This is a genomic window from Arthrobacter ginkgonis, from assembly GCF_039540195.1.
GTDB classification, from domain to species: Bacteria; Actinomycetota; Actinomycetes; order Actinomycetales; family Micrococcaceae; genus Zafaria; species Zafaria ginkgonis.
This window is the reverse complement of record NZ_BAABEO010000023.1, coordinates 155,665-271,007: the sequence shown is the minus strand read 5'-3', so window position 1 is coordinate 271,007 and position 115,343 is coordinate 155,665. Positions and strand designations below refer to the sequence as shown.

Genomic DNA, 115,343 nt, shown 5'->3' with positions numbered 1-115,343 from the left:
GGTGACCATGTCCGCGATCACGTCGATGGCCAGCGGCAGGTCGGCGTCCAGGACGCGCGCGAAGTAGCAGGTGCTCTCCTTCGCGGTGGCCGCGTTGGACTCCCCGCCGACCTCGTCGAAGGCGGCGGCGATCTCCAGCGCCGTGCGGCGCTTGGTGCCCTTGAACAGCAGGTGCTCCAGGAAGTGGGTGGAGCCGTGTTGGCCGTCGGCTTCGTCGCGCGAGCCGACGCCCACCCAGAAGCCGATGGTTGCCGAGCGCTGGCCGGGCATCGCCTCGGTCAGCACCCGGACCCCGCCGGGGAGGACGGAGCGGCGCACCAGCGCCCCTCCGGCCTCCCCGTGCAGGATCGTGGGATCCCCATCCTCGATGGGAGCGTGAACGCCCGGCGCGGGCGTGTCACGCTCCCCCATCGGGGACGGAGCCATTCCAGAGCCGTGAAGCGGCAGAGGAACCATCACCATGTGGTTGGCTGGCCTACTCGGCCGCGTCCGCGGACTCGTCGTCGGCGACGACCGGGGCCAGGGACAGCTTTCCGCGGTCGTCGACCTTGGTGATCTCCACCTGGACCTTCTGGCCCACGGAGACGACGTCCTCGACGTCGTCAACGCGCTTGCCGCCGGCGAGCTTGCGCAGCTCGGAGATGTGCAGCAGGCCGTCCTTGCCCGGGGTCAGGGAGACGAAGGCGCCGAAGGTGGTCAGCTTCACGACCGTGCCCAGGTAGCGCTCGCCCACCTCGGGGACCTGCGGGTTGGCGATGGCGTTGATCGCGGCGCGGGCGGCCTCGGCCGACTCGCCGTTGGTCGCGCCGATCAGCACGGTGCCGTCGTCCTCGATGGAGATGTCCGCGCCGGTGTCCTCCTGGATCTGGTTGATCATCTTGCCCTTGGGGCCGATGACCTCGCCGATCTTGTCCACCGGGATCTTCACGGAGATGATGCGCGGAGCGAACTCGGACAGCTCGTCCGGGGTGTCGATCGCCGCGTTGATCACGGAGAGGATGTGCAGGCGGGCCTCGCGGGCCTGCTTCAGGGCGGCGGCCAGCACGGAGGCCGGGATGCCGTCGAGCTTGGTGTCCAGCTGGATCGCGGTCACGAACTCGGCGGTGCCGGCGACCTTGAAGTCCATGTCGCCGAACGCGTCCTCGGCGCCCAGGATGTCGGTCAGCGCCGCGTAGCGGGTCTGACCGTCGACCTGGTCGGAGACCAGGCCCATGGCGATGCCGGCGACCGGAGCCTTCAGCGGCACACCGGCGTTGAGCAGGGACAGCGTGGAGGCGCAGACCGAGCCCATCGAAGTGGAGCCGTTGGAGCCGAGGGCCTCGGAGACCTGGCGGATCGCGTACGGGAACTCCTCGCGGGACGGCAGCACCGGCACGAGCGCGCGCTCGGCGAGGGCGCCGTGGCCGATTTCGCGGCGCTTCGGGGAGCCGACGCGGCCGGTCTCGCCGGTGGAGTACGGCGGGAAGTTGTAGTTGTGCATGTAGCGCTTGCGCGTCACCGGGGACAGCGAGTCGATCTGCTGTTCCATCTTCAGCATGTTCAGCGTGGTGACACCCATGATCTGGGTCTCGCCGCGCTCGAAGATCGCGGAGCCGTGCACGCGCGGCAGGACCTCGACCTCGGCGGTGAGCTTGCGGATGTCGGTCAGGCCGCGGCCGTCGATGCGGACCTGGTCCTTGAGGATGCGCTGGCGCACGACCTGCTTGGTGAGGGACTGGAAGGCCTTGGAGACCTCGCCGTTGCGGCCCGCGAACTCCTTGCCTTCGCCGGCGAGGGTCTCGACGACCTCGGCCTTGTAGGCGTCGGCGGCGTTGTCGCGCTCCTGCTTGTCCGCGATCGCGAAGATCTCGGTCAGGCGGCCCGCGGCCAGGGACTCGACGGCGGCGAAGGAGTCGTCCTCGTAGTCCTTGAAGACCGGGAACTCGACGCTCGGCTTGGCGGCGCGGGCGGCCAGGTCGGCCTGCGCGTCGCACAGCACGCGGATGAACGGCTTGGCGGCCTCAAGGCCCTCGGCCACGACCTCTTCGGTCGGGGCGGTCGCGCCGCGCTCCTTGATGAGGTTCCAGGCGTTGTCGGTCGCCTCGGCCTCAACCATCATGATGGCGACGTCGTCGCCGGCGACGCGGCCGGCCACGACCATGCTGAACACGGCGTTCTCCAGCTGGGAGTGCTTCGGGAAGGCGACCCACTGGGCACCGTTGCCCTCGTCGATCAGGGCGACGCGGACGCCGCCGATCGGACCGGAGAAGGGCAGGCCGGAAAGCTGCGTGGACATGGAGGAAGCGTTGATGGCCACCACGTCGTAGAGGTCGTCCGGGTTGATGGACAGGATCGTCACGACGACCTGGACCTCGTTGCGCAGGCCCTTGACGAAGGCCGGGCGCAGCGGGCGGTCCATCAGGCGGCAGGCCAGGATGGCCTCGGTGGACGGACGGCCTTCGCGGCGGAAGAACGAGCCGGGGATGCGGCCCGCGGCGTACATGCGCTCCTCGACGTCGACCGTCAGCGGGAAGAAGTCGAAGCCTTCGCGCGGGTGCTTGCCGGCGGTGGTGGCCGAAAGCATCGAGGTGTCGTCGTCGATGTAGACCATCGCGGCGCCGGCGGCCTGCTGGGCAAGGCGGCCGGTCTCGAAGCGCACGACGCGCTTGCCGAAGCGGCCGTTGTCGATGACGGCCTCGGCGAACTGGATTTCGGGACCCTCCATTGAGAGTCACCTCCGTTTCTGTTTCTGCGGAGGCGGCCTGTACCCGGTTCCGGGTCGCCCGGATGTTGCACCCGGTCTTCGATCGAGGCCCACGGGTTTGTCCGGCGTTTGCCGTCCCGTAAGCCACTACCGAGGACCGCGAATGCCCGTGGCGCTGGCCGCTCCTGTGTGTGTTTTGTTGCTGTGGTGCGTGTTGCTGCGGCGGGGCTAAACGCTCCCCCACCAGACTAAAGGCGGCCCCGCCGGGCCCGGTTGAACCGGCCGGAGGAGCCGCCCTCGTGTCATGTTATCGACGCAGGCCGAGGCGCTCGATGAGCGAACGGTAGCGTTCGATGTCGGTGTCCTTGAGGTAACCGAGCATGCGGCGACGACGACCGACCAGGGCCATCAGGCCGCGGCGGGTGTGGTGGTCGTGCTTGTGGGTCTTCAGGTGCTCCGTCAGGTCCGAGATGCGACGGGACAGGACTGCGACCTGCACCTCCGGGGAACCGGTGTCGCCCTCGTGGGTGGCGTAGGCCTTAATGATTTCAGTCTTGACAGCGGCGTCCAGTGCCACAGGATCTCCTTGATTCGTACCGCGAACATTGAGCGTGCCGTTGCCGGCGCGGTGCCGCGCAACCGCGGACTGCAGCGGGCACCGTCATCAAGTCTAGCACCCGGCGCCGCGCCGGATGCCGCCGGGGGTCGGGCCGGGTTCAGGCCTTGGCGGCCCGCCAGGCGTGCGTGACGTAGGGCAGCGCGATCGGCTCCCCGGGCGCATGGCCGAGGTGCTCGTGCAGGTACCAGCGCAGGTTGGCCTCCACCTTGGCGCGGACCCCCGCGGTGGCGCGCAGGTAGTAGCTGCGCGACTTCGCCAGATCCACCAGCCCCTCCGGGGTGAGGGTGTCCTCCCAGGAGGTCTCGTGGGACTCCCACGGGGCGAACTCCGGCCCCAGCGGGGGGACGAACCCGGGCCGGTGCACGTCCCCGGCGTGCATGATGCGCGCCAGCCGGTGCACCCAGGGGACGGAAACGTCCAACTGGTTCCAGACCAGCGCCAGCGTTCCGCCGGGGCGCAGCAGGCGCGCCGCCTCGGTGCTGGCCGCGAGCGGATCCACCCAGTGCCAGGCCTGGGCGAAGACGACGACGTCGGCGCCCGCCTCCGGCAGGCCGGTCTCCTCCGCGGTGCCCTGGACGGCCGGCACGCCGGGAAGCCGGGCACGCAGCGCGGCCAGCATGTCCGCGGACGGGTCCACCGCCGTCGTGCGCAGGCCGCGGGCGACCAGCAGCCCGGTGAAGATGCCGGTGCCCGCGCCGACGTCGACCGCATCCGTCGCGCCGGCAGGGACCATGAAGTCCACGGCGTCCGCGGGGTAGCCGGGACGGACGGCGTCGTAGTGTTCGCCGCCGGATTCGAAGGCGGCGCCCAGCGCGCTCCGGTGCGCGGCCTCGAGCGCGAAGGCGCGCCCGGGCAGGTTGGGCACGACCGGATGGGGCACGGGCGCCAGCGGGTTTGGTTCCGCCGTGCTAGGCATGGGCGAGCACGGCGCGGGTCTTGTCGACGTCCTCGCGCATCTGCTCGATCAGGGCCTCGATGCCGCGGTAGGCGACCATCGGGCGAAGCCGGGCCACGAATTCCACCACGACCTGCTGGCCGTAGAGGTTGAAGTCCGCGACCCCCTCCTCGGGGCGGTCGATCACGTGGGCCTCGACCTGGCGGCTGACGCCCTCGAAGGTCGGGTTGGAGCCGACGGAGATGGCGGCGGGCCAGCGGGTCCCCGCCTGGTCGATCAGCCAGCCGGCGTAGACGCCGTCGGCAGGGATGATGCCGGCCGAGGCGGTGGCGAGGTTCGCGGTCGGGAAGCCGAGTTCGCGGCCGCGGGCGGCGCCGTGGACCACTTCCCCGCGCATGCGGTGCGGCCTGCCGAGGATCTCGTTGGCGTTGCGCACGTCGCCGTTGGTCAGTTCCTCGCGGATCCAGGTGGAGGAGCAGCGGCGGTCGTCGCCGAAGTCGTCGACCGCGATGACGTCGAACCCGTAGGTGTCCCCCAGTTCGCGCATGGTGTCGAAGTCCCCGCCGTTGCCCTTGCCGAAGCGGACGTCATGGCCGATCACCACGGCCTTGGCTCCGAGGGGCTCGACGATGTACTTGCGCACGAACTCCTCGGCGGTGTGCTCGGCGAACCCCAGCGTGTACTCCACCATCAGCAGCGCGTCGATGCCGGCCTCGGCGAGCAGTTCGACGCGGTCCTCCAGGCCCATGATCAGCGGCGGGGCATCCGCGGGGTGGTGCACCTGCGAGGGATGCGGGTCGAAGGAGATCGCCACGCTGGAACATCCGCGCTCGCGTCCGGCCTCCACGAGGCGGCGCAGCACCTCCTGGTGCCCGCGATGGACGCCGTCGAAATTCCCGATGGTGACGACCGACGGTCCGTAGCCGGCCGGGACGGCATCCAGGCCTTTCCAGTAATGCACGGTGCTCCTTCACGGGGTCTCGACGGGCGTATCGGGCGGACGCCTGTTCCATTATGGACGATCCGGAGCCGCTCCCGAGACAGGCAGGTCACATCCGCGGCACGCCGCGGCCCCTGTCCGCCCTACCGCGGGAGCGCCCGGCCGGGCTAGCATCGCGCACAGGCGCACCTCGGGCCGGCCGGACGCCACGGCGCCAGCCGCCGCGGCCGGCGCCGTAATACGGCAGGGCAGGACAACGCGGCAAGACGCCCCGGCAGCACGAGGCAGCGCCGCAGGCAGCACACGCTCCGGCACGCCGTGCCGGAAACGACGGAAAAGAGGACCGATCATGCCCGGAATCCAGGACTTCATCGGACAGATCCCGCTTGAGCAGCTCGCCGGCAAGCTCGGCACCGACCAGCAAACCGCCTTGGCCACCGTCCAGACGGCCCTGCCGTCGTTGCTGGCGGGGATGCAGGCGAACGCCTCCTCCCCGGAGGGGGCCGACGCGCTGCGCTCGGCCATCGCCCAGCATGACGACGCGCTGCTGGAGGGCGGCGTGGACCTGGACCAGGTGGATGAGCAGGACGGCGAGAAAATCGTCAACCACGTTATGGGAGACAACCGCACCGCGCTGGCGGCGCAGCTGAACGGGGCGACGCCTGAGGGCTTCGACCTGGGTGGCCTGGTGCAGAAGGCGCTGCCGCTGTTGGCCCCGCTGGTGCTGTCCTTCCTGGCGAAGGGCGGCGGGCAGCAATCCGGGGGCGGAGGCGGGATCGACCTCGGAGGCCTGCTCGGCGGACTGCTGGGCGGCGGGGGCGCCCAGTCCTCGGCGGGCGCAGGACCGGCTGCCGGCGGACCGGGCGGAATCGACCTGGGCGGGCTGCTCGGCGGAGTGCTGGGCGGCGGGCAGCAGCAGGGCCAGGGCCAGGCAGGACAGAACCAACCGGGACAGAACCAGGGTGGCCCCGATTTGGGCGGGCTGGACCTGGGCGGGATCCTGGGCTCCCTCTTCGGCAAGAAGTAGCCCGCGCACTGTCAGCCGCTGCGGCTGTTAGGGGCGGTGCCGGTACAGCCACCACAGGCCGACCAGCGGCAGCAGCAGCGGCACGTAGCCGTATCCCGAGCCGAACTGCGTCCACACCGCGGGGTGCGCGAAGTGCTCCGGGATCAGCAGGCCCAGGGTCCCCACCACCAGCACGCCCACGAGTTCGATCAGCACGGCCGCCAGCGAAACCGCCCAGCTGTGGGGCTTCTTGGACGCCAGTGCCAGGGTCGCCACGATGTACACCACCGCGGCGAAGGCGCTCAGAGTGTAGGCCAACGGCGCTTCGCCGAACTCGGTGAGGATCTGGAAGCCCGCGCGGGCGGTGGAGGAGAGCGCAAACACGCCGTAGACGGCGATGATGATGCGGCCCAGGCCGCTGTTGCGTCCTGCCGCGCGTGCGGCGCGCTCCTCCCCCAGGGTCACTGCCTTGGGGGTGTTGGTCGGTGGGGTGTTGCTGCTCATGCGGGAAGGGCTCCGTCCCAGATCTGTTCCATGCGGTAGAGCATCACGAAGACCGTGATGCCGGCGGCGGCGAGCACCACGTTGCTCCACCGCGTCTTGTCGGTGACTGCCCACCAGAAGGCGATCGGCGGGATCAGCAGCGCGGTGATGACATAGCCCCAGAACTCCCACGGCTCGCCGCTGACGGCCTGCCCGCCGGCCTGCCGCACCGCTGCGGCAACGGCGTAGACCACCAGGAAAAGTTCGACGGCGGCGACCGCCACCAGCGCGTAGTCGTCCGGGTGGTCGCGGATCACCGTGGCGACGACGCCGAGGATGAGCGCGAGGGCGCAGACCAGGGCGCCGGCAATGAAGAAGCCGTCGACGATCACGGGGCTCGGGGTTCCTTTCGGGGGTCGGGGGGCGCTGAGGGCCCGGTCAGGCCGTCGCGAAGACGAGTTCGGGCTTGGCCGCCTCGCCCTTGTTCTTCAGCAGGGCCACCAGCGTTCCGTCGGGCGCGAAGGCCGCGGTGACTTCCCCGTCCGGGTTGGGTCCGATGCGCCGTCCGAAGGAGAGCTCCACCGTTTCCTCGGCGGTGAGTTCGCGGTTGGGGAAGAGTGCGCGGGCGGCCTCCTCCAGCGGAAGCATGGTGAACTCCTCGGCGAGCTGCTCCATGGTCCGGGCCTGCCCGATCCGGTAGGGGCCCACCTGGGTGCGGCGCAGGGCGGTCAGGTGGCCGCCGACCTCCAGCGCCTCGCCCAGGTCCCGGGCCAGGGCACGGATGTAGGTGCCGGAGGAGCATTCGACGGTCACGTCGATGTCCAGCAGCTTGCCGCCGCGCTCGCGGCGGATGTCGTGGACCTCGAAGCGGTGGACGGTCACCGGGCGGGCCGCGAGGGTGACGTCCTCCCCGGCGCGCACGCGGGCGTAGGACCGCTCGCCGTTGACCTTGATGGCGCTGACGCTGGAGGGGACCTGCTGGATGGAGCCGGTCAGGCGGGCGATCTCCTCGCGGATGCGTTCCTCGGTCACCGCGGCGGCGATGCGGCGCTCGACGACCTCGCCTTCGGCGTCGTCGGTGACGGTGCTCTCCCCCAGCCGGATGGTGGCGGTGTAGGTCTTGGAGACGCCCACGATGTACGTCAGCAGCCGGGTGGCCTTGTTGACCCCCACGACCAGCACTCCGGTGGCCATCGGGTCCAGGGTGCCGGCGTGGCCGACCTTGCGGGTGCCGGCCAGGCGGCGGGTGCGGCCCACCACGTCGTGGCTGGTCCAGCCCTGGGGCTTGTCGACGATCACGAGTCCGGAGCCGACCGAGTCAGGGGCGTTCTGGGGGCCTTTTTTCACGCCCTCCAGTATAGGCGCGCAACGGGCCGCCCGTTTCCGCCCCCACGAAGGCCCGTGGAAACGACAAGTGCGCGGGCCCGTTGCATACGGGCCCGCGCACTGCGGATGTTTCGGCGCTAGGCGCGGAGGTCGTCCTCGCCGAAATCCTCGTCCGCCTCGTCCTTCTTGTACGGATCGGCCTCGCCGGCGTACTGCTTGCCCGCGGCCAGCGCCGCGACCTCAGCGTCCTTGGCCTTGGCCTGGCGCAGCACCTCCTCGAGGTGGGACGCGTTGACCGGGATCTCGTCCGGGACGAACTCCAGCGTCGGGGTCAGGCGCACGGTGATGTTGCGGCCGACCTCCTTGCGCAGGACGCCCTTGGACTTTTCCAGCGCGGCGCGGGCGCCGGCCTTGGCCTCGTCGTCGCCGAACACCGTGTAGTACACGGTCGCGTGCTGCAGGTCGTTGGTGACGCGCGCGTCGGTGACCGTGATGGCCTCCACCCGCGGATCCTTCACGGTCTTGCCCAAGGCCTGGGCAACGACCACCTTGATGCGTTGCGCGAGTCGTGCCGCGCGTGCCGGGTCAGCCATGACCCCTCCTTCTTTGGCTTGCCTGTGTTGAAACCAGCCTGTACTAAAACGGGGCTGTGTTGGTGTTTTTCGGCGCCGAAACGCCCTGCCGGTTTCCCGGCCGGGAACGACGGCGGCGGGGGCTTCCGTGCGGAAGCCTCCCGCCGCCGTCGCACCGAGGGGCGGTTGCCCGCCCCAGGCGACCCTAGACGCGCGGCTTTTCGCGCATCTCGTAGGTCTCGATGCTGTCGCCTTCCTTGACGTCGTTGAACGACCCCAGGCCGATACCACACTCGAAGTCCGTGCGGACCTCGGTGGCGTCTTCCTTGAAGCGGCGCAGCGACTCAATGGTGAGGTTCTCCGCGACGACCTTGCCGTCGCGGACCAGGCGTGCCTTGGAGTTGCGTCGGATCGTGCCCGAGCGGACGATCGAGCCGGCGATGTTGCCCCACTTGGACGAGCGGAAGACCTCGCGGACCTCGGCGCTGCCCAGCTGGACTTCCTCGTACTCCGGCTTGAGCATGCCCTTGAGCGCGGCCTCGATGTCGTCCAGCGCGGCGTAGATGACCGAGTAGAAGCGCATGTCCACGCCCTCCTTGTCGGCCAGCTCGGCGACGCGCTCGGCGGGGCGGACGTTGAAGCCGATGATGATGGCGCTGTCCACGGTCGCGAGGTTGACGTCGTTCTGGGTGATCGCACCCACGCCGCGGTGGATGACGCGCAGCTGCACGCCCTCGCCCACGTCGATCTTGAGCAGCGAGTCCTCCAGCGCCTCGACGGCACCGGAAACGTCACCCTTGAGGATGAGGTTGAGGGTGTCGATCTTGCCCTCGGCCACGGCCTTGTCGAAGTCCTCCAGCGTGATGCGCTTGCGGCGCTTGGCCAGCATGGCGTTGCGGTCGGCGGCTTCGCGCTTCTCGGCGATCTGGCGGGCGGTGCGCTCGTCAGGGGTCACCAGGAAGGTGTCGCCGGCGCGCGGCACCGAGGACAGGCCCAGGACCTGGACCGGGCGGGACGGCAGGGCCACGTCAAGCGGCTCGCCGTTCTCGTTGAACATCGCACGCACGCGGCCGTGTGCCTGGCCGGCGACGATCGTGTCGCCGACGGCCAGCGTGCCGGACTGGACCAGGACGGTCGCGACGGCGCCGCGGCCCTTGTCCAGGTTGGCTTCGATCGCGATGCCGCGAGCGTCCTTGTCCGGGTTGGCGCGCAGGTCCAGCGACGCGTCGGCGGTCAGCAGGACGGCCTCGAGCAGCTCGTCGATGCCGGACTTCTGGAGCGCGGAGACGGGCACGAACATCGTGTCGCCGCCGTACTCCTCGGGAACCAGGCCGTACTCGGTGAGCTGGCCCTTGACCTTGTCCGGGTTCGCGCCTTCCTTGTCGATCTTGTTCACCGCGACGACCACCGGCACGCCGGCGGCCTGGGCGTGGTTGAGCGCCTCGATGGTCTGCGGCATCACGCCGTCGTCCGCGGCCACCACCAGGACGGCGATGTCGGTGACCTTCGCACCACGGGCACGCATGGCGGTGAACGCCTCGTGGCCCGGGGTGTCGATGAAGGTGATCGCACGGTCTTCGCCCTCGTGGGTGGTGTGGATCTGGTAGGCACCGATGTGCTGGGTGATGCCGCCGGCCTCGCCCGCCAGGACGTTGGTCTTGCGGATCGCGTCCAGCAGTCGGGTCTTACCGTGGTCGACGTGGCCCATCACGGTGACCACCGGCGGACGCGCCTCGAGAACCTCGTCGCCTTCGGCCTCCAGCTCGGCATCCAGGTCGATGTCGAAGGTCTCCAGCAGCTCGCGCTCCTCGTCCTCCGGGGACACGACCTGCACCTTGTAGCCGAGCTCGGCACCGAGGACCTCGAAGGTCGCCTCATCCAGGGACTGCGTGGCGGTAGCCATTTCGCCCAGGTGGAAGAGCACGGTCACCAGCGACGCCGGGTTTGCACCGATCTTGTCAGCGAAGTCCGTGATGGAGGCGCCACGGCGCACGCGCACAATGGTGGTGCCGTCGCCGCGGGGCACGCTCACGCCGCCCAGCGACGGTGCGCTCATCTGCTCCAGTTCCTGGCGCTTCGCGCGCTTGGACTTGCGCTGCTTGCCGCGGCCTGCGCCGCCCTTGCCGAAGGCACCCTGGGTCCCGCCACGGCCGCGGCCTGCGCCGCCGCCCTTGCCGAAACCGCCGCCGCCGCCAGCGGTACCGCCACCGGCACCCGGGGCACCGCCCGGACGTGCCGGACCGCGGCCCGGGGCACCCGGACGGCCTGCGCCGGCCGGAGCCGGACGCTCGATGCGGCCGGGCATCATGCCCGGGTTCGGACGCGGACCGCCCGGACGCGGGCCACCTGCACCGGCACCGGCCGGACGCGGACCGCCCGGACGCGGGCTACCGGCACCAGCACCGGCACCGCCGGCCGGACGGGGACCGCCCGGACGCGGGCCACCGGCACCCGGGGCTCCGCCCGGACGCGGCGCGCCGGAGCGCATGCCCTGCTGCGGGGCGAACGGGTTGTTGCCCGGACGCGGGCCACCCGGGCGGGGACCGCCCGGACGCGGGCCACCGGCGCCGGCACCGGCCGGACGCGGGGCGCCCGGACGCGGAGCGCCGCCACGCTCGGCGTCGCCGCCGCGCATGCCCTGCTGGGAAGAGAACGGATTGTTGCCCGGGCGCGGTGCACCCGGCTTGGCGCCGCCGGCCGGACGCGGGGCGCGCGGAGCCTCGGTGCGCGGGGCTTCGGCACGGGGTGCCTCGGCGCGCGGAGCCTCGGCCTGCGGCGCTTCGGCACGCGGGGCCTCGGGGGCGGCGGCCGGTTCCGGCTTGGCCGGCGGCTTCGGGCCCGGCTTGATGCCGGAAGGGGCAGCGGCGGCCGGACGCGGGGCGCCCGGCTTGACGCCGGTTACGGCGGGCTTGGCGGCCGGGGCGGACCCGCTGGCCGGGAATGCGTCGCGCAGTTTGCGGACTACGGGCGCCTCAATCGTGGAGGAGGCGGAACGGACGAATTCGCCCAGTTCCTGCAGTTTGGTGACTGCATCCTTGGAAGAGATACCGAGCTCCTTGGCGAGCTCGTGTACGCGGACCTTGGCCACATTTCTCCTGTCTCGGTCCGCACTCTTCTTAGGTTACGAACCGTCTATTTTCTTGGTCGGAATGCCGACGTTTGGCGTCGACTTGCCGGTGGAGGCGCTCAACAACGTGGTCATCGTTGGGCGCTCATCGCTTGGCACTCATCGGGTTTCCATCAGATTTCTGACCCGCTTTCAGGTTGGACGGTCGTGTCGGCGTCAATCCCCGTCGGGGAGGCGCCCGCTGCAAGCACTGCCGGATCGAACGTCGAGGAATCCACGGGGACCCGGAAGGCCCGCGCGAATGCCCTGCGTTTGACGGCCAAGGCTGCACACTCCGGCGTCGGGTGCATCCAGGCACCCCTGCCGGACATGCGACGGTGCGGATCCGCAAGGACGGCGTACCCGCCGTCCCGCGCTGCCGCGACCCATCGCATCAACTGGTTCTGGTCCGCTTTCCGGCGGCAACCGACGCACGTTCGCTGCGGCTGGTGCTGCACGCTCACGTTCGGAAGATCTCCTGCGACTGGTTACCGGCCCGATTCGGGACCGCAGACCAGTCTACCGCGTTCGGCCCCACCGCGGCGACCCCACCCCGGAGGCCCCGCGTTCGGCCCAGACACGCAGGCGGTGACCCCACGCCAAAAGTGCCGGGCACAACGACGGCGGCCCTCCGGGACGCGGGCGGACTGCCCGCGCGGTCCGGAAGGCCGCCGTCGTGCCGGTGACGCTACTGCTGTTCGGACTGCTGCTGCATCGCCTGCTGCTGGATCCGCGCGTCGGAGACGATGTCGATCCTCCAGCCGGTGAGCTTGGCGGCGAGGCGGGCGTTCTGGCCCTCCTTGCCGATCGCCAGCGAAAGCTGGAAATCGGGGACCACCACGCGGGCCGAACGGGCCGCGGCGTCGACGATCGTCACCGAGTTCACCCGTGCCGGGGACAGGGCGCTGGCAATGAAGGTCGCCGGGTCGTCGCTGTAGTCCACGATGTCGATCTTCTCGTCGTTCAGTTCCGTCATAACGGCGCGCACGCGCGAACCCATCTCGCCGATGCAGGCGCCCTTGGCGTTCACGCCCGGAACCTTGGCCCGGACCGCGATCTTGGAGCGGTGGCCGGCCTCGCGGGCCAGCGAAACGATCTCCACGGACTTGTCCGCGATCTCCGGGACCTCCAGCTCGAAGAGCTTCCGGACCAGGTTCGGGTGCGAACGCGAGAGCGTGATGGACGGACCCTTCTGGCCCTTGTGGACGTCCACCACGTAGGCGCGGATGCGGTTGCCGTGCTTGTAGGACTCCCCGGGGACCTGCTCCGGCGGCGGCAGCAGGGCCTCCACCGCGCCCAGGTTCACCTGGACCATCAGGGGGTTGTGCCCCTGCTGGATCTGGCCGGAGACCAGCTCGCCTTCCTTGCCGCGGAACTCGCCCAGGATGTTGTCATCCTCGGCGTCGCGCAGGCGCTGCATGATGATCTGGCGCGCCGTGCTGGCCGCGATGCGTCCGAAGCCGTTCGGGGTGTCGTCGAACTCGCCGATCGCCTCCCCCTCCTCGTCGAACTCGGTGGCCCAGATGGTCACGTGGCCGCTCTTGCGGTCCACCTCGGCGCGGGCCCGCGAGATGGCGCCCGGGGACTTGTGGTAAGCCACCAGCAGCGCCTGCTCGATGGTGGGGATCAGCACGTCCACCGGGATTTCCCGCTCGCGCTCCAACAGGCGCAGCGCGCTCATGTCGATATCCATATCAGGCCTCCTCCGCCTCGTCGTCGATGTCCAGTGTTTCCGGTTCCGGCTCGCCGGGGCGGGAGAATTCGACCTCCACGCTGCCGCGCCGGATGCGGTCGAAGCCCACTTCCGTGGGTTCGCCCTGCTTGGGCTTCATGCCCTTCTTGACCGGCAGGTCCGGAACCACCACGATGCCGTCTTCGGTCACCGCGGTCAGCCGGCCGGTGATGTTGTCTTCCTGGATGAGGTTCACCTTGACCAGCCGGCCGACGTTGCGGCGCCAGTGCCGCGGTTCGGTCAGCGGGCGGCCGACGCCGGGCGAGGAGACCTCGAGGTCGTAGGGAGCGCCCGTGTCCCCCGGGACCTGGTCCATGGCCTCGGAGAGGGCGCGCGAGACCTCAGCGATTTGATCCAGGTCGACACTGCCGGTGCCTTCGAGCAGGTCCACGATGACGTGCACGGTCCGATGCTGCCCGGCAACCCGTACCTCGACGTCCTCGAGGTACAGCTCGTGGGAGGCAACGGTGGGTTCCAGATACTTCTTGAGGCGTTCGGCCTCGGGCTGGGTGTCTACCGGTTTGGCGGACATGTATTCCTCCCACGTGATGATGTTGTGCCTCCAAGAGTAACGAAGATCCGCGCGGTTGGTCGCTGCGGCCCTGCGCCCGGGGACAGCGTGGGATGATCTAAGGCGATGTCACTTCCCCCGGTTCCCCCGCATTCCCGCGCCTCCGCACGGCCCGGGCGTCCCCGGCGTGCCGGGCGGGCGGCCGCCCGGGCCGGAGGACTGCTGCTGGTGGCCGCCGTCGTCGTCGGCCTGGGCACCACGGTGGGCCCCGGCCTCCCCGGAAATCCCGGCGATTCCGCGCCGTCCGCCGCCGCCGGAAGTTCCGCGGAAACCCTCGGGACCCAGCTGGCCTCGCTGCTGGAGGAAGCCACCGAACTGGCAGCCGGGCCGGCACCGGCCACCCCTTCCGCGGGCGCGGAAACCGACCCGGAGACGGCGCCCGCGCACTGGCCCACGGAGGAACTGGCTGCCGCACGGAAGGTCTTGGCCGCGCATGTCGACTTGCTCACACCCGGCGCCGCGGCCTCCAGCGGGTCCACGCCCGGCGCCTCCCCGTCCGGCGCAACCACGCCTGAGGCAACGCCGCCTGAATCAAACCCGTCCGGCGACCCCACGTCCGGGTCCGATGCCGGAACCGGTCCGGCCGCCTTCGCCGAGCGGCTGGCCCAATCAGCGAACGGCCTGCTCACGGCGTCGTTGGGCGCCCCGGAGCAGTTGTCCCGGTCGCTGCTGCTGGCCGGAACGGAACAGGCACTGGCCGCCCGCGACGTCGCCCGGGCCGAGGGCGGCAAGGCCGCGGTGGAGGCACTGCCGGAGGTTCCGCTGGATGCCGACGCGGCTTGGAAGGCCTTCGACGCCGAGAACGGCACGGGGCCCGGCTCGGCCCCACCCACGGACGGAACGGGGTCTTCGCAGGAAACGATGCCGCCGGACGGAACCACGGCCGGAGCGGGGGCAACCGAGGCCACGTGCCAGGCCCAGGCCGCGCTCGCGGGCGCCACGGATGCGGCGTTCCGGCTCGCCTACGCCTACCAGGTGGCGGGGGCGCGGACCCAGGGGGACGCCGCGGAAGGGGCCTGGGAGGCCGCCGCCGACCGCGAGCAGTTGGGCTGGCGGCTCCAATCCCGCCTCCCGGAGGAGTGCGTGCCGCTGCGGGCGGCCGCGTACCGGCTGCCCTCCGGCTTCGCGAAGGACCCCGTGGGCGCCGCGGCCACCGGGGAGGAACAGCTCTCTGCCCTGCTGCGCGACGCGGCCGGTGCCGCCGTGGGCACCCTGCGCGCGGCCCTGGCGGCCGAGTCCTGGTCCGCGGCACTCGCCACCCCCTGATCCCCCACGACGGATTGCCACGGGCCTGCCCGGCCCGCAGGCTGGCTCAGTACACGGGCTTTTTGGGCTCGACCTGTTCGATCCAGCCCAGGATGCCGCCGGTGAGATGCCGCGCGTGGGTGTAGCCGCGGTCCAGGAGGTGGCCGAGCACCTCCCCCGAGCGCACTCCCGACTTGCAGTGGAGCACCAGGGGACGGTCCCGCGGCAGGTCGACCTCCCCGGCGAGCACCAGCCCGCGCGGGGCCAGCTCGGCACCATCGATGGACACGATCCGTGCCTCGCCGGGTTCGCGCACGTCGACCAGCACGAAATCCTCCCGGCCCGCCGCCCGCTCGCGCAGCATGGCCTCCAGTTCGGGCGGGGACACCGTGGGCAGGGTGCGTTCCCGGTCCGCCGGGACCCCGCAGAAGGCCGGATAGTCCTCCAGCAGCCTGGCCGGCTGGACAGTGTCCGGGTCCGGGCGGAGGCGGAGCTCCCGCCAGTTCATGCCCAACGCGTCCAGGACCAGCAGCCGGCCCAGCAGCGGCTGCCCGATCCCGGTGACCAGTTTGATCGCCTCGGCCGCCATCACCGACCCGATCTGGCCGCACAGCACGCCGAACACACCGCCCTCGGCGCAGGAGGGCACCGTCCCGGCCTGCGGCGCTTCCGGATACAGGTCCCGGTAGGTGGGCCCGCGGCCGTTCCAGAACACGCTGACCTGGCCGTCGAAGCGCAGGATCGAGCCCCAGACGTACGGCTTGCCCAGGATCGCCGCCGCGTCATTGACCAGGTAGCGGGTGGCGAAGTTGTCCGTGCCGTCGATGAGCAGGTCGTAGCCGGAGAAGATCTCCAGCGCATTGGTTGAGTCCAGCCGCACCTGGTGCAGTTCGACTGCCACATGCGGGTTAAGCCCGGCGATGGAGTCCCGGGCCGATTCCGCCTTCGGGCGGCCGACGTCCGCAACCCCGTGGATCACTTGGCGCTGGAGGTTGGAATCGTCCACGGCGTCGTCCTCGACGATGCCCAGAGTCCCGATGCCGGCGGCCGCCAGGTAGAGCAGCACCGGGGAGCCCAGGCCGCCGGCCCCGATCACCAGCACGCGTGCGTTCTTCAGTCGGCGCTGCCCCTCCAGGCCCACTTCCGGGATGATCAGGTGGCGCGAGTAGCGCCGCAGCTCCTCCGGGGTCAGTTCCGGGCCCGGGGAAACCAGCGGCGGCAGTGCGGGGGTGGAAACAGCCATGATCGCTCCTAACCGCACACCGGCTGGAGGGCGGCCCGGCCCTCCAGCGTGGAGGAGGCCACCGCCAGCGGACGCTTCGGGATGCGCCCGGCGGCCCGGCCCAGCCGTCCGGCCTCGACCGCGTGCCGGAATGCCCGCGCCATCAGCACCGGGTCCTGGGCGCGGGTGACCGCGCTGGCCAGCAGCACCGCGTCGCAGCCGAGCTCCATCGCCAGCGCCGCGTCCGAGGGCGTGCCGACGCCGGCGTCGAGCACCACCGGCACCGTGGCCCGGGCGGCGATCAGCTCGATGTTGTGCGGATTCAGCACCCCCAGCCCGCTGCCGATCGGCGCGCCCAACGGCATCACGGCCACGCAGCCGACGTCCTCGAGCCGCTGCGCGGTCACGGGGTCGTCGTTGGTGTAGGCGAAGACCTTGAACCCGCCCGCCGCCAGGCGCTCGGCTGCGTCCAGCAGCTCCACCGCATCGGGCAGCAGCGTCTCCTCGTCGGCGACGACCTCCAGCTTCACCCAGTCCGTTTCCAGCGCCTCGCGGGCCAGTTCGGCGGTGAGCATGGCCTCGCGGGCGGTGTGGCAGCCGGCGGTGTTCGGCAGGACCCGGATCCCGCGGCGCTGCAGCATCGCGTAGATGGATTCGCCCTCCCCGGGGGTGTGCCGGCGCAAGGCGACCGTGGTCAGTTCCGTGCCGGAGGCCAGCAGGGCCTCCTCCAGCACGGCCTGGCTTGGCGCCCCGCCGGTGCCCATGACCAGGCGCGAGCCCAGTTCGATGCCGTCGATGACCAGGGTTCCCATCCCGCTAGCCACTCCGCCGTTAACCACCTTGCCGTTAACCACCCTGGACCGCCGTGAGCAGTTCGATCGCGTCGCCAGCGCGGACGGTTGTTTCAGCCCAGCGCCGGCGCGGCAGGACCTCCTGGTTGAGTGCGACGGCGACACCCAGCCGCCCGCCGTCGACGGGGGCGCCGTCCGCGCCGAGCTCGCGGCCGGTCCGCGCCTGGACCAGCTTCAGGATGCTGCCGGGCAGTTCCCCGATCGCCTCGCCGTTGAGCGTCGCCGGCGCGGGGCCGGGCTGTGGTGCCGGTGTTGTCATGAGAACCTCCAGGGGTCAAAGGGTGCGGGGTCAAAGGGAACGAGATCAGAGGGAGCGGGGCCGGCTGCGTGCCCGGGTGGAGCCGGGACGCCAACAAGTGCGGCAACGGCGGCGGCCGCCGCCGCGCTGAGCAGGACCCCGTGCCGGTGGAAGCCGACGGCGACCACCAGCCCGGGCGCGGCCCGGCCCAGCAGCGGCAGATTGTCGGGGGTGCCCGGCCGCGCCCTGGCGATGGTTTCGGCCAGGTCCAGTTCGCCCAGGGCGGGCATCAGCCGCAGCGCGTCGCGCAGCAGGCGGTGGACTCCCCCGGCACCGACACCGGCCCGGCCGTCCTCCCGTTCGGTCGCCCCCACCACCACTTCCCCGTCGGCGCGGGGCACGATGTAGACGGACTGGCCCCCGACCAGGCCGCGGACCACGTTCCCCGAGGGCAGCGGGCCACCCGGGACGGTGCGCAGGCGCAGCACGTCGCCGTACACCGGGCGCACCGGCAGGCGCAGCGGAGCGGGCAGGCCCTCCAGCGCTAGCCCCTCCCGCACCGGCCCCTCCCCCGTGCCTCCGGCCCGGACCATGCCGCCACCGGTGGCCAACACGACCTCGTCGCAGTCCAGCCGCCCGCCGTCGTATTCCACGAACGGGCCGGCGCCTGCGCCGCAGCGCACCGCCCGGGCCGCGACGAGACGCGCGTTCGGCAGCGCCTCCAGCGCGGCGACCAGGGCGGCGGCGGTGCGGCGCGGATCGGTCTGGTGGTCGCCAACGGCACGGAAGGCGCCGGCCAGGCGCGGTGTCAGCAGGGGCTCGGCGGCACGGGCCTCGCGCGTGGTGATTTCCTCGACCGCCAGCCCCAGCGCGGCCTGCGCGGCCCGCAGGTCCGCCAGCGTGGCCCGGTCCCCGGAATCGGCGGCAACCACCAGCGTCCCGCCGGGCCGGAAGCCCGTGGACAGCCCGGAGGCCGCCTCCAGCTGCGCGGCCCAGGACGGCCACTTCGCCGCCGCGGGCAGCGAAAGGCCCAGCAAGTCCCGCTCCTGGTAGTGGAATTCGGTCACGCCCGCGAGCATCCCTGCCGCGGCGGCGGTGGCCCCGCCGGCCGGAGCCGGGTCAACGACAACGGTCTCGACCCCGGAACGGGCCAGTTCCCAAGCGGCCGAGAGCCCGATGATCCCGGCCCCGACAACGACGCAACGCAATGGATGTACCTTCCCTCCGCCGGCATGACCCGGATCAGGTTCTACGGTCGGCATCCGGGCCGGCGAATGCCGGCCATGCCCTCTCAGCCCGTCTGCGGGCTCCCGTGGTTCCCCCATTCTAGGCACACCTTCGGGGGCGTGCGTGCCGGGGCACTGCCAGGTCGAATCCTGCGCGGCGTAGTCCTACGCGGCGGGCATCCACTGCATGGCGACGTCGAACCCCAACCGCACGATCAGGGCGGCGACCACCACCAGGAACACGATGCGGATGAACCGGGCGCCGCGGCCGATCGCCGTGCGGGCGCCAATGTAGCCGCCGACCATGTTGGCCATTCCCAGCAGCAGGCCGAGGCCCCAAAGCAGGTGCCCGCTGGGCAGGAAGAACACCAGCGCACCGAAGTTGGTGGCCATGTTGACGATCTTCGCCTTGGCGCTGGCGGCCAGGAAGTTGTAGCCGAGGACCACCACCATGGCGATGATCAGGAACGATCCGGTGCCCGGGCCGATCAGCCCGTCGTAGAACCCGATCGCCAGGCCGATCGTCCCGGCCAGGACATAGTGCCGGCGCCCCTGGTGGCGCAGCCTGGTCAGCTCGCCGGCGGTGGGCCGGAAGGCGGTGAACAGCGCGACCGCGACCAGGGCGGCCAGGATGACCGGCTTGAACACCGCGGACGGCAGCAGGGTGGCCACGATCGCGCCGGCGAAGCTTCCGGCCAGCGCGATCGCCGCCATGGGGAGCGCCGTCTTCAGGTCCGGACTGGCGCGCCGGTAATAGGTCACGGCGCTGGTGGTGGTTCCGAAGATCGACCCCATCTTGTTGGTCGCCAGCGCCTGGACCGGGGCGATGCCCGGGACCAGCAGCAGGGCAGGGAGCTGAATGAGCCCGCCGCCACCGACGACGGCGTCGACCCACCCTGCGGCCAGCCCCGCCGCCAGCACCAAGAGAATGGTTCCGGCCTGGAGGTTCTCCAGGCCGGAACCGTTCAGCAGTTCGGTCACGGGCGCGGCAGGTCCCAGCCCCGAACCTTGGCCACGAGGGTGTCCACGACGTCGGCAACCGCCACGTTTTCGGCCGTACCGGTGGCGCGGTCCTTGACCTCGACCAGGCCCTCGGCCAGGCCGCGGCCGACGACGGCGATGGTCGGCACGCCGATCAGTTCGGCGTCGCCGAACTTCACGCCGGCGGAGACCTTGGGGCGGTCGTCGAAGATGACCTCCATGCCGCGGGCCTCGAGCCCGGCCGCGATCCGCTCGGCCTCGGCGAACAGTTCCTCGCCCTTGCCGGTGACCATCAGGTGCACGTCGGCCGGGGCCACGTTGCGCGGCCAGACCAGGCCGCGGTCGTCGTGGTTGGACTCGGCCAAGGCGGCGACCGCACGCGTGACGCCGACGCCGTAGGAGCCCATGGTGACCGTGACCAGCTTGCCGTTCTGGTCCAGGACCTTCAGTTCCAGCGCCTCCGCGTACTTGCGGCCGAGCTGGAAGATGTGGCCCATCTCGATGCCGCGGGCGGTTTCCAGCGGGCCGGAGCCGTCCGGGGCCTCGTCGCCGGCACGAACCTCGACGGCCTCGATGGTGCCGTCCCAAGTGAAATCGCGGCCGGCGACCAGGCCAAAGACGTGTTTGCCGTGCTCGTTGGCTCCGGTGACCCAGGCGGTGCCCACGACCACGCGCGGATCCACCAGGAAGGTGATCCCGCTGGCGGACTTTTCGCCCAGCGTCGCGGCGTCCAGGCCGAGGGCCGGACCGATGTAGCCCTTGACCAGGGCCGGAACCTTCTTGATGTCCTCGTCGTTGGCGGCCTCGATGCCGAGCTCGCCGGCGATGGGCAGGTGGGCGCCGATGTTGGCTTCGATGCGCTTGAGGTCCACGGCGCGGTCGCCGGGCACGCCGATGACGACGAGCTGGCGCTCGCCGGTGGGCAGCGTCACGGCCAGCACCACGTTCTTCAGGGTGTCGGCGGCGGCCCACTCGCGGTCCTCGCGCGGGGCGATCTCATTGGCGCAGGCAACCAGCGAATCGATGGTCGGGGTGTCCGGGGTGTCCTTGACCTCGAAGGCCGGGGCGTCCGCGTAGTCGATGTCGGCCGGAACCACGGTGGTCACGGCCTCGACGTTTGCCGCATAGCCTCCGGCCGAGCGCACGAAGGTGTCCTCGCCAACCTCGGTCGGGTGCAGGAACTCCTCCGACTTGGAGCCGCCCATGGCGCCGGCGGTCGCGTGCACCGGGACGATCTCCAGGCCAAGGCGGGAGAAGATCTTCAGGTACGCGGCGCGGTGCGCCTGGTAGGAGGCCTCCAGGCCGGCGTCGTCGACGTCGAAGGAGTAGGAGTCCTTCATGATGAATTCGCGGCCGCGCAGCAGGCCGGCCCGCGGCCGGGCCTCGTCGCGGTACTTGTTCTGGATCTGGTAGAGGGTAACCGGCAGGTCCTTGTAGGAGCTGTAGAGGTCCTTGACCAGGAGGGTGAACATCTCCTCGTGGGTGGGGGCCAGCAGGTAGTCGGCTTCCTTGCGGTCCTTGAGCCGGAACAGGCCCTCGCCGTATTCGGTCCAGCGGCCGGTCACCTCGTAGGGCTCGCGCGGCAGCAGTGCCGGGAAGTGCACTTCCTGGGCGCCGATCGCGTTCATTTCCTCGCGGACGATCGCCTCGACCTTCGCCAGCACGCGCAGGCCCAGCGGCAGCCAGGTGTAGATGCCGGGCGCGGCACGGCGGATGTAGCCGGCACGCACCAGCAGCTTGTGGCTGGCGACCTCGGCGTCGACCGGGTCTTCGCGCAGGGTGCGCAGGAACAGTGTGGAAAGTCGTAGGACCACGCTTGTCTATCCGTTTCCGCGGCGTCGCGCCGCACTGGGAGAGGGTTTCCCCTGGGGAATCGCCTCCAAATTTACCCGCCGCACGCCTGCACGGCCGAATGGCGCCCAAGCGGCGGCTCCGCCGGGGTGCGGGAGGCACGGATCAGCAGGGGCCCCGAGCGGGGCAGTCTCAAAACAGCACAGTGGCGAACTCGCCGACCTGACGGAATCCCACGCGGCGGTAGGTGGCCAGGGCGGGCGCGTTGTAGTCGTTGACGTACAGGCTGGTAACGGGGGCGACCGCCAGCGCGTATCCGGCGACGGCGGCCATGTAGGGCGCGGCGAGGCCGCGCCCGCGGTGGGCCGGCGCCACCCAGACGCCCTGGATCTGCGTGGCCCGCGGCGACACGGTTCCCAGTTCCGCCTTGAACAGCACCTGGCCGTTCTCGTCGAGGTCCACGAAGGAATGCCCCTGCCGGATCAGCGAGCGGACGCGGGCCCGGTAGTAGGAGCCTCCGCCGGTCAGCGGCGAGTAGCCCAGCTCCTCCTCGAACATCGCCGCGCAGGCGGGCAGGACGGCGTCGTAGTCGGAGTCGGTGGACAGCCGCAGGCCCGGGGCCGGCGGGATGTCGGCGGCCCGGTCCAGGACCATGAGCGGCTGGGACGGACGCACGTCGAAGGCCCGCTGCGTCCCCTCCTGCAGCCTTCCCCAGAGCGCCAGGACGGCGTCGGCGGGCCCGAAGATCGACGAGTAGTTGCGCCCCAGCGGAAGCAGGGCGTCGGCGATCTCCGCCGCGGCCTCGGCCGAGGCCTGGACGGGCACCAGGTTCGCCCCAACCCAGCAGGCCGATTCGAGGCGTTCGCCGTCGAACCGGCCCACCACCATGCCGCCGCTACCGGTGGGCGCGGCGGTGCCGGTACAGTCCAGCTGGGCATCGAGGAACACGTTCACCACCGGATCCTCGGCGACGAGCGCCCGCAAGGAATCGGTGTCTTCGTCCGCCAGGACGCGAACGGTCGCGCTGAGGTGTTCCCCGCCGTCGCGCCGGCCCTTACTAGCTGACGGTAACCACGGGGCCACTTTGGACAGGATCCTCGCCATCGCCGCCGCCCGCTTCCTCGGCGATCCGCATCGCCTCTTCGATCAGTGTTTCAACAATCTGGTCTTCGGGCACGGTCTTGATGACTTCGCCCTTAACAAAGATCTGCCCCTTGCCGTTGCCGGAGGCCACCCCGAGGTCGGCCTCGCGGGCCTCGCCGGGGCCGTTGACGACGCAGCCCATGACGGCCACGCGCAGCGGAACGGTCATGCCTTCAAGACCGGCGGTGACCTGTTCGGCGAGCGTGTACACGTCCACCTGGGCACGGCCACAGGACGGGCAGGAGACAATCTCCAGCTTGCGCGGCCGCAGGTTCAGCGACTGCAGGATCTGGTTGCCGACCTTGACCTCCTCCACCGGAGGCGCGGACAGGGACACGCGGATGGTGTCGCCGATGCCCTTGGAGAGCAGCGCGCCGAAGGCGGTCGCCGACTTGATGGTGCCCTGGAAGGCCGGACCGGCCTCGGTCACGCCCAGGTGCAGGGGCCAGTCACCCTTTTCGGCCAGCATTTCGTAGGCGGCGACCATAACGACGGGATCATTGTGCTTGACGGAGATCTTGAAGTCGTGGAAGCCGTGCTCCTCGAACAGGGAGGCTTCCCATACGGCGGATTCCACGAGGGCTTCCGGAGTGGCCTTGCCGTACTTCTTCATGATGCCCGGTTCCAGGGAACCGGCGTTGACGCCGATTCGGATCGAGGTGCCGTGGTCCTTCGCGGCCCGGGCGATTTCCTTGACCTGGTCGTCGAACTTGCGGATGTTGCCGGGGTTGACGCGCACCGCGGCACAGCCGGCATCGATCGCGGCAAAAACGTACTTCGGCTGGAAGTGGATGTCGGCAATGACCGGGATCTGCGACTTCTTGGCGATGATCGGCAGCGCCTCGGCATCGTCGGCCGAGGGGCAGGCCACGCGCACGATGTCGCAGCCGGAGGCGGTGAGCTCGGCGATCTGCTGCAGGGTGGCGTTGATGTCCGTGGTCGGGGTGGTGGTCATCGACTGCACGCTGACGGGGAAGTCGGAGCCGACGCCGACCGGTCCGACCTGGATCTGGCGCGTCTGGCGGCGAGGGGCGAGGACTGGCGGCGGTGCGGACGGCATTCCGAGGCTGACCGGGGTCAAGTTTTCCTCCGTGGGTGGTGCGTTGAAGGGTCGTGATCCATTATCCCCCCGGGAGGCGGGACAGACAGCGGACGGCGGCGGCCCTCCGCTGCCGGGAGCGGCTCCGCCCTACTGGGCAGCGTAGTGGGACAGTTCGCCCGAGGCGGGGATCCAGCCGGTGATGCGCAGGGCCGCAACAAAACCCTCGGCGTTGAAGGGGTCGCGGGCCAGGGCCGCCGTCAGGTCCTCCTCGGACGGGGCGGCGAAGATCAGCAGCGCGCCGCTGCCGTCGACGTAGGGGCCGGAGGTGATGAGGGAAACGTTGCCGCTCTCCTTGAGCGAAGTGAGGAAAGCGCGGTGCCCCGGACGGTGCTCGTCCCGGCCGGCTTCGGACTCGGGAGCGTAAACGTATTCAACGGCGAAGACAGTCATGGCGCTAAGCCTACCGGGCGAGGGGCCCGCACCGAGCGCCAGCGAGGCGCGGGAGCCCGGGAGGCGCTACCGGGCGAGGGGCCCGCACCGAGCGCCAGCGAGGCGCGGGCCCCGGGCAGGCGCGAGGCCACCCCGGCACGCGGTTACTGGTAGGAGACGAACCAGGGTTTGGGGTCGACCTCCGAGTACGTTCGCTTCGGGCTGAAGGTGGGCTCGTCCTCATCGATGAAGTTCTTCCAGGCCATCCGGATTCCCGGAGGCAGGTCGCGGCGCAGGGCGTTCCACGTGTCCTGCTTCTGGCCGGGGGTTCCGTTCCCGTCGGCGTGCAGGACCAGCGACAGTTCGGGGTGTCCGGTCTCCAGCGTGTCGCGGTCGCGGATCATGCGCAGCTGGAACTGGTGCAGGATGAGCATCTTCTGCGGCAGGGCATGCTCGCGGACCAGCTCCGCAAGCCAGGCGGACACCTTGTTGATCTCGGCCGCGTCGACGGACCCGATCTGCACCAGGTGCCGCTGGTTCGGCTTGAGCCGCCATTCCGGGTCCAGTGCCAGGCCCACGTTCGGCCGCTTGAGCAGTTCCTCGTACTTCTTGGCCTGCACCAGGAAGTCGTTGCGCCCGGGCTGCAGGTCCAGCACCACGTAGACTCCGGCCTTCTGGGCCGCATCGATCCACGGTTTCAGCTTGTCCACGGCGGTATAGGCCGAATACTTCCCGTCCGTACCGGAGTGTCCGGTTGCGACGGTGGTAATGATCTCGAACGCCGGCTGGACGGGTTCCTTACTGTACGGCTGGTACTCGGCGGCGAGCTTCTTGACCCGGGCGATCGACTCCTCGATGCCCTGCTCCCCCAGCAGGCCTAGCGAGGGTGTCCCCGGGTGTCCGTAGAGCGCCACCATCCGCCGCTGCGGGAAGAGCAGCTGTCCCCCGCCGGGCAGTTCGGATCCGGCCGCCGCGGTAGCCGCCGTCGACCCGAAATCCGCCGTGCTGCCGAACCCGTCCCCCGCGGCGACCACCAGCCGCCCCTCGCGTTCGGCGAAGAACTGCCGGTTCTGCTCGGCCCGCGGGTCCGCGGTGGCCAGTTCGCTTACTTCCGCGCCTGCCGCCTGGGCCGTTGCCGTCACGGCGGCCAGCCCGGCCGCGCCCAGCGCGCCAGGATCCTTCAGGTGCACGACGGCGGCACGGCCTGCGTCGGATGTCGAGGCCTGGGCTGCGTTGGCTTGGTCGGCGTTGTCCTGCGCAGCGGCATCCGGCACGGAGGTGCTGCCGGGGTCGACGACGTCGATGCCGGGCAGGAAGGAGGTATCCGGAACCGCGTAGGCCTCCACGGACCGGACGCCCAGCCGCGACAGTTCGGCGGCCACCGCGGCCTGCGCCTTCGCGGCGTCCTTCTTTGCGGCTTCCGCCTTCGCGGCGTCGGCCTTTGCCTCATCTGTTGTGGCGCCGTCCTCCGCAGTCCCGCTTTCGCTGGCGCCGGCCGCGGGTGCCGGCTGCCCGGGAACCAGCAGCAGGGGAACGCCGAGGGCGCGGGCCCGCTCCGCGGCCGGGGCCACGTCGCCCGTGTCCGAGGCGAGAACCGCGACCTGGGCCGACGCGAAGAACGTGCGGCTGGCGGCGACCGCCGCGGCGGCCGGGGACCCGGAGACGCGACCGTATCCGGCGTCCTGGGCCGCCGGGACAGCCAGAACACCTTCCCCCGACTGAAGGGACGCGGCGGGACCGGCTGCCTCGGTGGCGGTCGTCCCGGTTCCGGAAGCCGTGCAGCCGGCAAGCGCGAGCGCGCCCGCCACGGCCAGCGCGACCGCCCGGCCCGCGCGGCGTTCGTCCATGCGGGGAGGGAGGGGGCGCGGGTGGAGCGGGCGGTGGGGCATGCGGTCGGTCGGCTGTGGCATCGGGGTCCCTTCGTGGCGACCGTGTCCAGGCCACCGGCGGGCGGCAGGCACGGCGTGGTGCACTCCTACCCAACCAAACCTGCCGGGCGGGAGCAACCGTGGCCGCCTTCCGCGCCTCGGCGCCCCCTTCGTCCCCCGTCCTGCTTCAGTGCTGCCCGCTAGACAAGCGGAGCTTGCTCGCTTGTCTAGCGGGCAGCCGCAATGGCTTCAGCTGGAGGGTTGGTCGGAAGGCTTGTCCGATGGCGGCAGCCCGATGGCCTTTCGCAGGGCATCTGTATGGGCATCGGCACCGGTGGTGGCCTCAGGTGTGTCGGTCACCTTGAGGCGCTCCTCCATCTCGGCCAGCGAGTCAGAGGCGGCCACCGCTTCCCATGTGTTCATCCCGCCGTCATCGATGGTGTAGTCCTCATGGATGGTGGCCGGCAGGTCCGCGGGCACGCTGGACGGCCAGTCGTAGTCCCGCACGAAGGTGGCGAAGTCGCCAAGCGTCTCCGCCACCCCGGCTGCGGCCGTCTTCAGCGCGGGCAGGTCGGTGCTGCCTGCGTCGTAGGGATCGTAGAAGGCGTCGTATGCCGCTCCCACCTTGCGTACCATGACGAGGTAGTCACTCTGGACCTGCTTGATGGCCGGGTCGGAGGGGTCCACAGTCGGGACGCTGGCGACGGTACTGGTTGCCGGGCTGTTGGGGCTTCCGGTCCCGCCGCTGCAGCCGGTCAGCCCGACCAGCGCCACGGCTGCCGTGGTCAGGACTCTCGTCACCGTACTGCGCATCGCGCACCTCGTTGCCGTCGCTTATGGAGCCAGTCCTGCCAGCGTACAAGCCGGCGCAGCGTATCAAAACCCCGCGCGGTGACCCATGGAAAACCTCCACGCAGCTGGATACGCTGCCTCACGGGCGAGGGCCGGGCACGCACATCCTTGATGGACGGGGCTGGCGATGACCGCCACTGGGCCGTCGCGGTGATCAAGGCTCCCGCGGGCGCTGCGCAAGGGGTGGGAGTTCGGCCCGGGCCGGCTCAGCCGAAGAGGTTGACCGGCTTGACGATGTCCGCGTAGATCAGCAGCACGCCCATGCCCAGCAGCAGCGTGGCCACCACGTAGGTGAGCGGCAGCGCCTTGGCGATGTCCACCGGGCCCGGGTCCTTGCGGCGGAACACCTTGGCGATGCCGCGGCGCAGCGCCTCCCAGAGCGCACCGGCGATGTGCCCGCCGTCCAGCGGAAGCAGCGGGACCAGGTTGAAGACGAACAAGGCGATGTTCAGCCCCGCAACCAGGCCCACCAGGGTTGCCGCCCGGCTTTCCATCGGGACGTCCTCCATGGCGCTGACCTCACCGGCGATGCGGCCGACGCCGACCACGGAGACCGGTCCGTCGGGATCGCGCGGGGCGTCCGAGAAGGCGGCCTGTCCGACGGCGACCAGGCGGGCGGGCAGGTCCAGGACGATGGCCGCCACGCGGGTCACGTTATCCCACACCATGGGCGGAACCTCGGTCACCGGCTGTTGGATCAGGCGCGCCTCGGAACCCATGCCGATGAAGCCGACCTGGACGGTGGCCGCGGTCCCGTCCGGGTTGGCCACGGCGTTGCCGTTGATGTCCAGCTGGGGGCGCTCGGTGAGCAGCGGGGTGATGGTGGTGGCGTGTTCGGCACCGTCGCGCAGGTAGGTCACGGGGACCTCGTGCCCTGCCTCGGCGCGGATCTGCTCGGTCAGGGCCTGCCAGTCGGACTCGCCGAGCCGCTGGCCGTTGAAGGAAGTGATCACGTCCCCGGGCAGCAGGCCCGCGGCGTAGGCCGGTGCCTCCGGGTCCCCGGACTGGCAGCCGTCGCCGGTGCCGGAGCGCTGCTCCTGCTGGTCCAGCGGCACCACGCACTGGTAGACCTCGGAGACGGTGGTGGTGGACTGCAGGGTGCCGAAGCCGGTGATGAGCACACCGATCAGGACGGTGCCGATGAGCAGGTTCATGCTGGGGCCGCCGAGCATGATGATCACGCGCTTCCAGACCGGAAGTTTGTAGAACATGCGGTTTTCGTCGCCGGGCTGGAGCTGTTCGGCGGAGGCCTTGCGGGCGTCGTTGGCCAGCTGCTGGAACATGCCGGTACTGGTCTGGCGCACTCCCTCGCCGTCCTTGGCCGGCGGATACATGCCGATCATCGAGACGAAGCCGCCCAGCGGCAGGGCCTTGAACCCGTACTCCGTCTCGCCCCGCTTGCGGGACCAGACGGTCGGCCCGAAGCCGATCATGTACTGCGGTACGCGCACCTTGAACAGCTTGGCGGGCAGCAGGTGTCCCACCTCGTGCAGGGCGATCGAGACGGCGACGCCGAGAGCGACGAAGAGGACACCCAGGATAAAAAGCAAAACGGTCACAGAAGCCCCAAACGTTCGTGGGCGCGGTTTCGTGCCCAGTCCTCGGCGGCCAGCACCGCACCGACCGTCAGTTCCGTGCCCACCAAGGCGCCGGCGTCGTACTCCTCCACCACCGCGGCGACCGAATCCACGATCTCCAGGAAGCCGATCCGTCCGGCGTGGAAGGCCTCCACGGCCTCCTCGTTGGCGGCGTTGTAGACGGCCATGTGCGTGGGCGAGGCGGCGGAGGCGGCCTTGGCCAGGCGGATGGCGGGGAACGCGTCCTCGTCCAGCGGCTCGAAGGTCCACGCCGCGGCGGCGGACCAGTCGCACGGGGCGGTGGCGCCGGGCACCCGGGCTGGCCACCCCATGCCGAGGGCGATCGGCAGGCGCATGTCCGGCGGCGAGGCCTGGGCGATGGTGGATCCGTCGATGAACTCCACCATCGAGTGCACCACCGACTGCGGGTGGACCACGGCCTCGATGCGCTCCAGCGGGATGTCGAACAGCAGGTGGGCCTCGATGACCTCCAAGGCCTTGTTGACCATGGTCGCGGAATTGGTGGTGACCACCTTGCCCATGTCCCAGGTGGGGTGGGCGAGCGCCTGGGCCGGGGTCACGCCGCGCAGGCGCTCGCGGTCCCAGCCGCGGAACGGGCCGCCGGAGGCGGTGACCACCAGTCGGGCGACCTCCTCCGGGGCGCCGGCACGCAAGGCCTGGGCCAGCGCGGAGTGTTCGGAGTCGACCGGAACCAGTTGGCCGGGCGCGGCAGCGCGCCTGACCAGGTCGCCGCCGACGATCAGAGACTCCTTGTTGGCCAGGGCCAGCAGGCGGCCCGCGTTCAGGGCGGCCAGGGTGGGTGCCAGTCCGATGGATCCGGTGATGCCGTTGAGCACGACGTCGGCGCCGGGCCAGGCGGCGATGCCCGCCGCCGCCTCGGGGCCGGCGAACAGTTCCGGCGCGTAGCCGGTGGCGCCGACGGCCGCCGCCTGCGCGTCGATGGCGGCGCGCAGGCCGTCGACCGTGCCGCGGGCGATGCCGACGGCCTCGGCCCGGGTGTGGACGGCCTGCTCGGCGATCAGGGCCATGTTCCCGCCTCCGCAGAGCGCCACGACCTCGAAGCGGTCCCGGGCGTGGTCGGCCACGTCGATGGCCTGGGTGCCGATGGAACCGGTGGATCCCAGCAGGACCACGCGGCGCGGGGCATCCGTGGGAGGCGGGGTGAAGTGGAGGTTCTGGCGGGAAGTCACCTCCCGATTATCCCCTGCCGGCCCATGCCGCCGGTTCCCACGCCTCGCGCAGCCACCCACGCATTTCGGCATCGACCCGCTCCACCGCCGACCGAACGGCCTCGAAGGGCTCCCGGGAGAGCGGGTCGCAGCCCGAAAAACACTGCTCCGGCGTGATGGGTCCGCTGCGGAAGGCCATGGACCGGGACTACCCCTCATGCCTTGGCCAATGCCTTCGCCGGCGCCGTTGCCGCGGGGTGGCACCGCGCATAACCTGAAGGCGTGAGCGAAGAAAACCGCCCGGCCGGCAGCGGACCTGAAGCCGGCACTCCAGCGGTGGACCTTCCCGCAGCCGCTCCCTCCGACGCCGGGGTCCTGGACGTGCGGCAGCGCATCCTGGAAGCCGCCATCGAACTCTTCGGGACCCGCGGGGTGGCCGGCACAACGACGCGGGCCATCGCGGAGACCGCGGGCGTAAGCCTGTCCCTGCTCCTGCACCACTACATCTCCAAGGAAACCCTTGCCGCGGACTGCGAGGACTACGTGGTCCGGACCATCCTTGAGGAAAAGCTCGGGGGCCACAGCATGGCGGAGTCCGCGGCCCGGCTCCTGGGTGATCCGAAGCTGGAAAGCCGCCTGCGCTTCATCACCCGCCAGATCACAGACGGGTCCCGCTCGGGGGCGCGCATGTTCGACCGGATGGTCAAGGAAACCAGGGCCGTGATCGGCAAGGACGTGGCCGGGATGCGGTGGAAGGCAACGTCGGATCCGGACACCCTCGCGGTGGTCCTGACGGTGTACGGCATGGCGCCGCTGCTGCTGGCCGACCACTTGGCCCGCCACTTCGGCACCGCCCCGTACTCCGCCGAAACCCTGCAGCACATCGGTCCGGTGCTGCTGGAGCTGTACGTCAACGGCATCATCGAACCGGTTGCCGGCAGCGAAACCCAGCCCCCGTGGCCGGACACGCCTGGACAGTCGGGCGGGGGCCGGCACGCCCGGTAGCGGCGGAAGTCACCGGAGCGGTCCGGCTCGGACTGGCCCGCGCTGCTGCGGGAGGTGCCGGAGCTCCACAGTGCCCGACCTGCTCAGAAGGGCGGGTCGTCGCCGGGCGCGCCCTCGGCTGCCGCACCGTCCGCGGCGGAGCCGACCAGGGAGCCTCCAAGCTGTCCCTCGCAGTCCTTCCAGCCCCGCACGGGCGGGGCGGCAGCGGCGGGGCGGCAGCGGCGGGGCGGGCCGCCGCGGCGTCGAGCAAGGATGAGAACCGCTGGCCTGGGGTGGTCCAGGGCAGATAGGGCCTGATGGTGTGGACCATGCCGGACGGAGACGTGAAGCGCAGAGCTCCGTCGTGCTCGGCAGCGAGTCCCCAGAGGCCGACGGTCTTGAGGGTGTGGTGCCGTTTGCAGAGGCTGGCCAGGTTCTCCAGACGCGTGGTACCGCCGTCGTGCCATTCGTGCACGTGATCGGGTTCGCAGGATGGTGCGGGTCGGTGGCAGCCGGGGAAACGGCACGTGCGGTCGCGCACCCACAACGCCCGTCGCTGCTCGGCGGTGGGGCGGTAGCGTCCGTGTTCGATTCCGACCACCGCGGTTCCGTCCGGTGAGACGAACAGGCGGGACCAGGTCGGCGCCGACGCCGCGGTGCGGCGCGCCGACTCCGGATCAACCGGCCCGTAGCCAAGCAGCTCCGCGAAGCCGGTGTTGGGTTCCCGCCCGGCCATCTGTTCCCGCCCCTCGCGGCGCCCGCACCGGTCCGTGGCCCTCCGGTTCCGGCCTCTGTTCCGGTGGCCGGCGCGGACGCTCTCGCAGGAAGCATCGCCATCGATGCCGGCAGAATCGGCCGGCCGGTCCGACCCAGCCGCGGCACCCGCCCTGGTCGTATCGGCTGAACCAGCAGCCCCGGCCGGCCCGGTGCCGGCGTTGTTGGTGAGGAGGTCGGTGGGCAGCAGGACATGGACGTGCCCGGCGATGCTCTCCCACGCCGGGCCTCCCAGCAGCAGGTCGATCGCCGCCGCGGCCCGCAGCTCGGCCAGGCCGCGGGTTTCCTCGGGGTCCTCGGCGAGGTTGCGGGCTATGCGTTCCAGCCGGTCCTGGGTGCCCTGCAGCACCAACGCTGGAGCCTCGACGCTCAGGCGGGACATCCCGTCTTGGAGCGGGGTGAGGTAGGTGCAGGAGCCGCGGGCTGCCTTGCGGTGCCGGGCAGCCAGGGTTTCCGGGTGGTGCTGTTCGCGCAGCCGGCGGGAGTTGTCCCGCAGGGTGCGCACCGAGACGGTGGGCGCCAGAACCAGCAGCCCTGCCTCCAGGGCCGCGGCCTTGGCCAGCACGGCGTCCCGGACCGCCTCCCAGGCGCGCCGCGCCCGCGGGTCCTCTCCCCTGGGCCGGGCGGGGACCAGCAGGCGCAGGCTGCTGCACTCGTCCCGGATCAGCACAGCGTGGCGGTAGGTGATCGCTCCGTCGGCGAGGGATGTGAGGGTGCGCGGGTGGTGCACGGCCAATACGGCCGCGTCCTCCAGTTCCGCGCGGACGGTGCCCTCGGCCTGCTTCAGGGCGGCGGCCAGTTCCCCGGCGGCCACCGAATGGGCAGCTTCCCACAGGTCCGCGGGCAGGTCCGCCACCTGCCGAAGCAGGACCTCCGCGGCTGCACTGTCCCCGCGGGCACGCGTGCAGGCCGCCAAATCCCGCAAGCCCTCCCGGTGATCCCGCTCGTAGGCCTCCAGCAGGGCCGCCCGCAGCCCCACCGCCTCCGCGTCCAGGGCAGACCGCCTGCGCTCCACGACCCGCAGCTTCTCGATGAGCCCGGCGGTCTCCGCATCCCTTCCCCCGCTGATGGAATCCGGCTTGAGGGGAGCCTCGGCCGCGGAATCCGCCGCCGAGGCCGGGTGGCAGTGCGCAGTCGGGTGGCCTTGCGCAGTCGGGTGGCCTTGCGCGACCGGCTCACCCACGGGCAGCCCGCCGTCAGCTTCCGGGGAAAAAACCCTCGGGTAGGGGGACGCGGGAGGGCGGTGTCCGTCGGCGAGGAAGTCGGCGCCCCGGGCCGTTTCCCCTCTCCGCGTACGGGCCCACGACGTCCGGAACGCCTCGCAGGCGATGGCGACACCCAAGAAAACGTCGGCCGCCCGGCCCGTGGCATGTCCGGGCCGGGGAGCGCCGGAATCCGCCGTCCCCCACGGCGCCCCGGCATGCCCTGGCCATCCGCGGCCCGTCCCCGCCGCGGCAGGAACGGCGGAGGGACTGGCCGGGTAGGCCTGTTCGCTTCTGCTGACGGAAGGGGCTTCCGTGCCCCCATTCTAGTAAATTTGATCTAAAGCAGACAACATTAATCGAAAATATCTTCCAATACTTTCCGGCCAGCAGGACCACTTCGGGGATGCCGGCCAAGGGACAAGGACAAGGGTCCCCTCCGCTTCCGGATCCCGACTTCATCCCTAATCGGACTTCCGCGGGGGACTTTCGAACGAAGCAGATCCCAGCCCTGGCGGCTCCAGGCGGCCTGCCCAAGCGGGCCCATCCGAGGTCGCCGGCCAAGCCGGCTCGGCGGAGCCCGTCTACCCGGCCTGCCCGGCCCGCCCGAGCACTGCGCGCGCATGCCGCAACAGCGGCTCGTCAACCATCCGCCCGTTGAAACGGAACACCCCCGCCTCCCCTGCCGCGGCGTCGAGCAGCGCCCGCGCGGCGGCCACTTCCGCGGGGTCCGGGGCGAACGCTGCGCGCACCGCCTCCACCTGGCCGGGATGGATGCAAGCCTTCGCGGCAAAGCCCGACGCCGCCGCATCCCGCGCCTCCGCCTCCAGGCCGCCCGCGTCCTCCAGGTCCAGGTACACGGCGTCGACCGCTGCCTTCCCGTGCGCCGCCGCGGCGAGCAGCACGGACGAACGGGCGTGCAGCGCCACCGCCCGGTAGGCGCCGCCGCCGTCCCGGCTCGAGGTCCCGCCCAGCGAGGCGATCAGGTCCTCCGCACCCCACATCAGCGCGACCGTGTTCGGTTCCGCGGCCAGCGCGGCCGCGTTCAGCACGCCGGCGGCGGTCTCGCACAGCACCACGACGCCGTATCCGGCCAGGGCACGCACTTCGCCGGGGTCCTGCGCCTTGGGAAGCATGAGGCTGCGGTAGCCGGTGGTGCGCAGGGCGGCGAGGTCGGCGTCGAAGTCGGAGGTGCCGGCGGGGTTCACCCGCACGATCGTGCGCTCGGGGTCCAGCCGGCTTGCCGCCACCGCCTCGCGGGCTGCCGGCTTGTCCGCGGCGGCGACGGCGTCCTCAAGGTCCAGGATCACCGCGTCGGCGCGGGCGGCGGCCTTGGCGAAGCGGTCGGGGCGGTCCGCGGGGCAGAACAGCAGCCCCGCACCGAACGGAAAGGCGCCGGGCGGCACGTTCGGGGAATCGGGTCCGCTCATTCCTGGCTGCCGTCCCGCGCGGTGGCGTGCCCGGCCCGCGTCCACATCAGGACCGTGCGGGTGGCCTGGGCGACGATGATGCCGTCCTGGTTGCGTCCGGTGTGGCGGAATGCCACGATGCCCTGCCCCGGGCGCGACGCCGAGAGGCGCTGCGCGGCGATCTCGCTTTCGGTGTAGAGGGTGTCGCCGTGGAAGAGCGGGTGGGGAAAGAGGGCGTCGGTGACCCCGAGTTGGCCGACGGCCGTGCCCTGGGTCAGCTGGCCCACGGACTGGCCCACCATCGTTGCGAGCGTCAGCATCGAATTGACCAGCCGCTGCCCGAACGGCTGTCTGGCGGCGAACGCCGCGTCCAGGTGCAGCGCCTGCGTGTTCATGGTCAGCGTGGTGAACAGGACGTTGTCCGCCTCGGTGATCGTCCGACCCGGCCGGTGCACGTAGATGGCACCGGGCTCCAGTTCGTCGAAGTAGAGCCCTCGTTCCTCGATCCTGCGGTCCATCGTTGTCTCCTCTCCCTCACAGGCCCAGTCCGCGGGCGATGAGCATCAGCTGGACCTCGGTGGTCCCCTCGCCGATCTCCAGGATTTTCGAATCCCGGTAGTGCCGCGCCACGGCGGTCTCGTTGATGAACCCGTACCCGCCAAAGACCTGGGTGGCGTCGCGGGCGTTCTCCATGGCCGCCTCCCCCGCGACAAGCTTGGCCATCGCCGCCTCCGACTTGAACGGCTTGCCGGCGAGCATCCGCTCGGCGGCCGCGTAGTAGGCCAGCCGGGCGGTGTGCGCTCGGACCTGCATGCGCGCGATGCGGAACTGGATGCCCTGGTAGGTGCCGATCGCCGCACCGAACGTGGTCCGCGCCTTGGCGTAGCGGACGGCTTCGTCCACGCACCCCTGGGCGGCGCCGGTGGCCAGCGCGGCGATCGCGATGCGCCCCTCATCCAGCGTGGCCAGGAAATTGGCGTAGCCGCGGCCGCGTTCGCCGAGCAGGTTGCCCTCCGGGACGCGGACCTCGGTGAGGGTGAGCGGGTGGGTGTCGGAGGCCCGCCACCCGACCTTGTCATAGGCCTTTTCGGCACGGAAGCCGGGGGTGTCCGTGGGGACCAGGAGCGTGGAGATCTCCTTGCGCACGCTGCCGTCCGCCCCGGTGGTGGTTCCGGTGACGGCGGTGACCGTAACCAGTTCGGTGATGTCCGTGCCGGAGTTGGTGATGAACTCCTTGGTCCCGTTGATGACCCACTGCCCGTCCTCGAGGCGGGCGGTGGTGCGGGTGGCTCCGGCGTCGGTTCCGGCCCCGGATTCGGTGAGCCCGAATCCGGCGAGCGCCTGCCCGGACACCAGTTGCGGCAGCCAGCGTTCCTTCTGCTCCTGGTTGCCGAACCGGTACAGGGGCATCGCACCGAGGCAGACGCCGGCCTCGAGCGTGATCGCGACCGACTGGTCCACCCGCCCCAGCTGCTCCAGGGCCAAGGCCAGGGCGAAAAAGTCCCCGCCCTGGCCGCCCCATTCCTCGGGGAACGGCAGCCCGAACAGGCCCAGCTCCCCCATCTGACGCACGACGTCGTACGGGAAGCTGTGGTCGGCGTCGTGTTCGGCCGCCACGGGGGCGACCACCTGGTCCGCGAAGTCGCGGACCATCTCCACGAGGTCGCGGTGTTCCTCATCGAGTTCGAATCCGGGCATGTCAGTCCTCTTCCTGGGGTGGGTCCGCGGGTCCCTCGTCCCGAGGCTGGGCTTCCGGAGGCTCCGCGTCCGGGAGCTCGGGGGAGGGTACGACGCCGGGGGCCGGTTCCGCCTCGGCGTCCGGGGTGGCAGGGTTCCCCGCCGTGTCCCTGTCAGGGTGGACAACCGCGAGGAGCTGGTCCCGGCGGACGGGGTCGCCGACGGCGGCCAGCACCGTCACGGTTCCGGCGGCCGCGGCGGTGAGCCGGTGTTCCATCTTCATGGCCTCTATGGCGACCAGCAGCTGGCCTGCCTCGACCCGGTCCCCGTTGGCGACCGGGACGGCAACGACGGTGCCGGGCATCGGCGAGCGGGCCTCCGGGCCGGTGCCACCGGAAGAACCCCCAGGGACCTTTCCGATGTCCGCGAGCCGGCGTTCCAGCAGTTCGCCGCGGGTCGGCCGGTACACCTTGGCGCTCCACCCCTCGGCGGCGACCCAGGCTTCCCCGTAGCCCGGTGGCGGTTCCGCCGCCGTCCCCCGCCCCGCTGCCGTCTCCGGCAGCCAGGCCTCCTGGCGGAGCCCGATCGAGAGCGGGAAGCGCCGCCCGTTCACGGTGGCCGCGTCGGAGTCATAGGGCTCGGCGGGCGCCGCCCGGTGGACGGTGCCGTCGATCTCCAGCACGTAGTCGGCCTCCGGCACACGTTCGGCATTGGACACGTGATCGGCATTGGCCGCGCCGGGGGTGCCCAGCACCGTCACCTCGCGGCTGCCGTCCCGCGTCTCGAGCGTGAGGACGCGCGGGCGCGGGGCGCCCAGCCGCCATCCGTCACGGACGTGCCAGGCGCTTCCATATCCAGCCCCTCCATATCCAGCCCCGCCTCCGCCGTCCTGCAGGTGCCCGGGCGCGGCGCCGGGAGGCTCCCCGCCGGCGTCGTCCTCCGCCTCCAGGTACCGGGCCGCGACGGCGGCCAGTTGCTCGTCGGTGATCCACCGGCCGGGCTGGGTGCCGCGGCGCTCTATCAGCCCGGTGTCCAGCCGGCCGGCGCGCACGTCCGCATCGGTGACCAGGAATCGCAGGTACTCGAGGTTCGTGTGCACCCCCAACACCACCGTCTCGGCCAACGCCGCATCCAGCCGGCGCAGCGCGGCCTCCCGGTCCTCGCCCCAGGCCACGATCTTCGCGAGCATGGGGTCGTAGTGCTCCGGCACCAGGGTGGCCTCCTCCAGCAACGAATCGATCCGGATGCCCTCCCCGAAGGGAACGCGCACCCCGTACGCCATGCCGGGCGAGGGCAGGAAGCCGTTGGACGGGTCCTCCGCGTAGACCCGGGCCTCCACGGCGTGGCCCACCTGTTCGACGTCGGACTGCGAGGCCTCCAGCCGTTCCCCGGCCGCGATGCGGACCTGCCAGGCGACCAGGTCCAGGGGCTCGTCACCGAGCCAGACCGTTTCCTCCGTCACCGGATGCTCCACCTGCAGGCGGGTGTTCATCTCCATGAAGAAGAACTCGCCCGGGGCGTCGTCGGAAACCAGGAACTCGACGGTGCCGGCGCCGACGTACCCGACCGAGCGCGCCGCCGCGACCGCCGCGGCGCCGAGCCGGTCCCGGATCAGTCCCCCGTCCGGCAACGATTCCAGCAGCGGGGACGGAGCCTCCTCGATGACCTTCTGGTGTCGCCGCTGCAGCGAGCACTCGCGCTCGCCGAGGTGGAGCGTGGTGCCGTGCCGGTCAGCGAGGACCTGCACTTCAATGTGGCGGGGCGAACCGATGAGGCGCTCCAGCAGGAGGGTGTCGTCGCCGAACGCGCCGCGGGCGGTGCGCCGGGCCGCGGCCAGGGCCTCGGGAAGCTCCTCCGGCGTGGCCACGGCGACCATGCCCTTGCCTCCGCCCCCGGCCGACGGCTTGACCAGCAGCGGGTAGCCGACCGTGCCTGCCAAGGCCAGCAGGTCCTCGTCGGTCATGCCGGGTTCGCCACCTCCCGGAACCACCGGCACGCCGTGCGCGGCGACCTGGTCCCGGGCCCTGATCTTGTCCCCCATCACCTCCAGTGCGTGCGCGTCGGGCCCGATGAACACGATCCCGGCCGCGGCCAGCGCCTGCCCGAACGCCGCGTTCTCGGAGAGGAACCCGTAGCCCGGATGCACGGCTTGCGCCTCGGCGCGGCGGCACGCGGCGACCACGGCGTCGCTGTCCAGGTAGCCGCCCGGCGCCGGCCCCAGGGACAGCGCCAGGTCGGCCTCGCGCACGTGCCGCGCGCCGGCGTCGGGCTCGGTGTAGACGGCCACGGACCGGATCCCCAGCGCCCGCAGCGTGCGGATGACCCGGCAGGCGATCTCGCCGCGGTTGGCGACCAGGACGGTGTCGAACGGGGGCGCTGGCATGCTCACATCCTGAAGATGCCGAAGGAGGTCTCCGGCAGCGGTTGGCGGGCCACGACGTCCAGGGCCAGGCCCAGGACGCGGCGGGTGTCCGCGGGGTCGATGACGCCGTCGTCCCACAGGCGGGCGGTGGAATGGTAGGGGCTGCCCTGCTCCTCGTACTGCGCGCGGATGGGGCCGGTCAGGTCGCGTTCCTGTTCCGGGGTCCAGCTCCCGCCAGAGGCCTCGGCCTGGTCCCGCTTGACCGTGGCCAGCACGGAGGCGGCCTGGGCCCCGCCCATCACCGAGATCCGCGCCGCCGGCCACATCCAGAGGAACCGCGGCGCATAGGCGCGCCCGCACATCGAGTAGTTGCCGGCGCCGAAGGAACCGCCAATGACGACGGTCAGCTTCGGGACCCGGCACGTGGCGACGGCGGTGACCATCTTGGCTCCGTGTTTGGCGATGCCTCCGGCCTCGTACTCGCGGCCCACCATGAAGCCGGAAATGTTCTGCAGGAACAGCAGCGGGATGCCGCGCTGGTCGCACAGTTCGATGAAGTGGGCGCCCTTGAGCGCGGATTCGGAGAACAGCACGCCGTTGTTGGCCACGATGCCCACCGGGTGCCCGTGGATCCGGGCGAACCCGGTGACCAGGGTGGGGCCGTAGGCGGCCTTGAACTCGTGGAACACGGAGCCGTCCACCAGCCGGGCGATCACCTCGCGCACGTCGTAGGGGACGTTCACGTCCGCGGGCACCGCGCCGTAGAGCTGCCCGGGATCCACAGCCGGGGGCGCCGGGTCCGCCACGTCCCAAGAGGGGGCGGCCGGCGGCGGGAGCGACGCGACGATGTCCCGCACGATCGCCAGGGCGTGCGCATCGTCATGGGCCAAGTGGTCCGCCACCCCGGAGACGCGCGTGTGCAGGTCGCCGCCGCCGAGTTCCTCCGCCGTCACGGTTTCCCCGATCGCCGCCTTCACCAACGGGGGTCCGCCGAGGAAGATCGTGCCCTGGTTGCGCACGATCACCGTCTCGTCACTCATGGCCGGCACGTAGGCCCCGCCTGCGGTGCAGGAGCCGAGCACCGCGGCGACCTGCGCGATGCCGCGGGCGGACATCCTGGCCTGGTTGTAGAAGATGCGCCCGAAGTGCTCCCGGTCCGGGAAGACCTCGTCCTGCAGGGGCAGGAACGCCCCGCCCGAGTCCACCAGGTACACGCACGGCAGCCCGTTCTCCAACGCGATCTCCTGCGCCCGCAGGTGCTTCTTCACGGTGAGCGGGTAGTAGGTTCCGCCCTTCACCGTCGCGTCGTTGCACACCACCATGACGTGGCGGCCGTGGACCAGTCCGATTCCGGCGATCAGCCCCGCCCCGGGGCAATCCCCGCCGTACATCCCTTCGGCCGCCAGCGGCGCGACATCCAGGAACGGCGAGCCGTCGTCCAGCAGCCGGTCCACCCGCTCCCGCGGGAGCAGCTTCCCGCGCTCGATGTGGCGCTGCCGGGACGCTTCCGGGCCGCCCAGCGCCGCCGCGGCCAGCCGCTCGCGCAGCTCCCCGGCGAGGGCGCGCTGGGCGGAATCGTTGGCACGGAACGCATCCCCTGCCGGTTCCACCCGCGACACCAAGGTCCGCATTGCAGCCTTTCCGTTGGCCCACCCCGCTAGCCTTGCCCGCGCCGTGCCCCACGGCGTTAGGATGGCCGCGACGGGCACCCGGTTAACGCGGGCTAACTGGACCCGAGGCTAGTAAGGGCCCCGCGCAATGTCTAGTAATGGATGTCCAGCGAAAAACCACTGGAAACAGTGGCCCCGCCGCCCCGGGAGGATGCCGTGACGGATGCCGCCGCCGGCCGCAGCCAAGCCAAGCAGGACCGCCGCGCGCTGCTGCTTCGCGAGGCCGCACGGATGTACGCGTTGCATGGCTTCCACGGGGTGCCGATGGAGGACCTCGGGGCCGCGTGCGGGATCAGCGGACCGGCGGTCTACCGCCATTTTCCCGGCAAGTCGGCGGTGCTGGCCGCCCTGCTGGGCGAGGCCAGCAGGCATCTGCTCGACGGCGGACGCGCGGCCGCCGCAGCCGGCGGCGGCGCCGCCATCGTGCTGCGCCGGCTGGTTTCCTTCCACACGGACTTTGCGCTGGGGCACCCCGACGTGATCCGGGTCCAGGAGCGCGACCTGGCCGCGCTCTCCCCCGCGGACGGGCAGCTGGTGCGCGGGCTCCAGCGCGCCTATCTGGGCGTGTGGGCAGAGCAGTTGGTGCGGCTGCGCCCCGGCACGGAGCCCACGGAGGCGTATTTCCAGACCCAGGCGGTGTTCGGCCTGATCAATTCGACCCCGCATTCGGTGCACCGCGGACCGGCCGATCCCGCCCTGCGCAAACGGCTTCTGGAGGGCATGGCATGGGCGGCCTTGTGCGCACCGGTACGCTAGTGTCCAGCACGCCGTCGTGACAGAGAGGTATCAACAGTGAAGCTTCGTCCCGTGGAGCCCGCCGACTTGGACCGCTTCTTCGAATTCCAACAGGATCCGGAAGCAAACCAAATGGCAGCCTTCTCCGCCAAGAACCCTGCCGACCGTGGGGTTTTCAATCTCTATTGGCAGCAGCTCCTGGACGATCCCCAGATCACCGTGCGCACCATTGAGCACGAAGGCGAGGTCGTGGGCTCCGTGTTGGTCTACCCGAACGACGGCTTCCCGGAGATCAGCTTCTGGACCGGCCGGCGCTTCTGGGGCAAGGGCCTGACCACCGCCGCGGTGGACGCGTTCCTGGCCGAATTCAGCGCCCGCCCGATCCGGGCACGCGTGGTCACCGACAACATCGGTTCCAAGAAGATCCTGGAGCGCCGCGGCTTCATCGTGGTCGACGAGGCCGACGGCTTCGCCAATGCCCGCGCCGCGGTCGTCAAGGAATACATCATGGAGCTCGTCTAGCGCGGGGCAGGCCTGCGCTTATCGGCTCGACTGCGGTCGTGGTGCCCCGGATCTCCGGGGCACCACGACCGCAGCTGCTTGTCCGCAGCTCAGAGCATCGCGATGAGCATCGCCGGGTCCGAGAGAATGGTCCCGACGTCGACCAGGAAGCGCGATGCCTCCTCCCCGTCGACCACCCGGTGGTCCACGGACAGGCTCAGCGTCACCACCTCCCGCAGCGCGACCTTCCCGCGGTGTTCCCACGGCCGGCGCGCCACCTGGCCCAGCGCGAGGATCGCCGCCTCCCCCGGGTTGAGGATGGGCGTGCCCGCGTCGACGCCGAAGACCCCCACGTTGGTGATGGTGATGGTGCCGCCGGTGAGGTCGTGCGGCGTGGTGGACCCTGCCCTCGCCGTTTCCGCCAGCTGGGCCAGCGACCGCGCCAGGTCCGCCAGCCCGAGCGCCTGCGCGTCCTTGATGTTCGGCACCAACAGCCCGCGCGGCGTGGCCGCGGCGATGCCGAGGTTCACGTAGTTGAACCTGACGATCTGTCCGGCAGCCTGGTCCCACCGGGCGTTCAGCGCCGGGGTCCGTTCCAGCGCAAGGCACACCGCCTTCGCCGTCAGGGCCAGCGGCGTCGGCTTCGTGTCGGCGAACGCCGGATGTTTGCGCAGCTTCCCCAGCAGTTCCATGCCCGCGGTGGCATCGACGGTGAGGAACTCGGTGATGTGGGGCGCGGTGAACGCGCTGGCGGACACCGCGGCCGCCGTGCGCATCCGCACCCCGTGGATGGGGATCCGTTCTTCGCGCGGACGCCCGCCCAGCGTCCGGGGCTGGGCTTTTTCCGTGGCTGCCTGCGGAGCTTCCGCGGTGGGTGCCGCGGATTGTCCGACGGCAGATCGGCCCGCCGGGGGCGCTCCGGCCTCTGGCCGCCCGGCCGTCGGCTGAGCGGGCCCGCGTTGTTCAGGCTCGGGTCGGCCCGGTGTGGGCGCTGCTTGCGCAGGGGCCGTGCCGCGGGCCGCCGCGTGGTGTGCCGCCTCGATGTCGGCTCGGGTGATCAGTCCGTGCTCACCGGTCCCGCTGACGGTGGAGAGGTCGATGCCGAGGTCGTGGGCCAGTTTGCGCACCGGCGGGGTCGAGCGCGGACGCTCGCCGGGGCTCCCTTCCGATTCCGGGCCTTCCGGGCCGCCGCCCAGATCGGGAGCGCGGTCGGGGGCATGGTCCCCCCGCAGGTGTTCGGCACTGGCGCGTTCCGTTGGGGATTGGCCGGTTTGCGGCTGCCCTGCGGGGGCCTGCTCCGGAGCGGCTCCCGCTGCCGCAGGCTGGGTCCGGCGTGGCCTCCGCACGGGGTGGCCCGTCGGCTCGGGCTCGGCCCCGTAGCCGACCAGCGTGGGCCTGCGCCGCCCGGGAACGGTGGCGCCGGCCTCGTGCGAAGCACCGCCGGCGCCGGACTCGCCTGTCCCGCCCGCCTCCGTGCCACCTGCCTTACCGCGCGCTGCCTCACCGCGGGCATCAGTACCAACTGCATCAGTACCGCCCCCGCCGGTTCCGTGTTCGGCCTGGGCCGACGGCGTGTCCGCCGTGGTGCTCTCGGTGGCCCCGCCGTCCGCGCTTTCGCCGCCCTGTTCCAAGCCCTCCCGTTCCGCGCCCTCGGGGGCCCCGGCGTCGGGCCCGGAGGCGCCTGCCTCGTCCGGGACGTCGAAGGCGATCAGCGGGCTGCCGACCTCGACCAGCGTGCCCGGGTCGGCGAAGAGTTCGGCCACCGTGCCCGCATAGGGCGAGGGCAGTTCGACGACGGCCTTGGCCGTCTCCACATCCGCCAGGGTCTGGTTCAGGGCAACGGCATCCCCCACCGCGACCCGCCAGGCCACGATTTCCGAATCGGTCAGCCCCTCGCCTAGGTCGGGCAGCCGGAACAGCTTACGCACGGTATTCATCTCCCCCTCCGTTTGCTTCCACGCCATCCCCCTGAACTGTGCTGAATTCAACGCCGCTGAACTCAACGCCGCTGAGCGAGTTCGGGCGGCCCAGCACCCGATCGACGCCGTCGAGGATCCGGTCCAGGTCAGGCTGGTGGTGGCGTTCGGACTTGGCCGGCGGGTACGGGATGTCGAAACCGGTGACCCGCACCGGGGCATGCTCCAGGTACTCGAAGCAGCGCTCGGTGACCGTCGCGGCGATCTCCGCGCCAAGACCGGCGGTGCGCGGAGCCTCGTGCGCAATCACCAGCCGGCCGGTGCGCCGCACCGAGGCCTCCAGCGTGGCCGAGTCCAGCGGGGCCAGCGAGCGCAGGTCGATGACCTCGATGCTGATGCCCTCGTCCGCGGCAGCGGTGGCGGCGTCCAGGGCCGTCTTCACCATCGCCCCGTAGACGACCAGGGTGGCATCGGTGCCCGGGCGCACCACCCGGGCCGTTCCCATGGGCAGGACCCGCGGGTCCGTTGCGGGTTCCGTGTCCAGGTCCACGTCGGCGGTGTCGTGGTAGCGCCGCTTGGGTTCGAAGAACACCACCGGGTCCGGGCAGGCGATGGCCTGCTGGATCATGGTGAAGGCCTCCTGCGGATTGGACGGGCTGACCACGCGCAGCCCCGCGGTGTGGGCGAAGTAGGCCTCGGGGGCTTCGGAGTGGTGCTCCGGGGACCCGATGCCGCCGCCGAACGGGATGCGGATGGTCAGCGGCATCGAGACGTTGCCGCGGGTGCGGTAGTGCAGTTTGGCGACCTGGGCGACGATCTGGTCGAAGGCCGGGTAGACGAAGCCGTCGAACTGGATCTCCACCACCGGGCGGTAGCCGCGGTAGGCGAGCCCGACGGCAGTGCCCACGATGCCGGATTCGGCCAGCGGGGTGTCCAGGACGCGGTGTTCCCCGAAGTCCTTTTGGAGTCCGTCGGTGATGCGGAAGACCCCGCCGAGCCGGCCGATATCCTCCCCCATCAGGACCACCTTGGGATCCCGTTCCATGGCTCGGCGCAGGCCTTCGTTCAGGGCCTTGGCAAACGTGATCCCACTCATCGGGCCACCTCCGTGTCTTGGGCCGCCTGCGGCGCCGCGGCGCCGCTGGGGTTCTCCTCAAGCGCGGCCTTGTCCTCAAATTGGGCCAAGTACAGGGCGTACTCGCGGCGCTCGCGTTCGAGCTGTTCGTGCGGGGTGGCGTAGACGTGATTGAAGAGGTCCAGCGGGCCGGGGTCCGGTATCCGGACCACCTCCCGGCGCAGCCGGGCGGCCATCTCGTCCGCGGCCCGCTGCAGCTGCGCCCGCAGCTCCTCCGCGTCGTGGCCGCGGGAGACCAGGTGCGCCTCCACGCGGGCGATCGGGTCCTTGGCCTTCCACAGGTCCAGTTCGTTGGGGTCGCGGTAGCGGGTGGGATCGTCGGCCGTCGTATGCGGGCCCATGCGGTAGGTCACCGCTTCGATGAAGGCGGGGCCGCTGCCGGAGCGGACCCGGTCCAGCGCGCGCCGGGTCGCGGCAAGGCAGGCCAGCACGTCGTTGCCGTCCACCCGCACCGCGGGGATGCCGAATCCGGCGGCCCGGCCGGCCAGCGGGGCATGGGCCTGGACCCGGACGGGCTCGGAGATGGCCCAGTGGTTGTTCTGGCAGAAGAACAGCACCGGGGCCTGGAAGCTGGCGGCAAAAACGAGGGCCTCGTTGACGTCGCCCTGGCTGGTGGCGCCGTCGCCGAAGTAGGTGATGGTGGCCGTGTCCGAGCCGTCCAGCTTGGTCCCGAGGGCATAGCCGGCCGCGTGCAGGGCCTGCGCCCCGATCACGATCTGCGCCGTGCCCATGCCGAACTTCATCGAATCCCACCCGCACAGCGCCGCACCGCGCCAGAGGCGCAGGACCTCCAGCATGTCCACGCCGCGGCAGTAGGCGACCCCGGTCTCGCGGTAGGAGGGAAAAACGAAGTCGTCCTCCCGCAGCGCCCGCGCGGAGCCGATCTGGGCGGCCTCCTGGCCCAGCAGCGGAGGCCACAGGCCCACCTGGCCCTGGCGCTGCAGGGCCGTGGCCTCGAGGTCGACGCGCCGCACCACGGCCATGTCGGTCAGCAGCCGGACCAGCGCGTCGTCGTCCACGTCGGACACCCAGGGATCGAGGTCCGGGTTCGGGGTCCGTTCGCCGGTGGGCCCGATCAGCCGGAGGACGTCGTCGTCGCTGCCGGGGGCCGGGGTGGGGGAATCGAGTAGGGACACGGTCGGCATCCTTTGCATCGTTGTCCCGTGGACCCCGCCGACCGGTGGGCCGGTCGGTGTCCACGCGGGTCCACGGCGCCGTTGCCGCGGCCTACCCGTGACGATACCCACGGGCCGTGACGGGCACAACCACCGTTTTCCCGGTGGGGGCGGGACGCCACGACAAGGGTTGACTGATTTGTCAGTCAACTCCTACTGTGATCTCACTCACCCCAACGGGCATGCCGAAATGGAAGGAACCAGCCATGACAGATCTTCAGAACCGGGTCATCGTCGTCACCGGAGGAGCGCGAGGGCAGGGGCGTGAGGAAGCCGAACAGCTGGCGGCCGCCGGAGCCTCGGTAGTCGCCGTCGACATCATCGAACCCGACGCCGACCTTCCAGACAACGTCGAGTTCCGCCGCCACGACGTCACGTCTCCCGCCGACTGGACCGACCTGTCGAAGCACATCGGAACCCGGTACGGCGCCCTGTTCGGCCTCGTGAACAACGCCGGGATCGTCGGGTCCCGCGGCAAGGCGGGACGCCTCGAAGACATCACGCTGGATAACTGGAACGACTTGTTCCGCATCAACGCGACCGGGCCCATGCTGGGCATCCAGTCCATGAGCCGGCTAATGACCAGCGGCGGGTCGATCGTCAACATCAGCTCGATCGCCGGCGTCGGCGCGCATTTCACCGCTGGGTACGGGGTCAGCAAGTGGGCGTTGCGGGGCCTCTCGAGGATCGCCAGCATGGAACTGGGCCCCAGGAGCATCCGGGTCAACTCCATCCTGCCCGGATACATCGAGTCCCCGATGCAAAATGCCACCCCCCAACTTTTCATCGACGCCCACCTGAGCCTCATCCCGCTGCAGCGAACCGGGACGCCAAAGGACGTCGCCCCCGTGGTCACCTTCCTCATGTCGGACGCGTCCTCGTGGATCACGGGGGTCGACATTCCGGTCGACGGCGGAGCCGTGGGCCACGTGGGCCTCAAGGTCATCTCGGACGCGATGACCGCGGCCACCAACGGCGCGTGATCCGCCGTCGGGCGATGCCCGCCAACCCAATCACTGGCCCTGTCAAAGGAGACACCCATGGCCCAACCCGACATCCTCAACATCAGCCACCTCGACTACCCGGGCGTTGACGAGACCGAACAGGAAGGTGACGCCGGTGCCGATGCGGCCGCTTTGCGTCAGTTCACGCTCCACCGCCTCATGGCCTACGGCCTGGAGCCCGGTGACGGGCTCCGGCTCCTGGAGTTCGTCGCCGAGGGAAGGTCCTGGCGAAGGACGGCCCTAGCCCTCGCCGCGCAACTTCTGGGCCGCCTCCGGTACGGCGAGGAGGACATGTCGGCCGTGGCGGCCGCGACGCTGCGGCACCGGGCGTCCGCACTCCAGCGGATCAGCCAAACGATGGTCGTCGACAACACCCCGGAGAAGCGGGCCGTCTACGCCGATGCAGCCGAGAACTTCAGGGCGGCCCGCGTCATCGACAAGCGCTACGAACACCTGGTCATCGATACCGCGGGCGGACCCGTGGCCGCGTGGGTCATCAAGCCCGGCAGGACCGGCCCCTCCCCTGTCGTGCTTGTCCACGGCGGCGTCGATGGCTGGTCCATGGACTGGGAGGGGCTCGCCCTTGAACTCGTCGACGAGGGAATGACCGCGGTCGTGATCGACGGCCCCGGCCAAGGCGAGACCCGCTTCACGCACGGCCATTTCCTCACCACCGGCTGGATCGACGCCTACGCCGACATCTGCGCATACCTCCAAAAGCTCGCCGGCAAACAGCCCATTGCCGCCGTCGGCAACAGCATGGCCGCCGGCATCGTGGCCCTGGCCGCCTCCCGGTATCCCGTTTTCTCAGCCGTGTGCAGCAATGGACCGGTGCTGAGCATGGCTGCCCTCCTCGGGCGCCGCACGTATGCCCGCAAGCTCGCTGCGTTCTGTGGCGACGCAGCAGACGACGCGACCGTCCGCGCCGTCTTCGAAAGCATGGAGCTCACTGAGGCGTCGGTGACCCTGGAATGCCCATACCTCCTCCTCCAAGGCTCGGCCGACCCCATGGTTCCGGTCGAGCACGGGGAACGACTTCTTCAGTGGGTCCGCTCGGCCGACAAGCAGATGGTGCTGTTCGAAGGCGGCGAGCACGTCATCAACAGGTATCCGGCGGACAAGCACCACACCATCCGCACATGGCTGTGGAACCGAATGGGGCGGCCAACCTGAGCCGCGACCGGCACCGGCGCACCCGCACCTCCCAAACACCCAAACCCACCAAATCGGAGAGACCCTTGACTTCCCAGATACCCACCGACATCGACATCAACCGCCTCACGGAGATCCTCCGCGGCGGGGAAATTGCGACCGAACTGCTCGTCCTGAGCGAGCTGACCGGCAGCCTCGAGTACGCCGACAAGTGGTCGGGCCACATCACAGGGCCCGCCCCGTGGCAGGAGGACTTCCCTGAAGACGTCGCCGAGCAGATCCGCCACGAGCTCGCCCGGGCGATACTGGCCTCCGACGGAGGTTCGCCCGCCCCGGCCCTGATCGACAAGCTCATCGACCACTGCGCCGGCGCCCCCGTCCAGCCCGCCGAGCACCCCATGATCCTCAAGGAGATGGGAGTGGAACAGGACTCCGTCGAATGGACCGCCGAACGGCCGTCCGCGGCGGACCAGTTCAGCGTCATCGTCATCGGCAGCGGCCCGTCGGGAATCGCCACGGCGATCCGCCTCAAGCACCTGGGCATCCCCTTCGTGGTGCTCGAGGCCTCGGACGACCTGGGCGGGACCTGGCACGTGAACACCTATCCCGGATGTGGCGTCGACATCGCCAGCCACTACTTCTCCTACTCCTTCGCGAAGAATCCCGCATGGAGCCGCTACTACGCCAAGCAACCCGAGATCCTGGCCTACCTGCGGCGGTGCGCCGACGACGCCGACATTCCAAGCCACGTCCGCTTTCGGACCGAAGTCCTCTCGGCCAGCTACGACGAGAACGACTCGACCTGGCTCGTCGAGGCCCGCACCTCCGACGGGAACATCAACCGGTTCCGGGCGAACACCGTCATTAGCGCCACAGGTCTTCTCAGCAGCCCGAAGGTCCCGGACTTCCCCGGCCTTGGCGACTTCGGCGGACACGCCTTCCACGCAGCGCAATGGGACCACTCCGTGTCCCTCGAAGGCAAGAAGGTTGCCCTGGTGGGGACAGGTGCCAGCGGCAACCAGATCGGACCGGCCGTGGCGCCCATCGCCGAATCGCTGACGGTCTTCCAGCGGAGCGCCCACTGGAACATCGGCATCAAGAATTACCTTGAATCCGTTGGCGAGGACGAACGCTGGCTCCTGGCCAATGTCCCCGCCTATGAGCGGTGGTTCCGGGCGCGGACGCTGCTGTCCCAGAACGACGTCAACCGTCCCGCCCAGGTCGTCGACCCCGGATGGGAGTCCACCGACGGATCCATCAGCAAGCTCAATGCGCAGGCACGGGTCGCCCTCACGGAATACATCAAGGACGAGCTCGGCGAACGCCAGGACCTGCTACCCCTCACCGTGCCCGACTACCCTCCCTTCACCAAGCGCATGCTCCGGGACAACGGCTGGTACCGCATGCTCCGCCGCGACAACGTCCACCTGGTTCCCTCCCGGTCCCTCACCTTCGTTCCCGATGGGGTCATCGATGACGAAGGGGTGAAGCACGAGATCGACGTCTGTGTGTTCGCAACCGGCTTCGAGGCCTCCAAGATGCTCGCCACCTACTCCGTCTTCGGCCGCGGCGGCACATCGATTCGCGACGTATGGGGCGACGACGATCCCCGGGCGCACTACGGCATGACCGTCCCCGGCTTCCCCAACTTCTTCATCCTCTACGGCCCGAACACGAACATCGGCACCGGCGGGAGCATCATCTTCCAGGCCGAAACGTGGTCGCGCTACATCGTCGAGTGCATCAAAACGATGATCGAACGCGGCGCCGCATCGATCGAGTGCACCCAGTCGGCCTGCGACGCCTACAACGGCAAGCTCGACGAAAGGCTCGCCGAAATGGTCTGGAGCGTCTCCCCCGGCGGAACCTGGTACAGAAACAGCAAGGGTCGCGTTACCGCCAACATGCCCTGGACGACCTTCGAATACTGGGCCATGACCCAGCGGGTTGGGCTCGAGGACTTCATCCTTACCGGGTCCGACGGCGAGCCGATCGCTGTCCAGGACGCGGTCAGCGCCGCATCCCACTGACCGGCCGAACACCCCACCGTTCCTTTTAGAGAAAGTAGTCGATGATGACTGAAGATCTTCGGGTGCGTGAATCAGTACAGCCAACCCAAAGGTCCGCTGCGCGAGCCTGGCTGGTCACGGTGATGCTTGTCCTCCTGGCCCTGGTCAACTGGGGAGACAAGGCCGTCCTCGGCCTCGTGGCAGTCCCCCTCATGAAGGACCTTGGCATCGGGCCGGCCGAATACGGTCTGTTGGCGAGTTCCCTCTACTTCCTGTTCTCCGCGTCGGCCGTCACGGCAGGCTTCCTGGCCAACCGGATTGCGACGAAGTGGCTCCTCTTCGGCATGGTCGTCATCTGGTCGATCTGCCAGTTCTCCATCTGGCTCGCGCCGACGTTCGCGATGGTCCTTGCCTCCCGGATCCTGCTCGGTTTCGGCGAAGGGCCGTCCGCGGGGCTTTCCTTCCACGCCGCCGCGAAGTGGTTCCGGGACGAAGAACGCAACGTGCCGATAGCCCTCCAGAACGTCGGTGCTTTCGGTGGCATCGCCGTCGCCGCCCCCGGGGTCACCTACGTGGCCACCACATGGGGCTGGCACTGGGCCTTCTTCGCGGTCGGCATCGCGGGTATCGTCTGGCTCGTGGCCTGGCTGTTCATCGGCAAGGAGGGTCCGTACTCGGCTTCGCCGAAAAGCGCAGAGAGCGCCGCCGCCGCAGACTCCGTCCTCGTCGGCTCCTTCCGGGCTCCCTACGGCAAGCTCATGCTCTCCCGGACGTTCATCGGGTGCTGCTGCGTCAGCCTCGCGGCCTACTGGGCCCTAGCGATTGTGTCGGCCTGGCTCCCCACCTATCTGCAGATCGCCCGCGGCTACAGCCCCGCAAGCGCAGCCCAAATCGTCATGGGCGTCTCGCTCTCAGCCATCGTCTTCCTCGTCACCGAGGCCTTCGCGACCAACATCCTCATGAAGAGGGGGGTCGGCACGCGCGTGGCCCGAGGCGTCATGGCAGCGGGAAGCACGGCCGTGGCCGGAGTCTTCATCCTGCTCGGAACCTTCGCCACGGCCGGCACGCTGCAGATCGTCCTTCTCTGCATCGGGTTCGGCCTCGGGCTGGTTACCTTCACCACCGGCGCCGTCATGATCTCGGAGTTCGTCCCCGTCCTCCAGCGCGGGGCCGTCCTCGGCATCTACGTCGCCATCATCACGTCGGCAGGAATCTTCGCCCCGACGATCTTTGGAGGAATCGTCCAGGCCCAAGGATCCACCGAGGCCGGCTACCAGATGGCCCTGACGGTCTCCGGCGTCGTCGTGATCGTCGGAGGGCTCATCGGACTCGTCCTCATCGACCCCAAGCGCGACGCCAACCGGATCTTCAAGCTCATGCGTCCGACCGTATCCGCCTGATCCGCGGAAAGCCCAGCGAGGATGTGCCTGCCGTTGATTCCGCGAGGAAGGAACGGCAGGCACCTTGCTTTTGCGCCCCTAGGACCGGCCGATGATCTCCCTGCCGATCCGGTCGATCTCCTCCTTGTTGAGGTGGAATCCGCTCTGAACCGTTTCTTTGAACATCACCCACCCGAAGTTCAGGCAGATTTCCCGCATGATGTGCGCTTTGGCCTCGATCTCCGGCACTTCCGGGTGCGAGCGCAGGATGGCGTCGAGTTCGTACGTCATCACGGGGTAGGTCCAGCCCATGGCGGCATACGATCGGCCGGAGTCGGCCGAGAAGTTGGCGGCCGCCCTCCACCACAGCTCGTGTCCGTCGATCGGCATCGGGGGGAACGCCTCCGAGCGGTCCACGGTCTTCTCGCGCCACTCGATGTAGGCGGAGGTCAGCTCATTCATGGCGGCAAGGAACAACTGTTCCTTCGAATCGAAATAGTGGTAGATCAACCCATAGTGCACACCCGATTCGGACGCGATGTCCTTCCCCCTGATAGAGCTCGGAGGCCCTTGGGAAAGCAATCGCTGGGTTGCCTCAATCAGCTGTGTACGCGAGTCCTTCTTTTCATCACTTCGAGCCGAAGAGCCCGCCGAGTTTCCCGGCGTCGTCATGCGTTCATGTTACCGACACGTCCGGCGCTCCCCTGCACCGCCCCGCTGCCGGGCCACACACAAAGCGAGGACGACGGCGGCAGTTTCCTGCCGCCGTCGTCCTTGCTCGCGCTAGTGTTCGACCGCCTTCTCCGCGCCGACGCCGGTCAACGAGCGGACCTCCATCTCCGCCTGCTTGATCGGGTCCTCGACGCGCTTGTCCAGCACGGTGCCGATCCAGCCGAGGAAGAACGCCAGCGGGATGGAGACGATGCCGGGGTTCTTCAGCGGGAAGATCGCGAAGTTCGCGTCCGGGATCATCGCGGCCGGGTTGCCGGACATGACCGGGGAGAACACGATCAGGATCAGCGCCGCGGCCAGGCCCCCGTACATCGACCACACCGCACCCTGGGTGCTGAACTTCTTCCAGAACAGGGAGTAGATGATGGTGGGCAGGTTCGCCGAGGCGGCGACCGCGAAGGCCAGCGCCACCAGGAAGGCCACGTTCTGGCCCTGGGCGCCGATGCCGCCGATGATGGCCAGGATGCCGATCACCACCACGGTGCGGCGGGCGACCTTCACCTCCTGCTTAGGGCTGGTCTTGCCCTTGGCGATCACGTTCGCGTAGATGTCGTGGGCGAAGGAGGCCGCGGCGGTGATGGTCAGGCCGGCGACCACCGCGAGGATGGTCGCGAACGCCACCGCGGAGATGACGCCCAGCAGCAGCGGGCCGCCCAGTTCGAAGGCCAACAGCGGCGCGGCCGAGTTCACGCCGCCGGGGGCGGCCTTGATGCGGTCGGCGCCGATCAGGGCGCCGGCCCCGTAGCCGAGCACCAGGGTGAAGAGGTAGAAACCGCCGATGAGCCAGATCGCCCAGACCACCGAACGCCGCGCCTCCTTGGCGGTGGGGACCGTGTAGAAGCGCATCAGCACGTGCGGCAGGCCCGCCGTGCCCAGCACCAGGGCCAGCCCCAGGGAGAGGAAGTCCAGCTTGGTGGTGGCGTTGGCCCCGTACTGCAGGCCCGGGTTCAGGATGGCCTCGGTGCCGGCGGTGGCGACGGCGTCGCCGAGCAGGGCGGAGAAATTGAACCCGTACATGGCCAGGACCCAGATGGTCATGATGAACGCGCCCGTGATCAGCAGGCCAGCCTTGATGATCTGCACCCAAGTGGTGCCCTTCATGCCGCCGACCAGCACGTAGAGGATCATGAGGGCGCCGACCACGGTGATGACCACAGACTGCCCGACCTTGTCGTCGATACCCAGCAGCAGCGAAACGAGTCCGCCGGCGCCGGCCATCTGGGCCAGCAGGTAGAACAGGCACACGGCCAGGGTGCTGGTGGCGGCGGCGATGCGCACCGGGCGCTGCTTGAGGCGGAAGGAGAGCACGTCGGCCATGGTGAACTTGCCGGTGTTGCGCAGCAGTTCGGCGACCAGCAGCAGGGCCACCAGCCAGGCGACCAGGAAGCCGATCGAGTACAGGAACCCGTCGTACCCGTTGATCGCGATGGCGCCGACGATGCCCAGGAAGGACGCGGCGGAGAGGTAGTCTCCGGCGATCGCGGTGCCGTTCTGGCCTCCGGTGAACGAACGCCCGCCGGCGTAGTAGTCGGCCGCAGTCCTGTTGTTGCGGCTGGCCCGCAGCACCACCACCAAGGTGACGCCGACGAACAGGCCGAAGATGAGCATGTTGATCAGCGGGTCGCCGACCTTGGTCGACTCTGCGGCCGCTGCGTTGACGATCAGGGCGTTCACTTGGCGTCCCCTTCCTGCGCGCCCTCCAGGCGCAGGCGGATCGCCGTGGCCTTGGGGTCGAGCTTCTTGTTGGCGAAATGCACGTAGGCGGCGGTGATGGCGAAGGTGGACACGAACTGGAGCAGGCCAAGCACAAGGCCGACGTTGATGTAGCCCCACAGCCTGATGGACATGAACTCCGGGAAGTAGGCGGCGAGGATGACGTAGACGAAGTACCAGACCAGGAAGACCACCGTCATGGGAAAGACGAATCCGCGGTGCGTGCGGCGGAGTTCCTGGAACTCCGGGCTCGCCTGGGTCTCGCGGAAGTCCTCGGCGGTGGGGACGTGGGCGGCGTGCGCGCCATGGCCGCCCGGCGGGACTTCCGGCCGGACGTCGGGAGAGGGGGTGCTGCCCATGGTTCCTCCTAGAACGGGACATCGGCAAAGGTGATGCACATCACCCTCGCTGTTTGGCGGGTCCGTGTGAAGCGACTCACACACACCTTCCGCCCGACGGCGGCGATCGTGCGCCGGGCGGAAAGGACTCCGCGCCGAACGGTGGGCCACGGGCGCCGAACGGCAGGGCCGGCAACGCCGGACGGGCGGGGCCGATCCGGCGAAGGTGCAGGTCCGGTGTCCCCGCTCGCTAGGCTGGCCCCATGATGCCAATGGCCGTGCAGGCCACCCTGATTGCGACGATTGCCGTGGTGGGCATCGCCGTCGTCGCCTTTCTGGCCGCGCGCTGGGCGCGTTCCAGCCGCGACCTGGGGACCGCCGCCGGCAGGGCCACCTTCGAGGCCCTGCACACCGCCTCCCTTGCCGCCCCGCATCTGCGCCGCGGGCTCGCCCCCGAAGGCGCCGCGAAGGCCGCCCGGCACCTGCGTGGGCTGCTCGGGTGCGAAACCCTGGTGGTCACGGACACCGCGCAGGTGCTGGCCACCGACGGCGTGCCGCTCTCTCCCGCGCCCTCCGGCCCCATGGAACTGGCCGCGGCGGCGCTGGCCGCCCGCCACACGGTGGTGCGCCGGCTGCAGCCTGGCCACGCGGTGTTCGCCCCGATCGTCGTCCAGGGCCGCGCGGCCGGCACGGTGGGCGCCTACACCACGGGCGCGGATGCCGCCCAAGTCCGGGCCGTCACCGAGGTCGCCGCCTGGGTCGCCGCGCAGGTGGGACTGGCTGAGCTGGACGAATCCCGCACCCAACTCGCCGAGGCCGAGGTGCGGGCCCTGCGCGCCCAGATCAGCCCGCATTTCATCTACAACAGCCTCAACGCGATCGCCTCCTTCATCAACACCGATCCCCAACGCGCCCGCAACCTGGTGGTCGAGTTCGCCGACTTCACCCGCTACACCTTCCGCCGCCACGGCGACTTCACCACCCTGGCGGAGGAACTGCAGGCGATCGACCGCTACCTGCTGCTGGAGAAGGCGCGCTTCGGCGACCGGATCCGGGTGCGGCTGCAGATCGCCCCGGAGGTCCTGGGTACGCAGATCCCGTTCCTGTCGCTGCAGCCGCTGGTGGAGAACGCCGTCCGGCACGGCCTCGAATCCAAGGCCGGCGGCGGACTGGTGACCATCGCCGCGCACGACAGCGGCAACTACGCCGAGATCACGGTGGAGGACGACGGCGTCGGCATGGACCCGGAAACCCTGCGCTCGGTCCTGGCCGGCACCACCGAGGGTCTGCACGTCGGGCTGCGCAACGTCGACGTGCGGCTGCGCCAGGTCTACGGCGAGGGCCACGGCCTGGTGGTGGACACCGCGCCCGGCGCCGGCACCCTGATCACGCTGCGCGTGCCCAAGACGCGTCCCGAGCACGACGGGGAACGCCCCGGCCCCGCGCCCGAAGCCCGCCGCCTCGCCGGATCCTGAAACCCGGCCGAGGCCCTCGGCTCCTACCGTTCCGGAGCCTCCCGCCCCTCGCTTCGCTCAGGGCGGGGCCCTCGGCTCCTACACTGGGATCCATGATCAACGTGGTGGTTGTGGACGATGAAGTGCCCGCCGTCGAGGAACTTGCCTACCTGCTGTCCCAGGACTCGCGGGTCGGCCGCATACACCGGGCCCTGTCCGGGGCCGAGGCGCTGCGTGCGCTGGAAGAATTCCCCGTGGACGCGCTCTTCCTGGACATCCACATGCCGGCCCTCTCCGGCCTGGACATCGCCCGCGCCGTGTCCCGCTTCAGCCGGCCCCCCGCCGTCGTCTTCGTCACCGCGGACGAGGCCCAGGCGCTCGAGGCGTTCGACCTCGCCGCCGTCGACTACCTGCTCAAGCCGGTCCGCCCCGAACGCCTTGCCGAGTCCGTGCGCCGGCTCTGCGAACTGGTGGACGAGACCACCGAAAAGCCCGAACTCGTCACCGTGGACCAAGGCGGCACCACCCGGCTGATCCGGCGCGACGAGATCCGCTACATCCAGGCCCAGGGCGACTACGCCCGCCTGCACACCGGCGGCCCCAGCTACCTGATCCGGGTCCCGCTGAACGACCTCGAACAGCAGTGGGCATCAGGCTTCGTGCGGATCCACCGGTCCTACCTGGTGGCCATGGACCGGATCGACCGGGTCCGGCTGCAGGGAGGCAAGGCGTCCGTCGTCGTCGAAGGCACGGAGCTGCCCGTGAGCCGGCGCGCCCTGCCGCAGCTGCGCGGACGGCTGGACGCCAACCGGGTGCGCCCGCTGTGACCGGCGGGGAGGACAACCCCGCACCGGAGAGCCCGGCGCCGCCGGAACCCCTGCCGCCACACCCCGCGCCGCCGCCCAGGGTCCGGGTGACCGCACCGGCCGGCGCCCCGCCGCCGCCGCGCGCCAAGGCCCCGGACCCGGCCGCCAACTTCTACGTGCGCTCGCTGGTGCGCTCCCAGCTGCGGCTGGCGCTGTCCGTCGCGCTCGGCTTCCTGGTGGTCCTGGTGGGCCTGGCCCTGCTGCTGGCGCTGTGGCCGGACATCCACCGGCTGCGGCTGTTCACCATACCGCTGCCCTGGATCGCGCTCGGGATCGGCGTGTACCCGCTGCTGCTGGTCACGGCCATCCTCTTCAACCGGGCGGCGGAGCGCAACGAGGCCCGGTACCGAAAGATCGCCCGCCAATGAACACCGCTCTGTCGCTGGCCGCCATTGCCGCAGTCTGCGCCGCCACCGCCCTGATCGCCATCAACGGGCTGCGGATTTCCCGTACCACCGACGACTTCTACGTCGCCTCGCGCACCGTCCGCCCCTGGTGGAACGCCTCGGCCATCGGCGGCGAATACCTCTCCGCGGCCAGCTTTCTCGGCGTCGCCGGGCTGATCGTGCTCGCCGGCCAGGACGCGCTGTGGTTTCCCATCGGCTACACCGCCGGCTACCTGATGCTGCTGCTCTTCGTTGCCGCCCCGCTGCGCCGCTCCGGCGCCTATACGCTGCCGGACTTCGCGCAGATCCGCCTCGGGGGCCGGACCGCCCGGACCACCACCGGCGCCCTGGTTGTCGTGGTGGGCTGGCTCTACATCGTCCCGCAGTTGCATGGGGCCGCGCTGGCGCTGGAGATCGCCGCCGGGGCGCCCGGCTGGGTCGGCGCGGGCCTGGTCATGACCGTGGTGTGCGTAACCGTGCTCTCCGGCGGCATGCGCTCGATCACCTTTGTCCAGGCCTTCCAGTACTGGCTCAAGCTGGTGTCCCTGGCGGTGCCGCTGGTGTTCGTGCTGCTGCGCCTGGGAGCCGAGGGCATCTCCCCCACCGCGGAGGGCGCGGCCTTCGGGCCGGGGCCAGCGACGGGGGCCGGGTTCGGGCTCTACGGCACGATCTCCCTGATCCTGGCCCTGCTGCTGGGCACGTTGGGCCTGCCCCACGTGCTGGTGCGCTTCTACACCAACCCGGACGGGCCCTCCGCGCGGCGCACCACGGTGCTCGTGGTGGGGTTGCTCTCCCTCTTTTACCTCCTGCCGATCGCCTTCGGCATCCTGGGCCGGACCTTCGCCACCGACCTGCCGGACGCCGGAACCGCCGACGCGACGGTGCTGCTGGTGCCCGAGCGCATCCTCGGCGGGATGGCCGGTGACCTGCTCGGGGCCCTGGTGCTGGGAGGGGCCTTCGCGTCGTTCCTGTCCACGTCCTCGGGCCTGGTGGTTTCGGTGGCCGGGGTGATCAGCCAAGGCCTGTTCCACGGCACCGTGCGCGGTTTCCGCATCGCCACCGTCCTGTCCTGCACGGTGCCCCTGGCCCTGGCCCTGGTCAGCGGCAGCAACGCGCTGGCCGGTTCCGTGGGCGCGGTGTTCGCGTTCACCGCCTCCACGCTTTGCCCGTTGCTGCTGCTCGGCATCTGGTGGCGCGGGCTGACCTCCGCCGGCGCCGTGGCCGGCATGGTGAGCGGTGCGATCGCCTGCGGCACGGCGCTGCTCTCCGCGGCCGCGTTCCCCGACCTGCCTCCGCTGGCCGAGGACCTGTTCTCCCAGCCTGCCGCCTGGACCGTTCCGCTGGCCTTCGCCGTGATGGTCGGCGTCTCCCTGAGCACCCGGGCGCGCGGCGAGGAGGCCATCGACCGCGTCATGGCGCGGCTGCACACCCCCGAACGCTAGCGCGAAAAAAGGCGACGCCGGCCCCCGAGCGGGAACCGGCGTCGTGCGGCGCGGGAGGAGCGTGCGTCAGTCGATGGAAGCCATGAGCTCGACCACGCGGTCCAGGAACGCATCCACCTGGCTTTCCTCGTAGCCGTCCTGGCCCTTGGCCTCGCGGAAGGTCACGCTACGGATCGCGTCGACGCTCATCGGCATGTCCTCCTCGAAGTAGCCGATCAGCTGCGCGCACAGGTCGTCCACGTCGTCGATGTTGTAGCTGGGGACGCCGCGGCGGCTGGGGCGGCGGAAGCGCTCCCCCGGTTCGCGGTGCAGGCGGCCGCGAAGGATCGAGGAAAGCCGTCCGACCTGCTGGAGCCAGGCTTCCTCGCCCTCGGTCTGGATCAGGGCGTCGCGCTCGCGCTGGGCGAAGACGTCCTCGAGGCGGTCCAGCGCGCTGTCGACCTCGCGGGCGTTGTAGCCGCCCTTCTGGGGCTCGAAGGCGGTGCGGCGCACCAGGTGGCTGGTCACCACCGTGGAGTCGTCGTCCGTCCCGTTGAACGTCGCGCGGGCCCGCGCGAGGAAGTGCTCCACCTGCTTGACGTTGTAGCCGAACTCCTGCGGGGCAACCCGCTCGAAGGGCGGGGGCGTCTTCTGGGCGTTCTCCTGGCTCACTGACTTCCTTGGTGGATCGGCGGCACACCGGCCTGGGCTTGTATGTGGATCGGATGGGCAGGCCGCGGGGCCCGCCGCCCCCATCATACGCGGGGGCAGGGAGCGTTCCGGGCAGCCGGGGTCAGAGCGCGCCGGGCAGCAGCAGGACCGAAAGGATGTAGGCCACCGGCGTGGCGAACACGATCGAGTCCAGGCGGTCCATGACGCCGCCATGGCCCGGAAGCATGTTGCTCATGTCCTTGATGCCGAGTTCGCGCTTGACCATGGACTCGGAGAGGTCCCCCGCCGTCGCGGCGGCCACCGTGGCGATGGCCAGGACGACGCCGGCCCACCACGGCTGGTGAAGCAGGAACACCGCGGCCAGGATGCCGACGACGACGGCCCCGGCGGCCGATCCGGCGAAGCCCTCCCAGGACTTCTTGGGGCTGATCTTCGGTGCCATCGGGTGCTTCCCGAGGGACGCGCCCACCAGGTAGCCGAAGGTGTCGTTGGCCACCACCAGCAGCAGCAGGGTGGCCACCTTCAGGGCGCCGTTGTCCTCGTTGAACAGCAGCACGCCGAAGCTGAGCATGGTCGGGATCCACAGGATCGTCAGCAGCGAGGCCAGGATCGAGCGCAGCGCCCCGGCTCCGCCCTCGATCAGCCGCCACAGCAGCACCAGGGCGGCGGTGCCGGTCAGCGCGAAGGCGATCGCTTCCTCCCCGCCGTAGTAGGCGGCGAACGGCAGGGCCACGCTGCCCACGGCCAGCGGGACCGGCGGGACATCCGCCTTGTCGGTGGCGAGGGCGCGGGACACCTCCCAGCAGCCGAAGACGCCAAAGACGGCAACGGTGGCCACGAAGGCGAGCGGCACGAACAGCAGGCCGGTGAGGACCAGCAGGAGCAGCACCACCCCGACGCCGATGGCGGCGGGCAGGTTGCGGCCGGCACGGGAGGAGGCTCCGCGGGCCGCGCTGTCCCGGCGGGACGTCCGCAGGGAACGCCGGGAGGCGCCGGAGGGAAGCTCACTCCCCTCCGGCGCCTCCCTCGGGGCGCCCGGTTCCGGCTGGCTCTCCTCCGGTTGGGTCGTCCCGTTCATCAGACTTCCAGCAGCTCGGCTTCCTTGCGCTTGAGCAGCTCATCGATGGCATCAACGTTCTTCTTGGTCAGCGCGTCGAGTTCCTTCTCGGCGCGGGCGCCGTCGTCCTCGCCGACCTCGCCGTCCTTGACCAGCTTGTCGATGGCGTCCTTGGCCTTGCGGCGCAGGTTGCGGATGGCGACCTTGGCGTCCTCACCCTTGCCCTTGACGATCTTCACGTACTCCTTGCGGCGCTCCTGGGTCAGGTCCGGGATCACGATGCGGATGGTCTTGCCGTCGTTGGACGGGTTGGCCCCGACCTCGGAGTCGCCCAAGGCCTTCTCGATGTCGCGCAGCGCGGTGACGTCGTACGGGGTGATCAGGATGGTGCGCGCATCCGGGGTCGCGAAGGAGGCCAGCTGCTGCAGCGGGGTGGGGGTACCGTAGTACTCCACCATCACCTTCGCGTACAGGCCCGGGTTCGCGCGGCCGGTGCGGATCGTCGCGATGTCCTCCTTGGCCGCCTCGATGGAGCGTTCCATCTTGTCCGCTGCTTCGAGCAGGGTTTCGTCAATCACAGTGTCTCCTTCAGGGTCCGGGGCGCGCGGGGCCCCGGGATGGTTCCGGGCTCTGCCTTCATCCTATGCCACGGTCAGACCGTGACGACGGTGCCGATCGCCTCGCCAAGGATCGCGCGGGTTACGTTGCCCTCGCCTTCCATGCCGAAGACCACCATGTCCAGCTTGTTGTCCTTGCACATGGTCATCGCGGTCTGGTCCATCACGCGGATGTTCTTGATGAGGGCCTCGTCGTAGGTCAGCTTTTCCAGCTTCACCGCGTCCGGGTCCTGCTTCGGGTCGGCGGTGTAGACCCCGTCCACGCCGCTCTTGGCCATCAGCACGACGTCGGCGCGCACCTCGAGCGCGCGCTGCGCGGCGACGGTGTCCGTGGAGAAGTAGGGCAGGCCGGCACCGGCACCGAAGATGACGACGCGGTCCTTCTCCATGTGGCGGATGGCGCGCCGCGGGATGTAGGCCTCGGCGACCTGGGCCATGCTGATGGCCGACTGCACGCGGGTCTCGACGCCGGCCTGCTCCAGGAAGTCCTGCAGCGCCAGGCAGTTCATCACCGTGCCGAGCATGCCCATGTAGTCCGCCCGGGAGCGGTCCATTCCGGACTGGCTCAGTTCGGCGCCACGGAAGAAGTTGCCGCCGCCCACGACGATCGCGACCTCGACCTTGCCGACGGTCGCGGCGATCTGCTCCGCGACTCCACGCACGGTGACCGGGTCCACGCCCAGCTTGCCGCCGCCGAAAACCTCGCCGGAGAGCTTGAGCAGAACGCGGCGGCGGCCGCCGACCTCATCCGGAACCGTGTTTTCGAGGGTCTCTTGCGTGGCTTCCATGGTGCCTCCTGTCGCGGTCCGATAGGTCCGCCGTCGTGCTGTGGGATCTGTAAGTCAGGGGTGGGCGGGGGGATCTGTGGCAGGAAAAAGGGGCGGCCACCATGTGGTGGCCACCCCCTTAAACCTGCATCCAAACCTGGATCGGCGGGTGAAACGAGGCCTCCCGCCGTCGTATGTCGCTTAGGAGCCTACGCGGAAACGGCCGAAGGCGGTAGCCTGAACGCCGGCCTCCTCGAGGACCTTTCCGACGGTCTTCTTGGCATCCTTGGCGAAGGACTGGTCCACCAGGACGATCTCCTTGAAGAAACCGGTCAGGCGGCCGTCAACGATCTTGGCCAGGGCGGCTTCCGGCTTGCCCTCGGCGCGGGCGGTCTCGTCGGCGATGCGGCGCTCGTTCTCGACGGTCTCGGCCGGCACCTCCTCGCGGCTCAGGTAGGTCGGAGCCATGGCGGCGGTGTGCACGGCAACGTCGTGGGCGACGGTCTGGGCTTCGGCGCCGGAGCCGTCAACGGCCACGAGGACGCCGACCTGCGCCGGGAGGTCCTTGGAGGTCTTGTGCAGGTACGCATCGACGGTGGTGCCCTCGACGCGGGCGATGCGGCGGACGATGACCTTCTCGCCCAGCACGGCGCCCTCTTCGACGACGTAGTCGCCCAGGGTCTTGCCGTCGACGTCGCTGGCCAGCAGGGAGTCCAGGTCGGCTGCGCCGGAGGAGACGGCGACCTCGAGGACCTTGTCGGCCAGCGCGATGAACTTGTCGTTCTTCGCCACGAAGTCGGTCTCGCAGTTGACCTCGACCATAACGCCCACGGTGCCGTCGATGACCTTGGCGGCAACCAGGCCCTCGGCGGTGGAGCGGCCTTCGCGCTTGGTGGCGCCCTTGAGGCCCTTGATGCGGATGATCTCGATGGCCTTGTCGGCGTCGCCGTTGGCCTCGTCGAGAGCCTTCTTGACGTCCATCATGCCAGCGCCGGTGCGCTCGCGAAGAGCCTTGATGTCAGCGGCGGTGTAGTTCGCCATGTGTAACCCCGTTCTGAGTCGTTCTTAGCTGCTGCGCCGGGGACGTGCCGTGCGGCACGTCCCCGGTTTGGCCGTTTCGGCGGGCCGCATGCGGCCCGCCGAAACGGTGGTTTGGGTTTGCTACTCGGCGTCGGCGGCCGGGGTCTCCTCGGCGGCAGCCGGGGTCTCCTCGGCAGCGGCCGGGGTCTCCTCGGCGGCGGCCGGGGTCTCGGCGGCCGGAGCCTCGGCAGCGGCCGGGGTCTCCTCGGAGCCCTCAAGCAGTTCGCGCTCCCACTCGGCCATCGGCTCGACCGGGGCCTCGGTGTTGCCGGTGGCCTTGTTGTGGCGGGCAATGAGGCCCTCGGCAACGGCGTCGGCGATCACGCGGGTAAGCAGGTTGACGGAGCGGATGGCGTCGTCGTTGCCCGGGATCGGGAACTGGACCTCGTCCGGGTCGCAGTTGGTGTCGAGGATGGCGACAACCGGGATGCCCAGCTTCTTGGCCTCGTCGACCGCCAGGTGCTCCTTCTTGGTGTCCACGATCCAGATCAGCGACGGGGTCTTGGTCAGGTTGCGGATGCCGCCCAGGTTGGACTGCAGCTTGGTCAGCTCGCGCTGCAGGAGGAGGAGTTCCTTCTTGGTGTGGCCGGAACCGGCGACATCCTCGAAGTTGATCTCCTCGAGCTCCTTCATGCGCTGGACGCGCTTGGCAACGGTCTGGAAGTTGGTCAGCATGCCGCCCAGCCAGCGCTGGTTGACGTAGGGCTGGCCGACGCGGGTGGCCTGCTCGGCGATCGCTTCCTGGGCCTGCTTCTTGGTGCCGACGAACAGGACGGTGCCGCCGTGGGCAACGGTCTGCTTGACGAACTCGAAGGCGCGGTCGATGTAGGACAGCGACTGCTGCAGGTCGATGATGTAGATGCCGTTGCGCTCGGTGAAGATGAAGCGCTTCATCTTCGGGTTCCAACGGCGGGTCTGGTGGCCGAAGTGGACACCGCTGTCGAGCAGCTGGCGCATGGTAACGACGGGCATGTCGCTCCTTCCGGCAGTGGCGGACCGGCCCTGAGGGCCGCGGTAACTGCCTGTTTTTTGTCGGTTGACGGCTTCCGTCCCTTGTGGACGGTGCCCCTGGCATCTCGCCGCCGGTTGCCCGTTCCCCGCAGCCGGACCGATGTACCGGACCGAAGGCTGCGCGGCCCAGCCCGCGGGACCGCCAAGGCGGGTGCGGGGTGGATGCGTGATGCGCGGAGTCGGTTCCGCCCGCGGCCTCTCCGGACACGGAGGAGCCACACACGGAACTGCGGTACCAAGTGTACTACAGGCGGATGCGCGCCTTGGACCGGTTTTGCGTCCTCCACAGGCGGCGTTTCCGCGGGCCCCGGGGGCCGGTTTCGGCACCGCGCACGGCGCCGCCCTCCGCTCCCGGCGCGCCGGTCCACCATGGTGGCATGAAGCGCGGGATCGGGAATGCAGGGGTACGGGGCCGCGGAGCCATCGTGGGTCCGGGAATCGCGCGTCCGGGAATCGTGCCTCCGTCAGTGGTCCGCGGCTCCGCGGTCCTTGCACTGGCCGCGATGGTGTCCGGCGCACCCCTGCCGGCGGCTGGAACAACGGTACCGGCGGCCGGGACAACGGTGCCGGCGGGCGCGTGGTTATGGCCGCTCGAGGGCCCGGGAGGGCGTCCGCCGGCCGTGCTGGAGGCGTTCGATCCCCCGGCGCACGACTGGCTCCCGGGGCACCGCGGCGCCGACCTGGAAGCTGCCGCCGGAGATGCCGTGCGGGCCCCGGCGGCGGGGACGGTGGCGTTCGCGGGGACCGTGGTGGACCGGCCGGTACTGACGATCGACCACGGGAACGGGCTGGTCTCCAGCTTCGAGCCGGTGGGCGGAGCCCCTCCGGCCGGAACCGTCGTGGCCGCCGGCGCCGCAATTGGCAGCGTCGGCGCGGGCGGCCACTGCGACGGCCGGTGCATCCACTGGGGGCTGCGCTGGGAGGGTGCCTACATCGATCCACTGGACACCGTGGCCGACCGCCGCCCGTCGGTGCTGCTGCCGGTCCCGGGGGACGAACGATGAGTGTGCAAAGGATGAGTGGGCAGGGACCGGCGGGACCGTCCGCTAAGGCCGCGGCCCCGGTGCCGCTCCTGAGCGTGCACGGGTGGCGTGTCCGGCCAGCGCGCGCCGGTAGACCTCCACCATGGCCGCGGTTTGGCGGCTTTGCAGGAAGTGCCCGGAGCCTGCTCCCCCGAGGTCGGGCCCGGTCCCCTCGCGCAGCTCCGTGACGGCCTGCGCCAGGGTGGCGGCGAGCGCCTCGACGGAATCGTCGCCCGTGGTCCAGTGGCTTCCCTCCGGCAGGTCGGCGGCGATCCGGTGGTCGCTGAGCAGCGACGGCGTCCCCAGCACGAGGGCCTCGAACACCGTCATGCCCTGCGTCTCGAATCCCTGGGAGGTCTGCACCAGGGCATCGGCGTCGCGCAATTCGGCGAGCATCCGGCGGTAGGGCACCTTGCCGCGGAACACGACCTCCGCGTGGGCGATCCCGGCGGCCCGGACCTCGGCCGCGCGGCGTTGGCCCCCGTCGCCGAAGATGTGGATTTCGGCATCGATGCCGGAGCGGTCCACCGCCTCAAGGAAGGGAAGCAGCCGCTTCTCGGCACTGAACCGCCCCACCCAAGCCAACCGGGGGCGGGTCCGGGGGCCGGGTTTCGGGACCCCGAGCAGTTCCAGGGCGACCGCGTCGTCGAGCCCGTTGGAAACGACGTCCACGCTGTCGAAGACCCCCCGTTCCTGCAGGAGCTGGCCGAAGTGGGAGGAGGGGGCCGTCACCCGCTCGGCCCGGTCGGTGAAACGGGCCAGGTACGTCCACGCGTCGCGGGCCGCGGGCAGCCCCGTGTCCAGGAACCGCCGCTGGAGCGCACCGAAGGCGTGTTGGACGAGCCCGGGGAAGGGCATGGTGGCCTCGATACCGACATCGAGCCGGTTGTGCATGGTGTGCACCACCGGGGCGTTGACCGCCGCGGCGAAGCGGTATCCGATGACCGCCTGCCAGAAGTCGGCCTGCACATGCACAACGTCGACCGGTGGCCTGGCCGCCATGGCCCGGTGGAGGGCCCGGTCGGTGGCGCGGCCGGGGACGCAGAGGGAGTACTCCCCCGGCCCCAGCGGAACCGAGGACAGTTCCACGATTCCGTCATCCTTGGGCTGCCGGCCGCGCAGGGCCGGCGACACCAGGGTCACCTGGTGGCCGGACGCCTCAAGGAACTGCCGCTGCAGCCGAACGGAGGTCTGCATACCGCCCAGGGTGTCCGGATGCTGGTCAAGAAACATCGCTACATGCACGTGTCCAGTGTGCCGCATGTACGCGGTGGCGCCGGCCCTGGATGAATGGGCCGGCGCCACCGGCGCGCATATTTGGCTGTCCCTTCCCGCCGGGGCCCCTCCAGGCGCGGGGCCGGGTCGGGTCAGGTCGGTTCGGGCCGGGGCCTACTTGAGGTAGCCGCCGTGGACCCAGCCGACCCTGCTGCCGGCCACCACCTTCCGCCACTTTCCGGACGTGCCGACGATGTACACCACGGCGTTCTTCTTCAGGACCGTCAGCGACTTCTTGGACGTGGCGGCCCCGGTGCGCAGGTGCACGCCGGCGGTCGTGGTTGCCTTGGCGCCCTTGGTGACGGCGGACTTCCTGACCCAGCCAACCTGGCCGCGCTGGCTGATCTGGTACCAGTCTCCGGCGGTGGCCCTGAACGTGACCGCGGAGCCCGACGCCACGGTGCGGACCGCCGCCGCCGAGGAGGAGGCGTAGGAGCGCAGGGTCTGCTTGGACTTCATCATTCCCAGGCCCGAAGCGCTCTTGACCTTGGCGGTACCGGCCTGCTTGATGTAACCGGTCTTGCCGCCGTAGGTGACCTTGTACCAACTGCCGGAGGTCGCCTTCAGCGTGACGACCGCGCCGGAGGGCACGGTCTTGACCGCCTTGGCGCCGGTGGAGGCCGACGCCCGCATCGTCTGCTTCGAGGTGGCCAGTGCCGTGCCCGAGGCCTTCTTTTCGGTGGTGGTCGGCAGCTTGTCGACGTTGGAGCCGGTGGTGTCGACCGAGCCGGAGGAGCCCGACGAGGATCCGGAGGAGGAGCCCGAGGACGATCCGGAGGAGGAGCCCGAGGACGATCCGGAGGAAGCGGTTGCGAGCTTGGCGAGGTAGGCGGAGCTGACCCAGCCGGTCTTGGTGCCGTAGGTGACCTTGCTCCAGGTGCCGCTGGTCCCGGTCACCTTGATCTTGCCGCCCGTGGCGATGATGAGCAGCCGCTGGCCCGAGGTGCTGGCAAGGTCCCGCATGTTCAGGTTGGTCGTCGCCTTGTGCGTCGGGTTCGCGGTGGTGAGGGTGACGGGCTTGGTCGTGGGATCGGACGGGGTGACGTACGGGTGCCACACCCACCCGGAGTAGGAGACGCCCTTCACCGTGGCCTTCACCTGCACGAACTTGTTGCTGTACGCGCCCGGCCAGCTGGTCACCCTGGTGCCGTGCGGCAGCACGACCTTCACCGGCGCGTCCAAGCTGGCGCTGGAGCGCAGGTTCAGGGTGGTGGCCGCGTAGTAGGTGCAGGTGGAGGGGGTGGTGATGTTGTAGACGACCTTGGCCCCGCCCTTGAGGTCCACGCCGCGGGACTTCAGGAACGGCACCGGGTCGATGGCCGTGCCGGTGGAATACCAGGCGTCGTACCAGATGTCGAGGTGCAGGTGCGCCCCGGTCGAGGGACCGGAACTGCCGACCAGGGCGATCTTCTCGCCGGCCTTCACCTTGTCGCCGATCTTGACGTACTTGGTGGCCGTCCACATGTGGTAGTACCCGGAGAACACTCGCCGTCCGCCCACGTTGTGTTCGACCACGATCTGGCCCGAGGCCCCGTTGACCGGGTTGGCCACGCGGGTGACGACGCCGTCGCCCACCGCGTAGATGGCCGTTCCGTCCGTCGCGGCGAGGTCCTGGCCGAGGTGTTCGGTGGTGCCGCCCTGCACGGGAACGCAGCGCGGCCCCTTGGGCGAGGAGTAGTTGTAGGAGCCCGACTTGAGCGGCATGGCCCACTTCGTGGTCACCGGCAGCGAGGAAACGCTGCCGGCCGGGACCGCGGTGGCCACGGACGCCTCCACCCCGGCAAGCGCGGGCCTGGCCACGGTCGAGGCCGACGCCGGAACGGCGACAACGCAGGAGGCCGCCACCACCCCCGCGGCCAGCGTAGTGGACCAAATTTTGGCAAGCGGCATTGACTTCGAAGCCATCGGCTATCCCCCCCATGGGCGTCCGGGGCCTGCGCCTCACGCGCCGGCCCCGCACTACAAACAATTGCCCCAATCGTCACACGAACTACAGGAGTAGCGGAAGAGTTAACGGCCAGCGTCAAGTAGGGGCTGCGGACAATCTCAGGCGTAGCCTGGGCCCGCCTGCCACACCCTATCGGACAACTGTCGAAGTTGGTTACCTTTTCCGCAGCACGCAATGTGCCGGGTTTGGAGGGGCCCGGATGGGAGGGGGCGGGAGTCCGGGACCCGGACGGCCGCCTCCGCGGCAACGAAAAACCCGCCGGATCCGTGGGATCCGGCGGGTTGTCCGCGACTGTAGGGCGACCGGGGCTTGAACCCGGGACCAAGGGATTATGAGTCCCCTGCTCTGACCGACTGAGCTATCGCCCCGCAGGCCGCCCGCACCACACCCGGCGGCACGTAGCGGCGGTTGCAATCCTAGCCGAAAAGCGGATCGCCGGTGGGCTGCCACAAATCACTGGGCAGCGTCGGCGGGCAGCAGATCGCCGGTGCGCAGCCCGCACTCAGTGCGCAGCGAGGAAATCGTCGGCGGTCGCGCCCCGGTAGATCTTCTCGAAGGTTTCCATGGTCTTGTCCTGGCTGTGGGACATCGCCTTCTGGTGCCCCGCGGCACCCATGGCGGCCCGGCCGGCGTCGTCCAGTGCCAGCACGGCGTCCAGCTTGCGGGCCAGTTCGTCGGCGTCCCCGGGCGGGAAAAGGTAGCCGTTGACGCCGTCGTCGACCAGGTGCGGCAGCGCCATCGCATCCGCCAGCACCACCGGCTTGGAGGCGGACAGGGCCTCCAGCGTGACCAAGGACTGCAGCTCGGCGGTGCCGGGCTGGCAGAAGACGTCGCTGCGCAGGTAGGCGCGGCGCAACTCGTCGTCGTCGACGTGGCCGCGGAAGTGCACACGGCCGGCCAGGCCCAGCCCGGCGGCCAGCCGTTCGAGCGGTTCGCGCTGCTCGCCGCCGCCAATGACCTCCAAATGGGCCTGGGGGCTCGCAGTCATGCGGCCCAGCGCCCTGATGAGCACATCGATGTTCTTTTCCACCGCCAAGCGGCCGACAAACAGGACGGTCGGCCGGTCCGGCTTGTCCACGGTCTCCCCCGGGCCCGACTCGTAGTGGCCGGAGTCGATGCCGTTGGACAGCGGGAGGACCTTGTCCAGCCGGGCGTGGCTCATCATGGCGCGGGCGGCCAGGGGCGTGGGGGTGGTCACCACGTCCGCCTTGCCCATGATCCGGCCCATGTCCCGCCAGGAGTTGCGCGCAATGACCCGCTTGAACCAGCCGGGGAAGGGCAGGAACGGATCCAGGTTCTCCGGCATGAAGTGGTTGGTGGCGACGGTGCGGATGCCGCGGCGGCGGGCCCCCGTCAGCGCCGCCTGCCCCACCATGTAGTGGCATTGGGCGTGGACCACGTCCGGCTGGAGTTCGTCGAGGAGGCGGGCCACCGCCTTGTTCGCAGTGTGGGGAAGGCAGACCCGGTAGGTCTCGTGCGTGGGCGCGGCGTGGGACTTCAGCCGGTGGACCATGGCTTCCGGCTGCGCCAGGGTGAAGCCGGGGCCGGGGATGTTGCTCGCCGCAACGACGTGGACCTCGTGGCCGCGCTTGGCCATGGCCGTGGCCAGCCGGTGGCAGAAGACGGAGGCACCGTTGACGTCGGGCGGGTAGGTGTCCGCGGCGATCAGGATCTTCAGTGGTTTCTCACCGGTCACGTGCTGGAGGCTCCTTGTTGTTGTCTGTGTGGCCGCAGGCGGCCGCGGACCGCGAGGTGGGGTCCTGCCCTATCCCCCGGAGACCTCGTGGTCGTGCCGCTGTTCCCGCTGCCGCGTGAGCACGTCGGGATGGTGCCGGGACAAGGCAACGACACCCACGATAGCAACCAAGGCGGCGGCAGCCATGGAGATCGCGATCACGGGGTGCACGTCGGGCCGCAGTTCGCCAAGGATTCCGATGCCGATCGCGATGCCCACCATCGGATCGATGACGGTCAGCCCGGCGATCACCAGGTCCGGCGGGCCACTGGAGTAGGCGTTCTGCACGAAGTACGTCCCGAGCAGCCCGGCCACGGCAATGGCCACGACGGTGTACCAGGACAGGTTGGCCAGGAACTGCCCGTTGGGGTCCATGAGAGCCACGGAGATGGTGCGCACCAGGACCGCCACGAAGCCGAACAGCACGCCGGCGCCGAGGATGTGGAAAATCGCCTTCAGGCGGTGGCGGAAAACCACCTCCAGGCCACCAAAGACCAGGACGGCGAGGGCCAGCAGGAGGACGATCACCAGTTCCTGCCCGCGGCTCACCTGGTGGTTGGGGGCCGTGACGTTGATGGCCAGCACCACGAAGCCGATGCTGCCCGCCATGCAGGCGATGATTGCCAGGACGGTGGGCCGGTTGATCCGGATGTTCTGGTCCCGGGAGTTGACCACGGTGGTGATGACCAGCGCGATCGCGCCGATCGGCTGGACCACGGTGAGCGGGGCGTGCGCCAGCGCGTACACGTTCAGCACCATCCCGATCCCCATCAGCGACAGGCCGAAGACCCAGCGCCGGTTGCCCAAGAGCCGCATCATGCCGCGCGAACTGACGTTCAGTCCGCCACTGGCGGAGCGCACAGCGCTGCTCTGGCGCTGCGTCCCGAAGGCCAGGAAGAAGGCTGCTGCGATGGCGCAACATACCGCTACCCAGGGCATGCTTCTCCGGCGTCCACGGCCTTGGCCTTCTTCCGGGCCTGGACGAGGTACTGGACGGCGGCGATGACATGCAGCACGCAGGCCACGGCCAGAACCACGGTGGCAACAAGGTCTATCTGTTCGCGCGCGACGCTCTCGACCTGGCCGAAAAGCAGCAGGGGCGTGCCGACAAGCAGCATCGCGGTGCGGATCTTGCCCAGCCTGCTGACGGGCAGGTCGGGACTGCCCCGGAACAGGATGAGGGAGTTGACGATCAGCACGAGGTCCGGGATGACGATCGCGTACACCAGCCACGCGGGCGCCAGTCCGGCCAGCACGATCGTCACGGCAACCGCGATCAGCGACGCCCGGTCGGCCAGCGGGTCCAGCCACATGCCGACCGTCGAGATCTGGTTGAACCGCCGCGCGACGTACCCGTCGACCCAGTCGGTGGATCCGAGGAAGGCGAGCACCGCCGTCGCCCACCCGTAGTACGCGGCCGCCACCAGCCATACGAACAGCGGCACCAGCAGGAAGCGCAGCACGGTGATGAGGTTCGGAACCGTCCAGAACGTATCGAGCACGCGGTACTCGATGTCGTCGCGGTGTCCCGCTCCGAAGATCCGCACGGCGTCCCCCTTCCGTTCGCTCGGGCGCGGCGTACATGCCGTCTAACCATGGTGCACGACGCCGGCCCCTTTGCGGGTGCCGGGCACGTGCCGGGCCGGCGCTGCGCGCCGGCCCGTGTATGAGTTTGTGGCGGGTGGCCGTAGGGCTGGTCCGAGGTGCAGTGGCCGCCCGGGCGCCCGTTCACGCCGGCCGGGCCGCCCGACGCCGGGTGGCCCGGCCCCTAGGGACGCAGGAGCTTGCGAAGGAAAACCGCGAGGGCGGCCAGCGAGGCGGCCATGACCGCCAGGGGCTGCCACCGCTCGCGCAGGGCCTTGCCCGCGTTCTGCCCGGTCTGGCCCAACGTGGCGGCGGCGCGGTCGAGGCCCGCCTCCGCGGCGCTGGACGCCTTGTGCAAACCGTGCTTGGCCTGGGTCTTGACGTCGAGCTTGACGCCGAGGTCGTCGCGCAGCCGGGCCATCTGGTGGCGGCGGGCAGCGGAGCGGCGCAGCAGTTCCTCGTAGGGCACCGGTTCCGGCTTCGGTGCCTCCAGGGCCGGCTGCTCCTCCTTCGGCGGCTTGGGCACGTCCAAGGTGGCCGGGTCGAACGCCGTGCCTTCGCGGATCACGCCAAGGTCGTAGCGCAGGCCGCGGATGGCGTCGTCCGGCAGCAGCGGCTTGGCCCGGTTGAAGCGGGCGACGGCCACCAGGGCCAGGATGCCGCCGATCAGCAGGTACAGGGCCGCGAAAAGCAGCGCGGACAGCCAGGCCGGCATCACCGTGGCAACGCCCATGATCGCGGCCACGAGCAGCGCGACCACCATAAAGCACACGAACACCAGCGCGCCGATGGCCAGGCCGGCCACAACACCAACCTTGACGCCCTTGACCTTGAGCTGGGCACTGGCCAGCTGAAGTTCGTCGCTGAGCTGGCTGGGCAGCAGCCGGGAGGCCAGCCGTGCTTGGTCGATCAGGGACGAGGGGGACCCTGCGATCGACGCGTCGAGCCGGTCCGGTCCGGTTTCTGCCATGGTCAGCCTCCATCTTCTGCCGACCCGGGCGGGCCGCCACACCCCAAATTACCATCGACCGATCCGCCGAAGACCACCGGGGAAAGTGCCACGCTGGACACGCCGAAGCCTGCCACCCTCCCGGCCCCTCGGGGACCGCCCGAGCCTCGCCGAAAAACGCCCCGAACGCAAGGAATCCCGCCCCCACCGGGGACGGGATTCCTTGCCTTGGCTCCCCCGACTGGACTCGAACCAGTAACCCTTCGATTAACAGTCGAATGCTCTGCCAATTGAGCTACGGGGGAATGAAGCGATAAGAACTGTATCAGGAAACTTGCCGAATCCCGAAATCGGGGCCGGGCGCCGACCGCCCGGCCCGCCAGCGCCCGGACGGAATGGCCCCGCGCCTCGCGGTTTCTCCGGCCCGGGGACTCTCCCACGACGCGAATCCCTGCCCCGTGACCGTCACGCCCGGGGACCCAAGCAAAAAGGGGCGCAGACGAAGAAAGGCCCCGCACCGTACGGTGCGGGACCTTTCCGAAAGCTCCCCCGACTGGACTCGAACCAGTAACCCTTCGATTAACAGTCGAATGCTCTGCCAATTGAGCTACGGGGGAAGGCAACGCATGAAACTGTACACAACGATGCGCCCCAATGCGAAATCGGCGGTCCTACTCCTCGCGCAGCGCCCGCCGCTGCAGCTCCAGTTCCAGCAATTCCCGGTTGATGGCCTGGAAAAGCTCCGGGTCGGCGGAGGGTTCCATACGCTGCAGCTGGCCCATCTTCTCCGCCTTGCGGTGGTTGATCTGCAGCTCGAAGAGCCGGTTCATGATGTCCCGGCAGTAGCGGGTGAGCGCCTCCATGCTATTGGCCGGCAGCGGCATCACCGCCAGCTCGGACACGAATGCACGCAGTTCCTCCGGCACCTGCTGCCGGATCGACTCCACCCACTGGGACGGGGTGGCACCGGCGGCGCCGGCGGCCCGCACGCCGTCGTGCACCGCAGCGTGCACGGGCTGCACGAACCGGGCCGCGTAGAAGGCCTGCCACTGCTCACCCGTCAGCATGCCGGGCTGCTGCAGGACCACCTCGAGCGATTCGCGTTCCATGCGCGCGACCGGATCGCGCGGGTCCGGACGCTGGAAGACGGGCCGGGGCGGCTCCTGCGCACCGTCGGCGTGGGCCGCGTCGCCGTATGGGGCATCGCGGAACTGGGTATCGCCGTGCCGGTCGCCGGCCTGGCCCTCCCGGAGCGCGACGCCGGCGCCCCCGCGCGTCCGGCCGCCGGCCGCCCCGTGGCTTCCCGGCCGCCCCTGGCCGCCCTGGCTTCCTTGGTTGCCCTGGCTTCCTTGATTGCCATGGGCAACGGGCGCATCGAACCGCCGGGGGCCGGAGGATCCACCGGTCCCCCCGGCCCTGCCGTTCCCGGGGGTACCGCCGTGGCCGGCCTCCCCGCGGGCGCGCTTGACGGCCGCGCCGACCGCGCGGTGGACCTCGTCCATGTCCATGCCCAGCCAGCCGGCCAGTTCGCGCGCGTAGGCAGGGCGCATGGCCGAATCACGGATCCCGGCGATGATCGGCGCGGACGCCCGCAGCGCCTGGACGCGGCCCTCGACGGTGTTGAGGTCGAACCTCTTCAGGCCCACGCGGATCGCGAACTCGAAGAGCGGGCGCTTGGCGGCAATCAGTTCCTTGACCGCCTCCGGCCCGCGGTGCTGGCGCAGCTCGCAGGGGTCGGCGCCGCTGGGCTCGACCGCGACGTAGGTCTGCGCGATGAAGCGCTGGTCCTCCTCGAAGGCACGCAGCGCCGCCTTCTGGCCGGCGGCGTCGCCGTCGAAGGTGAACACCACTTCGCCTCCGGTGCCGTCGTCCTGGAGGAGCCGGCGAGCGATCTTGATGTGGTCCGCACCGAAGGCGGTGCCGCAGGTGGCCACGGCGGTGCCGACGCCGGAGAGGTGGCAGGCCATCACGTCGGTGTAGCCCTCCACCACGATGATCTGGCGGTTCTTGGTGATCTCCCGCTTGGCCAGGTCCACGCCGTACAGGACCTGCGACTTCTTGTAGAGCTGGGTCTCGGGGGTGTTCAGGTACTTGGGGCCCTGGTCGTCCTCGAACAGCTTGCGGGCCCCGAAACCGATCGTGGCCCCGGTCAGGTCGCGGATGGGCCAGATAAGGCGGGCGCGGAACCGGTCGTAGATGCCGCGGTTGCCCTCGGAGAACATGCCGGTCAGCTTCAGCTCGTCGTCGCGGAAGCCCTTGTTGCGCAGGTGCTTGAGCAGCCCGTCCCAGCCCTTGGGGGCGTAGCCGACGCCGAAGTGGGCCGAGGCGTCCTCGTCGAAGCCGCGCTCGGTCAGGAACTGGCGGCCGGTCTGCGCCTCGACGGAGGCGAGCTGCTCGCGGAAGAACTCCTCGGCGAGCTTGTGCGCGTCCAGCAGCCGCTGGCGGCGGCCGACCTCCTGCTTGTTGGGGCCCTGCCCGCCGTCCTCGTAGCGCAGTTCGTAGCCGATGCGCGCGGCCAGGCGCTCCACCGTCTCGCTGAACGTGGAGTGGTCCATCTTCTGCACGAAGGAGATGACGTCGCCGCTCTCCCCGCAGCCGAAGCAGTGGTAGGTCCCGACCTGCGGGCGGACGTGGAAGGAGGGGCTGCGTTCGTCGTGGAAGGGGCACAGTCCCTTGTAGGAGCCGACCCCGGCCGATCGCAGCGTGACGTAGCCGTCGACGACTTCCTTGATGTCGGTGCGTGCCCGGACCTCGTCGATGTCTTCGCGTTTGATCAGTCCGGCCATGGCCTCAATTCTAGTCCCGGCCTCCAAACCGTCTCCGGCCCCCTGCCATCGGTGCGCACCTCCCGGAACGGCCCGGGCACCTGTGGAAGACTCGGAAACCATGAGGGCACTGGTCACACCATGAGGGCACTGGTCATTGGCGCGGGAATCGCAGGGCTCGCCGCGGCGGGAGCATTGGCCCGCGGCGGCTGGGAAGTGGAGATCCTGGAGGCGCGCACGCAGCGGCCGGAGCACCAGGGGATGGCCGACCTGTTCGGCGCCGGCTACGACGCGCTCGAGGCCATCGGACTGCTGCCGGCCGCCTCGGCCCGATCGAGCACGCCGTTTCGGATCGAACTGCAACACCCGGACGGCAGGCCCGGGCCGGGCTACCCCACGGCCCGCTTCTACGGCGCCTTCGGCGGACGGCACCTCAGCCTGCCAGCGGCCGACCTCGAAGCGCTGCTAGAGGATGCGCTGCCGCCCACCGTCCGCCTGCGGCGCGGGTGCGCGCCCGAACGGCTGGAGGCGGACGACGGCGGCACCGCCGCGTGGCTGCCGGATGGCGGTTGCGTGCGGGCGGATGTCCTGGTTGGGGCCGACGGGCTGGGTTCCGCGGTGCGCCGGACCTTCTTCGGCCCGGATGCGGAGTGCGTCCGCGACCTCGGGTTGCGGGTGGCGGACGTCTCGGTGCACGCACCCGGATTGGTGCAGGAACTGCGCGGACGGGGACTGGTGGCCGACGGCATCGGCCGAACCGTGCAGCTGTGCGGGCTGCCCGACGGCCGTGCGATGGGGGCGTTCATCGAACATTCCGCGGCTGCCGCCCGCCCAGGGCGCCCCGACACGGACGCTGGCACGTTCCTGGACGCCTTCACCGGTCTGGCTCCGGCGACGGACAGCCTTCTGGGTCTTCTCCAAAAGTCCCCGGCCCTTCACCAGCCCGCGGTTCCGGATTCCACAGCACCAGATCCCACGGCGTTGGGCCCCGCCTCCGCGGGCGAACCCGAGGCGGTGGCGGCCGCCGTCGTCGAACTCCCCCGCTGGAGCACCGGCCGCGTGGTGCTCATCGGCGATGCCGCCTGCGCCGTGTCGTTCGTCTCCAGCCAGGAGGCCGGCCTGGCTCTGGCCGGGGGCGCGTTCCTCGGTGCCGCCCTGGCACGGACCAGGGCTCCCGAACAGGTGCCCGGCGCCCTGGCGGAGTTCGAACGCCGCTGGCGGCCGACGGTGCGGGGGCCGCAACGGCTGGTCAAGCGGTATGCCCACAAGGCCGTCCCCCGGACCCGGATGAATCTGCTCGATCGCCGCTTCGCGCTGCGCGTGCTGTCGGTGCCCGGAATCGCCCGGGCCAGCGCCCGCCAACTCCTGGGACCCATCCGCGGCCCCGTCAACTAGGACCGGGGAGATGGGCGGGGCTCAGAAGCGGTCGGTGCTGAAGGAGTGCCCCTGGACCAGGGTGGCGTGCCATTCCAGCGCGGAGGCGTCGGTGAGCGAGGCGACCTGGTCGATGACCACGCGCAGCTTGCCGGCGTCGTCGCGGGCGTCGCGCCAGTCCGCGGCGAACAGCGGCTCCAGGTAGCGGTCCCCCGTCTCCTCCAGCAGCCCCACCAGTTCGGCCAAGACGTCGCGCTGGCGCTGGTAGACCGGCTGGCGCTCGTCGGAGGTCATGACGTACGCGGCGGCGAGGCCCTTCATCGCGGCGATCTCATGCTCGGTCGCCAGCGGGACGATCAGGTTCCCGTTGAACCGGGTCAGCGGCTCGGTCCCGTACTCGGCGCGGGTGGCGTCCAGCGCCGATTGGCAGAACCGGCCGATGAACTGGCTGGTCATGTCCTTCAGCGCGGCCATGGACCGGCGGGACCCGTCCGCATGCGGCACCCATTCCTCGGTGGTCTCCAGCCGGCGCAGGGCCAGGTCGATGGTCTCGTCCGCCTCCCCCGGCAGGTACCAGCGCCGGGTGCAGTCGATGACGCGGGCGCGTTGGTCCGGGTCCTTGACCCAGCGCAGCTGGAAGCGGCCGGCCACGATCGCGTCCTCGACGTCGTGCACGGAGTAGGAGATGTCGTCGGCCAGGTCCATGACCTGGGCCTCCACGCATTTCTGGCGCGCTTCCGGCCGCGGACCGAACCGGCCGTCGTCGTTCCCTGAGCGCAACCAGGAGAACACCGGAAGGTCGTCCTCGTAGACGCCGAACTTCCTGGTCGGCTCGCCGGTGCCGTTCAGCGGGGCATCCGCGCGCAGCCACGGGTATTTGCACGCCGCGTCCAGCGTCGCCCGGGTCAGGTTCAGCCCCGCGGAGCTGCCGTTGTGGCGGAAGGTCTTGGTTTCCAGCCGGGTCAGCAGGCGCAGCGTCTGCGCGTTGCCCTCGAACCCCCCGATGTCCTTGGCCAGTTCGTCCAAGGCCTTTTCGCCGTTGTGGCCGAAGGGAGGGTGGCCCAGGTCGTGGGACAGGCAGGCGGTGTCCACCACGTCCGGGTCGCAGCCCAGCGTGGCGCCGAGTTCGCGGCCCACCTGCGCGACCTCCAGCGAGTGGGTCAGCCGGGTGCGCACGAAGTCGTCCGAGTACGGGGCCACGACCTGCGTCTTGGCCCCCAGCCGGCGCAGCGCCGAGGAGTGCAGCACGCGGGCGCGGTCGCGCTCGAAGCTGGTCCGGTACGGCTTCTTCGGCGGTTCCGGGACCCAGCGCTCCTCGTCGTAGGAGGTGTAGCCGGGGATCACCTTGGCCCTGGTGTCCGGGGATGCGGTCCGGGGTTCTCCCAGGGGTCCATTCATCAGTGGTCCGTTCATCGGCTCCCTATCCGCCGGAGACGTCCAGCTCGGCGGCGGCGATCATCGCCTTGTGGTTCTCGTCCATGTCGCGGCTGGTGAGCCAGCCATCCGGCAGCGCCGGGCGCTTCGGGGAGCCGGCGCGGCCGCGCGGGCCCTCGGCGTCCGGTCCCGGGTAGGGAGCGGCGTGGTCCAGCTGGTCCAGCAGCCCGCGCAACACCTCGAGCGTGGGGACCGCGGCCAGGGCGGCACGCAGTTCCCCGCCAACGGTGTAGCCCTTGAAGTACCAGGCCACATGCTTGCGGATGTCGCGCAGCGCCTGCCCCTCGTCGCCGAAGTAGTCGCACAGCAGCTCGGCGTGCCGGTAAAAGGTTTCGGCGACCTTGCCCAGCCCCGGACGGTAGCGGGTTCCGCTGCCCTCGAAGGCGGCCTGCAGGTCCCCGAACAGCCACGGACGGCCCTGGCAGCCGCGGCCGATGACCACGCCGTCGACGCCGGTCTGTTCGACCATGCGCAGCGCGTCCTCGGCGCTCCAGATGTCGCCGTTGCCGAGCACCGGCACGTCCGGAAGGGCCTCGCGCAGTTCGGCGATGGCGTTCCAGTCGGCCTGCCCGGAGTAGAACTGGCTGGTGGTGCGCCCGTGCAGCGTCACCGCGGCCACTCCGTGGTCGCGCGCGATCCGGGCCGAGTCGAGGAACGTGAGGTGGTCCTCGTCGATGCCCTTGCGCATCTTGATGGTCAGCGGGATCCCGCCCTTGGCCGTTTCCGTGGTGGCCGCCTTGATGATGGAGCGAAACAGCTCCGTCTTCCACGGCAGTGCCGAGCCGCCGCCCCTGCGGGTGACCTTGGGGACCGGGCAGCCGAAGTTCAGGTCGATGTGGTCGGCGCGGTCCTCCTCGACCAGCAGGCGCACCGCCGCCCCGACGGTCTTCGGGTCCACGCCATAGAGCTGGACGGAGCGCACTTTTTCGTCCTCGTCGTGGGAGATGATGCGCATCGATTCCTTGTTGCGCTCCACGAGGGCCCGGGAGGTGACCATCTCCGCCACGTAGAGGCCCCCGCCGTACTCGCGGCAGAGTCGGCGGAAGGCCTTGTTGGTGATGCCCGCCATGGGCGCCAGCACCACGGGCACGTCGATGGTCAGGTTGCCCAGCTTCAGCGGGGGCAGCTCGAGTTTCGCGGGGGCGGAGGATTCGGGGGCGCTAACGGTCACCCCTCCATTGTCTCAAAGGTCGGCAAATCGCGCGGCGCGCCCTGTGGAAACCGGTCTCCGCGGAGCGCCCCGCCCCTCCCGGCGGAGCCCCCTGACCAAGTGCCGGCCCAATTGCCGGCCCAATTGCCGGGACGGTTTCCGGGACGGGCCCGTGCCCCTAGGGTGGATCCATGCGGCCAAACGCATCTGCGGAGACCTACATCTGGCGGGGCACGGACGATCCGGGCCGCCTCGACACCGCCGTGGCGCACTTCGAGGGGGAGCGGCTCAGGGCCCACGGGACCTCCCTTACCTCCCGGCACTCCTCCAGTTGGGCCCTCACCACCGGGACAGACCTGGCCACCGGGACAGAATGGGCGACCCGCACGCTGGCGGTGGCCGTGAACGGCGACGGCTGGTTCCGCAGCCTGGAACTGCGCCGCGGCGTGGACGGGTGGTCGGCGACGGCGACGGCCGGCGGCAATGCAGGGCTTCCGGCGCCGGGCCTTGCGGAGCCGGAAGCCCTGGCGGATGCCCTCGACTGCGACCTGGGACTGTGCCCGCTGACCAACACCATGCCGATCCGCCGGTTCGGGCTGCACACCGGGGCCGGGAGCACGCCGGCGCTGACCATGGCATGGGTCGAAGTCCCCAGCCTGCGGGTGCTGCCCAGCCGCCAGATGTACCGGGGGCTCGGCAACGGCAAGGTCGAGTTCCGCTCTGCCGATTCCCGCTCGGGGGACGGCGGGTTTTCCGCCGAACTCACCGTCGACCACGACGGAATTGTGGTCGACTACCCCGGCCTCGCCGCGCTGGTGCGCTGAACCGCCAGGGTACGGCCCGGTACGGCCGGGTACGACGGCGGCGGGACGGCCGCGGCGGCCTACCGCGGCGGGCCCGGGTGCGGGAGGATCAAGCCTGAAAGGATGTGCGGCCATGAAGAAGATCGGTTTCCTGTCCTTCGGCCACTGGAGCGACGCCCCGCGGGCGCGGGTGCCCGACGGCGGCGAGTCGGTGCGCCAGACGGTGGCGCTGGCCGTCGCGGCGGAACGGCACGGGTTCGACGGCGCCTGGGTGCGGGTGCACCACTTCTCCCACTCGCTCTCTGCCCCGTTCCCCCTGCTGGCGGCCATGGCGGCACGGACCACCCGGATCGACGTGGGCACGGCCGTAGTGGACCTGCGCTACGAAAACCCCCTGTACATGGCCGAGGAGGCCGGCATCGTCGACCAGCTCAGCCGGGGCTCCTCGGGGCCGGGCCGGCTGCAGCTGGGCATCGGGCGCGGCTCCCCGGAGGAGGCGGCGGACGGGCAGGAACGGTTCGGGTATTTCCTGGAGGAGGGCCAGACCTGGTCCGAGGTGGCCCGGGAGCGGGCCGCCCTGTTCCGCAAGGCCATTTCCGGCGCGGGCGTGGCGGTGTCCAACCCGCTGATGACCCACGGGACGCCGGCCCGGCTGCCGGTGGCGCCACTGTCCCCGGGACTGGAACACCGGATCTGGTGGGGTGCCGGGTCGCGGGCCGGCGGGGTGTTCGCCGGGACCGAAGGCATGAACATGGTCAGTTCCACGCTCATGCTTCAGGATGACGGGCGCCCGTTTCACATTCAGCAGGCGGACCAGATCACGGCCTACCGGGAGGCGTACGCCGCGTCGGGGCTGGACACCGGCGGGCAGGCCGCGGTGGTGCGCACGGTGTTCCCGCTGGTCAACGGGGACGACAACCGCGTCATCGGGCAGCTGCGCGAAACCGAGGACACGGTCGGGCGCCTCGATGGCGGGCCGGCGCGTTCCGGGCCCGCCATCACCGGCCCGCCCGCGGAGGTCGCGGACCGCCTGGCCGAGGACGACGCCGTCGGCGCCGCCGACTACGTGCTCTTCGCCCTGCCCAGCCAGTTCGGCATCGACTACTGCAGCGACCTGATGGCGAAGCTGGCGCGCGTCGCCCACGACCTGGGCTGGAAGGGCCAGCCGTAGCGGCCCGCCCCCAGGCCCATCCCACAGGCACGGCGGCCGGCGTCGGGCTCAGGCCCCGCGGTGGACCTCGGGCACCGGCACCGGCGCGCGCCCGGCGCTGCGCCGTCCCCCGGAAGCGCCCCTGCCGTTGCCCTTCCCGGTGCCTGGCCCCACGGCCTTGACCACGGCCACGGCGACCGCCGTGGTGACCGGAATCGCCAGCACCAGGCCGATCGAACCGACCAGGGTGCGCACCACCTCCTCGGCGAGTTCCCCCGAGGTGAGGGAATCCAGCAGCGAGCGGTCGTACAGGCCCACCAGGATCAGCACCGGCAGCGCGGCGCCGGCGTAGGCGAACGCGATCGTGTAGACGGTGGAGGCGATGTGGTCGCGGCCGATGCGCATGGCGGAGCCGAACAGCTCGCGCGCGCTGGAGTTCGGGGACAGCTCGGCCAGTTCCCACACCGCGGAGGACTGCGTGATGGTGACGTCGTTGAGCACGCCCAGCCCGGCCACCAGCAGCCCGCACAGGATCACCCCGGACAGCTGCAGCTGGGGCACCCCGTTGATTAGGGCGTAGGCGGTGTCGTCCCCGACGCCGGTCAGGTAGGCGGCGTCGGTGGCCCACGCGGCCAGCAGGGCGGTGACGGCCAGCCCGAAGAGGGTGCCGATCAGGGCCGTGGAGGTCCTTGCGGAGAAGCCGTGGGCGAAGTACAGGACCGCGATCATGATCACCGTGGACCCCACCAGTCCCACCAGCAGCGGGGGCTTGCCCTCCACCAGGGCCGGCAGCATAAAGGCCGACAGCACCGCGTACGCTCCCACGAGTCCCAGCAGGGCGCGGAATCCGCGCCAGCGCGCCACCATGCACACCACCGCCGCGTAGACCACCGCCAGGAGCAGGATCGGGGCGGTGCGCACGAAGTCGACGAACACGTAGGGCGCCGCCGAGCCGGTGTCCGCCCCGCTCAGGTCCAGGTAGCGCACGGTGTCCCCGGCCTGGACCCCGCGCGCGGCGACGATCTCCGGGGGGACCTCCACCGGGATGGCGGTGCCGCCCGCGGAGGGCAGGACGTAGGAGACCTCGCACTGCTGCGGGGTGCCGCCGGCGGCCGCGGTGTTCCCGGACGAGGGGCAGGTTTCGGTCACCGTGCGCTGGACGGTGCCGGTGGCGAAGACGACGCCGGACGCCGTCGAGTACGGGTCGTTCAGGGTGACCCTGTCCGCCCCCGAAGCCGGCCAGAGCAGCGCCATGCCCAGGCACGTGGCCAGGGCCACCGGCAGCAGGATCGCGGCGAGGATGGCCCGGGCCCGGCGGCGCTGGAGGGGATCCAGCGCCGGCGCGCCGTGGCCATCATGGGCGTGGCCATGGGCGTGGCCGTGTCCCACGCGCCCGCCCCTAGGCGGTGGCGACGATGGTGGTCGTGGTGACCACCGTCGCCTGTCCGGCGGCGACCAGCTCGTCCACCAGCTGGGCCAGCGGAACCATCGAGTCGTCCACCTCCAGCTTGACCGGGTACTGGTGGACCAGCATCGCCAGCAGGCCGCGCACGGCCTCGCGGGCCTCGGCCTCCGGCAGCGCCGGATCCCAGCCCAGCAGCACGTCGGCCGGGGCATCCACGCGCGCCGGCTCGTAGCTGAGCGCAAAGGAGAGGATCTTCCCGCCCTTGTCCTTGGGCTTGTCGCGCAGCACCACCGCGCCCTTGGCTCCGGTGGAGTCGCCCAGCAGCATGGCCTGGGCCCGGCCCAGCGTCATCTCCGCGCGGTCCCACCCGTGCAGGGCGTTGTAGTAGTCGGCCACCAGCCGGGTCAGCTCCACCGAGCCGGTCGCGGCCGCCTCCAGGGTGAGGCCGTCGTCGTCGAACACCGGCAGCTTCAGCGACTCCGGTTCCACCACCACGTCGCGGGCGCGCTGGATCGGCGCCTGGCCCAGCGACGCGGCGAAGCCGGCGGCCGCGCCGCCGTCGTCCACCCCGGCGGCGAACGTGTACCGGGACTTCAGCGCGGTCACGCCCGACGGCGGGACCTCCGCGCGCAGCAGGTTCGCCATCTCGGTGGCGATGCCCTGGCGGCGGTGCTCGGGGGCGACCTCGGCGTAGAACCAGAGCCGGTCCGGGTGCAGGCTGGATTCGAAGACGACGGCGGCCGCGACCGGCACGCCGAGGTCCTCGCCCACCACGCAGCGGGCCCACGGGTCCTCGCTGGAGGCGCGCAGCATGGTGCGGTCGATGTGCGCCTGCGGGGTGGCCGGGTCTCCCCACAGCTGCAGCAGGGCGAGGTCGTCGCCGTCCTGCCAGGGGCGGTAGGTCAGGTTGCTCATGGTGTCTCCAAACATGTTGGGGGCTGAAACGGACCGAGCCTGCCGAGGAGGTCTCGGCAGGCTCGGCCTTCGGGAATGCTGGGGTGACCGGGGCCGCGCCTTTTTCCTAGGCGCCGATCAGGCGGGCGGCCAGGTAGGACTCGACCTTGTCCAGGGAGACGCGCTCCTGGGACATGGTGTCGCGTTCGCGGATGGTCACGGCGTTGTCCTCGAGGGTGTCGAAGTCCACCGTGATGCAGAACGGCGTGCCGATCTCGTCCTGGCGGCGGTAGCGGCGGCCGATCGCCCCGGCGTCGTCGAACTCGATGTTCCAGTGCTTGCGCAGCCGGTTGGCCAACTCCTTGGCCTTCGGGGAGAGTTCCTCGTTGCGGCTCAGCGGCAGCACCGCGGCCTTGACCGGAGCCAGGCGCGGGTCAAGGCGCAGGACGGTGCGCTTGTCCACGCCGCCCTTCGCGTTCGGGGCCTCGTCCTCGACGTAGGCGTCCACCAGGAACGCCATCATGGAGCGGGTCAGGCCGAAGGACGGCTCGATCACGTACGGGGTGAAGCGCTCGCCGGTGGCCTGGTTGAAGAAGGACAGGTCGGTGCCGGAGGCCTTGGTGTGGGAGGAGAGGTCGTAGTCGGTGCGGTTGGCCACGCCCATCAGCTCGCCCCACTCGGAGCCCTGGAAGCCGAACTTGTACTCGAAGTCGATCGTGCCGGCGGAGTAGTGGGCGCGCTCGTCCTCGGGGACGTCGAAGCGGCGCATGTTCTCCGGGTTGATGCCCAGGTCGATGAACCAGTTCCAGCACCCTTCCACCCAGTCCTTGAACCAGTGGTCGGCGTCCGCGGGAGCGGTGAAGAACTCGATCTCCATCTGCTCGAACTCGCGGGTGCGGAAGATGAAGTTGCCCGGGGTGATCTCGTTGCGGAATGCCTTGCCGATCTGGCCGATGCCGAAGGGGGGCTTCTTGCGGGAGACGGTGAGCACGTTGTTGAAGTTCACGAAGATGCCCTGGGCGGTCTCCGGACGCATGTAGTGCAGGCCGGCCTCGTTGTCCACCGGGCCGAGGAAGGTCTTGACCAGGCCGGAGAACAGCTGCGGCTCGGTCCACTGGCCCTTGGTGCCGCAGTCCGGGCACGGGATCTCGCTCATGCCGTCCTGCGGCTCGCGGTTCTTCTTGGCGACGAACGCCTCGATCAGGTGGTCCTGGCGGTGGCGCTTGTGGCAGGAGGTGCACTCGACCAGCGGATCGGTAAAGGTGGCGACGTGGCCGGAGGCCTCCCACACGGCCTTGGGCAGGATGATGGAGGAGTCCAGGCCCACCATGTCCTCGCGTCCACGCACGAAGGTCTGCCACCACTCGCGCTTGATGTTTTCCTTCAGCTCGGTGCCGAGCGGTCCGTAGTCCCACGCCGAGCGTGAACCGCCGTAGATCTCACCGGCCTGGAATACGAAGCCGCGCCGCTTGGCGAGGGAGATTACCTGGTCGAGCTTGGACTGGGGTGCCATTTCAACTCCATGGGTGTACGAGGCCGCTGGTTGCGGTCCGTGCCAAAACATACTGTCCCAGCCTAACGCGGCGGCGCAGCGGTCCCCGCATCGGCTCCCCGGGCTCCCCTCGGCCGGGGCCCGCCTCCGCCGCCCGCCGCCGTCGCATTCAGAGGAGGTTCTGCATGGCCGCGGCCGCGGCGCGGTGGCGGCGCAGGACTTCGGGCAGGGCCGCGGCGACGGGTTCCCCGTCCTCCACCAGCACGCGCCCGGCGACCAGGGTGTGCCAGGCCCGCGAGGGGCCGGTGCGCAGCCACGCCTCCACCGGATCCACCAGCGCCCCGGCGAGCGCGACGGGGTGGGTTTCCCAGACCACCAGGTCGGCGCAGGCCCCGGGGCGCAGGTGCCCGATCTCGTCGTCCCAGCCCAAGCAGGCCGCGCTCCCCCGGGTCGCCATGTCCAGCGCGTCGCGGGCCCGCATGGAGGCCGGCCCGTTGCGCAGCCGGCCCAGCAGCAGGGCGTTGCGGGTTTCCATCCAGAGCGAGGCGCTGTCCGTGGAGGCGGAGCCGTCGCAGCCCAGGCCCACGGTCAGGCCCATCGAGCGCATCCTCATGGCGTCCATGGAACCCTGGCCGATCATCATGTTGGAGCTGGGGCACTGGGCGGCCCCCACCCCGGCGGAGGCCAGCCGGGCCACCTCATCGTCGGAGGGATAGATGAAGTGCGCCACCCAGGCCCGGTCCGAGGCCCAGCCGACCCGCTCGAAGTACTCGACCGGCCGGCATCCGTAGGTCTCCAGGCAGTAGGTGTCCTCGTCGTGGTCCTCGGCCAGGTGCGAATGCAGGCGCACGTCGTGCTTCTCGGCGAACTCGGCGCTGGAGACCATGATCTCCTCGGACACGGAGAACGGCGAGCAGGGGGCCAGCGCGATCCGGGTCATCGCCCCGGGCGCGGGGTCGTGGTGGGCTCCGACCAGGCGCTCGGCGTCGGCCATGATCGTGTCGTGGTCCTGCACCACCGACTCCGGGGGCAGCCCTCCGTCGGCGACGGAGCGGGTCATGGACCCGCGGGTGGCCATGAAGCGGAAGCCCAGCTCGGTGGAGGCCGTGACCTGGGCGTCGATGAGCCCCGGGCGCGGGTGCACGTACAGGTGGTCGCTGGAGGTGGTGCAGCCACCCATAAGCAGCTCGACGATGCCCACGTAGGTGGACAGGTACACGTTCTCCTCGTCCAGGCCCGCCCACAGCGGGTAGAGGGTGGTGAGCCAGTCGAAGAGGCTGCCGTTGATGGCCGGACCGTAGGCGCGGGTGAGGTTCTGGTACATGTGGTGGTGCGTGTTGACCAGGCCCGGGGTGACCAGGCGGCCTCCGGCGTCGATGGTCCGGCCCGCCGGCGGCGGGGCCTGGTGGGAGTGTCCGACGGCGGCCACGCGCCCGCCGGCGAGGGCGATCCAGCCGCCGGGGTACTCGGCGTCCCGGTCGACGACGACGTGGGCGTTGGTAATGAGGGTGTCCACGGGCCGGGTGCTGGTGGGCCGGGTGTCGAAGGGCAGGGATGCGGGTCGGTTCACGGGTGTTCTCCTTGGGGGGCGCCTCAGTGCGGGCGCAGTTCGCGGCGGATCTGCTCGGCCAGCAGGTGGGTCATGTCGCGGCGCCACCGCGGGTGCCCGTGCAGGTCGTCGTGGTAGAGCTCCGGCGGGATCGCCGCCTCGAGCGCGGCGGCGAGGTCGCCGGCGTCGTAGGCTGCCGGCACGTCCAGCCGGACGGGCCGTTTGGTGGAGGCCGTGACCGTCAGCCGCATGCCGCCGTCGGGCGCTTCGCCGGGCAGGTGCCGCCCGATCAGCAGCACGCCGGAGCGGCCCAGGTTGGACAGCGAGAGGCGGCGGAAGGCGGTGCGGGAGGCCAGCGCCGCCGCCGGCAGCTGGAGGGAGCGGATCAGCTCGCCCGGGGCCAGCGCGGTGGTGCCGTCCCCGGTGACCAGGTCCGCCACCGGCAGGGTGCGCACCGATCCGCCCGGCCCCCACAGGACCGCTTCGCCGTCGAGCGCGGCGGTGAGCGAGACCATGGGGCCTGCGGGCAAGGCGGTGGCGATGTTCCCGCCGACCGTGGACATGTTCCAGATCTTGAAGGAAGCGACGAAGGACTCGCAGCACTGCCGGATCAGCTCCAGGGCGGGACGGCCGGCGCGGGCGGGGTTCGCCGGGTCGCCGTACGCGTACAGCTCGGCGATGGTGCAGGTCGCGGCGATCTCCAGCCCGTCCTCCGTGAGCGCCAGCGGGGTCCAGCCGGCGGAGCCGAGGTCCAGGAGCCGGCGCAGCGTCTGGCTGCCGTAGGAGAACAGGACGGTGCCGCCGGCCAGCCAGGCGTCGCCTTCCCTCCACAGGCCGGGGTCGGTGGTGCGGATCCGCTCCTCGATGGTGTTCATGTCCATGGTGCGGCCTACGCCTTCGTGCCCATCCGGCGCATCACGGCGTTTTCGATGACGGTGACCACCCCGTAGAGCACCAGTGAAGACAGCGTCACGGCGACCACGGCGGCCCAGACTGCGTCGTAGCGGGCGCGGGAGACGGAGGAGATGATCTCGTAGCCGATCCCCCGGCCGGTGGCGAGCCATTCGGCCAGCAGCGCCCCGGTGAGCGCGCCCGGGATGGAGATGCGCAGGGCGGTGAAGAACGCCGGCAGCGAGGAGGGCAGCGCGACCTTGCGGAAGGCGGAGAACTTGCTGCCGCCGAAGACGGTGACGACGTCCTGCATGGCCGGGGAGGCCGAGCGCAGCCCCATCACGATGGTGACCAGGGCCGGGAACAGGACGACGATTCCGCCCATGGCCCCCACGGCGGCGGTTTCGCGGCCGAAGACCAGGATGATGATGGGGGCCATCGCGACCAGCGGGACCGAGCGCAGCAGCATGGCCATCGGCATCATGGCGTGTTCGACGCCGCGGAAGAGGGTGAACAGGGTGGCGATGGCGACGGCGACCACCAGGCCGCAGACGAAGCCGATCGCCGCGTCCGCCATGGTCCGGCCGAGGGCGGAGAGGAGCCCCGCGCGGTTCTGCGCGGCGTCCTCCTCCAGCATCAGGTACTCCCAGACGTCCAGCGGGCCCTTGCCGATGTAGCTGGAGACGTCGAGGACCTTCAGCGCCACGACCCAGAGGATCAGGACGATGGCCAGCGAGACGAGGACGTTCAGGGCCGTCCGGCCCAGGCCCCGGAGCCTTTGCGCATCCATCTAGCGGCCTCCCTCGGTGGTGCCGGCGGACCAGGGGGTCGCGAACCGGGAAATCAGGGCGAAGACGAGGTAGCCGGCCCCTGCCAGCAGGCCGCAGACCAGGGCAACGCCCCAGACGCGCTCGATCTCCAGGGACTGCTGGGCGTTGACCATGGCCGGGCCGAGCCCGCGGTCCACGCCGCCGACGTACTCGCCGAGCACGGCGCCCAGGAACGCCGCGGGGGCGGCGATCTTCAGTGCGTTCAGGATGCCAGGGACCGCGGCGATGGCCTGGACCTTGGCGAGTTGGTGGATGCGCCGGCCGCCGTAGACCTTGACGATGTCCAGGCTGGACTGGTCAGCGGCCTTCAGGCCCATGATGGAGCCGACCAGCGTCGTGAAGAAGACGGACAGCGCGGCCAGGGCCACGGCGGTGCCGGAGGGCTCGCCGGTGGACGGCGGGCCCAGGACGATGAAGATGATGGGCCCGATCGCGACCACCGGAAGGCAGTAGCTGATCACGCCCAACTGGGTGACCAGGCGCTCCAGCAGCGGAAGGACCATCACGGCTCCGGCGAGCACCAGGGCGAAGGCGTTGCCCCAGAGGTAGCCGGCGACGGCCTCGCTCATGGTCACGCTGGCGTTGCGCCAGTAGTAGCCGAACCCGTCGCTGCCGAACTGCTGGACGATGGCCAGCGGGGTGGGGATGCTGCCGCCCCCGCCGTTGGGCGCGGCTCCCACGCCGGAGAGGAAGGTCAGGGAACCGATCCACCAGACGGCGATGGTCAGCGCCACGCCGAGCAGGCCGATGGCCCAGGGCGGCAGGGGTGTCTCTGTGCGGGTTGCGCTCATTGCGTGCTCCTTGTTGTGCGCCGGGCGCCTAGTGGCCCGCGGCGCCGCGCTTGCCGAAGAGCAGTTCGGACGCGTAGTCGTGCAGGGCGTGGAACTCGGGGGTGCGCATCATTTCGGGGGTGCGCGGGCGGGGCAGGTCGACCTCGAAGACCTCCACGATCCGGCCCGGGCGCGGGCTCATCACGGCAACGACGTCGGAGAGGAAGATCGCCTCGGAGATGCCGTGGGTGACCATCAGGGTGGTGGCCGGCTTTTCGGTCCAGATTCGCAGCAGCTCCAGGTTCAGCCGCTGGCGGGTCATGTCGTCGAGGGCGCCGAACGGCTCGTCGAGCAGCAGGACGGAGGGCTTGACCACCAGGGAGCGGGCGATCGACACCCGCTGGCGCATGCCGCCGGAGAGCTGGCCGGGCTTGGCCTTCTCGAAGCCCTTCAGGCCCACCAGCTCGATCAGGCCGTTGATGTGGTCCTCGTCCACCGGCAGGCCGGCGACCTCCAGCGGAAGCTTGATGTTGGAGTAGACGCTGCGCCACGGAAGCAGGGCGGAATCCTGGAAGGCGATGCCCAGTTCGTGGCCGCGGCGCAGGTCCTCGGGGGTCTTGCCGTCCACCAGGACCGCGCCGCTGGTGGGCCGCTCCAGTCCGGCCAGGATCCGCAGGATGGTGGACTTGCCGCAGCCGGAGGGGCCCAGCAGGGACAGGAAGGAGCCCTTTTTGGTGGACAGGTTCGCGTCCTCCAGGGCGGTGACCGTGTTGCGGCCCATCGTGAACGTTTTTCCCAGGCCGGACAGGTTGATGCCGCTGCCGCTGAAGAACGGTTCGGCGCTTGTCTGGCCCGCTGTCAGGTCCGTGGTTTCGGCAGTCATCACATCAACTCGCGTTTCTTGGGTGGCCTCGGCGTCCGTCATGCCTCGGAGCCTATGGAATGTTTGTTTCACCGGTCGGCCCCGCCCGTTACGGGTGGGTAACGGGGGCGGGGCCGGCCGGGACGAGCGGCTTGGCGCTAGTCCCAGAAGCCCAGGTGCGGGGCCGCGGCTTCCTCCTCCAGGAGCGGCCCGAGGACCTCGATGTGCCGCTGCCCGCGGGCGATGACCTCCCGGCAGGGCAGGTCGAAGGTGGGGTTTTCCGGGTTGTCCCCGGTGAGCTCCAGCAACCGGTGCTCGGAGAGCGCGTAGACGATGCGGCCCACGCCGGTCCAGTAGGCGGCGCCGGTGCACATCACGCACGGCTCGGCGCTGGTGTAGAGGGTGGATTCCGCCATCCGCTCCGGGGACAGCCGTCCGGCGGCCGCGGCGACGGCGCGCAGTTCGGCGTGCTGGGTGGGGTCCCCTTCCGGAGGCATCGAGTTGTTGCCGGCGGAGGACACCACGGTCCCCGCCCCGTCCACCACGATCGATCCGAACGGGTGGCGGCCGCGGTCCTTGGCCTCCTGGGCCACCCCGATCGCCTGGCGCAGGAAGCGCAGGTCCACGTCGGTGGCCGCGGCGCCCGCTGTTCCTTCGGCGGTCACCGTTCCTTCGGCGCCCACCGTTCCCATAATGCTCACGGCTCCTTCAGCTCCGGGTGCTCGGCGTAGACCTCTTCAAGCAGGGAATTGTCGAAGAGGTCGTCCACGGAGAGGTCGTAGCCGGCCACCTTGAGGACGTCGATGTTGGCTTGGGCGAGTTCGTCGGAGATGTAGAGGATGCCGTTGGCGTCCGTCTCGCCGGCGACCACCAGCTCGTTCTGGGCGACGGCCTGCTTCTTCTCCTTCGCAGGATCCAGGCCCAGGTCCGCTCCGTATTCCTCGTAGGCCAGGCGGGCGGATTCGTCGGGCTCCGCCAGCGCGTCCTTCCAGCCCTTGATGGCCGCCGTCATGAAGGCCTTGAGCGCGTCGCGGTTCTCGGAGAGGTTCTCCTCGGTGGTGACGAAGGCACCCGCCACGAAGGGCATCCCGTTGTCGGCGAAGGGCATGTTGACGACGTCGAAGCCCTCCAGGCCCACGGTGATGGATTCGTTGGTGAGGAAGCCGATCTGCCCGTCGACCTCGCCGTTCATCAGCGGCTGGGGGTCGAACTGGACCGGCACGGCCTCCACCTGGGTCGGGTCGATCCCGTTGACCTCCAGCAGGGCCTCGAAGAGGACCTCGTTGGTGCCGCTGGCGACGCCGATCCGCTTGCCGACCATGTCCTGCGGGGTCTTGATGGGGTTCTCCGCCAGCGAGTAGACGGTGAAGGGGTTCTTCTGGAACTTGGCGCCGATGATCTTCAGCGGGGCGTCGCTTTCGGCGACCATCGATCCCGTGGCGATCGGGGTGGTGGTTCCCACCAGCGCGCTGCCGGCAAGGACCATGGTTTCCGACGACGTGCCGCTGGGGCCGCCGGAGATCAGGTTGACCTGGCCGAAGCCGGCGTCCTTGAAGTAGCCCTTCGAATCGGCAAAGTACTCGCCGGCGAACTCGGTGGTCTTCACCCAGGACTGGTTGTAGTCGAGCGTTCCGAAGTCCGCGGCGCCCGTGGAGGAGGGCGCTTCGGTGGAGGAGGCGGCGGCGCAGGCGCTCAACGCCAGGGCCGACGCGGCAAGGACGGACGTGGCGGCCACGAGGCGTGCGCGGCGGGGAACGGGGACGGAAGTGGTGAAGCGCATGGTCATTCACGATCCTTGGTGGCTAGGAGCTCGGGACGGGTGGCCCGGTGCGAGGGGCTCAGTGGACCCCACGCTATGGAACGAATGTTTCGCTGCGGATTGCCGACCGTTACGAATGCGTAAACGCGTTCCGCCATCGTGCCGCCCTGCCGCTGGGGGCCCGGGCAGTCTCCGAGGAAACATTCGTTACAGCCAGTTTGGGATTTGGAAATGCAGCGGACACGCTGACCCCATAGTCTGGCCGGAGCAGGCAGCCCACACCGGCAGCACCGCCCCAGCCCAGGAGGTCACGCACCATGGACACGTCCCGTTTCGCCACCGAGTTCAGCGCCTCCATCCCCGGCTGGGTGCTCGAGGAGCTCGCCGGTGAACCCGAGGCCCTGGCCACCGCCGAGGAGCGCATGCGGGTGCTGCACCGCTTGGCGGCCCGCAACTTCCGGGACGGGGGCGGCGGCCCGTTCTCGGCCATGGTCATCGAGTCGGAGACCGGCCGGGTGGTGTCCGTGGGCGTGAACCGGGTGCTCGCCTCCAACCTGTCCGCCACCCACGCGGAGGTCACGGCACTCTCGCTGGCCCAGGCGCGGCTGGGCCGGTGGGACCTCGGCGCCGCCGACGGCCCCGCCCACGAACTCTGGGTGAACTGGCGCCCGTGCGTGCAGTGCTACGGGGCCACCCTCTGGTCCGGGGTCACCCGGCTGGTCATCGCCGGCGACGGCCCCGAACTGGAGGAGCTGACCACCTTCGACGAGGGTCCGATCCGCGACGATTGGGAGGAGAAGTTCCGCGAGCGCGGCATCGAGGTCCACATCGGCGTGCTGCGCGAGGAAGCCGTGGAGGTCTTCCGCGACTACCGCGCGTTCGTCGATTCCGGCCAGGCCGTCGTCTACAACGCCCGAGGCTCCGCCGTCCGCAGCTAGCCCCTGCCCCTGCCCCTGCCCCTGCCCCTGCCCCTGCCGGAATTGTGACGCGTAAGTGCGGGTGCTCTCCCGAATCCTGACGCGTAAGTGCGGGTATCCTCCCGAATTTTGCTCACTTGTGGGCAGTGCATTCAGGATCTTGCTCACTCTCGGGCAGTGTTTCCAGGATTTTGACGCCGCAGTGCGGCCCCGCCGGGGTCTTCGCGCACGGAAGCTTCCGGCCGCCTTTCAGCGAACGACGACGGCGGGTCGGCCAGGAGTCCGACGCACCGGGATTGAACTGGCATCGAATTCGGGGCCGCGTTGCACCGTTCCGGGACCGGCCCCCGTTTCCGGAACGCGCCCACCCCGGCCCGCGGCCGGCGTCGTGCTCCGAAACCGCACGCGGTGCCGGCTTGGGCACCGTCCACGGTCCCAGGCGCTCCACAGACCGCACGCTTTCTCCCGCCCACTGCCTCGAAGCGAGCAAAATCCCGGGAACGCTGTCCGCAAGTGAGCAAAATCCTGGGGTGGGGCACCGGACGGGGACACCCGCCGTCCTACCCAAACTCAAACACACAATTCCGGAGACAACCCGCACTTACGCGTCAGAATTCAGTGGCGGACCCACACTTACGCGTCAGGATTCGGCGAGACACCCGCACTTGCGCGTCATTGTTCCGCAGGGGGTCAGTGGGCTCCGTGGAAGAGCCCGGAGGGGTCGTCGTGCTCCTCCAGCCAGGCGCTGCGGCGCTCGAAGAGCCCGGGCACCACGGCCCGCGCCCTCCCGATCAGCTCCGGAAGGTCCGCGGCGGCGAGCATGCCACGCTCGACCGCCACCTTGCCGTCCACCACCACCAGATCCACGTCCGAGCCGCGCACGGCGTGGACCAGGTTGTGGTGGATGTTCGCGTACGGGCCGGACCCGATCAGCGGCACCATGCGCGGGGTGTCCGTGCGCACGGCGATGAAATCGGCCCGCTTGCCCGGTTCCAGCGACCCGATCCTGTCCCCCAGGCCCAGGGCCGCCGCTCCCCCGACGGTGGCCATCCGCAGCACCGTCCAGGAGTCCATCGCGGCGGCGTCCATGGAGCGCAGCTTGCCCAGCAGCGAGGCGGTCTTCATCTCCTCGAACATGTCCAGGTTGTTGTTCTCCTTCTCCCCGTCGGTGCCCAGGCCCACGTTCAGCCCCGCGGCCAGCATCTCCGCGACCGGGGCCATCCCGGAGGCGAGCTTCATGTTGGAGACCGGGTTGTGCGAGATGCCGACGCCGTGTTCGGCCAGCAGCCCGATCTCCGGCTCGTCCAGCCATACGGCGTGGGCCAGCAGCGTCCGGGGCGCCTCGAAGAAACCGAGCCTCTCCAGCGCGAACGCCGGCCGCAGCCCGTACCGCTCATCGAAGAGCGCCAGTTCGGCCTCCGATTCGCTGCAGTGCGTGTACAGCCCGGTCCCGTACTTGCGGGCCAGCGCGACGGCCCGCCGCTGCCCGGCATCGTCGGCGTAGAAGGGGTGCTCCAGCCCCACCCAGGGCACGATGCGCCCATCGGCGGCGCCGGACCACTGCTCGAGCATCCGCTCGTTGTCGTCGAGGGTGTCGAAGTAGCCGTGGTCCGGGTGCGCGCCGACGTAGTTCACGCTCACCAGCCGGTTGCCCAGCGCGCTGGCGGCGCGGGCCGCCCCGTCCATGAAGCGCCACATGTCCACCACGGTGGTGGTGCCGGACAGCAGCCCCTCGGCGTAGCAGAGCCAGGCGGCGGCCTCGGCCTCCTCGGGGCGCAGCACCCGGTGCATGGGGTCGATGTGCAGGCGCAGCCACTCCCAGACCGGCAGGTGTTCGGCGGTCCCGCGCAGCACGCCGGAGTGGTGGTGGGCGTTGACCAGGCCCGGCATCAGGATCCGGTCCGCGAGCTCGATCCGTTCCGCGTCGGGGTGGCGGGCGGCCAGGTCCGCGGCGGGGCCGACCTCCAGAATGTCCTGTCCGGCCACGACGACGGCGGCGTCCGGCAGGATCTCGAGGTCCGCGTTCATGGTGACGACGAAATCCGCCGCCCAGAGGGTCTTCTTCATGGGGTTCGGGGGTCCTTTCGGGAAGGTCCGCGGTGGACGACGGCGGGCGTCCTCCGCGGGGAGGTAGTAAGCGGGCGGCGGCTATCGGGCAGAAGCGAGGACCAGTTCGGCGGCGCGCTCGGCGACGGCGACCACCGGGGCCTGGATGTTGCAGGTGGGGATCTCGGGGAAGACGGAGGCGTCGGCGATCCAGAGCCCGTCGATGCCGCGGACGGCCAGCTCGGGGGTGACCACGGCGTCCTCGCCGGTGCCCATCTTTGCGGTGCCGGCGCAGTGGAAGAAGGTGTCCACGCTTTCGCGGACGAACGCCACCGCGTCCATCCGTCCCAGCCGGCGCGGCGGGGAGAGCGGCCCGTCCACCAGGCCGGCGTAGCCGGAGGTCAGGGCCAGGTCCATCATCCAGTCCAGCGACTCGACCAGCGCCTCCAGGTCGGCCCGCTCGCCCAGATAGTTGGGGTCGATGGACAGGGCGCCGGAGGCATCCAGCAGGCGGATCGCCCCGACGGACTGGGAGCGCATCAGGCCCGGCGAGACGGCGCAGACGTCGCCGTCGATGCGGTACTTCGCGGCCAGCGCGGGGCTGGCGTGGCGGCCCTGGACCACGAACGCGTGCAGGTCGGGGCGGTGGTCCGCGGCCGTGCTGCGCCAGTTGAGCATGGAGCCGCCGCCGTTGTCCCGCACCGCGGCCAGCGGTTCCTTCAGCCGGAAGTTGACCCCCATCAGCAGCGGATGGTCCTGGAGGTTGGCCCCGACGCCGGGCAGGTGCAGCAGCGGCTCGATGCCGGCCGCGCGCAGCTGCGCCGCGTCCCCGATGCCGGAGAGCATCAGCAGGCGCGGGGTGTCGATCGCGCCCAGGGTGAGCACGACGCCGGCCCGCGCGCGGACCGTGGTGTTGCCGCCGTCGTGCGTGCATTCCACGCCCGTGGCGCGGCCGGCCTCGATCAGCAGGCGCCGGGCCGTGGTGCCGGTGCGGAGGGTGAGGTTGGGCCAGCCGGCGGCCGGGGCCAGGTAGGCGGTGGCGGTGCTGACGCGGCGCATCACGCCGTCGGGGCCGGTGGCGGCGTTGAAGTTGGCCAGCGCGGCGCCCTCGTTGGATGCGGCGTTGGCGTCCTCGATGACCGGCAGGCCCAGTTCGGCGGCGCCGGTGAGCAGCGCGGCGGCCACCGGGTGCGGGTCGGGGCTGGTTTCGATGCGCAGCGGTCCCCCGGCCCCTCGGTAGCGGCTTGCACCGCCCTGCCAGTCCTCGCTCTTGCGGAAGTACGGGAGCAGCGATTCGTAGTCCCAGCCGGTGGCGCCGGCGGCGGCCCAGCGGTCGTAGTCGTCGCGGTGGCCGCGGTACCAGAGCATCGCGTTGATGCTGCTGGAGCCGCCGAGGACCTTGCCGCGCGGGATGGGGATGCGGCGGTGGCCGACGGCGGGGGCCGGGTCGTAGGAGTACCCCCAGTCGTACGGCCCGCCGAGCAGTCCCGCCCAGGTGGAGGCGGTTTGGAGGGGTTCGACGCCGGCGTCGGGCGGTCCGGCCTCAAGCAGCAGGACCGTGGCGTCGGGGTTCTCGGCCAGGCGGCGGGCCATGACCGAGCCGGCGGAGCCGCCGCCGACGACGATGAAGTCGAACTCCCGGGCCTCGCCCGCGGACGGGGCGCGGCTGGGGGCGGAGTCGGGCGTGTGGGCGGGTGCCGGCATCGCCGGCCTCCTTTCGGTGGGTGCCTTCTCGGTGGGTGCCTCCGGGGCGGCGGGCGGGTGCGCCCGCCGCCCCGGAGGTTCTGCGGAGGGGTCGTGGGGGCCCTCAGTTGTGCTCGCTTGGCCCCATGATGGTGATCCCTTCGGTCCTTTCGACGTGGCGGACGAAGATGTACTTGTCCTCGCGCCCGTCCGAGTGCTTGCGCTTGATGCCCGGCTGCAGGATGCCGTCGGTCTTGGTGATGACGACGTACGGCTCCGTCGCGGCCAGCCCGGCCTCGCAGTGCGCGTCGAAGTCCTCCAGGTTGTCCACCACGAACGCCTTGCGGATCCCGCAGCCCTGGGCGATCGCGGCCAGGTCCACCCGCCCGGAGGCGGTATGGGTCTTGGGGCCGCCGATGGACTGGTAGCACTCGTTGTCCCAGACCACGACGAACAGGTTTTCCGGCTGCTCGTTGCCCAGGGTGGCGAGGATGCCGAGGTTGAACAGCAGGCCGCCGTCGGTGTCGAGGGAGACGATGCGGCGGTGCGGCAGGCCCACGGCCAGCCCGAACGCCTCGCCGGTGACGCAGCCGAGCTGCTGCTGGAACAGGGAGGCCTCGCGCATGTGCGGGGCGGCGTTGTACCACTCGTCCACGGCCCCGCCGAGGGAGAGAATGACCAGTTCCTCGGCCAGGCGCGCCCCGAGGCGCTCCATGCATTCGTAGCGCTTCATCATCGGACGATTCCTCCAGACAGGACGACGGCGGAGTGGTGGTAGGCGGTGTAGGACCAGGCGTAGGAGTCCGCGATGGCCCGTTCGATCCCGTCGGCTTCCTTGACGATCCGGTACGGGGTGCGCAGGGCGTCGAGGATCGGCTCCATGGTGATGCCGTGCGGGATGGCCCACCAGTTGTTCTCGCCCAGGTCCCCGCGGTGGCTCATGAGCATCACCACGGGGATCCCGGCGCCCAGGCCCAGCCGGGCCAGGTGCTCGACGGAGGCGCGCAGGCCGGAGTTCTCCATGACCAGCGCGGCCTTCTGGCCGGAGAGGAACACGCCGCCGCAGATCGCGGCGCCCTCGCCCTCGTTGGTGACCTGGATGGTGCGGATGTCCGGGTCCGCATCCAGCGCCGGGTAGAGCTCCTTGAGCAGGGAGTCGGGGAGGTAGCAGACGACGCTCACCCCGGCCTTCTTCAGGCCGCGGATGACGGCGTCAACGGCTTCTTGGTTCATGGCTCAGACGGCCTCTCGGGTCGGTGACTGGGGAAAGGTGACTAGTGAAAAGGTGGCGGGGAACATTCGGGAACGACGGCGGCGGGTGCGGGTGTCGCGGGTCCGGCGGGCCGCGCGCGGCGGAAGCGGCTGCCCGGGTGGGCCTGCGGCAGGCGGGGCCCGCCCCCGGTGAGGCGTTCGCGCAGGGTGGGAGCCGGCGTCGGGCCCTCCCCCGCGCCGGCAGCTGGCGGGACCGGATTCTCGGGCGGGACCAGTCCGCGTTCGCGCAGCAGGGGCAGGACCAGGTCGATGAAGTCGGTGAAGGCCGCGGGGCCGCCGAAGGTCGGCTCCAGCATGAAGCCGTCCAGGCCGGTGCCCTCGGCGATCGCCTCCAGCTCGTCGGCGACCTGGTCGGGGGTGCCGGTGACCTGGAAGCCGCGCAGCGCGGTCAGCCGGAACCTGTCCAGGACGTCGCCGACCGTCGGGATGGGCTCGCCGGGGCGGACGTAGCGGTCGACCAGCGTCTGGCCCTGATTTGAAGAGGGCGCGTTGGAGGAGGGCGCGCTTGATGACGGCCCGCCCACCTCGGTCAGCGGCAGGGCCGGGTCAACGCCGACCAGGTTGACCCCGGTGAAGCCGGAGAACATGACGGCGGCGTCCTCCAGCGTGTACTGGGCCTCCAGCGCGGCGCGGCGGCCGGCCGCCTCCGCGGGGGTGGGCGCGACGGTGATGGTGGTGCCGGAGACGATCCGGATGGATCGGGGGTCGCGGCCGGCGCGGACCGCCTCGGCCCGGATCTCGGCGACCACCCGCGCGGCCTGGGCGATGGACTGGCCCTGGATGAACACGCATTCGGCGTTGCGGGCGGCGAAGGCGCGGCCGCGGGCGGAGGTGCCGGCCTGGAAGAGGACCGGGGTGCGCTGCGGGGTCGGGGCCACCGCGAAGGTGCCGTGGGCGCTGAAATGTGTCCCGTCATGGACCGTGGGGTGCACCCTGGCCGGGTCGGCGTAGGCGTCGGCGGTGCGGACGACGGCGTCGTCCTCCCAGCCGCCCTCCCAGAAGTTCAGGCACAGGTCCACGAACTCGTCGGCGGCGTCGTAGCGGGAGTCGTGGGTGGCACCGCCGCCCAGGCCGAAGAGCGCATCGGTGGTGGCCTGCGAACTGCCGGTGACCACGTTCCAGCCGATGCGCCCACCGGTGTACTGGTCAAGGCTGGCGAAGCGGCGGGCGGTGGCGTAGGGGCGTTCCACGGTGGTGGGGCTCGTGACCACGAAGCCGAGCCGGCGGGTTTCGCGGGCCAGGGCGGAGATCATCAGCATCGGGTCCAGCCCGGGGAACTGGATGCCGTGGCGGACGACGGCGTCGGGCAGCGTGCCGTCGAGGGTGGGGTAGCCGTACGTGTCGGCGAAAAAGAGGAAGTCGAAGCCGGCGTCGTCGAGGGTCCTGGCCAGCGAGGCCCAGTAGTCGATGCTGTCCCAGGTGGCGGTCTTGTTCTGCGGGTGGGACAGGGTGGGCAGGCCGTTGTTGGGGTTGAGCATCTCGAAGACGCCCAGGGAGAGCTTTTTCATGGCGTTCCTGACGGTGGTCCGGGAGCGGATGGGAGCGGCCGGGCTAGATGACGGCGCAGACGGTCTTGGATTCGAGGTAGTTCTCCAGGCCCGGGGCGCCGTTCTCGTAGCCCCAGCCGGATTCCTTGTGGCCGCCCTTGGGCAGTTCCGGGGAGAAGTAGGAGTGGCAGTTGATCCACACCGTGCCGGCGTTCAGGTCCGCGGCGAGCCGGTGGGCGTGGGAGAGCGAGTCGGTCCAGATGCTGGAGGCGAGCCCGTAGGGCGAATCGTTGGCCCAGGCGAGGACCTCCTCCAGATCGTCGTAGGGGGTGACGATTGCGACCGGGCCGAAGATCTCCTCGCGCATGATCCGCGAGTCCGGTCCGACGCCGGTCAGCACGGTGGGACGGTAGAAGGTCCCCTCCGAGCCTGCGGTGGATCCGCCGGTCACGACCTCCACTCCCTCGGTGCGGCCGTCCTTGATGAAGGAGTCCACGCGCGCCGCCTGCGTCCGGCTGACCAGCGGCCCGAGGTCGGTGGCCGGGTCCAGGCCGTGGCCCAGGGTCAGGCCCTCGCCGTACGCGGCGAGCCCGTCGACGACGTCGCGGTAGACGTCCTGGTGCGCGTAGATGCGGGAGCCGGCGACGCAGACCTGGCCGCCGTTGTCGAAGATGCCGCGGGCGACGCCGGAAATGGTGGTGGCCGGGTCGGCGTCGGGCAGGACGATCGCCGGAGACTTGCCGCCCAGTTCCAGGGTGAGGCGCTTGAGGTTGCCGCGGGCGTCCGCGACCAGCTGCTTGCCGACGGCGGTGGAGCCGGTGAAGGCCACCTTGTCCACCCCGCGGTGGGTGGACAGGGCGGAGCCGACCTCGCCGCCGAATCCGGTGAGGATGTTCACGACGCCGGCCGGGACGCCGGCGTCGAGCAGCAGCTCGCCCAGCCGCAGCGCTGTCAGCGGGGTGTTTTCGGCGGGCTTGAGGATGACGGTGCAGCCGGCCGCCAGCGCGGGGGCCAGCTTCATGGCCGCCATCAGCAGCGGGGAGTTCCACGGGACGATCGCGGCAACGACGCCGACGGGTTCGCGGGTGGTGTAGGCGAAGATCCGCTTGCCCGGGCCTTGCCGGGTGATGGAGGTGGGGATGGTGGTGCCCAGCAACTGGTTCACCATGCCTGAGTAGTAGCGGAACTGGGCCGCGGCGGCCGGGATCTCGCCGAAGCGGGCGGTGCCATAGGCCTTGCCCTGGTCCAGGGTTTCGAGTTCGGCGAGCTCGTCCGCGTGCTCCTCGATGAGGTCGGCGATGCGCCAGAGGAGCTTGCCCTTCTCGGCCGGGGTGATGCCGGCCCAGGAACCGTGCTTGAGGGCCCGGCGGGCGGCGGCCACGGCGGCCTCCGCGTCCTCCGGCAGGGCCCGGGCCACCTGCGCGAGCTCCCGTCCGGTGGCCGGGTCGGCGGTGGCGAAGGTGGCGCCCCCGGCCGCGGGGACCCAGCGGCCGTCGATCAGCAGGTGCTTCGGCCCTGCGGCGAGGAAGTCCGCGGCCTTGCCCTGCGCGGGATCGATCGCTGCGACGGTGATGGGCATGTCGGCTCCTGTCCGGGTCGGGGATGTGCGCAAGGGCGCCTCCCTGGGAAGGAGCCCCGACCCTGTCTCAGGAGCTGCGTGGAACCTGAATCGTCACCGCTAGGCGGGCGGGCACCGCGGGGATTCCCGAGCTGCGCCCGTACCTCCGTTGCGGTGGTTCCAGTCTGGTGGGACCACGTTACGACCTTCCGCACCATGCGTTTCAGGAATGTAAATGATTGGAACTTATGTTCCACGTCGGTTCGCCGGTGGTTTCGCCCTGTCCGTGGCCGCGAGGATGCGTGCCGCCACGGAGCCGGCACCCGCGTAGAGCTGTCCGTTGCGGGAGCCGGCCAGCTTGGCGGTGATGTTCTCGATGACGGTCATCGGCGCGTAGTGGGGCTCCTCCCCTGCCGGCACGCAGGTGGGCAGCGCGTCCACGACGGCCTCGGCGTTGCCGTCGTGGAAGAAGGCCACCGAACGGCGCCGCCTGATGGTCCCGTTGATGATCGGCGGCTTGACCCGGTGCAGCGTGGACATCCAGCGGTCGTTGGTCCAGCGGCCCATGATGTCGCCGAGGTTGACCAGCAGCGCCCCGTCGATGGGGGCGACGTCGTGCCAGGTCCCGTCCGGGCCCACCACCTGCAGGCCGGGAACCTGGTCGGCCCAGAGCACCGTCACGATGCCGTAGTCGGTGTGTTCGCCCATGCCGGTCAGGTCCCCGTCGAGGTCCACCGTGCTCTCCGGGAGCGCGTAGTTGTTCATGCGCATCACGTCCAGCGAATGGTCCGTCAAGGGGGCAAAGTGCTCCGTCGGCATGCCCAGGGCGTCGGCGAAGATCCGGGTCAGGGTGCGGGCCACGCGCGCGGCTTCGGCGTAGTAGGCCTCGATCGCGGGGCGGAAGCCGTCCACCGCGGGCCACGCGTTGGCGGGGTACTCGGCCTCGGAAAGGTCAAGGTCCGGAAAGTCGCTGGCCTGGGAACCGATGTTGAACGCCTCGAAAAAGTCGTTCATGCGGCTGGCCGATTCGACACCGGCGGAGAGGCTGAGCGATTCGCTCTTGGGAGGTGCGTAGCCGCGGTTGACTCCCGCCGGAAGCCGGTACTCCTTCTTGGCCTCCAACGGCTGGCCGAAGAACGCGTCGACCCCGTCCTTGAGCCCCTGGATGACCGGATCGGGGATGCCGTGGCCAAGGATCTGGATGAAGCCCACCGAGCTGCAGGCCCGGTCCATGGCACCGGCGGTGGCGGCGCGCTCGGCGTCGGTCCCCCCGCGCACGTAGGCGGAGATGTCGACGACGGGCACGACGAACGGGATGGATTGCGCGGACATGGTGTCCTTCCTGGGTCAGGCCGGCGCGGCGCCGGACGGGACAGGAACCTCGACTGCCCGGGAACCGGCGGCGGGCTCGCCGCCGGAAGCTGTTTGGTTCAAAGCCTAGGAACCGCGGATTACCGCCGCGCTGACGTCCGGTTTCAGGATGGTAAAACCGGCGGAACCGTCCTTTCATCCCTCCTCTCCGCCCGCTCCCTTCCCGCGAAAAGTGACGCGTAAGTGCGGGTGCCCTGCCGAAAAGTGACGCGTAAGTGCGGGTGCCCTGCCGAATAGTGTCGTCTTGGCACGGGTGCGGAAGGCAATGGTGTGCCCGTGTCAGGGCTGGCGCCGTCGTCCGCGGGGTTGACGTCCGAATCCTCTCGCCCAAGACTGTGAACCACGAAGGCCGCAGGAGCCCACCGACGGAGCACCCCGAAGGACAACGCCATGGGAATCGTCCAGCTCGACCTGTTCATCACCCTCGACGGCGTCTACCAGGCGCCGGGCGGGCCCGACGAGGACCGCGAGGGCGGCTTCGGGTTCGGCGGCTGGCAGGGGGCGTACTTCGACGACGAGTCGGGCGAGGCGATCGGCGCCAGCATCGAGCGTCTCGATGCGCTGCTGCTCGGCCGCAAGACGTACGACATCTTCGCGGGGTACTGGCCGAACCAGTCCGATGACGACCCGATCGCGCGAAAGTTCAACGCGGTGCCGAAGTTCGTCGTCTCGCGCACGCTGACCGAGCCGACGTGGGAGGGGACGACCGTGCTGACGGATCTCGCGACGGAGGTCCCCGCGCTCAAGGACCGCTTCGAGGAGATCCACCTCTTCGGCAGCGGCAACCTCGTGACGTCGCTGCTGAAGGAAAACCTCCTGGACCGGTTGAACCTCCTCCTCTATCCACTGACCTTCGGCTCGGGCAAGCGCCTCTTCGGCGACGGCACCGTTCCGGCGGCCTTTACGCTGGCCAAGCCGCCGCAGGGATTCCCGAAGGGCGCGGTCTCGCTCGTCTACGACCGGGCCGGCGAGCCGGTCACCGGCATCGACATCTCGCAACAGCTGCAGTAAGCGAGCGCCGATCCGGGCAATCTCCCGCCAGGCCCCACAATTCCGGATAACACCAGCACAAACGCGTCAGGATTCGGGTGGGGACCCGCACTTACGCGTCACTTTTCCGCGCGGCGAGGGCATTCAGGACGGCGGCTCGGCGGCATCCCGAAGGGCCAGGTAGATGCGGTCGCGGGACATGGGGAGCCGTGGCAGGCGCACGCCCACCGCGTCGCGGATCGCGTTGGCCAGGGCCGGGGCGACGGGGTTGTAGGGGCTTTCGCTCATCGATTTGGCACCCAGCGGCCCCAACCGGTCCGTGGTGGAGGCGAAGTAGACCTCGGTACGCGGCACGTCCGCGAAGGTGGGGATGTGGTACTGGCGGAGGATGTCGGAGACCACCGCTCCGGCGTCGTCCAGCACCACTTCCTCGTACAGCGCCGAGCCGAGCGCTTGGGCCACCCCGCCCTCCACCTGCCCGCGGCACTGCAGCGGATTGATGACGAACCCGGCGTCGGCGGCCTGCACGCTTTGCAGGATGCGCAGCTCCCCGGTGGCCCGGTTCACGGCCACGCGGAAGCCCTGCACGTTGAACGCGACCGAGCGCGGGGTGCCGGCCCAGTGCCCGTGCGCCTCCAGCGCGATCCCGCGTCCGGCGGCCGCGGCGGCGAGCTGCGCCCAGGTCAGGTCCGCGCCGGCGCACCGGACGCCGTCGGGCCCCAACTGCGGGGCGGACACGTGCGGAACGGCCCCGCCGGCCATCTCCGAGGCCAGCGCCGCGATCTTCCCCGCCAGGCCTGTGGCGGCGATGAGCACCGCACGCCCGGCCACCATGGTTCCCGCGGAACCGTAGGCGCCGGTGTCGTGGGCCACCAGGTCGGTGTCCGACTGCAGGATCCGCACCCGGCCCGCGGTGGTGCCCAGCGCGGTGGCGGCGATCTGGGCGTGGACGGTGGTGGTGCCGTTGCCGAACTCGGCGGTGCCGACCTTCACCACGTACGTGCCGTCGGGCAGCAGGGACACCGTTGCGTCCCCGAAGTGCCCGTTGGGCGGGACCGAGTCGATCATGGACAGCGCCGTGCCGGTGCCGACCGCCCAGTCGCCCTCCAACCAGTCGCCCTCCGGATTCTCCTCCCCGAAGGGGACCGGCATCCGCGCCTCGCGCTCGGCCCCGCGCTCGAGCGCGCCCGCCACCAGGTCCAGGCACTGGTCCAGCCCGTAGCTGCCGAATTCGACGTCGGCGGCCGGCACCGGGTTGGTGGAGATCATCGGATCGCCTTCGCGGACGGCGTTGATCCGCCGGAACTCCAGCGGGTCCAGGCCCAGCCGGCGGGCCAGTTCGTCCATCGCGGATTCGATGGCGAACACGCTCTGGCTTAGCCCGTAGCCGCGGAACGCCCCCGACGGAACGGTGGTGGTGTAGACGGCGCGGGCATCGACCTTCTTGTTGGGGCAGTTGTAGACGGCGATGCACTCGCCGGTGCCGTGGAACATCACGCCGGGGCCGTGGTTGCCGTAGGCGCCGGTGTTGGAGAGCAGGTCCAGTTCGATGCCGGTCAGGCGCCCGTCGGCGGTGGCGCCCACGCGCACCCGCATCCGCATCGGGTGGCGGACCGAGGTGGAGGTGAACTGCTCGGTGCGTGTGTGCTCGAGCTGCACGGGCCGGCCCAGCCGCAGCACGGCCAGCGCGACGATGTCCTCGGTGAACACCTCCTGCTTGCCGCCGAACCCGCCCCCCACCCGCGGGGCGAGGACGCGCACCGCGTCCTCCCCCAGCCCGAAGAGCCGGCACAGCGTGCGCCGGGCCAGGAACGGGACCTGGGTGCTGGAGCGCACCACCAGCCGCCCGGCCGCGTCGATCCAGCCGGTGGCGGCATGGGTTTCGAGGCTGGTGTGCTGGACGCGCTGGGTGTGGAAGGTGCCCTCGTAGACGACGGCGGCGTCCGCGAATCCGGCCTCGACGTCGCCGACGTGGCTGTGCAGCTCGGCGACCAGGTTGCGGACGGGGTCGGCAATGCCGGCAGCCCTGCCGTCCTTGTCCCCGTGCAGGGCCGGGGCGTGCATCGCCGTTTCGGGGTCCAGCACCGGTTCGAGGATCCCGTAGGTGACCCGGACGGCGCGGACGCCCGCCTCGGCGGCGGCCACCGAGGTGGCGACGACGGCGGCCACGCGCTGGCCAACGAAGCGCACCGTGTCTTCCAGCAGCCTGGTGTCCTGCGGGTCGTCGGCGACGAGTTCGTGCTGGGCGGTGGAATAGAGCAGGTCCGGCACGTCCGCGTGGGTGAACACGGCGACGACGCCATCCACGGCGAGGGCCGCCGCGGTGTCGATCCCGAGGATCCGGGCATGGGCGTGGGGCGAGCGCAGCAGCTTCATGTGCAGCAGGCCCGGGATGCGCCCGGGCAGTTCCTCCGCCGGGGTGCAGCGGGAGTCCGTGCCGTGGGAGTTCGCGCCGGCGGTGTCCGCGTCAGCGGTGGGGGCCTCCACGGGCTGCGCGCCGGGGGCGGGGAGCGGGATGTCGCCCTGCAGCAGGTCCAGCGCGTAGCGTTCCTGGCCGGTCACGATGCGCCGGGCGGCGGGGGCCGCGGCGTTGGATCCGGCCCGGCCGCCGGGCTCCACATGGATGGGGTCGGCGTGGATGGAGCCGGTGCGGGTGGCCCCGCAGATCGAGTCGGCGATGGAGCGGTAGCCGGTGCAGCGGCAGAGGTTGCCCTTGAGGTTCCGGGGCAGGTCCTGCCGCTGTTCCTCGGTGAAGGTGGCCGCCGTCATGACCATGCCGGCGGTGCAGAAGCCGCACTGGAAGCCTTGGGCGGCCATGAACCGCTCCTGCATCGGGTGCAGTCCCGACCCGTTCCGCTCCGGGCCGCACCCCTGCGCGGCCGCCAGGCCCTCGATGGTGGTGACCTCGCGGCCCTCGGCGCGCAGGGCCGGGTAGATGCAGCTGTGCACGGGGACACCGTCGACGTGGACGGTGCAGGCTCCGCAGTCGCCGCCGTCGCAGCCCTTTTTGACCCCGGTGTTGCCGGCCTCGCGCAGGAAGGTGCGCAGGCACTGGCCGGGGCGGGGTTCGGCGGCCACGCTCGCCCCGTTGACGGTCATGCCCGCGTAGTCGGATCCGCTGCCCGGGTCTCCGGCGGTTGGGGTGCCCGGGGTTGGAGTGCCAGGTGCCTGGGTGCCCGTGGTTCGGGAACCGGTGATTTCGGTGCTCACGCTGCCTCCGTGCTGTCTTCCGGTGAAAGGGTGTCCGCGGGTGCAAGGTCGCGGCACCGCGGGGTACCGGTGGCGTCCGGGTCGTGGATGGGCCCGCCGGTGGCGGCCAGGGACCGCACCGCGGCCGCGCCGGCGGACCCAGCGCCGAGGCGTCCGGTGCGGGCGGCGATGATTTCCGCGGCGATGGACACGGCCACCTCCGCCGGACTCAGGGCCCCGAGGTCCAGCCCGATCGGCGAGCGCAGGCGGGCCAGCGTTTCGGCGGGCATGCCGCGGACGGTGAGCGCGGCGGCGCGCTGGTCGTGGGTGCGCCGCGAGCCCATGGCGCCGATGTAGGCGACGGGCAGGGAGAGGGCGAGTTCGATCAGCGGGAGGTCGAACTTCGCGTCGTGGGTCAGCACGCACAGCACGGTGCGTTCGTCGATCCGGCCGGCGGCGTGTTCGGCGGCGAGGTACTCGTGCGGCCAGGCGAGGACGACGTCGTCCGCCTCCGGGAAGCGTTCGGGCGTGGTGAAGGCGGCGCGGGCGTCGCACAGCGTGGTCCGGTAGCCCAGCAGCGCCCCCTGGCGCACCAGCGCGGCGGCGAAGTCGTTGGAGCCGAACGCCAGCAGGCGCGGCGCGGCGCGGTCGGCGGGTCCGCCGAGAGCCAGAAGCGCCTGCTCCTCGGACTCCACCCTGCGGATGAGGACCTCCAGTTCCCCGCCGCAGGTCAGTCCGGCGGCGAACGCGTCGTCGTCGCTGTATCCGTAGGTGGCGCGCCGTTCCCGCCCGTCCTGGAGGGTGTCCAGGCAGGCCAGCAGGACCTCGCCCTCCACGCAGCCGCCGCTGAGGGAGCCGACGACCCTCCCGTCCGGGCCCACCGCCATGGACGTGCCGACGGGGCGGGGCGTCGATCCTCCGGTGCGGGTGATGGTCGCGACCGCGAACGGCGTCCCGGCGGCAAGCCATGGCCGGCAGGCTGCTGGCAGGTCCCCCATCTCAGGCCCCGCCCTCGCCCGCGGCGGTGCCGGCCCCCGGTCCCGCGCCCGCGGAGGCCAGGCCGGCGCTGGCGGAGGCGGCACCGCGGGGAAGGGCCCAGCCCGGTCCCCCGGCGCGCACCGCCCCCGGCCCGGCCAGGAAGCCGCCGGTCACGGCCAGGCCGGCCTTCGTGCCGGCGTCGCCGCCCGCCGCGGAGGGTGCTCCCCCATCCGGCCCGAAGAGCATGCGGCCGCGCAGCATGGTGCCGGTGACCGCCCCGGTGATCTCCATCCCGTGGTAGGCGGAGAGCGGGTTGCGGTGCGCCAGGGCGTCGGCGCTGACGGTGTGCGGCAGTGTGGGGTCGTAGAAGACCAGGTCGGCGTCGCGGCCGGCCTCGATCGCGCCCTTGGCGCCGAGCCCGGCCAGCGCGGCGGGGGCCGCGGACATCCAGCGGCTGACCGCCTCCAGCCCGATCCCCCGCGTCCTGGCCTGGTGCGCGACGGCGGCGAAGCCCACCTGCAGCCCGGAGATCCCGCCCCAGGCCTGCTGCAGGTCCGGGGCGCCGCGGTACTTCTCCGCGGCGGTGGAGGGCGAGTGGTCGCTGACGATGCAGTCGATCAGCCCCTCCCGCAGCCCCTGCCAGAGCGCGTCCCGGTTGCCGGCGTCGCGGATCGGCGGGCAGCACTTGAACTCGGGGGCGCCGTCGGGGATCGCCTCGGCGTCGAAGCAGAGGTAGTGCGGGCAGGTCTCCACGGTCAGCGGCAGCCCCTCCGCCTTCGCCGCGGAGATCGTCTCCAGCGCCCGGGCGCTGGAGAGGTGCAGGATGTGGGTGCGGCAGCCGGTCTCCCGCACGGCGTCGATAAGCCCGGCGATCGCCGCCAGTTCGGCGGCGTCCGGGCGGGAGAGCACGAAGTCCGTGTACGCGGCGGAGGCCCGGGCGGGGGCCGCGGCGATGGTGCGGGCGTCCTCTGCGTGCACGATCACCAGCCCGCCGAAGGACGCGACCTCGCGCATGGCCTCCCGCAGCTGGGCCGGGTCCACGGGCGGGAACTCGGGCACGCCGGAGTCCAGCAGGAAGCACTTGAATCCGAACACGCCGGCTTCCCACAGCGGGCGCAGGCTGGCCGTGTTGCCTGGAACGATTCCGCCCCAGAAGCCGGTGTCCACGCGCAGCTTGCCCGCAGCGGCGTCCCGCTTGGCGTGCAGGTTTTCCACCGTGGTGGTCGGCGGGATGCTGTTCAGCGGCATGTCCACCACGGTGGTGGTGCCCCCGAGCGCGGCGGCGGTGGTCGCCGAGGCGAAGCCCTCCCACTGCGTGCGGCCCGGCTCGTTGATGTGCACGTGGGTGTCCACGTTGCCGGGCAGTACCAGCGTGGAGGCGGGCACGACGACGTCGGCCGGTGCCGCCGTCGTACCCGGAAGGGGCGCCGCCCCAAGGCGGCGGACCGCGGCGATGCGGCCGCCGTCGATCTCCAGTTCGGCCGGGACGAAGGCGCCCTCGACCAGGACGTTCGCGGCGGCGATGCGGATGGCGGACATCAGCAGAATCCCCCCAGGAATTCCCACGCGGCCGGGGCCTCGGCTTGGCCGGCGCGGGTGACGGTGGTGTTCATGAGCCCGTAGGGGCGGTCCCCGGCGATGAAGACCTCGTTGGGGTTCTCCAGGCCGAACGGGGACAGGTCGGCGAGGTAGTGGTGCTTGTTGGGCATCACGAAACGGATCTCGGCCAACTGCGGCAGCTCGTTCAGGATCCGCTCGCCGATGGCGAAGATGGTCTGCTGCAGGGACAGGGAGTGGGTGTCGGCGAAGGTCTCCAGCAGCAGCGCCTTCACCGCGGCGAAGGTGGCGTCGTAGTCCACGGCCGGGGCGGGTTCGCCGGCGGGGGCCGGAACGTAGCGCCAGCGGGCGGTGACGGAGGTGGCGAGGATGCGGTCGGTGGTTTCCGGAAGGGTCGTGTACTTGTCCCGCGGGAACCCGGTGAACTCGCTGCCGGTGGACTTGAGGACCACCAGGTCCTTGAGCCCGGCGACGATGTGCTCCACGCCGTCCTCGATGGTCACCGCTGCGGTGCGGACCTCCTGGCCGGTGCGCACGAAGGAGTGGTCGTGCGCACTGCCGCCGGCGGTGATGCGTTCCCAGCCGAACTGCTCGGCGTCCCACCGGCCGCCCGCGGCCCACGGCACGGTCCCGACGAAGTGGCGGCCCAGGGTCAGCAGGAATTCCTCGGCGGTGGCGCTCCAGCGTTCCTTGGCGAACGCGTAGATGGTGTTCTTTTGGGTGTCGGTGGCCAGCACGTGGGCGTTGTCGCCGGTGCGATAGCAGTCCGCGTAGTCCCCCCGCAGCAGCGAGGTCACGTTCAGGTCGGTGATCGCATGGCGCGGGGTGTCCCGCTCGATGCGCACCAGGCGCACCTCGGCCTTGCCATACTGATTGGCGCCAAGCACCACGGACCCGGAGGCGATGGTGGTGTCCTTCTGCATGATGCCGGCCCCGTCCAAGATCTTTTCCATGGTCTAGCTCCCCCGGTAGGTCGAATAGGCGAACGGGCTCAGCAGCAGCGGCACGTGGTAGTGCGCGGCGTCGTCGACGGTGAACGCGACGGCAACCTCCGGGAAGAACGCGTCCGTCCCGCGGGCCGCAAACCAGGCGCCGGTGTCGAAGACCAGCCGGTAGGCGCCGGGGGCCAGCACGGCCGGGCCGAGATCGGCGGCCCTGCCGTCGGCATCCGTGACGGCGGCGGCGAGGCGGTCGCCCGCGCGCGTCTGGAGCACGACGGCGACGCCTTCCGCAGGTGCGCCGGTTGCGTTGTCCAGCACGTGCGTGCTGACAAGGCTGGTGGTCATGGTCGGTCCTTCCATGGTGCGGGCCGGGCGGTCGGCCCGGCCGGACGTGCGGGTTGCCGCAACCGTCCTGGGGCCACGTTACGGAGCGCATGAAGGCGTGCCGTTTCGGCCGCGTAAAACTTTTGTTTCATGACCCTCGGCCTGCGCCTCGCCCCGCGCCCGCGAGGCTTCCCGGCCCCATGAGCCGCGCGGCACGGATTCCAGTTAACGCGTCAGTAACGCCTCCCATCTTCGGATGAAACAACCGGTTCGTAGCGTCGGCAGGGTAGTCCCGGATCCTCCGTCCCCGGGCTTCCATCCAACTCGCAAAGGACCAAGCATGAAGGTTTCGTCCCGTGTCACCACCCGCCGTTCCACGCTGCGCCTCTCGCTGGCCTCCGCCGGCACGGCGGCCGTTCTTGCCCTGACCGCCTGCGGTGGCGGCTCGCCCGCAACCACGTCAAGCCCCGCCGCCGGTTCCGCGGCCGCGGACCTCGGGACGCTGGACATGAACCTGTCCTGGATCAAGAACGCCGAGTTCGCCGGCGAGTACTTCGCCGACGCAAAGGGCTACTTCGCGGACGCTGGCTTCAGCAAGGTCAACCTGGTCGCCGGCGGTCCCGGCGGCACCTCCACCGAAACCGTGGTGCTCGCCGGAGGCGCCCTGGTGGGCACCTCCAGCCCGCTCGGGGTGGCTCCCGTGATCCAGGAGGACGACGCCCCGCTGAAGATCATCGGCACCAAGTACCAGAAGAATCCGTTCACGGTCACCTCGCTGGCCGACAATCCGATCAAGACCCCCCAGGACCTGGTGGGCAAGAAGATCGGCGTGCAGGCCGGCGTCAACGAGACCCTGTTCGAGGCCCTGCTGGAGGTCAACGGCATCGAGAAGTCCAGCCTGACGGTCATTCCGGTCCAGTACGACCCGCAGCCGCTGGTCAACGGCGAGGTGGACGGCTTCTTCGCCTACATCACCAACGAATCCCTCACCCTGGAGCTCGACGGCCATGACGTCGAAAACCTTCCGCTGGCGGACAACGGCCTGCCGTTCATGGCCGAATCGCTGGTCACCACCGAGGAGAACATCGAGACCCGGCGCGAGGCGCTGAAGGGTTTCCTGGTCGCGATGATCAAGGGCTGGAAGGACGCCGTGGCCGACCCCGAGGAGTCCGCCCGGCTGGCCGTCGAGGAGTACGGGTCCGACCTGGGCCTGGAAATGCAGAAGGAGGTCCGCCAGGCCGAGGAGCAGAACAAGCTCGTCTCCACCGCGGACACCGAGGCCAACGGCCTGATGACGATGTCGGACAAGCTCATGGCGGACAACGTGGAAATCCTCAAGCTGGCCGGCTACGACCTCACGGTCGAGGACCTCTTCGACACCTCCCTGCTGGAGGAGGTCTACGCGGAGCACCCGGACCTCAAGTAGTCCCGGAAGGTAGCAAAATCCCGGGGGCGCACTACGCGAGGCAACCACAGCAAGGGGGGACGACGGCGAGCCGTCGTCCCCCCTTGCGCGTGCCGGCCGGGGCGCGGAACGGAGCCAAGGCTAGGGCTACAGATGTCGATCGCTCAGGACAACACCTGTCGATAAACTCTGGCAACAGCTGTCGATTGTTCGATGAACTCCATATTTCGTAGCATTTGAAAAAAGATTCTTTGATGATTACGCCCTTTGTGCCCATACTGGAACGACCATCCCGAGCGGCTGAGAGATCTGGTTCTTTGACGCCGCAGCAACCTTCCGGACTCCGCCGGAAAGGTGCTACCGCCAGAAACGATGGAGAAAGCGCAAGCTTTTCTTCGGCCGTGGTGGCCCCGGATTCCCCCCGGTGCCGCGGCCCGCCGTTGTCCGGGATTCCCTGCACCCCGCCGCACTGCCCCACGCCGTCCGGCGCCGTCCCCCAAGGAATTCGAACATGAGCACCAACACCCCCGTGTCCGCCGCGGCCGACCTGCAGACGCCGCTGAAGTTCGCCTACTGGGTCCCCAACGTCTCCGGGGGCCTGGTGGTCTCCACCATCGAGCAGCGCACCAGCTGGGACTTCGACTACAACAAGAAGCTGGCCCGCATCGCGGAGGACGCCGGGTTCGAGTACGCGCTCTCCCAGACCCGCTACGCCGCGTCCTACGGCGCGGACAAGCAGCACGAGGCGACCGCGTTCACCCTGGGCCTGCTGGGGGCGACCGAGCGGCTGAAGGTCATCGCGGCGGTCCACCCGGGCATGTGGCACCCCGGGGTGCTCGCCAAGTGGCTGATCACCGCCGACCACATCTCCAACGGCCGCGCCGCCGTGAACATCGTCTCCGGCTGGCTGAAGGACGAATTCACCAACTTCGGCCTGCCCTGGCTGGAGCACGACGAACGCTACGTGCGCACCGAGGAGTTCATCACCGTCCTGCGCGGTCTGCTCACCGAAAAGGACTTCTCCTTCCACGGCAGCCACTACGACATCTCCGACTTCACCCTCTCCCCCGCCCCGCTGGACATCCCGGGCCGGGCGCACCCGGAGATCTTCTTCGGCGGAAACTCCACGGCCGCGCAGGCCGCGGCCGGACGCACGGCCGACTGGTACTTCTCCAACGGCCGCGACCTGGAGGGCTTCAAGGGCAACATCTCCGGCGTGCTGGCCGCCGCCTCCTCCGGGGCCCGCACCGCGCCCGCCAAGCCCCGCTTCGGGATCAACGGGTTCGTGATCGCCCGCGACACCGAGGCCGAGGCCACCGAAACCCTGCGCGAGATCATCGCCAAGGCCCACCGACCCGCCGTCGAGGGCTTCGCCGCCGCCGTGAAGGAGGCCGGCCAGTCCACGAAGGACGGCAAGGGCATGTGGGAGGACTCCACCTTCGAGGACCTCATCCAGTACAACGACGGGTTCCGCACCGGCCTGATCGGCACCCCCGAACAGATCGCCGAACGCATCATCGAGTTCAAGAAGATCGGCGTGAACCTGCTCCTGACCGCCTACCTCCACTTCCAGGAGGAGGTCGCCGCCTTCGGCCGCGACGTGCTGCCGATCGTTCGCGAACTGGAGGCGGACCTGGCCCGCAAGAACGGCACCGAGCTCAACACCGACCTGCTCCCGGCCACCAGCCTGGAAGGGTCCCCCGCCTAGCGCGCGGGGCAGACCCTTTCGTGTCGACTTCGTCGCCACGCAGGGACCCGGCTGCCCCGCGCTTTGCGGGGGAACGGCCCTTTCGTATCGACTTCGTCGCCACGCAGGGACCCGGCTGCCCCGCGCTTTGCGGGGGAACGGCCCTTTCGTATCGACTTCGTCGCCACGCAGGGACCCAACTGCCCCGCGCTTAGCGGCCCTGCCCGCAGTTCGCTTCCCCGCACCGCCCTGCCCTGTGCTGCCCATCTCTAGGGGCCGCCGGGCCGGGATCCCCCGTGCAGTCCACTTCCGGAAAGCATCCCCATGATCAGTCTCAAGCAACTCACGAAGGTCTACGGCCGCGGCCCCGACGCCGTCACGGTCCTGGACCACCTCGATGTCGACGTCGCCAGCGGCGAGATCCTCGCCGTCGTCGGGCCCTCCGGGGCCGGCAAGAGCACGCTCGCCCAGTGCATCAACCTCCTTGAGCGGCCCACCTCCGGGCAGGTGATCGTCAACGGCGAGGACCTCAGCGGCCTGCCCGAGCACAGGCTCCGCGTCGCCCGCCGCCGCATCGGCACCGTCTTCCAGTCCGCGAGCCTGCTCTCCCGCCGCACCGCGGCGGAGAACGTGGCGCTGCCGCTGGAATACCTCGGCGTCACCCCGGCGGAAACCAAGGCGCGCGTGGCCGAGCTGCTGGAGCGCGTCGGCCTGTCCCACCGCGCCAACCACTACCCGTTCGAACTCTCCGGCGGGCAGCGCCAGCGCGTCGGCATCGCCCGCGCGCTGGCGCTGCGTCCCTCCGTGCTGCTCTCCGACGAGGCCACCTCCGGACTCGACCCGGAAACCACCCGCTCGGTGGTGTCGCTGCTGCGCCAGCTGCGCGACGACCTGGACCTCGCCGTCGTCTTCATCACCCACGAGATGGACACCGTCCTGCATGTGGCCGATTCCGCGGCCCGGCTGGACCGGGGCCGGATCATCGAGCAGGGCCGGCTGGTGGACCTGCTGACCGACCACGACTCCGCGCTGGGCCGCGCCCTGCAGCCGCAGCTGAGCCCGGCCGAGCCCGGAACCGGTTCGCGAGCCTGGTACGTCACCTACGATTCACGCACCGTCCCCGCCGACTGGCTCCAGCGGGTCTCGGCGGACCTGGGCGAGCCCGCGGCCCTGCTCGCTGCCACCATCCAGAACATCGACGGCACCAGCACCGGCAACGCGACGGTCGGCCTCGCGGCCGCCGACGCGGCCCGCGTCGAGACGGCCTTCGCCCGGCACGGCCTGCGCGCCGCCCTGCGTCCAGATGCGACCACGGCTGACGGCCCCTCCGCACCGGAGGCACCCGCCCCGGACGACACCCCGAACACCACCCCGAAGGAGGCAGCGCTGTGGGTGTGATTCTCCCCTCCGCCGTTATCGTCCCCGCGTTGGCGGACACCCCGATCGCGGACCTGCCCGCCCTGCTGATTCCAGCGCTGGGCGAGACGCTCGCGATGGTCGGGATCGTCATGCTGGTGGTGGTTCTCGTCGGCACGCCGACCGCCGTCTGCCTGCACAACATGGCGCCGGGCGGATTGTTCGAGAACAAGGCCGTCTACGGGGTGCTCAGCTGGATCGTGAACATCGGCCGCTCGCTGCCGTTCCTGGTCCTGATGGCCGCGATCGTGCCGTTCACCCGGTTCGTGACCGGCACCAACATCGGCATCGCGGCCGCCGTGGTCCCGATGTCGCTGGCCGGCATCCCGTTCTTCGCCCGGCTGGTGGAGAACTGTCTGCGCGACGTCCCGCGCTCGGTCACCCAGGCCGCGCGGGCCTCCGGCGGTTCGCCGCTGCAGATCATCCGCTCCGCGCAGCTGGGCGAGGCGGTCCCGGCGATCCTCGGTGGCCTGACCATCAACACCATCGCGATGATCGAATACTCGGCCATCGCCGGGACCATCGGCGCCGGCGGCATCGGCTACGTCGCGGTGACCTACGGCTACCAGCGCTTCGACCACACCGTCATGATCGCCACGGTGGTCCTGCTGATCGCGCTGGTGACAGCGGTCCAGCTGGTCGGCGACGGCCTGGTCAGGGCCACCACCCCGCACCTGCGCCGGCGCTAGCGCGCGGGGCAGGCCCTCTCGTGTCGACTTCGTCGCCACGCAGGGACCCTGCTGCCCCGCGCTTGCAGCGGGACGTCCTCAAAACCAATCACACAGCCAGCGACGGCACTGTCCAACGACAACACTGGCCGCCGCCGGTGCTCCACACCCCCAAACCACCCCTGAAAGGGAACCACCATGACCACGACCCAGGACAAGACCGCCACCGGTCCCGAAGGCCACGGCTTCACCATCCAGAAGAAGAAGAAGTGGCCGTGGGCCGCCGGCGGGATCGCCGTCGCCGCCGCGATCGCCGCCGCCGTGGCCGTCAACGCCGGTGCCGGCGCCAAGTCCCCCAACGAGGTCGCCGGGGCCACGCTCACCGTCGTCACCGCCGAGGGCAACCACGCCGAGCAGGCGCTGGTGAACTTCGTGGCCGAGGAGGTCGCCCCCAAGTACGGCATCAAGGTCGAGTTCAAGGGCCTGGCCGACTCCACCACGCTGAACCGCGCCGTCTCCACCGGCGAGGTCGCCGGCACCATCTACCAGCACAAGCTGTGGCTGTCCCAGGTCCTCGAGGCCAACCCCGACTTCAAGGAGGAGGCCGCCACGCCGGTGTTCCGCTGGGGCTTCGGCATCTGGAGCGAGAAGTACAAGTCCGTCGAGGAGATCCCGGACGGCGCCACCATCTCCCTGTACTCCGACCCGGCCAACGAGGCCCAGGGCCTGTGGCTGCTGGAGCGCGCCGGGCTGATCACCCTCAAGGACGGCATCAACAAGTGGGAGGCGACCCAGAAGGACATCGCCGAGAACCCGAAGAACCTGCAGTTCAAGCTGCTGGACTTCGCGGCGCAGTCCCGCTCGCTGCCTGACCTCGACGCTGCCGTGGGCTACACCGAGTACTACGTCGCGGCCAAGGTGGACCTGGAGAAGCAGATCTTCGCGCCGCCGGCCCCGGACGAGTTCGCCGGCCAGCTGACCATCGGCTCCGAGTACAAGGACACCGAGAACGTCAAGAACCTGGTCAAGGCGTTCCAGGACCCGGCCGTGCAGGAGTTCCTGCGCACCGATCCGGCGGTCAAGGACCTGCTGATCCCGATCGACGCCCAGTAGGCGCAGGGACGTACCAGGCGACCGTGCCACAGGACCGCGCCAAATGAGCGCCCCGGGTTTCCGCCCGGGGCGCTCGTGCGTTCGGGCCCTGGAAGCCCAGTGCCGGTCCGCGTCCTGCTCTCCCCAACCCCGTCGGCCCGACCCGGGCATCCGGAAAAGGCCTGGCCGTGTACGGGCGGATTTTGCCGGATGCCCGGGTCGGAGAAGCGAGGCGGACCCGACGGGAGGGTGTTTTCCGGATGCCCGGGCTTGGCCGGTCAGGCCTGAGGGGCCAGGCCTGCCGCAACACACAAACGACGGCGGCCGCGCACCCC

99 protein-coding genes, 3 tRNA genes, 1 pseudogene and 2 riboswitches (1 of these 105 running past the window's edge) are annotated in these 115,343 nt (G+C 70.5%); of the genes and pseudogenes, 24 read left to right on the top strand and 79 right to left on the bottom strand.

Annotation, left to right across the window (positions count from 1 at the left end):
• The 5 genes from ABD912_RS17425 to ABD912_RS17405 form a co-directional block, all read right to left on the bottom strand.
• Positions 1–411 carry the 5' end (the start) of a M16 family metallopeptidase gene (locus ABD912_RS17425; protein WP_345152788.1) on the bottom strand. It extends 948 nt beyond the left edge of the window, so only the first 411 of its 1,359 coding nucleotides appear in the window; the start codon lies at positions 409–411; its stop codon lies beyond the left edge, outside the window.
• Positions 412–475: 64 nt separating this feature from the next.
• Positions 476–2,704: a polyribonucleotide nucleotidyltransferase gene (locus ABD912_RS17420; protein ID WP_345152787.1), complete on the bottom strand. Its 2,229-nt coding sequence runs from the start codon at positions 2,702–2,704 to the stop codon at positions 476–478.
• A gap of 286 nt (positions 2,705–2,990) precedes the next feature.
• Positions 2,991–3,260, bottom strand: coding sequence for a 30S ribosomal protein S15 (gene rpsO, locus ABD912_RS17415; protein WP_345152785.1), 270 nt, complete (start codon positions 3,258–3,260; stop codon positions 2,991–2,993).
• A gap of 139 nt (positions 3,261–3,399) precedes the next feature.
• Complete coding sequence (locus ABD912_RS17410) at positions 3,400–4,218, bottom strand: class I SAM-dependent methyltransferase (protein ID WP_425548097.1); 819 nt, start codon at positions 4,216–4,218, stop codon at positions 3,400–3,402.
• Positions 4,211–5,158 carry a bifunctional riboflavin kinase/FAD synthetase gene (locus ABD912_RS17405; protein ID WP_345152783.1) on the bottom strand — a complete coding sequence of 316 codons (948 nt, stop codon included), beginning with the start codon at positions 5,156–5,158 and terminating at the stop codon, positions 4,211–4,213. Before ABD912_RS17405 ends, ABD912_RS17410 begins: the two co-directional genes overlap by 8 nt.
• A gap of 328 nt (positions 5,159–5,486) precedes the next feature.
• Between ABD912_RS17405 and ABD912_RS17400 the strand changes: the two genes are divergently transcribed.
• Positions 5,487–6,164, top strand: a complete 678-nt coding sequence (locus ABD912_RS17400; RefSeq protein WP_345152782.1) for a DUF937 domain-containing protein — start codon at positions 5,487–5,489, stop codon at positions 6,162–6,164.
• Between the two features lie 27 nt (positions 6,165–6,191).
• Here ABD912_RS17400 and ABD912_RS17395 read toward each other — a convergent pair whose 3' ends face one another.
• The 8 genes from ABD912_RS17395 to rimP all read right to left on the bottom strand — a co-directional run bounded on the left by ABD912_RS17395 (position 6,192) and on the right by rimP (position 13,894).
• Positions 6,192–6,647 (bottom strand): hypothetical protein, encoded by a 456-nt coding sequence (locus ABD912_RS17395; protein WP_345152780.1) that lies wholly within the window; start codon positions 6,645–6,647, stop codon positions 6,192–6,194.
• Positions 6,644–7,018 (bottom strand): hypothetical protein, encoded by a 375-nt coding sequence (locus tag ABD912_RS17390; RefSeq protein ID WP_345152777.1) that lies wholly within the window; start codon positions 7,016–7,018, stop codon positions 6,644–6,646. Before ABD912_RS17390 ends, ABD912_RS17395 begins: the two co-directional genes overlap by 4 nt.
• A 46-nt stretch (positions 7,019–7,064) precedes the next feature.
• Positions 7,065–7,973 carry a tRNA pseudouridine(55) synthase TruB gene (gene truB / locus ABD912_RS17385; RefSeq protein WP_345152775.1) on the bottom strand — a complete coding sequence of 303 codons (909 nt, stop codon included), beginning with the start codon at positions 7,971–7,973 and terminating at the stop codon, positions 7,065–7,067.
• 116 nt (positions 7,974–8,089) lie between these two features.
• Positions 8,090–8,545, bottom strand: a complete 456-nt coding sequence (gene rbfA, locus ABD912_RS17380; RefSeq protein WP_345152772.1) for a 30S ribosome-binding factor RbfA — start codon at positions 8,543–8,545, stop codon at positions 8,090–8,092.
• Positions 8,546–8,729: 184 nt separating this feature from the next.
• Complete coding sequence (infB, locus tag ABD912_RS17375) at positions 8,730–11,612, bottom strand: translation initiation factor IF-2 (protein WP_345152771.1); 2,883 nt, start codon at positions 11,610–11,612, stop codon at positions 8,730–8,732.
• Between the two features lie 152 nt (positions 11,613–11,764).
• Complete coding sequence (locus tag ABD912_RS17370) at positions 11,765–12,088, bottom strand: YlxR family protein (protein ID WP_345152909.1); 324 nt, start codon at positions 12,086–12,088, stop codon at positions 11,765–11,767.
• Positions 12,089–12,318: 230 nt separating this feature from the next.
• Entirely contained in the window at positions 12,319–13,323 is a 1,005-nt protein-coding gene (nusA, locus tag ABD912_RS17365; protein WP_345152768.1) for a transcription termination factor NusA, read from the bottom strand.
• Between the two features lies 1 nt (position 13,324).
• Positions 13,325–13,894: a ribosome maturation factor RimP gene (rimP, locus tag ABD912_RS17360; protein ID WP_345152767.1), complete on the bottom strand. Its 570-nt coding sequence runs from the start codon at positions 13,892–13,894 to the stop codon at positions 13,325–13,327.
• Positions 13,895–13,999: 105 nt separating this feature from the next.
• Between rimP and ABD912_RS17355 the strand changes: the two genes are divergently transcribed.
• Positions 14,000–15,199, top strand: a complete 1,200-nt coding sequence (locus tag ABD912_RS17355) for a hypothetical protein (protein WP_345152765.1) — start codon at positions 14,000–14,002, stop codon at positions 15,197–15,199.
• A gap of 46 nt (positions 15,200–15,245) precedes the next feature.
• On the opposite strand, the gene moeB is transcribed toward ABD912_RS17355, so the two are convergent.
• The 13 genes from moeB to dxr all read right to left on the bottom strand — a co-directional run bounded on the left by moeB (position 15,246) and on the right by dxr (position 29,609).
• Positions 15,246–16,421 carry a molybdopterin-synthase adenylyltransferase MoeB gene (gene moeB, locus ABD912_RS17350; protein ID WP_345152763.1) on the bottom strand — a complete coding sequence of 392 codons (1,176 nt, stop codon included), beginning with the start codon at positions 16,419–16,421 and terminating at the stop codon, positions 15,246–15,248.
• 8 nt (positions 16,422–16,429) lie between these two features.
• Entirely contained in the window at positions 16,430–17,212 is a 783-nt protein-coding gene (locus ABD912_RS17345) for a thiazole synthase (RefSeq protein WP_345152761.1), read from the bottom strand.
• 34 nt (positions 17,213–17,246) lie between these two features.
• Positions 17,247–17,510, bottom strand: a complete 264-nt coding sequence (gene thiS, locus ABD912_RS17340) for a sulfur carrier protein ThiS (protein ID WP_345152759.1) — start codon at positions 17,508–17,510, stop codon at positions 17,247–17,249.
• On the bottom strand, positions 17,507–18,697 hold the full coding sequence (gene thiO, locus ABD912_RS17335) for a glycine oxidase ThiO (RefSeq protein WP_345152757.1): 1,191 nt from the start codon (positions 18,695–18,697) through the stop codon (positions 17,507–17,509). Before thiO ends, thiS begins: the two co-directional genes overlap by 4 nt.
• A riboswitch (TPP riboswitch) is annotated at positions 18,691–18,813 on the bottom strand. It overlaps the preceding gene by 7 nt.
• Before the next feature lie 67 nt (positions 18,814–18,880).
• A complete protein-coding gene (locus ABD912_RS17330) occupies positions 18,881–19,696 on the bottom strand; it encodes a sulfite exporter TauE/SafE family protein (RefSeq protein ID WP_345152755.1) in 816 nt (271 codons plus the stop codon).
• Positions 19,693–21,510: a proline--tRNA ligase gene (locus ABD912_RS17325; RefSeq protein ID WP_345152754.1), complete on the bottom strand. Its 1,818-nt coding sequence runs from the start codon at positions 21,508–21,510 to the stop codon at positions 19,693–19,695. The genes ABD912_RS17330 and ABD912_RS17325 overlap by 4 nt, the downstream gene beginning before the upstream one ends.
• A 169-nt stretch (positions 21,511–21,679) precedes the next feature.
• Positions 21,680–22,471, bottom strand: a complete 792-nt coding sequence (locus ABD912_RS17320) for a GNAT family N-acetyltransferase (RefSeq protein WP_345152752.1) — start codon at positions 22,469–22,471, stop codon at positions 21,680–21,682.
• Between the two features lie 73 nt (positions 22,472–22,544).
• Positions 22,545–23,711 (bottom strand): flavodoxin-dependent (E)-4-hydroxy-3-methylbut-2-enyl-diphosphate synthase, encoded by a 1,167-nt coding sequence (ispG, locus tag ABD912_RS17315; RefSeq protein WP_345152750.1) that lies wholly within the window; start codon positions 23,709–23,711, stop codon positions 22,545–22,547.
• Between the two features lie 108 nt (positions 23,712–23,819).
• A complete protein-coding gene (locus ABD912_RS17310; protein WP_345152749.1) occupies positions 23,820–24,122 on the bottom strand; it encodes a YciI family protein in 303 nt (100 codons plus the stop codon).
• 143 nt (positions 24,123–24,265) lie between these two features.
• Positions 24,266–25,948 carry a hypothetical protein gene (locus tag ABD912_RS17305; RefSeq protein ID WP_345152748.1) on the bottom strand — a complete coding sequence of 561 codons (1,683 nt, stop codon included), beginning with the start codon at positions 25,946–25,948 and terminating at the stop codon, positions 24,266–24,268.
• Between the two features lie 270 nt (positions 25,949–26,218).
• Positions 26,219–26,770, bottom strand: coding sequence for a hypothetical protein (locus ABD912_RS17300; protein ID WP_345152747.1), 552 nt, complete (start codon positions 26,768–26,770; stop codon positions 26,219–26,221).
• Positions 26,771–27,027: 257 nt separating this feature from the next.
• Positions 27,028–28,380 (bottom strand): M50 family metallopeptidase, encoded by a 1,353-nt coding sequence (locus ABD912_RS17295; RefSeq protein ID WP_345152744.1) that lies wholly within the window; start codon positions 28,378–28,380, stop codon positions 27,028–27,030.
• Positions 28,377–29,609, bottom strand: a complete 1,233-nt coding sequence (gene dxr, locus ABD912_RS17290) for a 1-deoxy-D-xylulose-5-phosphate reductoisomerase (RefSeq protein WP_345152742.1) — start codon at positions 29,607–29,609, stop codon at positions 28,377–28,379. The genes ABD912_RS17295 and dxr overlap by 4 nt, the downstream gene beginning before the upstream one ends.
• Before the next feature lie 261 nt (positions 29,610–29,870).
• On the opposite strand from dxr, the gene ABD912_RS17285 reads away from it, so the two are divergent.
• Positions 29,871–30,593 carry a TetR/AcrR family transcriptional regulator gene (locus tag ABD912_RS17285; protein WP_345152741.1) on the top strand — a complete coding sequence of 241 codons (723 nt, stop codon included), beginning with the start codon at positions 29,871–29,873 and terminating at the stop codon, positions 30,591–30,593.
• Here the strand turns inward: ABD912_RS17285 and ABD912_RS17280 are convergent.
• The 6 genes from ABD912_RS17280 to ABD912_RS17255 form a co-directional block, all read right to left on the bottom strand.
• Entirely contained in the window at positions 30,508–32,529 is a 2,022-nt protein-coding gene (locus tag ABD912_RS17280; protein ID WP_345152739.1) for an HNH endonuclease, read from the bottom strand. The genes ABD912_RS17285 and ABD912_RS17280 overlap by 86 nt on opposite strands.
• Positions 32,530–33,132: 603 nt before the next feature.
• Positions 33,133–33,978: an HpcH/HpaI aldolase/citrate lyase family protein gene (locus tag ABD912_RS17275; protein WP_345152737.1), complete on the bottom strand. Its 846-nt coding sequence runs from the start codon at positions 33,976–33,978 to the stop codon at positions 33,133–33,135.
• On the bottom strand, positions 33,975–34,475 hold the full coding sequence (locus ABD912_RS17270; protein WP_345152735.1) for a MaoC family dehydratase: 501 nt from the start codon (positions 34,473–34,475) through the stop codon (positions 33,975–33,977). The genes ABD912_RS17275 and ABD912_RS17270 overlap by 4 nt, the downstream gene beginning before the upstream one ends.
• 16 nt (positions 34,476–34,491) lie before the next feature.
• Positions 34,492–35,655 carry an acyl-CoA dehydrogenase family protein gene (locus ABD912_RS17265; RefSeq protein WP_345152734.1) on the bottom strand — a complete coding sequence of 388 codons (1,164 nt, stop codon included), beginning with the start codon at positions 35,653–35,655 and terminating at the stop codon, positions 34,492–34,494.
• Position 35,656: 1 nt separating this feature from the next.
• Entirely contained in the window at positions 35,657–38,017 is a 2,361-nt protein-coding gene (locus tag ABD912_RS17260; protein WP_345152733.1) for an ATP-binding protein, read from the bottom strand.
• 2 nt (positions 38,018–38,019) lie between these two features.
• On the bottom strand, positions 38,020–39,627 hold the full coding sequence (locus tag ABD912_RS17255; RefSeq protein WP_345152731.1) for a carboxyl transferase domain-containing protein: 1,608 nt from the start codon (positions 39,625–39,627) through the stop codon (positions 38,020–38,022).
• A 195-nt stretch (positions 39,628–39,822) separates the two neighbouring features.
• Between ABD912_RS17255 and ABD912_RS17250 the strand changes: the two genes are divergently transcribed.
• Entirely contained in the window at positions 39,823–40,422 is a 600-nt protein-coding gene (locus tag ABD912_RS17250; protein ID WP_345152728.1) for a TetR/AcrR family transcriptional regulator, read from the top strand.
• 36 nt (positions 40,423–40,458) lie between these two features.
• Positions 40,459–40,923, top strand: a complete 465-nt coding sequence (locus ABD912_RS17245; protein WP_345152727.1) for a GNAT family N-acetyltransferase — start codon at positions 40,459–40,461, stop codon at positions 40,921–40,923.
• 89 nt (positions 40,924–41,012) lie between these two features.
• Here ABD912_RS17245 and ABD912_RS17240 read toward each other — a convergent pair whose 3' ends face one another.
• The 3 genes from ABD912_RS17240 to pdhA are packed head-to-tail and all read right to left on the bottom strand — an operon-like array spanning position 41,013 to position 45,098.
• Complete coding sequence (locus ABD912_RS17240; RefSeq protein WP_345152725.1) at positions 41,013–42,839, bottom strand: 2-oxo acid dehydrogenase subunit E2; 1,827 nt, start codon at positions 42,837–42,839, stop codon at positions 41,013–41,015.
• Positions 42,823–43,914, bottom strand: coding sequence for an alpha-ketoacid dehydrogenase subunit beta (locus ABD912_RS17235; protein ID WP_345152723.1), 1,092 nt, complete (start codon positions 43,912–43,914; stop codon positions 42,823–42,825). Before ABD912_RS17235 ends, ABD912_RS17240 begins: the two co-directional genes overlap by 17 nt.
• The gene (pdhA, locus tag ABD912_RS17230) at positions 43,911–45,098 is read right to left on the bottom strand and encodes a pyruvate dehydrogenase (acetyl-transferring) E1 component subunit alpha (protein ID WP_345152721.1); all 1,188 of its coding nucleotides are present in this window, start codon (positions 45,096–45,098) and stop codon (positions 43,911–43,913) included. Before pdhA ends, ABD912_RS17235 begins: the two co-directional genes overlap by 4 nt.
• 236 nt (positions 45,099–45,334) lie before the next feature.
• Between pdhA and ABD912_RS17225 the strand changes: the two genes are divergently transcribed.
• The 4 genes from ABD912_RS17225 (at position 45,335) to ABD912_RS17210 (ending at position 50,693) form a co-directional block, all read left to right on the top strand.
• On the top strand, positions 45,335–46,111 hold the full coding sequence (locus tag ABD912_RS17225) for an SDR family NAD(P)-dependent oxidoreductase (RefSeq protein WP_345152720.1): 777 nt from the start codon (positions 45,335–45,337) through the stop codon (positions 46,109–46,111).
• A 57-nt stretch (positions 46,112–46,168) separates the two neighbouring features.
• On the top strand, positions 46,169–47,305 hold the full coding sequence (locus tag ABD912_RS17220) for an alpha/beta hydrolase family protein (RefSeq protein WP_345152719.1): 1,137 nt from the start codon (positions 46,169–46,171) through the stop codon (positions 47,303–47,305).
• Between the two features lie 65 nt (positions 47,306–47,370).
• Positions 47,371–49,314, top strand: coding sequence for a flavin-containing monooxygenase (locus ABD912_RS17215; RefSeq protein ID WP_345152718.1), 1,944 nt, complete (start codon positions 47,371–47,373; stop codon positions 49,312–49,314).
• Between the two features lie 44 nt (positions 49,315–49,358).
• Positions 49,359–50,693: an MFS transporter gene (locus tag ABD912_RS17210; RefSeq protein ID WP_345152717.1), complete on the top strand. Its 1,335-nt coding sequence runs from the start codon at positions 49,359–49,361 to the stop codon at positions 50,691–50,693.
• A gap of 78 nt (positions 50,694–50,771) precedes the next feature.
• Here the strand turns inward: ABD912_RS17210 and ABD912_RS17205 are convergent, their stop codons facing one another.
• From ABD912_RS17205 to ABD912_RS17195, 4 genes and pseudogenes are all read right to left on the bottom strand, one after another.
• Positions 50,772–51,134: a hypothetical protein gene (locus tag ABD912_RS17205; RefSeq protein WP_345152716.1), complete on the bottom strand. Its 363-nt coding sequence runs from the start codon at positions 51,132–51,134 to the stop codon at positions 50,772–50,774.
• Between the two features lie 12 nt (positions 51,135–51,146).
• Positions 51,147–51,344: pseudogene (locus ABD912_RS23585) on the bottom strand (TetR/AcrR family transcriptional regulator); the annotation flags it as partial.
• Positions 51,345–51,455: 111 nt separating this feature from the next.
• Positions 51,456–53,012 (bottom strand): solute symporter family protein, encoded by a 1,557-nt coding sequence (locus ABD912_RS17200; protein WP_345152907.1) that lies wholly within the window; start codon positions 53,010–53,012, stop codon positions 51,456–51,458.
• 62 nt (positions 53,013–53,074) lie between these two features.
• Positions 53,075–53,476, bottom strand: a complete 402-nt coding sequence (locus ABD912_RS17195) for a DUF485 domain-containing protein (RefSeq protein ID WP_345152715.1) — start codon at positions 53,474–53,476, stop codon at positions 53,075–53,077.
• A 242-nt stretch (positions 53,477–53,718) separates the two neighbouring features.
• Here ABD912_RS17195 and ABD912_RS17190 point away from each other — a divergent pair, with 242 nt between their 5' ends.
• The 4 genes from ABD912_RS17190 to ABD912_RS17175 all read left to right on the top strand — a co-directional run bounded on the left by ABD912_RS17190 (position 53,719) and on the right by ABD912_RS17175 (position 57,603).
• Positions 53,719–54,930, top strand: a complete 1,212-nt coding sequence (locus ABD912_RS17190; RefSeq protein WP_425548096.1) for a sensor histidine kinase — start codon at positions 53,719–53,721, stop codon at positions 54,928–54,930.
• 92 nt (positions 54,931–55,022) lie between these two features.
• Positions 55,023–55,736, top strand: a complete 714-nt coding sequence (locus ABD912_RS17185; protein ID WP_345152714.1) for a LytR/AlgR family response regulator transcription factor — start codon at positions 55,023–55,025, stop codon at positions 55,734–55,736.
• An 86-nt stretch (positions 55,737–55,822) separates the two neighbouring features.
• Positions 55,823–56,143 (top strand): hypothetical protein, encoded by a 321-nt coding sequence (locus tag ABD912_RS17180; protein WP_345152713.1) that lies wholly within the window; start codon positions 55,823–55,825, stop codon positions 56,141–56,143.
• On the top strand, positions 56,140–57,603 hold the full coding sequence (locus ABD912_RS17175; protein ID WP_345152710.1) for a sodium/solute symporter: 1,464 nt from the start codon (positions 56,140–56,142) through the stop codon (positions 57,601–57,603). The genes ABD912_RS17180 and ABD912_RS17175 overlap by 4 nt, the downstream gene beginning before the upstream one ends.
• Before the next feature lie 66 nt (positions 57,604–57,669).
• Here ABD912_RS17175 and ABD912_RS17170 read toward each other — a convergent pair whose 3' ends face one another.
• From ABD912_RS17170 to rpsB, 6 genes are all read right to left on the bottom strand, one after another.
• Positions 57,670–58,254, bottom strand: a complete 585-nt coding sequence (locus tag ABD912_RS17170; protein WP_345152707.1) for a DivIVA domain-containing protein — start codon at positions 58,252–58,254, stop codon at positions 57,670–57,672.
• Positions 58,255–58,375: 121 nt separating this feature from the next.
• On the bottom strand, positions 58,376–59,332 hold the full coding sequence (locus tag ABD912_RS17165; protein ID WP_345152705.1) for a phosphatidate cytidylyltransferase: 957 nt from the start codon (positions 59,330–59,332) through the stop codon (positions 58,376–58,378).
• A complete protein-coding gene (gene frr, locus ABD912_RS17160; RefSeq protein ID WP_345152703.1) occupies positions 59,332–59,889 on the bottom strand; it encodes a ribosome recycling factor in 558 nt (185 codons plus the stop codon). Before frr ends, ABD912_RS17165 begins: the two co-directional genes overlap by 1 nt.
• Positions 59,890–59,963: 74 nt before the next feature.
• Positions 59,964–60,716: a UMP kinase gene (gene pyrH / locus ABD912_RS17155; RefSeq protein WP_345152701.1), complete on the bottom strand. Its 753-nt coding sequence runs from the start codon at positions 60,714–60,716 to the stop codon at positions 59,964–59,966.
• 180 nt (positions 60,717–60,896) lie between these two features.
• Entirely contained in the window at positions 60,897–61,736 is an 840-nt protein-coding gene (gene tsf, locus ABD912_RS17150; RefSeq protein ID WP_345152699.1) for a translation elongation factor Ts, read from the bottom strand.
• Between the two features lie 120 nt (positions 61,737–61,856).
• The gene (rpsB, locus tag ABD912_RS17145) at positions 61,857–62,747 is read right to left on the bottom strand and encodes a 30S ribosomal protein S2 (protein ID WP_345152698.1); all 891 of its coding nucleotides are present in this window, start codon (positions 62,745–62,747) and stop codon (positions 61,857–61,859) included.
• A 659-nt stretch (positions 62,748–63,406) separates the two neighbouring features.
• Between rpsB and ABD912_RS17140 the strand changes: the two genes are divergently transcribed.
• Entirely contained in the window at positions 63,407–63,790 is a 384-nt protein-coding gene (locus ABD912_RS17140; RefSeq protein WP_345152696.1) for a M23 family metallopeptidase, read from the top strand.
• Positions 63,791–63,832: 42 nt separating this feature from the next.
• On the opposite strand, the gene ABD912_RS17135 is transcribed toward ABD912_RS17140, so the two are convergent.
• The 10 genes from ABD912_RS17135 to dnaG all read right to left on the bottom strand — a co-directional run bounded on the left by ABD912_RS17135 (position 63,833) and on the right by dnaG (position 74,085).
• Entirely contained in the window at positions 63,833–65,005 is a 1,173-nt protein-coding gene (locus tag ABD912_RS17135; protein ID WP_345152694.1) for a glycosyltransferase, read from the bottom strand.
• A 192-nt stretch (positions 65,006–65,197) separates the two neighbouring features.
• Complete coding sequence (locus tag ABD912_RS17130; RefSeq protein WP_345152692.1) at positions 65,198–66,988, bottom strand: SH3 domain-containing protein; 1,791 nt, start codon at positions 66,986–66,988, stop codon at positions 65,198–65,200.
• 337 nt (positions 66,989–67,325) lie between these two features.
• Positions 67,326–67,399, bottom strand: a tRNA-Ile gene (locus tag ABD912_RS17125).
• 134 nt (positions 67,400–67,533) lie between these two features.
• Positions 67,534–68,727, bottom strand: a complete 1,194-nt coding sequence (locus ABD912_RS17120; RefSeq protein WP_345152690.1) for a glycosyltransferase — start codon at positions 68,725–68,727, stop codon at positions 67,534–67,536.
• Between the two features lie 69 nt (positions 68,728–68,796).
• Positions 68,797–69,705, bottom strand: coding sequence for a DMT family transporter (locus ABD912_RS17115; RefSeq protein ID WP_345152687.1), 909 nt, complete (start codon positions 69,703–69,705; stop codon positions 68,797–68,799).
• Positions 69,693–70,313, bottom strand: a complete 621-nt coding sequence (locus ABD912_RS17110; protein WP_345152685.1) for a CDP-alcohol phosphatidyltransferase family protein — start codon at positions 70,311–70,313, stop codon at positions 69,693–69,695. The genes ABD912_RS17115 and ABD912_RS17110 overlap by 13 nt, the downstream gene beginning before the upstream one ends.
• A gap of 221 nt (positions 70,314–70,534) precedes the next feature.
• Entirely contained in the window at positions 70,535–71,320 is a 786-nt protein-coding gene (locus ABD912_RS17105; protein ID WP_345152683.1) for a phage holin family protein, read from the bottom strand.
• A gap of 208 nt (positions 71,321–71,528) precedes the next feature.
• Positions 71,529–71,604, bottom strand: a tRNA-Asn gene (locus ABD912_RS17100).
• Positions 71,605–71,843: 239 nt separating this feature from the next.
• A tRNA-Asn gene (locus tag ABD912_RS17095) sits at positions 71,844–71,916 on the bottom strand.
• Positions 71,917–71,970: 54 nt separating this feature from the next.
• Positions 71,971–74,085 carry a DNA primase gene (gene dnaG, locus ABD912_RS17090; RefSeq protein ID WP_345152680.1) on the bottom strand — a complete coding sequence of 705 codons (2,115 nt, stop codon included), beginning with the start codon at positions 74,083–74,085 and terminating at the stop codon, positions 71,971–71,973.
• A gap of 120 nt (positions 74,086–74,205) precedes the next feature.
• Here dnaG and ABD912_RS17085 point away from each other — a divergent pair, with 120 nt between their 5' ends.
• Positions 74,206–75,459, top strand: coding sequence for an FAD-dependent monooxygenase (locus ABD912_RS17085; RefSeq protein ID WP_345152677.1), 1,254 nt, complete (start codon positions 74,206–74,208; stop codon positions 75,457–75,459).
• Positions 75,460–75,480: 21 nt separating this feature from the next.
• On the opposite strand, the gene ABD912_RS17080 is transcribed toward ABD912_RS17085, so the two are convergent.
• Positions 75,481–76,836 (bottom strand): deoxyguanosinetriphosphate triphosphohydrolase, encoded by a 1,356-nt coding sequence (locus ABD912_RS17080; RefSeq protein ID WP_345152675.1) that lies wholly within the window; start codon positions 76,834–76,836, stop codon positions 75,481–75,483.
• A 22-nt stretch (positions 76,837–76,858) separates the two neighbouring features.
• A complete protein-coding gene (dusB, locus tag ABD912_RS17075) occupies positions 76,859–78,043 on the bottom strand; it encodes a tRNA dihydrouridine synthase DusB (protein ID WP_345152673.1) in 1,185 nt (394 codons plus the stop codon).
• 170 nt (positions 78,044–78,213) lie between these two features.
• Here dusB and ABD912_RS17070 point away from each other — a divergent pair, with 170 nt between their 5' ends.
• Positions 78,214–78,846 carry a putative glycolipid-binding domain-containing protein gene (locus ABD912_RS17070; protein WP_345152671.1) on the top strand — a complete coding sequence of 211 codons (633 nt, stop codon included), beginning with the start codon at positions 78,214–78,216 and terminating at the stop codon, positions 78,844–78,846.
• 112 nt (positions 78,847–78,958) lie between these two features.
• Positions 78,959–79,996 carry an LLM class flavin-dependent oxidoreductase gene (locus ABD912_RS17065; protein ID WP_345152668.1) on the top strand — a complete coding sequence of 346 codons (1,038 nt, stop codon included), beginning with the start codon at positions 78,959–78,961 and terminating at the stop codon, positions 79,994–79,996.
• 48 nt (positions 79,997–80,044) lie between these two features.
• Here the strand turns inward: ABD912_RS17065 and ABD912_RS17060 are convergent, their stop codons facing one another.
• The 10 genes from ABD912_RS17060 to ABD912_RS17015 form a co-directional block, all read right to left on the bottom strand.
• On the bottom strand, positions 80,045–81,364 hold the full coding sequence (locus ABD912_RS17060; RefSeq protein WP_345152666.1) for a YibE/F family protein: 1,320 nt from the start codon (positions 81,362–81,364) through the stop codon (positions 80,045–80,047).
• A 10-nt stretch (positions 81,365–81,374) separates the two neighbouring features.
• A complete protein-coding gene (locus ABD912_RS17055) occupies positions 81,375–82,295 on the bottom strand; it encodes a GNAT family N-acetyltransferase (RefSeq protein ID WP_345152663.1) in 921 nt (306 codons plus the stop codon).
• A gap of 106 nt (positions 82,296–82,401) precedes the next feature.
• Positions 82,402–83,787 (bottom strand): glycine--tRNA ligase, encoded by a 1,386-nt coding sequence (locus tag ABD912_RS17050; RefSeq protein WP_345152660.1) that lies wholly within the window; start codon positions 83,785–83,787, stop codon positions 82,402–82,404.
• Between the two features lie 148 nt (positions 83,788–83,935).
• Entirely contained in the window at positions 83,936–85,336 is a 1,401-nt protein-coding gene (locus ABD912_RS17045; RefSeq protein ID WP_345152658.1) for an 8-oxoguanine deaminase, read from the bottom strand.
• Positions 85,337–85,359: 23 nt separating this feature from the next.
• A complete protein-coding gene (locus tag ABD912_RS17040) occupies positions 85,360–86,196 on the bottom strand; it encodes an FAD binding domain-containing protein (protein WP_345152655.1) in 837 nt (278 codons plus the stop codon).
• A gap of 8 nt (positions 86,197–86,204) precedes the next feature.
• Complete coding sequence (locus tag ABD912_RS17035) at positions 86,205–86,996, bottom strand: ABC transporter permease (protein ID WP_345152651.1); 792 nt, start codon at positions 86,994–86,996, stop codon at positions 86,205–86,207.
• The gene (locus ABD912_RS17030) at positions 86,997–87,827 is read right to left on the bottom strand and encodes an ABC transporter permease (RefSeq protein WP_345152650.1); all 831 of its coding nucleotides are present in this window, start codon (positions 87,825–87,827) and stop codon (positions 86,997–86,999) included. It abuts the gene before it with no gap.
• Between the two features lie 28 nt (positions 87,828–87,855).
• Positions 87,856–88,689: an ABC transporter ATP-binding protein gene (locus ABD912_RS17025; protein WP_345152649.1), complete on the bottom strand. Its 834-nt coding sequence runs from the start codon at positions 88,687–88,689 to the stop codon at positions 87,856–87,858.
• Positions 88,690–88,826: 137 nt separating this feature from the next.
• Positions 88,827–89,360: a nucleoside deaminase gene (locus ABD912_RS17020; RefSeq protein WP_345152903.1), complete on the bottom strand. Its 534-nt coding sequence runs from the start codon at positions 89,358–89,360 to the stop codon at positions 88,827–88,829.
• Between the two features lie 5 nt (positions 89,361–89,365).
• The gene (locus ABD912_RS17015; protein ID WP_345152648.1) at positions 89,366–90,454 is read right to left on the bottom strand and encodes an ABC transporter substrate-binding protein; all 1,089 of its coding nucleotides are present in this window, start codon (positions 90,452–90,454) and stop codon (positions 89,366–89,368) included.
• A 290-nt stretch (positions 90,455–90,744) separates the two neighbouring features.
• Between ABD912_RS17015 and ABD912_RS17010 the strand changes: the two genes are divergently transcribed.
• Complete coding sequence (locus ABD912_RS17010) at positions 90,745–91,365, top strand: nucleoside deaminase (RefSeq protein WP_345152646.1); 621 nt, start codon at positions 90,745–90,747, stop codon at positions 91,363–91,365.
• Positions 91,366–92,034: 669 nt separating this feature from the next.
• Here the strand turns inward: ABD912_RS17010 and ABD912_RS17005 are convergent.
• From ABD912_RS17005 to ABD912_RS16975, 7 genes are all read right to left on the bottom strand, one after another.
• Entirely contained in the window at positions 92,035–93,411 is a 1,377-nt protein-coding gene (locus ABD912_RS17005; RefSeq protein WP_345152644.1) for an amidohydrolase family protein, read from the bottom strand.
• Positions 93,412–93,492: 81 nt separating this feature from the next.
• Positions 93,493–95,094 carry a GMC family oxidoreductase gene (locus tag ABD912_RS17000; RefSeq protein WP_345152643.1) on the bottom strand — a complete coding sequence of 534 codons (1,602 nt, stop codon included), beginning with the start codon at positions 95,092–95,094 and terminating at the stop codon, positions 93,493–93,495.
• A 103-nt stretch (positions 95,095–95,197) separates the two neighbouring features.
• Positions 95,198–95,809, bottom strand: a complete 612-nt coding sequence (locus ABD912_RS16995; RefSeq protein WP_345152641.1) for a thiamine pyrophosphate-dependent enzyme — start codon at positions 95,807–95,809, stop codon at positions 95,198–95,200.
• Entirely contained in the window at positions 95,806–96,306 is a 501-nt protein-coding gene (locus ABD912_RS16990; RefSeq protein ID WP_345152640.1) for a thiamine pyrophosphate-binding protein, read from the bottom strand. Before ABD912_RS16990 ends, ABD912_RS16995 begins: the two co-directional genes overlap by 4 nt.
• A gap of 41 nt (positions 96,307–96,347) precedes the next feature.
• Complete coding sequence (locus tag ABD912_RS16985; RefSeq protein ID WP_345152639.1) at positions 96,348–97,853, bottom strand: NtaA/DmoA family FMN-dependent monooxygenase; 1,506 nt, start codon at positions 97,851–97,853, stop codon at positions 96,348–96,350.
• A gap of 43 nt (positions 97,854–97,896) precedes the next feature.
• Positions 97,897–99,411, bottom strand: coding sequence for an aldehyde dehydrogenase family protein (locus ABD912_RS16980; protein ID WP_345152638.1), 1,515 nt, complete (start codon positions 99,409–99,411; stop codon positions 97,897–97,899).
• A gap of 225 nt (positions 99,412–99,636) precedes the next feature.
• Positions 99,637–100,722, bottom strand: coding sequence for an isopenicillin N synthase family dioxygenase (locus ABD912_RS16975; RefSeq protein ID WP_345152636.1), 1,086 nt, complete (start codon positions 100,720–100,722; stop codon positions 99,637–99,639).
• 429 nt (positions 100,723–101,151) lie between these two features.
• Between ABD912_RS16975 and ABD912_RS16970 the strand changes: the two genes are divergently transcribed.
• Entirely contained in the window at positions 101,152–101,772 is a 621-nt protein-coding gene (locus ABD912_RS16970) for a dihydrofolate reductase family protein (RefSeq protein WP_345152634.1), read from the top strand.
• Positions 101,773–101,895: 123 nt separating this feature from the next.
• Here ABD912_RS16970 and ABD912_RS16965 read toward each other — a convergent pair whose 3' ends face one another.
• From ABD912_RS16965 to uraH, 5 genes are all read right to left on the bottom strand, one after another.
• Positions 101,896–104,850, bottom strand: coding sequence for a molybdopterin-dependent oxidoreductase (locus ABD912_RS16965; protein WP_345152902.1), 2,955 nt, complete (start codon positions 104,848–104,850; stop codon positions 101,896–101,898).
• A gap of 107 nt (positions 104,851–104,957) precedes the next feature.
• A complete protein-coding gene (locus ABD912_RS16960; protein WP_345152632.1) occupies positions 104,958–105,938 on the bottom strand; it encodes an XdhC family protein in 981 nt (326 codons plus the stop codon).
• A gap of 1 nt (position 105,939) precedes the next feature.
• A complete protein-coding gene (allB, locus tag ABD912_RS16955; protein ID WP_345152630.1) occupies positions 105,940–107,457 on the bottom strand; it encodes an allantoinase AllB in 1,518 nt (505 codons plus the stop codon).
• A complete protein-coding gene (gene pucL, locus ABD912_RS16950) occupies positions 107,457–108,428 on the bottom strand; it encodes a factor-independent urate hydroxylase (RefSeq protein ID WP_425548093.1) in 972 nt (323 codons plus the stop codon). Before pucL ends, allB begins: the two co-directional genes overlap by 1 nt.
• Positions 108,429–108,431: 3 nt before the next feature.
• Positions 108,432–108,761 (bottom strand): hydroxyisourate hydrolase, encoded by a 330-nt coding sequence (gene uraH, locus ABD912_RS16945; protein ID WP_345152628.1) that lies wholly within the window; start codon positions 108,759–108,761, stop codon positions 108,432–108,434.
• 319 nt (positions 108,762–109,080) lie between these two features.
• On the opposite strand from uraH, the gene ABD912_RS16940 reads away from it, so the two are divergent.
• From ABD912_RS16940 to ABD912_RS16920, 5 genes are all read left to right on the top strand, one after another.
• The gene (locus ABD912_RS16940) at positions 109,081–110,166 is read left to right on the top strand and encodes an ABC transporter substrate-binding protein (protein ID WP_345152626.1); all 1,086 of its coding nucleotides are present in this window, start codon (positions 109,081–109,083) and stop codon (positions 110,164–110,166) included.
• A gap of 263 nt (positions 110,167–110,429) precedes the next feature.
• Positions 110,430–110,524: riboswitch (SAM riboswitch) on the top strand.
• A 132-nt stretch (positions 110,525–110,656) separates the two neighbouring features.
• On the top strand, positions 110,657–111,853 hold the full coding sequence (sfnG, locus tag ABD912_RS16935; protein ID WP_345152623.1) for a dimethylsulfone monooxygenase SfnG: 1,197 nt from the start codon (positions 110,657–110,659) through the stop codon (positions 111,851–111,853).
• A 303-nt stretch (positions 111,854–112,156) separates the two neighbouring features.
• Complete coding sequence (locus tag ABD912_RS16930) at positions 112,157–113,230, top strand: methionine ABC transporter ATP-binding protein (RefSeq protein WP_345152622.1); 1,074 nt, start codon at positions 112,157–112,159, stop codon at positions 113,228–113,230.
• Positions 113,221–113,937 carry a methionine ABC transporter permease gene (locus ABD912_RS16925; RefSeq protein ID WP_345152619.1) on the top strand — a complete coding sequence of 239 codons (717 nt, stop codon included), beginning with the start codon at positions 113,221–113,223 and terminating at the stop codon, positions 113,935–113,937. The genes ABD912_RS16930 and ABD912_RS16925 overlap by 10 nt, the downstream gene beginning before the upstream one ends.
• A 177-nt stretch (positions 113,938–114,114) precedes the next feature.
• Positions 114,115–115,029, top strand: coding sequence for a MetQ/NlpA family ABC transporter substrate-binding protein (locus tag ABD912_RS16920; RefSeq protein ID WP_345152618.1), 915 nt, complete (start codon positions 114,115–114,117; stop codon positions 115,027–115,029).
• The last annotated feature ends 314 nt before the right edge of the window (positions 115,030–115,343 follow it).

Bases quoted from the DNA above. Each gene is read 5' to 3' on its own strand.
- ABD912_RS17070 (WP_345152671.1), top strand. From the start codon at position 78,214: ATGCGGCCAAACGCATCTGCGGAGACCTACATCTGGCGGGGCACGGAC.
- ABD912_RS17225 (WP_345152720.1), top strand. From the start codon at position 45,335: ATGACAGATCTTCAGAACCGGGTCATCGTCGTCACCGGAGGAGCGCGA.
- ABD912_RS16965 (WP_345152902.1), bottom strand. From the start codon at position 104,850: ATGACCGTCAACGGGGCGAGCGTGGCCGCCGAACCCCGCCCCGGCCAG.
- moeB (WP_345152763.1), bottom strand. From the start codon at position 16,421: ATGGCTGTTTCCACCCCCGCACTGCCGCCGCTGGTTTCCCCGGGCCCG.
- ABD912_RS17050 (WP_345152660.1), bottom strand. From the start codon at position 83,787: ATGGCACCCCAGTCCAAGCTCGACCAGGTAATCTCCCTCGCCAAGCGG.
- sfnG (WP_345152623.1), top strand. From the start codon at position 110,657: ATGAGCACCAACACCCCCGTGTCCGCCGCGGCCGACCTGCAGACGCCG.
- ABD912_RS17010 (WP_345152646.1), top strand. From the start codon at position 90,745: ATGGACACGTCCCGTTTCGCCACCGAGTTCAGCGCCTCCATCCCCGGC.
- ABD912_RS17080 (WP_345152675.1), bottom strand. From the start codon at position 76,836: ATGAATGGACCCCTGGGAGAACCCCGGACCGCATCCCCGGACACCAGG.
- thiS (WP_345152759.1), bottom strand. From the start codon at position 17,510: ATGACAACACCGGCACCACAGCCCGGCCCCGCGCCGGCGACGCTCAAC.
- ABD912_RS17000 (WP_345152643.1), bottom strand. From the start codon at position 95,094: ATGCCGGCACCCGCCCACACGCCCGACTCCGCCCCCAGCCGCGCCCCG.
- ABD912_RS17275 (WP_345152737.1), bottom strand. From the start codon at position 33,978: ATGAGCGGACCCGATTCCCCGAACGTGCCGCCCGGCGCCTTTCCGTTC.
- ABD912_RS17220 (WP_345152719.1), top strand. From the start codon at position 46,169: ATGGCCCAACCCGACATCCTCAACATCAGCCACCTCGACTACCCGGGC.
- ABD912_RS17065 (WP_345152668.1), top strand. From the start codon at position 78,959: ATGAAGAAGATCGGTTTCCTGTCCTTCGGCCACTGGAGCGACGCCCCG.
- ABD912_RS17195 (WP_345152715.1), bottom strand. From the start codon at position 53,476: ATGGGCAGCACCCCCTCTCCCGACGTCCGGCCGGAAGTCCCGCCGGGC.
- ABD912_RS17355 (WP_345152765.1), top strand. From the start codon at position 14,000: ATGTCACTTCCCCCGGTTCCCCCGCATTCCCGCGCCTCCGCACGGCCC.
- ABD912_RS17305 (WP_345152748.1), bottom strand. From the start codon at position 25,948: ATGGACGAACGCCGCGCGGGCCGGGCGGTCGCGCTGGCCGTGGCGGGC.
- ABD912_RS17015 (WP_345152648.1), bottom strand. From the start codon at position 90,454: ATGACCATGCGCTTCACCACTTCCGTCCCCGTTCCCCGCCGCGCACGC.
- ABD912_RS17035 (WP_345152651.1), bottom strand. From the start codon at position 86,996: ATGGATGCGCAAAGGCTCCGGGGCCTGGGCCGGACGGCCCTGAACGTC.
- ABD912_RS17130 (WP_345152692.1), bottom strand. From the start codon at position 66,988: ATGGCTTCGAAGTCAATGCCGCTTGCCAAAATTTGGTCCACTACGCTG.
- rimP (WP_345152767.1), bottom strand. From the start codon at position 13,894: ATGTCCGCCAAACCGGTAGACACCCAGCCCGAGGCCGAACGCCTCAAG.
- ABD912_RS17115 (WP_345152687.1), bottom strand. From the start codon at position 69,705: ATGCCCTGGGTAGCGGTATGTTGCGCCATCGCAGCAGCCTTCTTCCTG.
- ABD912_RS17235 (WP_345152723.1), bottom strand. From the start codon at position 43,914: ATGAGTGGGATCACGTTTGCCAAGGCCCTGAACGAAGGCCTGCGCCGA.
- ABD912_RS16985 (WP_345152639.1), bottom strand. From the start codon at position 97,853: ATGAAAAAGCTCTCCCTGGGCGTCTTCGAGATGCTCAACCCCAACAAC.
- ABD912_RS17025 (WP_345152649.1), bottom strand. From the start codon at position 88,689: ATGACTGCCGAAACCACGGACCTGACAGCGGGCCAGACAAGCGCCGAA.
- ABD912_RS17190 (WP_425548096.1), top strand. From the start codon at position 53,719: ATGATGCCAATGGCCGTGCAGGCCACCCTGATTGCGACGATTGCCGTG.
- ABD912_RS17185 (WP_345152714.1), top strand. From the start codon at position 55,023: ATGATCAACGTGGTGGTTGTGGACGATGAAGTGCCCGCCGTCGAGGAA.
- ABD912_RS17420 (WP_345152787.1), bottom strand. From the start codon at position 2,704: ATGGAGGGTCCCGAAATCCAGTTCGCCGAGGCCGTCATCGACAACGGC.
- ABD912_RS17410 (WP_425548097.1), bottom strand. From the start codon at position 4,218: ATGCCTAGCACGGCGGAACCAAACCCGCTGGCGCCCGTGCCCCATCCG.
- ABD912_RS17165 (WP_345152705.1), bottom strand. From the start codon at position 59,332: ATGAACGGGACGACCCAACCGGAGGAGAGCCAGCCGGAACCGGGCGCC.
- ABD912_RS16970 (WP_345152634.1), top strand. From the start codon at position 101,152: ATGGGAATCGTCCAGCTCGACCTGTTCATCACCCTCGACGGCGTCTAC.
- ABD912_RS17270 (WP_345152735.1), bottom strand. From the start codon at position 34,475: ATGGACCGCAGGATCGAGGAACGAGGGCTCTACTTCGACGAACTGGAG.
- ABD912_RS17260 (WP_345152733.1), bottom strand. From the start codon at position 38,017: ATGCCAGCGCCCCCGTTCGACACCGTCCTGGTCGCCAACCGCGGCGAG.
- ABD912_RS17400 (WP_345152782.1), top strand. From the start codon at position 5,487: ATGCCCGGAATCCAGGACTTCATCGGACAGATCCCGCTTGAGCAGCTC.
- ABD912_RS17255 (WP_345152731.1), bottom strand. From the start codon at position 39,627: ATGCGGACCTTGGTGTCGCGGGTGGAACCGGCAGGGGATGCGTTCCGT.
- rpsB (WP_345152698.1), bottom strand. From the start codon at position 62,747: ATGCCCGTCGTTACCATGCGCCAGCTGCTCGACAGCGGTGTCCACTTC.
- pdhA (WP_345152721.1), bottom strand. From the start codon at position 45,098: ATGCCGACCGTGTCCCTACTCGATTCCCCCACCCCGGCCCCCGGCAGC.
- ABD912_RS17345 (WP_345152761.1), bottom strand. From the start codon at position 17,212: ATGGGAACCCTGGTCATCGACGGCATCGAACTGGGCTCGCGCCTGGTC.
- ABD912_RS16960 (WP_345152632.1), bottom strand. From the start codon at position 105,938: ATGGGGGACCTGCCAGCAGCCTGCCGGCCATGGCTTGCCGCCGGGACG.
- ABD912_RS17105 (WP_345152683.1), bottom strand. From the start codon at position 71,320: ATGGCAGAAACCGGACCGGACCGGCTCGACGCGTCGATCGCAGGGTCC.
- ABD912_RS17005 (WP_345152644.1), bottom strand. From the start codon at position 93,411: ATGAAGAAGACCCTCTGGGCGGCGGATTTCGTCGTCACCATGAACGCG.
- ABD912_RS16930 (WP_345152622.1), top strand. From the start codon at position 112,157: ATGATCAGTCTCAAGCAACTCACGAAGGTCTACGGCCGCGGCCCCGAC.
- allB (WP_345152630.1), bottom strand. From the start codon at position 107,457: ATGTCCGCCATCCGCATCGCCGCCGCGAACGTCCTGGTCGAGGGCGCC.
- ABD912_RS17210 (WP_345152717.1), top strand. From the start codon at position 49,359: ATGACTGAAGATCTTCGGGTGCGTGAATCAGTACAGCCAACCCAAAGG.
- ABD912_RS17240 (WP_345152725.1), bottom strand. From the start codon at position 42,839: ATGAATACCGTGCGTAAGCTGTTCCGGCTGCCCGACCTAGGCGAGGGG.
- dnaG (WP_345152680.1), bottom strand. From the start codon at position 74,085: ATGGCCGGACTGATCAAACGCGAAGACATCGACGAGGTCCGGGCACGC.
- ABD912_RS17205 (WP_345152716.1), bottom strand. From the start codon at position 51,134: ATGAATGAGCTGACCTCCGCCTACATCGAGTGGCGCGAGAAGACCGTG.
- ABD912_RS17310 (WP_345152749.1), bottom strand. From the start codon at position 24,122: ATGACTGTCTTCGCCGTTGAATACGTTTACGCTCCCGAGTCCGAAGCC.
- ABD912_RS17395 (WP_345152780.1), bottom strand. From the start codon at position 6,647: ATGAGCAGCAACACCCCACCGACCAACACCCCCAAGGCAGTGACCCTG.
- tsf (WP_345152699.1), bottom strand. From the start codon at position 61,736: ATGGCGAACTACACCGCCGCTGACATCAAGGCTCTTCGCGAGCGCACC.
- nusA (WP_345152768.1), bottom strand. From the start codon at position 13,323: ATGGATATCGACATGAGCGCGCTGCGCCTGTTGGAGCGCGAGCGGGAA.
- ABD912_RS16980 (WP_345152638.1), bottom strand. From the start codon at position 99,411: ATGCCCATCACCGTCGCAGCGATCGATCCCGCGCAGGGCAAGGCCGCG.
- pucL (WP_425548093.1), bottom strand. From the start codon at position 108,428: ATGGAAAAGATCTTGGACGGGGCCGGCATCATGCAGAAGGACACCACC.
- ABD912_RS16990 (WP_345152640.1), bottom strand. From the start codon at position 96,306: ATGAACCAAGAAGCCGTTGACGCCGTCATCCGCGGCCTGAAGAAGGCC.
- ABD912_RS17135 (WP_345152694.1), bottom strand. From the start codon at position 65,005: ATGCAGACCTCCGTTCGGCTGCAGCGGCAGTTCCTTGAGGCGTCCGGC.
- ABD912_RS17265 (WP_345152734.1), bottom strand. From the start codon at position 35,655: ATGCCCGGATTCGAACTCGATGAGGAACACCGCGACCTCGTGGAGATG.
- ABD912_RS17175 (WP_345152710.1), top strand. From the start codon at position 56,140: ATGAACACCGCTCTGTCGCTGGCCGCCATTGCCGCAGTCTGCGCCGCC.
- ABD912_RS17040 (WP_345152655.1), bottom strand. From the start codon at position 86,196: ATGGACATGAACACCATCGAGGAGCGGATCCGCACCACCGACCCCGGC.
- ABD912_RS16920 (WP_345152618.1), top strand. From the start codon at position 114,115: ATGACCACGACCCAGGACAAGACCGCCACCGGTCCCGAAGGCCACGGC.
- rbfA (WP_345152772.1), bottom strand. From the start codon at position 8,545: ATGGCTGACCCGGCACGCGCGGCACGACTCGCGCAACGCATCAAGGTG.
- ABD912_RS17200 (WP_345152907.1), bottom strand. From the start codon at position 53,012: ATGCTCATCTTCGGCCTGTTCGTCGGCGTCACCTTGGTGGTGGTGCTG.
- ABD912_RS17055 (WP_345152663.1), bottom strand. From the start codon at position 82,295: ATGAGCAACCTGACCTACCGCCCCTGGCAGGACGGCGACGACCTCGCC.
- ABD912_RS17020 (WP_345152903.1), bottom strand. From the start codon at position 89,360: ATGGGAACGGTGGGCGCCGAAGGAACGGTGACCGCCGAAGGAACAGCG.
- ABD912_RS16940 (WP_345152626.1), top strand. From the start codon at position 109,081: ATGAAGGTTTCGTCCCGTGTCACCACCCGCCGTTCCACGCTGCGCCTC.
- ABD912_RS17085 (WP_345152677.1), top strand. From the start codon at position 74,206: ATGAGGGCACTGGTCATTGGCGCGGGAATCGCAGGGCTCGCCGCGGCG.
- uraH (WP_345152628.1), bottom strand. From the start codon at position 108,761: ATGACCACCAGCCTTGTCAGCACGCACGTGCTGGACAACGCAACCGGC.
- pyrH (WP_345152701.1), bottom strand. From the start codon at position 60,716: ATGGAAGCCACGCAAGAGACCCTCGAAAACACGGTTCCGGATGAGGTC.
- ABD912_RS16975 (WP_345152636.1), bottom strand. From the start codon at position 100,722: ATGTCCGCGCAATCCATCCCGTTCGTCGTGCCCGTCGTCGACATCTCC.
- ABD912_RS17030 (WP_345152650.1), bottom strand. From the start codon at position 87,827: ATGAGCGCAACCCGCACAGAGACACCCCTGCCGCCCTGGGCCATCGGC.
- ABD912_RS16995 (WP_345152641.1), bottom strand. From the start codon at position 95,809: ATGATGAAGCGCTACGAATGCATGGAGCGCCTCGGGGCGCGCCTGGCC.